At 67.7% G+C, this 110723-nt stretch carries 111 protein-coding genes, 1 tRNA gene, 5 pseudogenes and 1 riboswitch (2 of these 118 running past the window's edge); of the genes and pseudogenes, 72 read left to right on the top strand and 45 right to left on the bottom strand.

What is annotated here, in order from left to right; genetic code table 11:
- From CSW59_RS13465 to CSW59_RS13455, 3 genes are all read left to right on the top strand, one after another.
- On the top strand, positions 1-1282 hold the 3' portion of the coding sequence (locus CSW59_RS13465) for a heparinase II/III family protein (RefSeq protein ID WP_099444495.1). The gene continues 455 nt to the left of window position 1, outside the view; only the last 1282 of its 1737 coding nucleotides appear in the window; the start codon falls outside the window, past its left edge; its stop codon occupies positions 1280-1282.
- 2 nt (positions 1283-1284) lie between these two features.
- Positions 1285-1593 (top strand): hypothetical protein, encoded by a 309-nt coding sequence (locus CSW59_RS13460; protein ID WP_099444494.1) that lies wholly within the window; start codon positions 1285-1287, stop codon positions 1591-1593.
- A 333-nt stretch (positions 1594-1926) separates the two neighbouring features.
- The gene (locus CSW59_RS13455; protein WP_099444493.1) at positions 1927-2400 is read left to right on the top strand and encodes a hypothetical protein; all 474 of its coding nucleotides are present in this window, start codon (positions 1927-1929) and stop codon (positions 2398-2400) included.
- A 571-nt stretch (positions 2401-2971) separates the two neighbouring features.
- Here the strand turns inward: CSW59_RS13455 and CSW59_RS21420 are convergent.
- The 3 genes and pseudogenes from CSW59_RS21420 to CSW59_RS21900 form a co-directional block, all read right to left on the bottom strand.
- Positions 2972-3064: pseudogene (locus tag CSW59_RS21420) on the bottom strand (hypothetical protein); the annotation flags it as partial.
- 126 nt (positions 3065-3190) lie between these two features.
- The gene (locus CSW59_RS13450) at positions 3191-3490 is read right to left on the bottom strand and encodes a hypothetical protein (RefSeq protein WP_143754999.1); all 300 of its coding nucleotides are present in this window, start codon (positions 3488-3490) and stop codon (positions 3191-3193) included.
- Positions 3491-3769: 279 nt separating this feature from the next.
- Positions 3770-3958 (bottom strand): annotated as a pseudogene (locus CSW59_RS21900) (hypothetical protein); the annotation flags it as partial.
- Positions 3959-4264: 306 nt separating this feature from the next.
- On the opposite strand from CSW59_RS21900, the gene murJ reads away from it, so the two are divergent.
- From murJ to trpS, 3 genes are all read left to right on the top strand, one after another.
- A complete protein-coding gene (murJ, locus tag CSW59_RS13435; RefSeq protein ID WP_099444491.1) occupies positions 4265-5896 on the top strand; it encodes a murein biosynthesis integral membrane protein MurJ in 1632 nt (543 codons plus the stop codon).
- Positions 5897-6052: 156 nt separating this feature from the next.
- Positions 6053-6100, top strand: a complete 48-nt coding sequence (locus tag CSW59_RS21895; protein ID WP_369825779.1) for a hypothetical protein — start codon at positions 6053-6055, stop codon at positions 6098-6100.
- An 81-nt stretch (positions 6101-6181) separates the two neighbouring features.
- Positions 6182-7240, top strand: coding sequence for a tryptophan--tRNA ligase (gene trpS / locus CSW59_RS13430; protein ID WP_099444490.1), 1059 nt, complete (start codon positions 6182-6184; stop codon positions 7238-7240).
- Here the strand turns inward: trpS and CSW59_RS13425 are convergent.
- Positions 7237-8505, bottom strand: a complete 1269-nt coding sequence (locus CSW59_RS13425) for a cytochrome P450 (protein WP_099444489.1) — start codon at positions 8503-8505, stop codon at positions 7237-7239. The genes trpS and CSW59_RS13425 overlap by 4 nt on opposite strands.
- A gap of 118 nt (positions 8506-8623) precedes the next feature.
- Here CSW59_RS13425 and CSW59_RS13420 point away from each other — a divergent pair, with 118 nt between their 5' ends.
- The 14 genes from CSW59_RS13420 (at position 8624) to trmB (ending at position 20142) form a co-directional block, all read left to right on the top strand.
- Complete coding sequence (locus CSW59_RS13420; protein WP_099444488.1) at positions 8624-9199, top strand: NifU family protein; 576 nt, start codon at positions 8624-8626, stop codon at positions 9197-9199.
- Between the two features lie 76 nt (positions 9200-9275).
- A complete protein-coding gene (locus tag CSW59_RS13415; protein ID WP_099444487.1) occupies positions 9276-9863 on the top strand; it encodes a malonic semialdehyde reductase in 588 nt (195 codons plus the stop codon).
- Between the two features lie 63 nt (positions 9864-9926).
- The gene (locus CSW59_RS13410) at positions 9927-10556 is read left to right on the top strand and encodes a DUF1131 family protein (RefSeq protein WP_099444486.1); all 630 of its coding nucleotides are present in this window, start codon (positions 9927-9929) and stop codon (positions 10554-10556) included.
- A gap of 4 nt (positions 10557-10560) precedes the next feature.
- The gene (gene tsaB / locus CSW59_RS13405; RefSeq protein ID WP_099444485.1) at positions 10561-11202 is read left to right on the top strand and encodes a tRNA (adenosine(37)-N6)-threonylcarbamoyltransferase complex dimerization subunit type 1 TsaB; all 642 of its coding nucleotides are present in this window, start codon (positions 10561-10563) and stop codon (positions 11200-11202) included.
- The gene (rimI, locus tag CSW59_RS13400; protein WP_099444484.1) at positions 11199-11651 is read left to right on the top strand and encodes a ribosomal protein S18-alanine N-acetyltransferase; all 453 of its coding nucleotides are present in this window, start codon (positions 11199-11201) and stop codon (positions 11649-11651) included. The genes tsaB and rimI overlap by 4 nt, the downstream gene beginning before the upstream one ends.
- Before the next feature lie 44 nt (positions 11652-11695).
- Positions 11696-12103, top strand: a complete 408-nt coding sequence (locus CSW59_RS13395) for a Fur family transcriptional regulator (protein ID WP_013077224.1) — start codon at positions 11696-11698, stop codon at positions 12101-12103.
- 167 nt (positions 12104-12270) lie between these two features.
- A complete protein-coding gene (gene miaB / locus CSW59_RS13385; protein WP_099444483.1) occupies positions 12271-13617 on the top strand; it encodes a tRNA (N6-isopentenyl adenosine(37)-C2)-methylthiotransferase MiaB in 1347 nt (448 codons plus the stop codon).
- The gene (locus tag CSW59_RS13380; protein ID WP_099444482.1) at positions 13614-14558 is read left to right on the top strand and encodes a PhoH family protein; all 945 of its coding nucleotides are present in this window, start codon (positions 13614-13616) and stop codon (positions 14556-14558) included. The genes miaB and CSW59_RS13380 overlap by 4 nt, the downstream gene beginning before the upstream one ends.
- Positions 14559-14576: 18 nt before the next feature.
- Positions 14577-15032, top strand: a complete 456-nt coding sequence (gene ybeY / locus CSW59_RS13375; protein WP_201722807.1) for an rRNA maturation RNase YbeY — start codon at positions 14577-14579, stop codon at positions 15030-15032.
- An 8-nt stretch (positions 15033-15040) separates the two neighbouring features.
- Positions 15041-15961 (top strand): hemolysin family protein, encoded by a 921-nt coding sequence (locus CSW59_RS13370; RefSeq protein WP_099444480.1) that lies wholly within the window; start codon positions 15041-15043, stop codon positions 15959-15961.
- Positions 15958-17550: an apolipoprotein N-acyltransferase gene (gene lnt, locus CSW59_RS13365; RefSeq protein ID WP_099444479.1), complete on the top strand. Its 1593-nt coding sequence runs from the start codon at positions 15958-15960 to the stop codon at positions 17548-17550. Before CSW59_RS13370 ends, lnt begins: the two co-directional genes overlap by 4 nt.
- A gap of 28 nt (positions 17551-17578) precedes the next feature.
- On the top strand, positions 17579-18007 hold the full coding sequence (locus CSW59_RS13360; protein ID WP_201722799.1) for a helix-turn-helix domain-containing protein: 429 nt from the start codon (positions 17579-17581) through the stop codon (positions 18005-18007).
- Positions 18008-18117: 110 nt separating this feature from the next.
- Positions 18118-19341: a methionine adenosyltransferase gene (gene metK / locus CSW59_RS13355; protein ID WP_099444477.1), complete on the top strand. Its 1224-nt coding sequence runs from the start codon at positions 18118-18120 to the stop codon at positions 19339-19341.
- A 120-nt stretch (positions 19342-19461) separates the two neighbouring features.
- Entirely contained in the window at positions 19462-20142 is a 681-nt protein-coding gene (trmB, locus tag CSW59_RS13350) for a tRNA (guanosine(46)-N7)-methyltransferase TrmB (RefSeq protein WP_099444476.1), read from the top strand.
- Positions 20143-20180: 38 nt separating this feature from the next.
- Here the strand turns inward: trmB and ppa are convergent, their stop codons facing one another.
- On the bottom strand, positions 20181-20714 hold the full coding sequence (ppa, locus tag CSW59_RS13345) for an inorganic diphosphatase (RefSeq protein WP_099444475.1): 534 nt from the start codon (positions 20712-20714) through the stop codon (positions 20181-20183).
- Positions 20715-20961: 247 nt separating this feature from the next.
- Between ppa and rimP the strand changes: the two genes are divergently transcribed.
- The 13 genes from rimP to pnp all read left to right on the top strand — a co-directional run bounded on the left by rimP (position 20962) and on the right by pnp (position 34093).
- The gene (gene rimP / locus CSW59_RS13340; protein WP_099444474.1) at positions 20962-21537 is read left to right on the top strand and encodes a ribosome maturation factor RimP; all 576 of its coding nucleotides are present in this window, start codon (positions 20962-20964) and stop codon (positions 21535-21537) included.
- 2 nt (positions 21538-21539) lie between these two features.
- Positions 21540-23204, top strand: coding sequence for a transcription termination factor NusA (nusA, locus tag CSW59_RS13335; RefSeq protein ID WP_099444473.1), 1665 nt, complete (start codon positions 21540-21542; stop codon positions 23202-23204).
- 68 nt (positions 23205-23272) lie between these two features.
- On the top strand, positions 23273-23923 hold the full coding sequence (locus CSW59_RS13330) for an RNA-binding protein (RefSeq protein WP_099444472.1): 651 nt from the start codon (positions 23273-23275) through the stop codon (positions 23921-23923).
- 202 nt (positions 23924-24125) lie between these two features.
- The gene (gene infB, locus CSW59_RS13325) at positions 24126-27173 is read left to right on the top strand and encodes a translation initiation factor IF-2 (RefSeq protein WP_099444471.1); all 3048 of its coding nucleotides are present in this window, start codon (positions 24126-24128) and stop codon (positions 27171-27173) included.
- A 136-nt stretch (positions 27174-27309) separates the two neighbouring features.
- The gene (locus CSW59_RS13320) at positions 27310-27573 is read left to right on the top strand and encodes an AbrB/MazE/SpoVT family DNA-binding domain-containing protein (protein ID WP_143754998.1); all 264 of its coding nucleotides are present in this window, start codon (positions 27310-27312) and stop codon (positions 27571-27573) included.
- On the top strand, positions 27570-27983 hold the full coding sequence (locus CSW59_RS13315; protein ID WP_099444469.1) for a type II toxin-antitoxin system VapC family toxin: 414 nt from the start codon (positions 27570-27572) through the stop codon (positions 27981-27983). The genes CSW59_RS13320 and CSW59_RS13315 overlap by 4 nt, the downstream gene beginning before the upstream one ends.
- 42 nt (positions 27984-28025) lie before the next feature.
- Positions 28026-28538 carry a DUF2939 domain-containing protein gene (locus CSW59_RS13310; protein ID WP_099444468.1) on the top strand — a complete coding sequence of 171 codons (513 nt, stop codon included), beginning with the start codon at positions 28026-28028 and terminating at the stop codon, positions 28536-28538.
- Positions 28535-29101 carry a hypothetical protein gene (locus CSW59_RS13305; protein ID WP_099444467.1) on the top strand — a complete coding sequence of 189 codons (567 nt, stop codon included), beginning with the start codon at positions 28535-28537 and terminating at the stop codon, positions 29099-29101. The genes CSW59_RS13310 and CSW59_RS13305 overlap by 4 nt, the downstream gene beginning before the upstream one ends.
- A 57-nt stretch (positions 29102-29158) precedes the next feature.
- Positions 29159-29968 (top strand): dienelactone hydrolase family protein, encoded by an 810-nt coding sequence (locus CSW59_RS13300; RefSeq protein ID WP_099444466.1) that lies wholly within the window; start codon positions 29159-29161, stop codon positions 29966-29968.
- 71 nt (positions 29969-30039) lie between these two features.
- The gene (gene rbfA, locus CSW59_RS13295; protein WP_099444465.1) at positions 30040-30486 is read left to right on the top strand and encodes a 30S ribosome-binding factor RbfA; all 447 of its coding nucleotides are present in this window, start codon (positions 30040-30042) and stop codon (positions 30484-30486) included.
- Between the two features lie 2 nt (positions 30487-30488).
- Positions 30489-31421, top strand: a complete 933-nt coding sequence (truB, locus tag CSW59_RS13290; RefSeq protein ID WP_099444464.1) for a tRNA pseudouridine(55) synthase TruB — start codon at positions 30489-30491, stop codon at positions 31419-31421.
- 14 nt (positions 31422-31435) lie between these two features.
- Positions 31436-31705: a 30S ribosomal protein S15 gene (gene rpsO / locus CSW59_RS13285; RefSeq protein ID WP_096052942.1), complete on the top strand. Its 270-nt coding sequence runs from the start codon at positions 31436-31438 to the stop codon at positions 31703-31705.
- A gap of 249 nt (positions 31706-31954) precedes the next feature.
- Positions 31955-34093 carry a polyribonucleotide nucleotidyltransferase gene (gene pnp / locus CSW59_RS13280; RefSeq protein ID WP_099444463.1) on the top strand — a complete coding sequence of 713 codons (2139 nt, stop codon included), beginning with the start codon at positions 31955-31957 and terminating at the stop codon, positions 34091-34093.
- A 121-nt stretch (positions 34094-34214) separates the two neighbouring features.
- On the opposite strand, the gene CSW59_RS13275 is transcribed toward pnp, so the two are convergent.
- Positions 34215-34727 (bottom strand): hypothetical protein, encoded by a 513-nt coding sequence (locus CSW59_RS13275; RefSeq protein ID WP_143754997.1) that lies wholly within the window; start codon positions 34725-34727, stop codon positions 34215-34217.
- Positions 34728-35048: 321 nt separating this feature from the next.
- Positions 35049-35747 carry a ribonuclease T2 gene (locus CSW59_RS13270; protein WP_099444596.1) on the bottom strand — a complete coding sequence of 233 codons (699 nt, stop codon included), beginning with the start codon at positions 35745-35747 and terminating at the stop codon, positions 35049-35051.
- A gap of 271 nt (positions 35748-36018) precedes the next feature.
- On the opposite strand from CSW59_RS13270, the gene CSW59_RS13265 reads away from it, so the two are divergent.
- The 3 genes from CSW59_RS13265 (at position 36019) to CSW59_RS13255 (ending at position 40910) form a co-directional block, all read left to right on the top strand.
- The gene (locus CSW59_RS13265) at positions 36019-38331 is read left to right on the top strand and encodes a TonB-dependent siderophore receptor (RefSeq protein WP_099444461.1); all 2313 of its coding nucleotides are present in this window, start codon (positions 36019-36021) and stop codon (positions 38329-38331) included.
- Between the two features lie 148 nt (positions 38332-38479).
- Positions 38480-39163, top strand: coding sequence for a Fe2+-dependent dioxygenase (locus CSW59_RS13260; RefSeq protein ID WP_099444595.1), 684 nt, complete (start codon positions 38480-38482; stop codon positions 39161-39163).
- 94 nt (positions 39164-39257) lie between these two features.
- Positions 39258-40910, top strand: a complete 1653-nt coding sequence (locus CSW59_RS13255) for an MFS transporter (RefSeq protein WP_099444460.1) — start codon at positions 39258-39260, stop codon at positions 40908-40910.
- Between the two features lie 8 nt (positions 40911-40918).
- On the opposite strand, the gene CSW59_RS13250 is transcribed toward CSW59_RS13255, so the two are convergent.
- Together CSW59_RS13250 and CSW59_RS13245 are read right to left on the bottom strand one after the other, a co-directional pair.
- Positions 40919-41815, bottom strand: coding sequence for an NAD(P)-dependent oxidoreductase (locus tag CSW59_RS13250; RefSeq protein ID WP_099444459.1), 897 nt, complete (start codon positions 41813-41815; stop codon positions 40919-40921).
- A gap of 14 nt (positions 41816-41829) precedes the next feature.
- Positions 41830-42141, bottom strand: coding sequence for an MliC family protein (locus tag CSW59_RS13245; RefSeq protein ID WP_099444458.1), 312 nt, complete (start codon positions 42139-42141; stop codon positions 41830-41832).
- A 145-nt stretch (positions 42142-42286) separates the two neighbouring features.
- On the opposite strand from CSW59_RS13245, the gene CSW59_RS13240 reads away from it, so the two are divergent.
- From CSW59_RS13240 to CSW59_RS13230, 3 genes are all read left to right on the top strand, one after another.
- Positions 42287-42742 (top strand): (2Fe-2S)-binding protein, encoded by a 456-nt coding sequence (locus tag CSW59_RS13240; protein ID WP_099444457.1) that lies wholly within the window; start codon positions 42287-42289, stop codon positions 42740-42742.
- Positions 42739-44913: a xanthine dehydrogenase family protein molybdopterin-binding subunit gene (locus CSW59_RS13235; protein WP_099444456.1), complete on the top strand. Its 2175-nt coding sequence runs from the start codon at positions 42739-42741 to the stop codon at positions 44911-44913. The genes CSW59_RS13240 and CSW59_RS13235 overlap by 4 nt, the downstream gene beginning before the upstream one ends.
- A gap of 71 nt (positions 44914-44984) precedes the next feature.
- Positions 44985-45203 (top strand): hypothetical protein, encoded by a 219-nt coding sequence (locus CSW59_RS13230; protein WP_099444455.1) that lies wholly within the window; start codon positions 44985-44987, stop codon positions 45201-45203.
- Here the strand turns inward: CSW59_RS13230 and CSW59_RS13225 are convergent.
- On the bottom strand, positions 45175-45795 hold the full coding sequence (locus CSW59_RS13225; RefSeq protein ID WP_369825775.1) for an NTP transferase domain-containing protein: 621 nt from the start codon (positions 45793-45795) through the stop codon (positions 45175-45177). The genes CSW59_RS13230 and CSW59_RS13225 overlap by 29 nt on opposite strands.
- 68 nt (positions 45796-45863) lie before the next feature.
- Between CSW59_RS13225 and moaA the strand changes: the two genes are divergently transcribed.
- From moaA to moaC, 5 genes are read left to right on the top strand one after another with little or no spacing between them, the layout of a single operon-like run.
- Entirely contained in the window at positions 45864-46907 is a 1044-nt protein-coding gene (gene moaA / locus CSW59_RS13220; RefSeq protein WP_099444454.1) for a GTP 3',8-cyclase MoaA, read from the top strand.
- Between the two features lie 2 nt (positions 46908-46909).
- Positions 46910-47149, top strand: coding sequence for a MoaD/ThiS family protein (locus CSW59_RS13215; protein WP_099444453.1), 240 nt, complete (start codon positions 46910-46912; stop codon positions 47147-47149).
- Positions 47146-47589, top strand: coding sequence for a molybdenum cofactor biosynthesis protein MoaE (locus CSW59_RS13210; RefSeq protein ID WP_099444452.1), 444 nt, complete (start codon positions 47146-47148; stop codon positions 47587-47589). Before CSW59_RS13215 ends, CSW59_RS13210 begins: the two co-directional genes overlap by 4 nt.
- Before the next feature lie 14 nt (positions 47590-47603).
- Positions 47604-48158 carry a molybdenum cofactor biosynthesis protein B gene (gene moaB, locus CSW59_RS13205; RefSeq protein WP_099444451.1) on the top strand — a complete coding sequence of 185 codons (555 nt, stop codon included), beginning with the start codon at positions 47604-47606 and terminating at the stop codon, positions 48156-48158.
- Between the two features lie 13 nt (positions 48159-48171).
- A complete protein-coding gene (moaC, locus tag CSW59_RS13200; protein WP_099444450.1) occupies positions 48172-48645 on the top strand; it encodes a cyclic pyranopterin monophosphate synthase MoaC in 474 nt (157 codons plus the stop codon).
- 10 nt (positions 48646-48655) lie between these two features.
- On the opposite strand, the gene CSW59_RS13195 is transcribed toward moaC, so the two are convergent.
- From CSW59_RS13195 to tsaD, 5 genes are all read right to left on the bottom strand, one after another.
- Positions 48656-50455 carry a methyl-accepting chemotaxis protein gene (locus CSW59_RS13195; protein WP_099444449.1) on the bottom strand — a complete coding sequence of 600 codons (1800 nt, stop codon included), beginning with the start codon at positions 50453-50455 and terminating at the stop codon, positions 48656-48658.
- 120 nt (positions 50456-50575) lie between these two features.
- Complete coding sequence (locus CSW59_RS13190) at positions 50576-50941, bottom strand: Rieske (2Fe-2S) protein (protein ID WP_099444448.1); 366 nt, start codon at positions 50939-50941, stop codon at positions 50576-50578.
- A 14-nt stretch (positions 50942-50955) separates the two neighbouring features.
- A complete protein-coding gene (locus CSW59_RS13185; RefSeq protein WP_099444447.1) occupies positions 50956-51237 on the bottom strand; it encodes a YciI family protein in 282 nt (93 codons plus the stop codon).
- A 19-nt stretch (positions 51238-51256) separates the two neighbouring features.
- Positions 51257-52255 carry an NAD(P)H-dependent glycerol-3-phosphate dehydrogenase gene (locus CSW59_RS13180; RefSeq protein WP_099444446.1) on the bottom strand — a complete coding sequence of 333 codons (999 nt, stop codon included), beginning with the start codon at positions 52253-52255 and terminating at the stop codon, positions 51257-51259.
- Positions 52252-53370 carry a tRNA (adenosine(37)-N6)-threonylcarbamoyltransferase complex transferase subunit TsaD gene (tsaD, locus tag CSW59_RS13175; RefSeq protein WP_099444445.1) on the bottom strand — a complete coding sequence of 373 codons (1119 nt, stop codon included), beginning with the start codon at positions 53368-53370 and terminating at the stop codon, positions 52252-52254. The genes CSW59_RS13180 and tsaD overlap by 4 nt, the downstream gene beginning before the upstream one ends.
- Before the next feature lie 71 nt (positions 53371-53441).
- Between tsaD and hemC the strand changes: the two genes are divergently transcribed.
- From hemC to CSW59_RS13150, 5 genes are all read left to right on the top strand, one after another.
- Positions 53442-54410, top strand: coding sequence for a hydroxymethylbilane synthase (gene hemC, locus CSW59_RS13170; RefSeq protein WP_099444444.1), 969 nt, complete (start codon positions 53442-53444; stop codon positions 54408-54410).
- A gap of 3 nt (positions 54411-54413) precedes the next feature.
- Positions 54414-55100, top strand: a complete 687-nt coding sequence (locus CSW59_RS13165; RefSeq protein WP_099444443.1) for a uroporphyrinogen-III synthase — start codon at positions 54414-54416, stop codon at positions 55098-55100.
- A gap of 43 nt (positions 55101-55143) precedes the next feature.
- Positions 55144-56028: a COG4223 family protein gene (locus CSW59_RS13160; RefSeq protein WP_099444442.1), complete on the top strand. Its 885-nt coding sequence runs from the start codon at positions 55144-55146 to the stop codon at positions 56026-56028.
- Positions 56025-57560, top strand: a complete 1536-nt coding sequence (locus CSW59_RS13155) for a heme biosynthesis protein HemY (RefSeq protein ID WP_099444441.1) — start codon at positions 56025-56027, stop codon at positions 57558-57560. Before CSW59_RS13160 ends, CSW59_RS13155 begins: the two co-directional genes overlap by 4 nt.
- Before the next feature lie 40 nt (positions 57561-57600).
- Positions 57601-57676 (top strand) — tRNA-Thr (locus CSW59_RS13150).
- A 63-nt stretch (positions 57677-57739) separates the two neighbouring features.
- Here the strand turns inward: CSW59_RS13150 and CSW59_RS13145 are convergent.
- The gene (locus CSW59_RS13145; protein WP_099444440.1) at positions 57740-58189 is read right to left on the bottom strand and encodes a hypothetical protein; all 450 of its coding nucleotides are present in this window, start codon (positions 58187-58189) and stop codon (positions 57740-57742) included.
- Between the two features lie 112 nt (positions 58190-58301).
- Here CSW59_RS13145 and CSW59_RS13140 point away from each other — a divergent pair, with 112 nt between their 5' ends.
- Positions 58302-58616: a hypothetical protein gene (locus tag CSW59_RS13140; RefSeq protein WP_099444439.1), complete on the top strand. Its 315-nt coding sequence runs from the start codon at positions 58302-58304 to the stop codon at positions 58614-58616.
- A 123-nt stretch (positions 58617-58739) separates the two neighbouring features.
- Here the strand turns inward: CSW59_RS13140 and CSW59_RS13135 are convergent, their stop codons facing one another.
- The 3 genes and pseudogenes from CSW59_RS13135 to CSW59_RS13125 form a co-directional block, all read right to left on the bottom strand.
- Positions 58740-59390 (bottom strand): hypothetical protein, encoded by a 651-nt coding sequence (locus CSW59_RS13135; protein WP_099444438.1) that lies wholly within the window; start codon positions 59388-59390, stop codon positions 58740-58742.
- A 131-nt stretch (positions 59391-59521) separates the two neighbouring features.
- Positions 59522-61737, bottom strand: a pseudogene (locus CSW59_RS13130) (3-hydroxyacyl-CoA dehydrogenase NAD-binding domain-containing protein).
- 127 nt (positions 61738-61864) lie between these two features.
- Positions 61865-63070 (bottom strand): acetyl-CoA C-acetyltransferase, encoded by a 1206-nt coding sequence (locus CSW59_RS13125; protein ID WP_099444437.1) that lies wholly within the window; start codon positions 63068-63070, stop codon positions 61865-61867.
- Between the two features lie 94 nt (positions 63071-63164).
- Between CSW59_RS13125 and CSW59_RS13120 the strand changes: the two genes are divergently transcribed.
- The gene (locus CSW59_RS13120; protein ID WP_099444436.1) at positions 63165-64091 is read left to right on the top strand and encodes a phytanoyl-CoA dioxygenase family protein; all 927 of its coding nucleotides are present in this window, start codon (positions 63165-63167) and stop codon (positions 64089-64091) included.
- An 11-nt stretch (positions 64092-64102) separates the two neighbouring features.
- Here CSW59_RS13120 and CSW59_RS13115 read toward each other — a convergent pair whose 3' ends face one another.
- The 4 genes from CSW59_RS13115 to CSW59_RS13100 all read right to left on the bottom strand — a co-directional run bounded on the left by CSW59_RS13115 (position 64103) and on the right by CSW59_RS13100 (position 68008).
- Positions 64103-64498 (bottom strand): hypothetical protein, encoded by a 396-nt coding sequence (locus CSW59_RS13115; RefSeq protein ID WP_099444435.1) that lies wholly within the window; start codon positions 64496-64498, stop codon positions 64103-64105.
- The gene (locus CSW59_RS13110) at positions 64495-65658 is read right to left on the bottom strand and encodes an acyl-CoA dehydrogenase family protein (RefSeq protein ID WP_099444434.1); all 1164 of its coding nucleotides are present in this window, start codon (positions 65656-65658) and stop codon (positions 64495-64497) included. The genes CSW59_RS13115 and CSW59_RS13110 overlap by 4 nt, the downstream gene beginning before the upstream one ends.
- 2 nt (positions 65659-65660) lie before the next feature.
- Entirely contained in the window at positions 65661-67454 is a 1794-nt protein-coding gene (locus CSW59_RS13105) for an acyl-CoA dehydrogenase C-terminal domain-containing protein (RefSeq protein WP_099444433.1), read from the bottom strand.
- A gap of 74 nt (positions 67455-67528) precedes the next feature.
- Entirely contained in the window at positions 67529-68008 is a 480-nt protein-coding gene (locus CSW59_RS13100) for a MerR family DNA-binding transcriptional regulator (RefSeq protein WP_099444432.1), read from the bottom strand.
- Between the two features lie 199 nt (positions 68009-68207).
- Here CSW59_RS13100 and CSW59_RS13095 point away from each other — a divergent pair, with 199 nt between their 5' ends.
- Entirely contained in the window at positions 68208-68846 is a 639-nt protein-coding gene (locus tag CSW59_RS13095) for a helix-turn-helix transcriptional regulator (RefSeq protein WP_099444431.1), read from the top strand.
- Positions 68847-68861: 15 nt separating this feature from the next.
- Here CSW59_RS13095 and CSW59_RS13090 read toward each other — a convergent pair whose 3' ends face one another.
- The 3 genes from CSW59_RS13090 to pgm form a co-directional block, all read right to left on the bottom strand.
- Entirely contained in the window at positions 68862-69071 is a 210-nt protein-coding gene (locus tag CSW59_RS13090; protein ID WP_099444430.1) for a hypothetical protein, read from the bottom strand.
- 138 nt (positions 69072-69209) lie between these two features.
- The gene (locus tag CSW59_RS13085) at positions 69210-70868 is read right to left on the bottom strand and encodes a lysine--tRNA ligase (RefSeq protein ID WP_099444429.1); all 1659 of its coding nucleotides are present in this window, start codon (positions 70866-70868) and stop codon (positions 69210-69212) included.
- Positions 70869-71030: 162 nt separating this feature from the next.
- A complete protein-coding gene (pgm, locus tag CSW59_RS13080) occupies positions 71031-72671 on the bottom strand; it encodes a phosphoglucomutase (alpha-D-glucose-1,6-bisphosphate-dependent) (protein WP_201722798.1) in 1641 nt (546 codons plus the stop codon).
- 962 nt (positions 72672-73633) lie between these two features.
- Positions 73634-73714: riboswitch (ZMP/ZTP riboswitch) on the top strand.
- A gap of 25 nt (positions 73715-73739) precedes the next feature.
- Here pgm and purH point away from each other — a divergent pair.
- Entirely contained in the window at positions 73740-75329 is a 1590-nt protein-coding gene (gene purH, locus CSW59_RS13065; RefSeq protein WP_099444593.1) for a bifunctional phosphoribosylaminoimidazolecarboxamide formyltransferase/IMP cyclohydrolase, read from the top strand.
- 18 nt (positions 75330-75347) lie between these two features.
- Entirely contained in the window at positions 75348-76100 is a 753-nt protein-coding gene (locus CSW59_RS13060; protein WP_099444426.1) for a dienelactone hydrolase family protein, read from the top strand.
- On the opposite strand, the gene CSW59_RS13055 is transcribed toward CSW59_RS13060, so the two are convergent.
- The 6 genes from CSW59_RS13055 to CSW59_RS13030 all read right to left on the bottom strand — a co-directional run bounded on the left by CSW59_RS13055 (position 76097) and on the right by CSW59_RS13030 (position 87006).
- Positions 76097-77287, bottom strand: a complete 1191-nt coding sequence (locus CSW59_RS13055; RefSeq protein ID WP_099444425.1) for a DUF418 domain-containing protein — start codon at positions 77285-77287, stop codon at positions 76097-76099. The genes CSW59_RS13060 and CSW59_RS13055 overlap by 4 nt on opposite strands.
- 66 nt (positions 77288-77353) lie before the next feature.
- Positions 77354-82174 (bottom strand): NAD-glutamate dehydrogenase, encoded by a 4821-nt coding sequence (locus CSW59_RS13050; protein WP_099444424.1) that lies wholly within the window; start codon positions 82172-82174, stop codon positions 77354-77356.
- Between the two features lie 358 nt (positions 82175-82532).
- A complete protein-coding gene (locus CSW59_RS13045) occupies positions 82533-83630 on the bottom strand; it encodes an AI-2E family transporter (protein ID WP_099444592.1) in 1098 nt (365 codons plus the stop codon).
- 200 nt (positions 83631-83830) lie between these two features.
- On the bottom strand, positions 83831-84739 hold the full coding sequence (locus CSW59_RS13040) for a DMT family transporter (protein ID WP_099444423.1): 909 nt from the start codon (positions 84737-84739) through the stop codon (positions 83831-83833).
- Entirely contained in the window at positions 84736-85626 is an 891-nt protein-coding gene (locus CSW59_RS13035) for an SDR family NAD(P)-dependent oxidoreductase (RefSeq protein WP_099444422.1), read from the bottom strand. Before CSW59_RS13035 ends, CSW59_RS13040 begins: the two co-directional genes overlap by 4 nt.
- A gap of 381 nt (positions 85627-86007) precedes the next feature.
- Positions 86008-87006: an NADPH:quinone oxidoreductase family protein gene (locus tag CSW59_RS13030; RefSeq protein WP_099444421.1), complete on the bottom strand. Its 999-nt coding sequence runs from the start codon at positions 87004-87006 to the stop codon at positions 86008-86010.
- A 71-nt stretch (positions 87007-87077) separates the two neighbouring features.
- Here CSW59_RS13030 and CSW59_RS13025 point away from each other — a divergent pair, with 71 nt between their 5' ends.
- From CSW59_RS13025 to CSW59_RS20620, 4 genes and pseudogenes are all read left to right on the top strand, one after another.
- Positions 87078-87971 carry an isoaspartyl peptidase/L-asparaginase family protein gene (locus CSW59_RS13025; RefSeq protein WP_099444420.1) on the top strand — a complete coding sequence of 298 codons (894 nt, stop codon included), beginning with the start codon at positions 87078-87080 and terminating at the stop codon, positions 87969-87971.
- 115 nt (positions 87972-88086) lie between these two features.
- A pseudogene (locus CSW59_RS21890) lies at positions 88087-88302 on the top strand (hypothetical protein); the annotation flags it as partial.
- 69 nt (positions 88303-88371) lie between these two features.
- A pseudogene (locus CSW59_RS21885) lies at positions 88372-88524 on the top strand (hypothetical protein); the annotation flags it as partial.
- Between the two features lie 244 nt (positions 88525-88768).
- On the top strand, positions 88769-88897 hold the full coding sequence (locus tag CSW59_RS20620) for a hypothetical protein (RefSeq protein ID WP_143754996.1): 129 nt from the start codon (positions 88769-88771) through the stop codon (positions 88895-88897).
- A gap of 827 nt (positions 88898-89724) precedes the next feature.
- Here CSW59_RS20620 and CSW59_RS13015 read toward each other — a convergent pair.
- The 3 genes from CSW59_RS13015 to CSW59_RS13005 form a co-directional block, all read right to left on the bottom strand.
- Positions 89725-90126 (bottom strand): group II truncated hemoglobin, encoded by a 402-nt coding sequence (locus tag CSW59_RS13015; RefSeq protein WP_099444419.1) that lies wholly within the window; start codon positions 90124-90126, stop codon positions 89725-89727.
- Positions 90123-91634: an acetyl-CoA hydrolase/transferase family protein gene (locus CSW59_RS13010; protein ID WP_099444418.1), complete on the bottom strand. Its 1512-nt coding sequence runs from the start codon at positions 91632-91634 to the stop codon at positions 90123-90125. Before CSW59_RS13010 ends, CSW59_RS13015 begins: the two co-directional genes overlap by 4 nt.
- 88 nt (positions 91635-91722) lie before the next feature.
- Complete coding sequence (locus tag CSW59_RS13005; RefSeq protein WP_201722797.1) at positions 91723-92463, bottom strand: molybdopterin-synthase adenylyltransferase MoeB; 741 nt, start codon at positions 92461-92463, stop codon at positions 91723-91725.
- Positions 92464-92468: 5 nt separating this feature from the next.
- On the opposite strand from CSW59_RS13005, the gene hslV reads away from it, so the two are divergent.
- Both hslV and hslU read left to right on the top strand, forming a co-directional pair.
- Positions 92469-93071 carry an ATP-dependent protease subunit HslV gene (gene hslV / locus CSW59_RS13000; RefSeq protein ID WP_201722796.1) on the top strand — a complete coding sequence of 201 codons (603 nt, stop codon included), beginning with the start codon at positions 92469-92471 and terminating at the stop codon, positions 93069-93071.
- On the top strand, positions 93071-94363 hold the full coding sequence (hslU, locus tag CSW59_RS12995; RefSeq protein WP_099444415.1) for an ATP-dependent protease ATPase subunit HslU: 1293 nt from the start codon (positions 93071-93073) through the stop codon (positions 94361-94363). The genes hslV and hslU overlap by 1 nt, the downstream gene beginning before the upstream one ends.
- 122 nt (positions 94364-94485) lie before the next feature.
- Here the strand turns inward: hslU and CSW59_RS12990 are convergent, their stop codons facing one another.
- A complete protein-coding gene (locus tag CSW59_RS12990; RefSeq protein ID WP_099444591.1) occupies positions 94486-95382 on the bottom strand; it encodes a bifunctional helix-turn-helix domain-containing protein/methylated-DNA--[protein]-cysteine S-methyltransferase in 897 nt (298 codons plus the stop codon).
- Between the two features lie 62 nt (positions 95383-95444).
- Positions 95445-95921, bottom strand: a complete 477-nt coding sequence (locus CSW59_RS12985) for a DUF2244 domain-containing protein (RefSeq protein ID WP_099444414.1) — start codon at positions 95919-95921, stop codon at positions 95445-95447.
- 66 nt (positions 95922-95987) lie between these two features.
- Between CSW59_RS12985 and nth the strand changes: the two genes are divergently transcribed.
- On the top strand, positions 95988-96707 hold the full coding sequence (nth, locus tag CSW59_RS12980) for an endonuclease III (protein ID WP_099444590.1): 720 nt from the start codon (positions 95988-95990) through the stop codon (positions 96705-96707).
- Between the two features lie 121 nt (positions 96708-96828).
- Here nth and CSW59_RS12975 read toward each other — a convergent pair whose 3' ends face one another.
- Positions 96829-97686, bottom strand: a complete 858-nt coding sequence (locus CSW59_RS12975) for a RimK family alpha-L-glutamate ligase (RefSeq protein WP_099444413.1) — start codon at positions 97684-97686, stop codon at positions 96829-96831.
- Positions 97687-97831: 145 nt separating this feature from the next.
- On the opposite strand from CSW59_RS12975, the gene CSW59_RS12970 reads away from it, so the two are divergent.
- From CSW59_RS12970 to CSW59_RS12945, 6 genes are read left to right on the top strand one after another with little or no spacing between them, the layout of a single operon-like run.
- Positions 97832-98821, top strand: coding sequence for an adenosine kinase (locus tag CSW59_RS12970; protein ID WP_099444412.1), 990 nt, complete (start codon positions 97832-97834; stop codon positions 98819-98821).
- 7 nt (positions 98822-98828) lie between these two features.
- The gene (hisB, locus tag CSW59_RS12965) at positions 98829-99419 is read left to right on the top strand and encodes an imidazoleglycerol-phosphate dehydratase HisB (RefSeq protein WP_099444411.1); all 591 of its coding nucleotides are present in this window, start codon (positions 98829-98831) and stop codon (positions 99417-99419) included.
- Positions 99420-99428: 9 nt separating this feature from the next.
- On the top strand, positions 99429-100070 hold the full coding sequence (gene hisH, locus CSW59_RS12960) for an imidazole glycerol phosphate synthase subunit HisH (protein WP_099444410.1): 642 nt from the start codon (positions 99429-99431) through the stop codon (positions 100068-100070).
- Positions 100058-100792, top strand: a complete 735-nt coding sequence (gene hisA, locus CSW59_RS12955) for a 1-(5-phosphoribosyl)-5-[(5-phosphoribosylamino)methylideneamino]imidazole-4-carboxamide isomerase (RefSeq protein ID WP_201722795.1) — start codon at positions 100058-100060, stop codon at positions 100790-100792. The genes hisH and hisA overlap by 13 nt, the downstream gene beginning before the upstream one ends.
- Positions 100792-101574, top strand: coding sequence for an imidazole glycerol phosphate synthase subunit HisF (hisF, locus tag CSW59_RS12950; RefSeq protein ID WP_099444409.1), 783 nt, complete (start codon positions 100792-100794; stop codon positions 101572-101574). The genes hisA and hisF overlap by 1 nt, the downstream gene beginning before the upstream one ends.
- Positions 101571-101912, top strand: a complete 342-nt coding sequence (locus CSW59_RS12945; RefSeq protein WP_099444408.1) for a phosphoribosyl-ATP diphosphatase — start codon at positions 101571-101573, stop codon at positions 101910-101912. The genes hisF and CSW59_RS12945 overlap by 4 nt, the downstream gene beginning before the upstream one ends.
- A 151-nt stretch (positions 101913-102063) precedes the next feature.
- Here CSW59_RS12945 and CSW59_RS12940 read toward each other — a convergent pair whose 3' ends face one another.
- The 3 genes from CSW59_RS12940 to timA are packed head-to-tail and all read right to left on the bottom strand — an operon-like array spanning position 102064 to position 104469.
- Positions 102064-102633 carry a Smr/MutS family protein gene (locus tag CSW59_RS12940; protein WP_099444407.1) on the bottom strand — a complete coding sequence of 190 codons (570 nt, stop codon included), beginning with the start codon at positions 102631-102633 and terminating at the stop codon, positions 102064-102066.
- Between the two features lies 1 nt (position 102634).
- Positions 102635-103837, bottom strand: coding sequence for a murein transglycosylase A (locus tag CSW59_RS12935; RefSeq protein WP_099444406.1), 1203 nt, complete (start codon positions 103835-103837; stop codon positions 102635-102637).
- Positions 103837-104469 carry a TIM44-related membrane protein TimA gene (timA, locus tag CSW59_RS12930; protein WP_099444405.1) on the bottom strand — a complete coding sequence of 211 codons (633 nt, stop codon included), beginning with the start codon at positions 104467-104469 and terminating at the stop codon, positions 103837-103839. Before timA ends, CSW59_RS12935 begins: the two co-directional genes overlap by 1 nt.
- Positions 104470-104659: 190 nt before the next feature.
- Between timA and secB the strand changes: the two genes are divergently transcribed.
- Positions 104660-105163, top strand: a complete 504-nt coding sequence (gene secB, locus CSW59_RS12925; RefSeq protein WP_099444404.1) for a protein-export chaperone SecB — start codon at positions 104660-104662, stop codon at positions 105161-105163.
- 193 nt (positions 105164-105356) lie between these two features.
- Here secB and CSW59_RS12920 read toward each other — a convergent pair whose 3' ends face one another.
- On the bottom strand, positions 105357-106043 hold the full coding sequence (locus CSW59_RS12920) for a response regulator transcription factor (protein WP_041538401.1): 687 nt from the start codon (positions 106041-106043) through the stop codon (positions 105357-105359).
- A 74-nt stretch (positions 106044-106117) separates the two neighbouring features.
- On the opposite strand from CSW59_RS12920, the gene CSW59_RS12915 reads away from it, so the two are divergent.
- Positions 106118-106624 carry a L,D-transpeptidase gene (locus CSW59_RS12915; protein WP_099444402.1) on the top strand — a complete coding sequence of 169 codons (507 nt, stop codon included), beginning with the start codon at positions 106118-106120 and terminating at the stop codon, positions 106622-106624.
- Positions 106625-106839: 215 nt separating this feature from the next.
- Here the strand turns inward: CSW59_RS12915 and CSW59_RS12910 are convergent, their stop codons facing one another.
- Both CSW59_RS12910 and CSW59_RS12905 read right to left on the bottom strand, forming a co-directional pair.
- Positions 106840-107151 (bottom strand): YdeI/OmpD-associated family protein, encoded by a 312-nt coding sequence (locus CSW59_RS12910; RefSeq protein ID WP_201722794.1) that lies wholly within the window; start codon positions 107149-107151, stop codon positions 106840-106842.
- A 36-nt stretch (positions 107152-107187) separates the two neighbouring features.
- Complete coding sequence (locus CSW59_RS12905) at positions 107188-107874, bottom strand: YggS family pyridoxal phosphate-dependent enzyme (protein WP_099444400.1); 687 nt, start codon at positions 107872-107874, stop codon at positions 107188-107190.
- Between the two features lie 13 nt (positions 107875-107887).
- Here CSW59_RS12905 and CSW59_RS12900 point away from each other — a divergent pair, with 13 nt between their 5' ends.
- Positions 107888-108508, top strand: coding sequence for a thiamine phosphate synthase (locus CSW59_RS12900; RefSeq protein ID WP_099444588.1), 621 nt, complete (start codon positions 107888-107890; stop codon positions 108506-108508).
- A gap of 63 nt (positions 108509-108571) precedes the next feature.
- On the opposite strand, the gene CSW59_RS12895 is transcribed toward CSW59_RS12900, so the two are convergent.
- Entirely contained in the window at positions 108572-108982 is a 411-nt protein-coding gene (locus CSW59_RS12895) for an NtrZ family periplasmic regulatory protein (RefSeq protein ID WP_099444399.1), read from the bottom strand.
- A gap of 251 nt (positions 108983-109233) precedes the next feature.
- Here CSW59_RS12895 and CSW59_RS12890 point away from each other — a divergent pair, with 251 nt between their 5' ends.
- Entirely contained in the window at positions 109234-109764 is a 531-nt protein-coding gene (locus tag CSW59_RS12890; protein ID WP_201722793.1) for a DUF3576 domain-containing protein, read from the top strand.
- Between the two features lie 220 nt (positions 109765-109984).
- A protein-coding gene (gene leuS, locus CSW59_RS12885; RefSeq protein WP_099444397.1) for a leucine--tRNA ligase crosses the window boundary here: on the top strand, positions 109985-110723 show its beginning. 1847 nt of this gene lie beyond the right edge of the window; the window shows 739 of its 2586 coding nt (coding positions 1-739); it begins with the start codon at positions 109985-109987; its stop codon lies beyond the right edge, outside the window.

Here is a 110723-nt window from a genome sequence, read left to right as displayed (position 1 = left end):
CCTGGAGCGGCGGGTCTTCCACCTGGCCTGCGCCGCCCGCGCCCTGGCCGCCGAGGCCAGCGACGCCGAGGCCGCCGACCTGCGCCGCGACCTCGCCCGCCAGGCTCGCCATCTGGCCGAAATCAAGAAGGCACCCGCCCGCGTGCTGGAGCGCGCCGTGGCCGTCACGATCGCCGGCTGCGTCCTGGCCGGCAAGCCGGGCGAGATCCTGATCGACAAAGGCCTCAAGGCCCTCTCTCGCCATATCGACCGCATCGTCCTGCCCGACGGCGGCCACGCCACCCGCTCGCCCGAGGCCGGGGTCGAGCTGCTGTTCGACCTCTTGACCCTCGACGACGCCCTGCGCCAACGCGGCAAGCCGACGCCCGAGGCCGTCGCCCGCGCCATCGACCGCCTGTCGACCGCCACGCGCTTCTTCACCCTGGGCGACGGCGGCCTGGCGGCCTTCCACGGCGGCGAGACGGTGGGCCAGGCGCGCATCGCCGCGGCCCTGGCCCATGACGATACGGGCCCGCGCCCGCTGAACAGCGCCCCGCACAGCGGCTATCAAAAGATGGTCGGCGGCTCGCTGGAGCTGATCGCCGACTGCGGCCCGCCCGCCGCCGGCCCCCTCTCGGTCGCCGCCTGCGCCCAGCCGGCCGCCATCGAGATTCTGTGCGCCAAGGACCGGCTGATCACCAGCTGCGGCTGGAGCCCCGAGGCCGCCGGCGCCCACGCCTTCCGCCTGTCGGACGCGGCCTCGACCGTCTCGGTCGGCGACGGCTCGGCCGGCCGCCCCCTCTCGGGCTTCCGCGCTCGCGCGCTGGGTTCTTGGCTGGTCGACGGCGCGACCAAGGTCGAGGCCCAGCGCCACGACGACGTCGGCGGGGTGTGGCTGGACATCGTCCACGACGGCTGGCGCCATGCGGGCCTGACCCACACCCGGCGCCTGTTCCTCGACGCCGTCGCCGACGAGCTGCGCGGCGAGGACAGCTTGACGCCCATGGCCGCAGACCCCGGCGCAGCGACCGGCCCGCGCCGCTACCTGCCCTTCGCCGTGCGCTTCCACCTGCACCCCGAGGCGAGAGCCTCGATCGCCCGCGACGGCAAGAGCGTGCTGATCCGGGGGCCCAACACCATCGGCTGGTGGCTGCGCAACGACGCCGTCGACGTCGAGATCGCCCCCTCGGCCCACTTCGACCACGGCCTGGCCCGCAAGGCCGGCCAGGTAGTGCTCAAGAGCCAGGTCCGCCCGGAGGTGGGGGCGAAGATCCGCTGGAAGCTGACGCGGGCGGAGGGGTAGCCGTGGGGTTCACCCGCCGCCCACCGATCGACCCCGGCCGCGCGCGGCAGGCGCCGGAGTACACCGACGCCGAAATCGCCGAGGTCATCGCCGCCTTGAGGGCGGACGCTCCGGACCTGCTGGATGTGCTGGAGCGCGAGGCGCGGTCGCCGGGCAGCGTGGCGACGGCGGACTATGACGACGTCTACGACCGGATGCTGACGTACCTGTTCGAGCACGGGTATGTGCACACGCATATCGAGATGGCGATGGTGTTTCGGGGCGTGCGGGGGCGGGTTGGGGGTCGGCGATCTATGACTGGTGTTGGGTGACGCACCCTAAGCGCCCCACGGAAGCGAGAGAAACTTTCTCATCCCTTTTCGGCCTTCTCATGCTCAGGCGAACCGGGTTCGCCTGAGGCTACGGTTTGGATCTAACCGCCTTCCTGACCGCATCTTCAAATGTGCTTTATCCTCGTTGCAGCTTAGCTTGCGCGCAAGCCCAGCGAACTTTCCGCCGGGCCCATCTTTTTGTCGGTAGTGGTGGCACCCTATACCATATATCGCGCTCAGGTGACCCTTTGCCGCTACAGATTGGCGGAGTCCGTTAACAATGAGTTAACGAAAAACTCGGTACAAGACGCAAGATCACCCTTGCGTTGCCGCATGCGACTCGTGCACATTACCAACATGTCGATAACACTTCGCGCATTCATGGCGGCCCGCCGGGCAGAAATACAAAGCCAGATCAAGGCCTTGAAGGAAGAGCTGCGTGAAATCGACGTGGCCTTTGCGGCCTTGCCACAAGAGGGTCAGCCGAAGCAGGCCCGAGAGCGCGGGTCTAGCGGGACTGGCAAGAAGACGCTTAAGGAGATGGCGATAGAGGCGATCGTGGCGAGTCCTGACGGACTAGAAGCCGCTGACGTTATTCGCTGGATCAACGAGAAATACGGCCTGAATGTAGCCCGTGAGAGCATGTCGCCGCAGCTCAGCCGCCTAGGCCAAGACGGAACACTTATGCGCATTGGCTTAGTTTGGAAGACTGGACCCAGGCTCGCTTTTGGCGACGGTCCTCCCGCGCCTCCATTCTCGCCCGAAAGCATCACGGCCCCCCCTTCGGAAGAAGAGGAGGCCGTCTAGAGACGTGGGGCCGGACAAAGGCCGGGCCAGAGGCTCACTTGCAGGGGTCCTCTCTGGGGTTCGACTCCCCCCGGCTCCACCACTTTTCCGCTGGAAGGTCGAAAACCAATTGCCGGGCAACCGGCCCTCCAGCAACAACCAACAGGGGCCAAAGGCCCTGCTAGGAGCATCCCGTGTGGCAAGCCAAAGCAAGACACTAGGAACTAGCGAAAGCTAGCAGCAGGGCGCAGAAAGTCAAGAAATCCTTGGCTTTCCGCGCCTTTTTGCGTTTGCCTCTATCGAGCATAGCGCGCCGCTTGGAGCGAGTCTTGCGCCGTTACGCAACGCAGCAACGGCAATCGCCGAGGGATGCATTGCGGAGGCTCCCCACGTTGTTACCCCAAGCAACACAGACCTCGCAGAAAACGCATAATAATGTCCGGAGTTGAACGCCGGGCGATCAAAACCCGACCTTAAATCTCTCGAAGGCTGGTGCGTGCTGGGCTGCCCGGTCAGCCCAGCGATCGTCTCGCCGTGAGATGTAAGGAGGGCTCCCGCTCCGGAGGGCGGAGTTTAGGGGACCTATCCCTCAAACACCGCCGTCATCCCGCGCTTCATGCGCGGGACCCATTTCTCCGCCGCACGTGCGGAGACGAAGGGGACTCTCACGCGGAAGCTGAACCATGGGTCCCGCGCATGAAGCGCGGGATGACGGGGTTTGGGGTTCCGCGCCAGGCTCGGCCAGGATTTAACCCCTCTCCCGACCGCTTCGCGGCCACCCTCTCCCTGTGGGAGAGGGGCCGGGAACGCCTCACAGCAGCCGCCAGGCCGTGATCAGGCCGGCGATGAAGGCCGCTGCGCTGAGCAGCACGAAGCTCAGCAGCAGGCGGCGGCGGGCGGGGGTCAGGCCCATAGTCGCCTGGCGGTCGGCCAAGCGCATCAGGGCCACGAAGCCGGCCGAGGCGGCGCCGAAGGCCGCGACCACCGGGGCCAGCAGGGTCCACTGGCCCTCGCGGTACAGCAGCGCCGCCACCACCAGGATCGCGCCCATCCCGGCCGCGTACAGCACGACCAGGGCTCGGCGCATCCGCGAAAGGGCGTGGACGGTCATGGAGGTCACCGCGTGGGCTACACTGACGTTAAGGTAACGACGTTCTCTTGAGTCGCAAAGGCGGGGGGCGGAGGGCAGAGACGACCACCGCCGCAGGCCCCCACCTGACCACGCTCCGCGTGGTCGTCCGCCCCCGGAGGGGGCGGAAGGAGCGCGTCCCTTCTTCCCCCTTTGGAGGAGGAGCGCCACAGGCGCGGAGGGGGCAAGTACGGGGATCGGAGCGCCGATGTTATCCGCGTATCCGGACTCGAACCCAGCGATTTCAAGTACTTCCCACTTTTACACGCCGCTCTGTGATCCGCGTTGAAACCGCGCCCATACTGATCCCACCTCGTCGCGAGGAAAGGGCGCGTGGCCAGCGACCATCGTGGCGGCGGGGGGCGATCGAGCGGGGACAGGTTCGAGGGGGATACTCGGACGGTCCGGGGCTGGGCTTGCTGGGCTCACCCGCCCGCCGTCGGCGTGGTTGGAGGCAAAAGGGCGTGTTTGGCTGAAAGCCCGTCCTCTCCGACCGTTGGGACTCTCGGAAACGGGAGGCCCAGGTCCCGGTAAGGCCCAAACAGGGCCACCTGACGGGACGCTGATGGATAACGATCGCGCGGAGCGCCTGGCTTCGTCGAAACGGTACACACACTTCAATCCTCCGGACGGATGTCCGGCGCTCCGCGTCCCTTTCCATCCCTTCAGCGGTCCGCCGCGTGAAGCGGCGGGGGTGTGTCCCGACGTCCTTCCCGCGCCCTTGACGCCTTGGCCCCAAACGCCCAGAAGCCGCTCGTGACCGACACCGCCGCGCCCGCCTCGCCCGAACAGCCCCAAGCGCCCAAGAAGGGCGGGCTGCTGAAGTCGTCGGCGATCTATTCGGGCCTGACCCTGGTCAGCCGGTTCATGGGCTTTTTCCGGGACCTGGCGGTCTCTTATCGGATGGGCGCCAGCGCCACGCCGGCGGCCGACGCCTATAATGCGGCGCTGGCCTTTCCGAACCTGTTCCGCCGCTTCTTCGCCGAGGGCGCGTTCGCCGCCGCCTTCGTGCCGGCCTACGCCAAGTCGCTGCAGCGCGACGGCGAGGAGAAGGCCGACATTCTGGCCGGCGACGCCATGGCGACCCTGGCGGCCTCGACCATCATCATCACCGTGATCTGCCAGCTGGCCATGCCGTGGCTGATGATGCTGATCAGCCCGGGCTTTGGCTGGGGCACCGAGAAGTACAAGCTGGCGGTGCTGCTGACCCAGATCACCATGCCCTATCTGCCGTGCATGGCGATCGTGGCGCATCTGTCGGGCGTGCTGAACGCTCGCGATCGCTTCATCCTGTCGGCCGGCGCGCCGATCCTGCTGAACATCGCCACCCTGGCCTTCATCCTGCCCCAGACGACGGCGGTGGACGCGGCCAAGTGGGGCTCGGTCGGCGTGGTCGTGGCGGGCGTCGCCCAGGCCGCGCTGCTGGTCTGGGGCGTCAACAAGTCCGGGGCCAAGGTGCACTGGCGGCTGCCGCGCCTGACGCCGGAAGTGCGCGAGCTGATCGGCAAGGCCATTCCCGGCGCCCTGGCGGCCAGCGCCACCCAGGTCAACATCTTCATCTCCGGCAACCTGGCCAGCCACGTGCCGGGCGGCCGCACCTGGCTGGCCACGGCAGACCGCCTGTACCAGCTACCGCTGGGCCTGGTGGGCGTGGCGATCGGGGTCGCCTTGCTGCCGCGCCTGTCGCGGGCGGTGAACTCCGGAGATCGCGACGACGCCCAGAGCGCCATGGACCAGGGGATCGCCCTGGCTATGGCCCTGACCCTGCCGGCCGCCGCCGCCCTGGTCGCCATGCCGGGCTTCCTATCCGACGGCCTCTATACGCGCGGCGAGTTCACCGCCTTTGACGCGAGCCAGACGGCGGCGGCGCTGTTCTTCTATGGCCTGGGCACGCCGGCCTTCGTGCTGCAGCAGCTTTACTCGCGGGCCTTTTTCGCGCGCGGCGACACCAAGAGCCCGATGCGCTTTGCGCTGGTCTCGGTGGCGGTGAACATCATCGTCGGCATCGCTCTCTTCAAGCTGATCGGCGTGAAGGGCATTGCCGCCGCCACGGCCTTGGCCTCGTGGCTGAACGTGGCCCAGATGGCGGTGGTCCTGGGCCGCAAGGGTCACTACGGCCCCTCGGCCCAGACCTGGTCGCGCCTGTCGCGGATCCTGCTGGCCAGCCTGGGCATGGGCGCGCTGATGGCGGCGGCCTCGCACTATCGCGATCTGATCGAGGCGCCGCTGCGTAGCCTGGGCCTGACCGGCCACGCGATCGGCGCCAAGGAGTTCGCCCTGGCCCTGACGTGCCTTGCGGGCCTGGCGGTCTATCCGCCGCTGCTGTTCCTGTTTGGCGGGGTCAAGCCGGCAGAGCTGAAGGCGGCGCTGCGGCGGGGCAAGGCTTGATCCATGCTCCCCCGCCTTGTCATCCCGGACGAAGCGGAGCGAAGATCCGGGACCGCAACACGTTCGGCGCTTCTGGCGGTCCCGGATCGGCGCGCGACGCGCTTGTCCGGGATGACAGATGTTGAGTGTGGGGCGGGACCTTGCTAACCAGCGGCCATGGCTTCGATCGGTTCTCTCGCGCCGCGATGGCGCGGCTCCTTCTGACTTCGATCATCGCGTTTCGACGCGATGCGCCCTCGCGCGCCCACGCCATCTCAATCGCATTCGACAGCAAGGCTTAGAGCCATGACCGACCAAGCTCCCCCCGTGGCCCCTGGAGCCTATACGGGTCCGTCCCGCGTGCTTTCGGGCGTCCAGCCCTCCGGCGCCCTGCATCTGGGCAACTATCTCGGCGCGCTGGTGAAGTTCACCCGCCTGCAGCACGAGATCGACACCTTCATCTTCGTGGCTGACCTGCACGCCATCACCGTCTGGCAGGACCCGGCGGCCCTGGCCCAGCAGACCCGCGAGATCGCGGCGGCCTACATCGCCTCGGGCCTGGACCCCGACAAGGCGACGATCTTCCCGCAGTCGGCCGTGCGCGAGCACGCCGAGCTGGCCTGGATCTTCCAGTGCGTCGCCCGCCTGGGCTGGCTGGACCGCATGACCCAGTTCAAGGAGAAGAGCGGCAAGCACAAGGAGCGCAGCTCGGTGGGTCTCTATACCTACCCGGTGCTGCAGGCCGCCGACATCCTGGTCTACAAGGCCACCCACGTGCCGGTCGGCGAGGACCAGAAGCAGCACCTGGAGCTGACCCGCGACATCGCCGGCAAGTTCAACCACGACTTCGGCATCCCCGGCGGCGCGCCGGTCTTCTTCCCCCAGCCCGAGCCGCTGATCCAGGGGCCGGGCGCGCGGGTGATGAGCCTGCGCGACGGTTCGGCCAAGATGAGCAAGTCTGACCCGTCGGACTATTCGCGCATCAACCTGACCGACACGGCCGACGACATCGCCGCCAAGGTCCGCAAGGCTCGCACCGATCCGGAACCGCTGCCGGAAACGATCGAGGAGCTCGCCGCCCGCGCCGAGGCCGACAACCTGGTGGGCATCTTCGCGGCCCTATCGGGCCAGACCAAGGCGCAGGTGCTGGCCGAGTATGCCGGCAAGGGCTTTGGGACCTTCAAGCCGGCCCTGGCCGAGCTGGCCGTCGAGAAGCTGGCCCCGGTGGGCGAGAAGATGCGCGGCCTCCTGGGCGATCCGGCGGTGCTGGACGCTATCCTGGCCAAGGGCGCGGAAAAGGCTCGCGAGACCGCCGCCCCGACCCTGGCCGAGGTCAAGAAGCTGGTCGGCTTCTGGGGGGCCTAAAGGCGCTCCGGAATCCGCACCATCATCCGCTCGTAGCCCTTCACGAAGGTCGAGAAGACGCGCCTCGGCTCCTCCAGGACCTCGATCCGGGGGAAGCGCTGGAGGATCTCCTCCCAGACGATGCGCAGCTGCATCTCGGCCAGGCGGTTGCCGACGCAGCGGTGGATGCCAAAGCCGAACGACAGGTGGCGGCGGGCGTTGGGGCGGTCGACGATGAACTTGTCGGCGTCCTCGATGACCGTGTCGTCGCGGTTACCCGAGACGTACCACATGACGACCTTGTCGCCCTTCTTGATGGTCTGGCCGGCCAGCTCGTAGTCCTCCAGCGCCGTGCGGCGCATGTGGGCCAGCGGGGTCTGCCAGCGGATGATCTCCGAGACCATGTTCGGGATCAGGCTGGGATCGGCGCGCAGCTTGGCCTCTTCCTGGGGGTTCTTAGAGAGGGCGTAGAGGCCGCCGGTCAGCGAGTTGCGGGTCGTGTCATTGCCGCCGACGATCAGCAGGATGACATTGCCCAGGTACTCCATCGGCGGCATGTCGCGGGTGGCCTCGCCGTGGGCCAGCATCGAGATCAGGTCGCTGCCGGGCTCGGTCTGGTTGACCCGCTCGTTCCACAGATTGGTGAAATAGCCCAGGCACTCCAGCAGTTCGGCGCGGCGGGCGTCCTCGCTCTCGACGATGCCGCTCTCGGGCGAGGCGGTGGCGACGTCGGACCAGCGGGTCAGCTTGCGGCGCTCTTCCCAGGGGAAGTCGAACAGGGTGGCCAGCATCTGGGTGGTCAGCTCGATCGAGACCCTGTCGACCCAGTCGAAGGGCTCATTGATCGGCAGCTCGTCCAGGATGTGCTGCACGCGCTCGCGGATGATCCCTTCCAGCCGGGAGAGGTTCTGCGGCGAGACGATCGGGCTGACGGTCTTGCGCTGGATGTCGTGCTTGGGCGGGTCCATGGCGATGAACATCGGCAGGACGAAGTCCTCGTCGAAGTTCCGGATCGTGATCCCGCCCAGGTGCGCGTCGGACGAGAAGACCTGATGGGTCGTGTCCACCGTCATGATGTCGTTATAGCGGGTGATCGACCAGTACGGCCCGGTTTCCTCGTCGCCCTTGGAATAGTGGACGGGCGCTTCTTTTCGCAGCCGTTCGAAATAGGGCCACATGGCGTCGGCCTGGAACAGGGCCGGGCTGGCCACGTGGATGTCTTCCAGCGGCGTCGCATAGGCTTGCGCGCGCGCGGCTTCCTTCAGGTCCACCGAACCGTCGCTCATCTGATCCTCCCGCAGATCATTGTTCCGCGTATGACGCCAGAAAATGACGCTGGTGTCACTTTCTTTGTTGAGGCGCCCCAGACTTGCGTCGGAAGGCCGCGAGGTCCATTTCAAGCCCATGTTCATTCAGACCGAAACCACGCCCAATCCCGAGGTGCTGAAGTTCCTGCCCGGCCGCGAGGTCCTGGGAGAGGGCGCGCGCGAGTTCCGCACGGCCGAGGAGGGCGACGCCTCGCCCCTGGCCAAGGCGCTGTTCGACCTGGGCGATGTGACGCGGGTGTTCTTTGGCCCCGACTTCCTGACGGTGACCAAGGGCGAGGACGCCCAGTGGCCGCACCTGAAGGCGCCGATCCTGGCGGCGATCATGGACCACTTCACCAGCGGCCGGCCGCTGCTGCTGGACGCCGAGGCCGGTGGCGGCCACGACGAGGACGGCGTCTATGACGAGGAGGCCTCGCAGATCGTCGCCGAGATCAAGGAACTCTTGGACACCCGCATCCGGCCGGCCGTGGCCCAGGACGGCGGCGACATCGTCTTCTCGCGCTTCGAGCCGCAGACGGGCGTCGTCTGGCTGCACATGCGCGGCGCCTGCTCGGGCTGCCCGTCTTCGTCGGCCACGCTCAAGTCCGGCGTCGAGAACATGCTCAAGCACTATGTGCCGGAAGTGACCCGCGTCGAGCAGACGCTCGGCTGATCGGCCGCTTGCGCTTCGGTGGGGAAGTTCATATTGTAACTATAGAAGTTGCAAATAGCTTTCTTGAGGATCGCTGATGTCCAAGCTCGACACGCCCGCGCTCGCCCAACTGTTCACCGACGCTCGCACCCGCAATGGCTGGAAAGCCGATCCGCTTCCCGAGAGCCTGCTGCGCGAGCTGTATGACCTGGTGAAGTTTGGTCCGACGGCGGTGAACTCGACACCGGCGCGGTTCGTGTTCGTGACCAGCCCCGAGGCGAAGGCCAAGCTGGCGGCCCTCTCCTCGGGCTCTAACGGCAAGAAGATCCTCCAGGCGCCGGCGACCGTCATCGTCGGCTACGATCTTGATTTCCCGGAGACCCTCGACACCCTGTTCCCGCACGCCCCGGGGGCCAAGGATTGGTTCGGCGACGCGGCCGGCCGGGAAGCCACTGCTTTCCGAAACAGCTCGCTGCAAGGCGGCTACTTCATCCTGGCCGCGCGGGCGCTGGGCCTGGACACGGGTCCGATGTCAGGCTTCGACAACGCCGCCGTCGACGCCGAGTTCTTCGCGGGCACGAACATCAAGAGCAATTTCATCGTCTCGATCGGCTATGGCACGGACGAGGGCCTGCATCCGCGCGGTCCGCGTCTGGACTTCGACGCGGCGGCGAAGATCCTCTAGGGCCAAAGCGCCCTCGCCGTCAGTTCGCGTGACGGCGAGGGCGCTCGCGCGTTAGAAGGGCGCATGATCCCGCGTGACGCCCTTTTCATCCTGACCCTTGCCCTTCTGGCCGCCTGCGGGCCGGCCAAGCGGGGCCAAGATGCTCCGAAGTCCGATGCCAAGGCGCCCGTGGCCTTGGCCGTCGCGCCCTATGCCGGCGGTCCTCTGGCGGTCACCAAGGACGGCGTGGGCCCGATCAGCGGGGCGACGGCCTTCGACCTTCCGACGCTGAAGGCGCTGTTCCCCAAGGCCAAGGTCGAGCAGGCCTTCCTGCATTTCGGCGAGGGACCCGCCCAGCCCGTCATCACCGTCGAGCAGGACAACACCCCGCTGCTGGAGATCGGCAAGACGGACGAGGGCGCGATCGGATACGTCGCGGCCGCCGCTGGCGATGTCCGAGACCCCAAGGGCGAGACGCTGCTGACCAGGTGGGGCGATCTCGGGTTCACGGTCGAGCAATGCCGCGTCGGCCAGGGGCGCGAGGTCAATCAGGTGATCTGCGTCCGTCCGGAAGCCGCCACGGTGTCCTATGTCTTCGGCGTGCCGGGTTGGACCAAGGGCGGCGTCCCGCCCGAGGCGACGCTGAAGGCCAGGGGCCAGCTCAACGCTCTGATTTGGCGACCCGCCGAAGGCGCGGCGGTTGGCGCGGCCTGATCCCATGATCCTGTCCATCGACACCTGCCTTGGCGCCAGTTCGGTCGCCGTGTTCGACGGCGAGCGAGTCTTGGCCGCGCGTAGCGAATCCATGACCCGTGGCCACCAGGAGCGGATCGGGATCATTGCCCGCGAAGCCGCCGCCGAAGCGGGGATCACCTTCACGGACCTCGACCGGATCGGCGTTACCGTCGGTCCGGGCTCATTCACCGGCCTGCGGGTGGGTCTGGCCTTCGCCAAGGGGCTGGCGACGGCCTTGTCGATCCCTTGCGTCGGTGTCACCACGCTGGAGGCCCTGGCGTTCGGCGTCGACGGCTTCGTCGCCGCCGTGCTCGATGCGCGGATGGGCCAAGTCTATATCCAGGTCTTCGCCGACAGGGTCGCCCTGATGGCTCCTGACGCCTTGGGTGTTGGCGAGGCCGCCGCGCGGCTGGCCGAGCTTTATTCTGGCGGGCCGGCGACGCTGATCGGTTCGGGCGCGCCCCTGCTGGCCGATGTCTTGAGCGGGGCCAGGGTCCTGACGCCGGCGGCGCCCGATCCTGTTGCGATCGCCAAGCTGGCCGCCGCGCGACCCGCGCCCAGCCATTCGCCCCGGCCGCTCTATCTGCGCGCGCCCTACGCCACCTTGCCAGCCGCCTCGTTATGAACCTGCGTCCTGTTGGGCCCGAGGCCTCGTTCGATCTCGCCGACCTGCACGACAAAGCCTTCGACCGGCCCTGGACAGCGCTGGAGTTCGAGGACCTGCTGAAGTCGCCGGGCGCCTTCGCCGTCCTGGGCGAGGCGGGCGAACCTGCGGAGGCCAAGGGCTTTATCCTGTGCCGTTCGATTGCGGGCGAGGCCGAGATTCTGACCATCGCCGTCGATCCCGCCGCCCGCCGGCGCGGCTGGGGCGCGGCCCTGGTCGAGGTTGCCGCCGGGATCGCCGCCGAAACAGGCGCCGAAGCGCTTTTCCTGGAGGTCGCGGTCGACAACGCCGCCGCCATCGCTCTCTATCAGAGCGCCCGTTTCGCCAAGGTCGGACTGCGAAAAGGCTATTATCCCCATCCCGATGGCGCCAAGGACGCGGTGGTCATGCGGCGGGCGCTTAACACTTAAGGGCGGATTGCCTATCTTGCCGCGACTCAGACGGAGGCTCCGCCTTGGATCGACTCGAAAAGGCCTGTATCGAAAAGGGCATGCGCATGACGGATCAGCGCCGCGTCATCGCGCGCGTGCTGTCGTCCGCCGAGGACCATCCCGATGTCGAGGAGCTGCACCGCCGCGCTCACGCCATCGACCCGCACATCTCGATCGCCACGGTCTATCGCACCGTGCGCCTCTTTGAGGAGAGCGGCATCATCGAGCGCCACGACTTCCGCGACGGTCGCTCGCGCTACGAAGAGACCCCGACCCATCACCACGACCACCTGATCGACATGAAGACCGGCAAGGTCGTTGAGTTCGTGGACGAGGAGATCGAGGCCCTCCAAAACGCCATCGCCCGCAAGCTCGGCTACAAGCTGGTGGACCACCGGCTGGAGCTCTACGGGGTGCCGCTGGAGGAGTGATCAAGATGCTCCCCCGCGATGCGGGGGAGCTGTCACGAAGTGACTGAGGGGGCTATTGCCGCGCAAGCCCAGCTTGCCCCCTCCGGCCCTCTGGGCCACCTCCCCCGCATCGCGGGGGAGGAACCCGCCCTTGCGGAACGGGCCTCTCGACCCCATAACCTCGCCGGATGAGCGAGCCCCCGCAAAAGCGCCTCTTTATCAAGACCTACGGCTGTCAGATGAACGTCTATGACAGCGAGCGCATGGCCGACGTCCTGCGCCCGCTGGGCTATGGCGTCGTCGATGACCCGGAAGGCGCGGACCTGGTGGTGTTGAACACCTGCCACATCCGCGAGAAGGCCACCGAGAAGGTCTATTCCGAGCTCGGCTACATCAAGCAGATGAAGGACCGGAAGGCGCAGGCCGGCGGTCGCATGACCATCGCCGTGGCCGGGTGCGTCGCCCAGGCCGAGGGCAAAGAGATCATGCATCGCCAGAAGGCGGTCGATCTGGTCGTCGGTCCGCAGGCGTATCACCAGTTGCCGGAGCTGATCGCCCGCGCCCACCGCGCGACCGGCGAACGCCTGGCCGCCGACTTCGCCGCCGACGAGAAGTTCGACGCCCTGCCGGCCGAGCGCCACGTCACCGGAGTGACCGCGTTCCTGACGGTCCAGGAGGGTTGCGACAAGTTCTGCACCTTCTGCGTCGTGCCTTACACGCGCGGCGGCGAGTGGTCGCGCCCGGTGAACGATATCGTCGAGGAGGCCAAGCGCCTGGCCGACCAGGGCGTCCGCGAGGTCACCCTGCTGGGCCAGAACGTCAACGCCTATGACGGCGACGGCTCGACCCTGGCCACGCTGGTCCGCCGGCTGGCTCACATCGATGGCCTGGACCGCATCCGCTATACGACCAGCCATCCGCGCGACATGGGCGATGATCTGATCGAGGCGCATGGCGAGCTGCCGGAGCTGATGCCGTATCTGCACCTGCCGGTGCAGGCGGGCAGCGACAAGATTCTCAAGGCCATGAACCGCGACCACACGGCCGAAAGCTATGTCCGCCTGATCGAGCGCATCCGCGCCGCGCGGCCTGACATCGCCATGAGCGGCGATTTCATCGTCGGCTTCCCCGGCGAGCGCGACGGCGATTTCGAGAAGACCTTGGATCTCGTCCGCGAGGTCGGCTTCGCCAGCGCCTTTTCGTTCAAATATTCGCGTCGTCCGGGCACGCCGGCCTCGGCCATGCCGGGCCAGGTCGACGAAGAGGTCAAGGCCGAGCGCCTAGAGCGCCTGAACCAGCTGCTGGACGAGCAGCAGCGCGCGTTCAACGCCGCCCAGGTCGGCAAGGTGCTGCCCGTGCTGTTCGAAAAGCCCGGCCGCCACACCGGTCAGATCGTCGGCCGCAGCCCCTATCTGCAGGCCGTCCATTGCGAGGGCGGCGAACAATTGCTCGGGAAGATCGTTCCCGTCCGTATCGAGAGCGCCGCCAAGATGAGCTTGGGCGGGACGCTCGAACCTGTCCTGGAGACCGCTTGAGCCGCACGCCTGAGTTCCTGCCGCTGTCCGACGACGCCGTCCACGCCGTCTCCGGTCCGTCCGGTCGCCACGCCGCCCTGATTGAAGACGCCTTCAAGGTGCTGATCGAGACGCCAGGCGGCGGGGTCACCATCACCGGCGACGCGCGGGGACGCACCGGCGCCAAGAGGGTTCTGGAGGCTCTGGCCAATCGCGCCGACGCCGGCGAGGAAGTGGTCGAGGCCGATGTTCGTATCGCCCTGGGCGTCGCGCACCAGGCCGGCGGCCAGGCTTCGCCCCGCGCGGTGCGCAAGGGCAATGTCTCGCCCAAGACCAAGGGCCAGGCCCGCTATATGGAGGCCATGGCCAGCCATCCGCTGAGCTTTGGCCTGGGTCCGGCCGGCACCGGCAAGACTTTCCTGGCCGTGGCCCATGGCGCGGGAATGCTGTTGCGCGGCGAGGTCGATCGCTTGATCGTCACCCGCCCCGCCGTCGAGGCCGGCGAGAAGCTGGGCTTCCTGCCCGGGGACCTGAACGAGAAGGTCGACCCCTACATGGCGCCGGTCTGGGAGGCCCTGACCGACATCATGGGCGCCGACCAGCTGCGTCGGCGTCGGGAAAAGCTGGAGATTGAGGTCGCCCCGATCGCCTTCATGCGCGGTCGCACGCTCAGCCACGCCTTCGTCATCGTCGACGAGGCGCAGAACTGCTCGCGCCTTCAGATGAAGATGGTGCTGACGCGCTTGGGCGAAGGCGCGCGTATGGTCGTCACGGGCGATCCGACCCAGGTCGACCTTCTGAACCCGCGCGACTCGGGCCTGGCTCACGCCGTCTCGATCCTGGAGGGGGTCGAGGGGGTGGCGGTGTCGCGCTTCACCTCGGCGGACGTGGTGCGCCATCCGCTCGTCGAGCGGATCGTTAAGGCCTATGACGCCGACGCGGCGCAGAATACACCGCGCTGAATGACCATCACTGTAGACATTGAAATCGAGGACGAGGCCTGGACGAGCGGCGCCGAGGACGTCGAGGCCTTGGTCTGGCGTGCGGCCCAGGCCGTGCTGGACGCGCATGAGGATATTGAAGGCCAGGGGATTGTGATCCTCCTGACCGACGACGACAGCGTTCAGGCCCTGAACCGCGACTTCCGCCAGAAGGACTACGCGACCAACGTCCTGTCCTTCCCCTCCCCGCCCAACCCGGAAGGCCAGATCGGCGACATCGCCCTGGCCTACGGCGTCTGCGCGCGCGAAGCGGCCGAGCAAGGCAAGCCGCTGGCCCACCACCTGCAACATCTGGTGGCGCACGGGGTGCTACATCTCCTAGGATACGACCACGAGGGCGACGACGAGGCGGAAGCCATGGAGGCGCTCGAACGCGAAATCCTGGCGGGGCTGGACGTTCCTGACCCCTACGCCAGTGACGAAGAGGGACGCTGACCAGGGCCATGCCCAGCGACGAGCCTAGTCAACAGCCCGCCGCGCCGGCGCGAAGAAGCCGGGGCGTGCGGGCGTTTTTCAGACGCATGCGAAAGCGGCTGACCGCCGACGGTGGCGAGTCTTCGCGCCCGCCCGAGCCGCCCGCCCAGGCCGGCGAGGTCGACATTGTCGACCAGGCCGAGGCGTTCCAGACCCTGCGGGTCGCCGATGTGATGACGCCGCGCGCCGACATCGTCGCCGTCGAGCTGGCCACGCCGTTCGACGCCCTGGTCGCCCAATTCCTCGAAGCCGGGCATTCAAGGATGCCGATCTATCGCGAGACCTTGGACGATCCCGTGGGCGTCATCCACGTCAAGGACGTCTTCCGGCTGCTGGCCGAGGACGAAAAGCGCCCGACCGGCGGGGACCTCGTTTTGAACAAGCTGCGCCGTGAGGCGTTGTACGTTCCCGCCTCGATGAAGGCCGCCGACCTGCTGCTGCGCATGCGCACCAGCCGGATTCACATGGCGCTGGTCATCGACGAGTTCGGCGGCACGGACGGCGTGGTGACGATGGAAGACTTGATCGAGGCGGTGGTCGGCGAGATCGACGACGAGCATGACGACGCGGCCTCCGCCGCGATCGTGGCCCGGCCGGGCGGGGTCTATGACGCCGACGCCCGCGCGCCGCTGGAGGAGCTGGAAGCGGCCCTCGGCCGTGAGCTGGCGCCCCCCGATATGGAAGAGGACATCGACACCGTCGCCGGCCTCGTCGTCGCCCTGGCGGGTCGGGTCCCGCAACGGGGCGAGGTGATCGCCCATCCCGACGGCTACGAATTCGAGGTGGTCGAGGCCGACCCTCGCCGCGTGCGCCGGGTGCGGGTGCGAGGCGGCTCCGCGCCACGGACCGAGACTGCGGAGGCGGTTTCCGAGGATCTCGGCGCTTCGTGACCGCCTGGACCCGTTTCCGCGAACGTTCCTGGAGCGGGCCGCTGTTGGCTTTGGCCGCCGGTCTCGCCGCCGCCCTGGCCCATCCGCCGTTCGGCCTGCTGCCGGGGTTGCTGGGCTATGCCTTGCTGCTGCACCTGCTGGATACGGCGTCCGAGGCCAAGCCGCTGCGTTCGACCTTCTGGCGGGCGTGGATGGCGGGCGTGGGCTATTTCGGCCTTGGAACCTGGTGGATTGGCGAGGCCTTCCTGGTCGACGCGGCCAATCAGGGCTGGATGGCGCCGTTCGCGATCGCGGCCATGGCGGCGGGACTGGCGCTGTTCTGGGGCCTAGCGGGACTGCTATACCGGATCGCGAGTCCGAAGAGCGCGTTGCGGGTTTTGACCTTCGCCGGCGCCTTCGCCGCGCTGGAGTGGGCCCGGGGGCATGTGCTGACGGGCTTTCCCTGGAACCTGCCCGGCGAGACCTGGCGGGCAGGTTCGGCGCCGTCCCAGACCGCGGCGTTGGTCGGGGCGTATGGCCTGACCTGGATCACCCTGGCTATCGCCGCCGCTCCGGCCGTCTGGCGCGAGGGGCGCGGCGGGCGCGTCGCTCTGGCCTCGGCGGCCGCTGGCTTGGCCGGGCTTTACGGGTACGGTGGGCTGGCTCTGCACAAGCCCGTACGTCAAGAGCCATCCATCACCGTCCGCATCGTGCAGGCCGACATCCAGCAGGACGCCAAGTGGGACGCCGCCCGCTTCGCCCAGATCGTCCAGGCCTATGTTTCGTTGACCGCCAAGCCCTATGCGGGCCAACCGGCGGACCTGGTGATTTGGCCGGAAGGCGCCCTGCCGGCTGCAATCAACGACTATCTCGCGCCGGGGACCTGGGTGCGCCAGGCCATTTTCGACAGCGTCAGGCCTGGCCAGACCTTGCTGATCGGCGGCTATCGCTACGAGGGTCCGATCGACAGGCCCGTCTACTACAACAGCCTGATCGCCCTGCGGCGAACGCCCAGCGACCTTGAGATCGTCGGGGTCTATGACAAGCATCGGCTGGTGCCATTCGGCGAATATCTGCCGGCGGAGCGCTTTCTTACCCAAATTGGGTTCAAGAGCTTGGCGCATTTGGGCGACGGTTTCGCCACGGGGCCCCGCCCCGCCCCGCTACGTGTGTCGCCTGATCTGTTGATCCAGCCTTTGATCTGCTACGAGAGCCTGTTTCCAGGATTAGCCAAGAAAAACAATGATGTGCGTGTTCTGGTCAATGTCTCGAACGATGCTTGGTTCGGCGTCACGTCCGGACCGCTTCAGCACCTGAATCTCGCCAGTTATCGCGCGATCGAGCGCGCGACGCCCATTCTTCGCGCGACGCCCACTGGTGTCAGCGCTGTCATTGACGCAAATGGTCAAGTTTTTACAGGGGCGCGCCTCGATCTAGGACAGCGTGGCGTTATCGACAGGCAAATACCCGGCCGGGGAGAGTTAACGCCCTTCGATAACTTCGGCGACGCTCCCCTTTTGGCCCTTCTACTGATATCTGTGGTTGCGTCAGCTCGCCTGAGAGCAGGTAAATCCTTGTGGACTCTTGCGCTACGGAAAGACTCGCGCTGAATTAAAACCGCAATTTCAGATTCTAATCGTGGGTATGAGCGATTTGTCGGGCGCCGAACGCCATCCCAATCCGGTCGACTTGCATGTCGGGGCGCGCATCCGGATGCGCCGGAAGATTCTGGGCGTGAGCCAGGAGCGTCTGGCCGAGGACCTGGGTCTCACCTTCCAGCAGATCCAGAAGTACGAGCGCGGCGCCAACCGGGTCAGCGCCAGCAAGCTCTACGAGATCGCCAGAAGCCTGCAGGCTCCTGTGAGCTATTTCTTCGACGGCCTCGAAGCCACGGCTGATGGCGTGTCGGAAGCGGGCGAGCCGTTCGTCCATGACTTCCTGATGACCTCTGAGGGATTGGAGCTGGCCGCCCAGTTCCCGCGGATAACGCGGTCGAAAGTCCGTCGCCGGATTCTGGAGCTTGTCCGCTCCATGGCTGAGGAACAGGAGCTGGGCGAGGACGATTGATCGTCAGGTTCGCTTGCTCGCATAAACATATCTTTATATGGTTCCGGCCTAACTAAACGCTGAAATGGCGTGCGCGTGACCGCGCGCCTCCCTATGGCCGGAGCTGTCTCTTGACCCGTTCGTCCTACATCTTCACCAGCGAGAGCGTTTCCGAAGGCCATCCCGACAAGGTCGCCGATCGCATCAGCGACACCGTCGTCGACGCCTTCCTCAGCGTAGATCCTGAAGCGCGCGTCGCGTGCGAGACCCTGGTGACCACCAATCGCATCGTGCTGGCGGGCGAGGTTCGCGCCAGCAAGCCGGGCGGCGACAAGAAGACCAACAAGGAACTGACCAAGGACATTCTGGGCTCGCTGGAGCCGAAGGTCCGCGCCGCCGTCAAGGACATCGGCTACGAGCAGAAGGGCTTCCACTGGCAGAAGGCGAAGTACGCCAATTATCTGCACGGCCAGTCGGCGCACATCGCCCAGGGCGTGGACGCCACCGACAAGAAGGACGAAGGCGCCGGCGACCAGGGCATCATGTTCGGCTACGCCAGCACCGAGACCCCGGAGCTGATGCCGGCGACCCTGCAGTACAGCCACAATGTGCTCAAGCGCCTGGCCGAGCTGCGCCACACGGGCGAGCTCCATGAGCTTGAGCCCGACGCCAAGAGCCAGGTCACGCTCGAATACGACGGCAGCGGCCGCCCGCAGCGCGTGGTGTCGATCGTCGTGTCGCACCAGCACAAGAAGAAGATCGACGGCAAGGCCGCGACCTCCAAGCGCGTGCTGGACCTGATCAAGCCGCACATCCTGCCGATCTTCCCGGATGGGCTGATCACCAAGAAGACCCAGTGGCTGGTCAACCCGACCGGCCGCTTCGAGATCGGCGGTCCCGACGGCGACGCCGGCCTGACCGGCCGCAAGATCATCGTCGACACCTACGGCGGCGCGGCCCCGCACGGCGGCGGCGCGTTCTCGGGCAAGGACCCGACCAAGGTCGACCGCTCGGCTGCCTATGCCTGCCGCTACCTGGCCAAGAACGTGGTGGCCTCGGGCCTGGCGGACCGCTGCACGATCCAGATCGCCTATGCCATCGGCGTGGCCCAGCCGGTCTCGTTCCACGTCGATCTGCACGGCACCGGCAAGGTTGATCCGGCGATCCTGGAAAAGACCCTGCCGCAGCTGATCGGCGGCGCCACCCCGCGCGCCATTCGCGAGCATCTGCAGCTGAACCGTCCGATCTACGCCCGCACCGCCGCCTACGGCCACTTCGGCCGCACGCCCGACAACGAGGGCGGCTTCTCGTGGGAGAAGACCGATCTCGTCAGCGAGCTGAAGGGTCTGGCGTAAAAGTCTGTCATCCTGGCCAAGCGCGGAGCGCGCCGAGCCGGGACCGCCGGAAGCGCCGGCGCATGCCGTGGTCCCGGATCGGCCTTTCGGCCGTCCGGGATGACAGCTATTAGGCCCTCCATGACCAACCCCCAACAACCCCACGGGCCGCTGCGCTCGTTTGGCCGGCTGAAGTCGCGCCCGGTGAAGCCGCGCCAACAGGCGCTGCTCGACACCCTGCTGCCCCAGATCGCGGTCCCGCAGGGCCCGTTCCAGCCGCTGGAGCTGATGCCGGACGCCAAGGCTGTCTGGCTGGAGATCGGCTTTGGCGGCGGCGAGCACATGGCTGCTCAGGCGGGGCGCCATCCCGAAACGCTGGTGATCGGCGCCGAGCCGTTCGTGAACGGCGTGGCCAGCGCCGTGCGCCACGTGGAGGAGCAGGCCCTTCAGAATGTCCGCGTCCACGAGGGCGACGCCCGCGACGTGGTCGACTGGCTGCCTGACGCGTGCTTGGACCGGGTCTTCATCATGTTCCCGGACCCCTGGCACAAGGCGCGACACAATAAGCGCCGCCTGATCCAGCCTGAATTCGTCGCCAAGCTGGCGCGGGTGATGAAGCCGGGTGCGGCCTTGCGCTTCGCCACCGACTGGGCTGACTACGCCGACTGGACCACCGAGCGGGTGCTGGCCGATCCGAACTTCCGCTTCGCCGAGGATGGGGCCGACCGCCACGCGATCCCGGCCGACCACGTCACGACGCGCTACGAAGAGAAAAAGCTGGGCGACTGCGCGCCTGTGTTCCTGGATTTCGTCAGGGCCTGACGCAAAGGGGCCGGCGTCTCCGCCGGCCCTGATTCAACTCAGTACGTCTCGTTGTAGCGCTTGATCGCCGCGCGGATGATGTCGGCGGTTTCGTCGATGTCGGCCCAGCCGCTGATCTTGGTCGACTTGCCCTTTTCCAGATCCTTGTAGTGCTGGAAGAAGTGGGCGATCTGCTCGGTCAGGATGGTCGGCAGGTCGCGCCAGCTGGACACGCCCGTGTAGAACGGGTGCAGCTTGTCGACCGGCACGGCCAGAATCTTTTCGTCTGAACCCGCCTCGTCGACCATCATCAGGGTGCCGATCGGACGGCAGCGGATGATCGCGCCGGGCACCACCGGGGTCGGGCCCACCACCATGATGTCGGCGGGGTCACCATCGTCGGCCAGGGTGTGCGGGATGAAGCCGTAGTTGGCCGGATAGAACATGGCCGTGTGCAGGAAGCGGTCGACCATCAGCGCGCCGCTTTCCTTGTCGATCTCGTACTTCACCGGCTCGCCGCCCTGCGGGATCTCGATGATGGCGTTCAGATCGTAAGGCGGGTTCGCGCCCGTCGGAATCTTGGAAAGGTCCATTGTGACTCTTTGTCTTGTGTCGGCTCGCGAAGAGGCGGCCTGCGCGGACGGGCTTATAGGCCCAAATTGCTGCGGCGCGGAAGAGGCGAGCGTTCTCGGAGTCGACAAGGCTACCCAATTCGCCTATAAACCGTCCTACATCGTCCGTTAGCGCTAGATGGCGCTTTCGAGCGGCGGCCCAAAAGGCTGCCGCTTTTTGTTTGGCCGAAGGGGTGCGCCTCTTCCGGCCCATCGAGTTGAGAAGAACGTGCGCGGCAAGACGCAGGAAGACCGTGATCTGATCGACATGCTCGATCCCGTCGCCGAGAGCCTCGGCTACGAGATCGTCCGGCTGCGCCTGATGGGCGGGGCCGAGCAGCGCCGCCTGCAGATCATGGCCGAGCACCCGCTGCTGGAGGACGGCACGGGCGGCGACATGAACGTCGAGGACTGCGCCCGGCTGTCGCGCGGCATCTCCGAAATCCTGGACGCCGCCGACCCGATCGTCGGCGAATATACACTGGAAGTCTCCAGCCCCGGCGTCGATCGCCCGCTGACCCGCCTGAAGGATTTCGAGGACTATGCCGGGCTCGAGGCCCGCATCGAGCTCGATCGCGTGGCCGAGGGCCGCAAGCGCTTCAAGGGCGAGCTGGCCGGGATCGAGGACGACCAGGTCGGCCTGAACATCGAGGGCGAGGACGACGTCACCGTCTACTTCCCCTTCGCCTGGATCATCGACGCCAAGCTCGTCATGACCGACACCCTGATGGAGCGGGGCGCCAAGCAGCGCGCCGCCCGTCTCAAATCCGACAACGACGACCTGTCCGAAAGTGAAGAGGACTGACCATGGCCATCGGCATCGCCGCCAACCGGCTTGAACTCCTGCAGATCGCCGACGCGGTCGCCCGTGAAAAGGGCATCGAGAAGGAAGTCGTCATCGAGGCCATCGAGGACGCGCTGCAGAAGGCCGCCCGCGCCCGCTACGGCGCCGAGCACGACATCCGCGTCAAGATCGACCCGCGCACGGGCGAGACGGCGCAGAAGCGCGTGATCGAGGTCGTGTCCGACGACGCCGAGCTGGAGGGCGAGATCGGCAAGATGCCACTCTCGATCGCCAAGCGCACCTGGCGCGACGCCGAGATCGGCAAGGTCTACGAAGAAGTCCTGCCGCCGTTCGAGATCGGCCGCGTCCAGACTCAGATGGCCCGCCAGGTCGTCATGCATAAGGTCCGCGAAGCCGAGCGCGAGCGTCAGTACGACGAGTACAAGGATCGCGTCGGCGAGATCGTCAACGGCAGCGTCAAGCGCGTCGAGTACGGCAACGTGATCGTCGACCTGGGCCGTGGCGAAGGCATTATGCGCCGCGATCAGTCGATCCCGCGCGAGAACTTCAACGTCGGCGACCGCATCCGCGCCTACATCTACGACGTCCGTCGCGAGACCAAGGGCCCGCAGATCATGCTGAGCCGCGCCCACGGCGGCTTCATGGCCAAGCTGTTCGCCCAGGAAGTGCCGGAAGTCTACGACGGCGTCATCGAGATCCGCGCCGTGGCCCGCGACCCGGGCTCGCGCGCCAAGATGGCCGTCATCTCGAACGACAGCTCGATCGACCCCGTCGGCGCCTGCGTCGGCATGCGCGGCTCGCGCGTGCAGGCGGTCGTGGCCGAGCTGCAAGGCGAGAAGATCGACATCATCCAGTGGTCGGAAGACGAAGCCACCTTCATCGTCAACGCCCTGGCCCCGGCCGAAGTCTCCAAGGTCGTCATGGACGAGGAAGACGAGCGCGTCGAAGTCGTTGTGCCGGACGAGCAGCTGTCGCTGGCCATCGGCCGTCGTGGCCAGAACGTCCGCCTCGCCTCGCAGCTGACCGGCTGGCAGATCGACATCATGACCGAAAGCCAGGAGAGCGAGCGTCGTCAGCGCGAGTTCAGCGAGCGCACGGCTCTGTTCCAGGAAGCCCTGGACGTCGACGAGGTCATCGCCCAGCTGCTGGTCACCGAAGGCTTCGCCGCCGTGGAAGACGTGGCCTTTGTCGAACCGCACGAAATCGCCGCGATCGAGGGCTTCGACGAGGAGACCGCCGAGGAGCTGCAGGCGCGCGCCCGCGAGTTCCTCGACAAGGAAGCCGCCGCCCTGGACGCCAAGCGTCTGGAGCTGGGTGTTCAGGACGAGGTGCTGGGCATCGAGGGCGTGACCCTGGCCATGGCCGTGGCTCTGGGCGAAGGCGACGTGAAGACCGTCGAGGATCTGGCCGGTCTGGTGCCGGACGACATGCGCGGCTGGTTCGAGAGCAAGAACGGCGAGCGCGTGCGCGAGCCGGGCATCCTGGAAAGCTTCAACCTGTCGCCCGAGGACGCCGAGGCTCTGATCATGCGCGCCCGCATCGTCATGGGCTGGGTCGAGGCGCCGCCGGAGCCGGAATACGAAGAGGTCGAGGCTGAGGCCGAGGCTGAGTTCGAAAGCGAAGGTGAAGCCGTCGCCGAGGAACCGGTCGCGGAAGAAGAGGCCTAAGGCCCTTAGAAGCGTGTAATGACGGCCTCGTGGAGCGATCCGCGGGGCCGTTCGCTATTTTAGGAACCATGACCGACCAAGCCGCCCCCAAGACCCACGCCGAAGCCAATCGCCAGCGCAAGGACATCGTCCTGGGCGAGGCGACCGACGAGGCGCGCCTGATCCGCTTCGTGGCGGGGCCAGACGGGGCGGTGGTTCCGGACTTGGCGCGCAAGCTGCCAGGGCGCGGGATCTGGGTCGGCGCTGATCGGGACTCGGTCGCGACCGCCGCCAAGAAGGGCCTCTTTTCGCGCGCGGCCAAGACGAAGCTGACGGTCGGGCCAGACCTGGCCGATCAGGTCGAGGCGCTCCTGGCCCGACGTGTTCTGGAGGGGCTCGGCCTTGCGAGGAAGGCCGGCGTTATTATCTCGGGCTACGAGAAGGTGGTCGCCGCCCTCGCCACGGGCAAGGTGGCTTGGCTGATCGAGGCGTCGGACGGCGCAGAGGACGGTCGCCGAAAGATTCTCGCCGCCGCGCGCAAGGCCCCAACCCCGCCCCGTTTGCTGGGCGCGTTCAGTTCGGACGAATTGGGTTTGGCCTTGGGTGGGGAGAATGTGATACACACGGCGCTCCTCTCTGGGCGTGGACTGGATCGCTGGACTTTGGATGTCGAGCGTTTATCAGGCTTCCGCCCGCTTTCGCCGCCCGACTGGACGGCGAGGGAACGCGAGGAGGGCTAGAGCTTTTGCATCTCACCGGGACCGACGGTGCGATGCAAAAGCTCTAGAATCTTAAGACGTTGGATACGGTCATCCGGACCGTGTTCGTGAGCGAAGGGTCGGGAAACGCGCCTGCTTTTGCAGGTACGTCCAGGCCCCTTTCTCACATGGAACGAACGGTTTTTTTAGCCAGGTACCGCCTGGCGGAAGTACAAGCGAGCGCATGAGCGACGAGAACGAAAACGGCCGACCCGGCGGACGAGCCCCGATCACGCTGAAGCCCCGTCAGGGCTCGGTGAGCGCCGGGGTCGTGAAGCAGAGCTTCAGCCACGGCCGGACCAAGACGGTGGTGGTGGAAACCAAGCGGACGCGGCCTCACGCGGCCGCCTCCGGCAACCTTGCCGCGCCGTCCTCGGCCGAGCGTCGTCACGACGCCCCCGCGCCCCGCCCGCCGCAGTCGCAAGGCGGCGCGCCGGCTGGCGGCGGTTCGGCTGGTGGTCTTTCGCAGGAAGAGCTTCGCGCCCGTCAACGCGTTGTCGACGCCGCTCGCGAGGCGCAAGCTCGCCAAGCCGCCGAACGCGCCGCCGCAGAGGCCCGCGCCCGCGCGGCCCAGGAAGCCGCCCAGCGCGAAGCCGCCGCCAAGGCTGCGGCCGAACGCGCGGCTGCAGCTCCGCCTGCGCCCCCGGTTCCCACCGCGCCCGTAACGCCGCCGACGCCGCCGGCTCCGGCTCCGGTTCAGCAGCCCGTCGCGCAAGCGCCGGTCGCGCCCCGGGTCGAAGCCCCTCGTCAGGAAGGGCCGCGCCAGGACGCGCCGCGTCAGGATGGTCCGCGCGCCGCGCCGTCGAGCCAGACTCGCACCTACGAACCCAGCCGCGACCGCCGCGACGATCGTCCGACCACGACGACCTATCGTCCGGCTCCGCAAGGCGAGCGTCCGTTCAATCAGCGTTCGCCGCGTCCTGACGCCGGCGCCAACTTCGGTCAGCGCGCTCCGCGCCCCGAGGGCGACCGTCCGCGCGGTCCGCGTCCCGACGGTGATCGTCCGCAAGGCGATCGCGGTGGTTATCGCGGCGACCGTCCGCAAGGCGATCGTCCTCAGGGCGACCGCCCGCAGCAGACCGTGCGCTACTCGGCCCTCGCGCCGCGTCCGGCGCCGGGCGCTCGTGGTCCCGGCGGTCCGCCGCGTGGTCCGCGCCCGGGCATGCCTGCTGCAGCTCCGGCCACGCCGGAAATTCAGCGCGCCACGCGCTCGGCGCCCCGTCCCGGCGGCGGCGTCATGGACCGCCGCCCCGACGAGGACGATGATCGTCGCAAGAGCGCCGCGCCGAACAAGGCCGTCTCGCGCGTCAAGGGCGCTCCGCAGCGCCGCGAAGGCCGCCTGACCATCCAGGCCGTCGCTGGCGACGGGGATTCAGCCGATCGGATGCGTTCGCTGGCCTCGGTTCGCCGGGCCCGTGAACGTGAAAAGGAAAAGCGCCGCGGCGGCGTGGCCGAACAGGCCCGTGTCGCCCGCGAAGTCGTGATCCCGGACGTCATCACCGTGCAGGAGCTGTCCAACCGGATGGCCGTGCGTGGCGTGGACATCATCAAGTTCCTGATGCGTCAGGGCGTGATGCTGAAGATCAACGACGTCATCGACAACGACACCGCCGAGCTGGTGGCCACTGAATTTGGCCACACCGTCAAGCGCGTTTCGGAAGCCGACGTTGAAGAAGGCTTCATCGGCGCCGACGATCACGACGATCACATGGAAGCGCGCCCCCCGGTCGTCACGATCATGGGTCACGTCGACCACGGCAAGACCAGCCTGCTCGACGCCCTGCGCTCCACCGACGTGGCGGCGGGCGAAGCCGGCGGCATCACCCAGCACATCGGCGCCTATCAGGTTCGCCTGAAGGACGGCCAGCGCGTGACCTTCCTGGACACGCCCGGCCACGCCGCCTTCTCGCAAATGCGCGCTCGCGGCGCCAACATCACCGATATCGTGGTGCTGGTGGTGGCCGGCGACGACGGCGTCATGCCCCAGACGATCGAGGCGATCAAACACGCCAAGGCCGCCGAGGTGCCGATCATCGTCGCCGTCAACAAGATGGATAAGCCCGGCGCGGACTCCACGCGCGTGGTCAACGAGCTGCTCCAGCACGAGATCGTCGTCGAAAGCCTGGGTGGCGACACCCAGCTGATCGAGGTCTCGGCCAAGGCCCGCACCGGCCTGGAGGAACTGCTGGAAGGCATACTGCTGCAAGCCGAAGTGCTTGACCTGAAGGCCAACCCCGACCGCACCGCCGACGGCGTGGTGATCGAGGCCAAGCTGGACAAGGGCCGCGGCGCGGTTTCGACCGTCCTGGTCAACCGCGGCACGCTGAAGCGCGGTGACATCGTCGTCGCTGGCGCCCAGTTCGGCCGCGTCCGCGCGCTCCTCAACGAGCGTAACGAGCAGCTGACCGAAGCCGGTCCCGCCACCCCGGTCGAGATCCTCGGCCTGGACGGCGTGCCCTCGCCGGGCGAAGCCTTCGCCGTGGTCGAGAACGAGGCCCGCGCCCGCGAGCTGACCGAGTACCGCATCCGCCAGAAGCGCGAGAAGTCGATGGCCCCGGTGGGCGCCGGCGCTTCTATGGCCGACATGATGGCCAAGCTGCAGGACAAGAAGCTGAAAGAACTGCCGCTGGTCATCAAGGCCGACGTGCAGGGTTCGGCCGAAGCGATCATCGGTTCGCTGGACAAGATGTCGACCGACGAGGTCCGCGCGCGGATCATCCTGTCGGGCGCTGGCGCGATCAGCGAAAGCGACGTCATGCTGGCCAAGGGCGCCGGCGCGCCGGTCATCGGCTTCAACGTCCGGGCTTCCGCCCAGGCGCGAGCCCTCGCCGAACGCGAAGGCGTCGAGATCCGCTACTACGCGATCATCTACGACCTGCTGGACGACATCAAAGGCGTGCTCTCGGGCATGCTGGCCCCGATCCAGCGCGAAACCTTCCTCGGCAACGCCGAAGTCCTGCAAGCCTTCGACATCTCCAAGGTCGGCAAGGTCGCTGGCTGTAAGGTCACCGAAGGCGTGGTCCGCAAGGGCGCCAAGGTCCGGATCATCCGTCAGGACATCGTGGTTCTGGAACTGGGCACCCTGCAGACGCTCAAGCGCTTCAAGGACGAGGTCAACGAAGTCCCCGTCGGCCAGGAATGCGGCATGATGTTCGCCGGCTTCCAGGACATCAAGGTCGGCGACACCATCGAGTGCTTCACCGTCGAAGAGATCAAGCGCCAGCTCGACTAGGGCTGGTTGTAAGATCGGAAATGCCGGAGGGCGCGGATCGCAAGGTCCGCGCCCTTTGTCTTTGGCGCGAGGTCTTTGGGGCGAGGATCGACTCCAGGGCGGGATATGTTAGGATATCCCACGTTTGGAGCTCGTCATGACCAGCATCACCGTCGGAACCTGGGGCAAGAGCCTGGCGGTTCGCGTGCCGCAGGAGATCGCCCGGGCTACCGGCTTAATGGAGGGCGAGCAGGTCGATATCGAAATTCAGGACGGCGATATCGTGCTCCGCCGGTCGAGCGCCCAGGCCGATGCGCGTCAGCGAGCGCAGGCCGCCGTAGCGCGGATGCTGGAACTTTCGAAGATGGTGTCCCTTGAAGGCCTGTCCCTTCGCGAGCTCATTGACGAAGGCCGGCGGTGAAGATCGTTCTCGACGCCTCTCTGACTATCGCCGCTTTCGTCCAAGAGGAGCGGACCGAAGCAGCGCAGGCCGTCATGGGGAACCTCTCGCTGCATGGAGCGACCGCGCCGTCGCTTTGGCGGCTCGAGGTCGCCAATGTTCTGCGCACGCTCGTTGTCCGAGGGCGCGCGTCGAATGACTTTGCCGATGAAGTGCTTCGGACATTGAGCGCCTTCCCGATCGCCATCGACCCAGAGACGGATCAACGCGCCTGGACAGAGACCTTGCTTCTGTCGAGGGGCCTTGGCCTTACCCTCTATGACGCCGCCTATCTGGAATTGGCGATCCGGCAGGGCGCCGTTCTGGCGACTCTGGACAAGCCGCTGGCCTCGGCCGCCCTTCGGTGCGGCGTTGAGGTTCTGCCCAACTAGACCAGACTGGAAATCGCCCCAATCAGGCGCTAGGCCTTTCGCATGCGTATCAAGGCTCTCCTTGCTCTGACCGCCGTCGCCGCCTCGCTGAGCGCCTGCGCGACGGCCGACCGCTATGACGCGGCTGGCGACGTCCATGCCCTGCTCGTCGCCATCCGGAACAATGACCGAGCCGGTTTCGACGCCCATGTCGATCGCCAGGCCCTGAAGGGTCAGATCGAGGCGAGGGTGATGGACGAGGCGCGCCGGCGAGGTTCCAGCGATGGGGTCGCGGTGCTGGCGGCCTTGGCGGCGGGACCGATCGCCGATGTGGCGGGCGAGGCGCTGATCCGGCCGGAGACCTTCCGCGCCGCCGCCACCTACTACGGCTATACGGCCGACAAGCCTCTGCCCGGACGCGTCACGATCGCCGCCGCCCTGCGTCCCGCCGGCGATGGCCGGGTCTGCGCCGCCAAGAAGGACGGCCCATGCCTGCTGACCTTCACGCGGGAGGGCGACCGCTGGCGCCTGTCTGGCTTCGACTCGCAGGCAGCGAACCTGCGCCTGAAGCGATGAGGGCGAGGATCTGGGCTGGCATGGCCCTGGTGATGCTGGCGGCGACGCCCGTCCGCGCCGAGACGCGGATGTTCTCGTACGACCCGATCTCGCCGGACGCCAAGCGTTTGACCGGCGCCGGGGTGACGATCCTCTTCAACCAGGGCCTGCTGGGCCCCGGTCGCCCGATCAAGGTGCTGGCCACCGGCGTGCCGGCTGAGGCGCGGCTGAAGGATGCCCGCCAGAAGGACCTGGGACCGGACGGTCTTTCGGCGATGGAGGGCGTCGACACCGACGTCATGCTCTACGAAGTCGACGCCAGCGCGGCACAGGGCAAGATCTATGTCCGCGCCTTCTGCGCGGGCTCAACGCGGCTTTGGCTGTCGTTCAGCACCATCGTCATCCGCCGCGACCTGCGAATCCAGGCGTTCGGCGATGATCCCAAGGCGGCTGGCAAGGCGCGTCTGTGCGGCACCTTGGACTTCTCCTACCGGGGTGAATGGCGGCTGCCGAAGGGACGTTCCGCGCCGGATCCGATGCAGGACTGGACCGATAGCCCCCAGCATCCCGACACCTCCTACTGATCTGGCCGTATCGTGCCTTAAGGTCTAGCCTTGCTCCCAGACAGGGAGGGCGACGGGATGCCGGACGATCCGCTGACGGGCTTCGAGCGCTTCGCGTTCGACGACGGCCGCTGGGCGCGCGAAGTCTATCGCATCGGCGCGGGGCCAGCGGTGATCGTCATCCATGAGGTCCCAGGCCTGCATCCGGGCGTCCTGGCTTTCGCGCGAGATCTGGCGGACGCGGGCATGACCGCCTTCTGTCCCAGCCTGTTCGGCAAGCCCGGCAAGACCGTCACGCAGGGCTATGCGATCGGCGAGATCCTCAAGAATATGTGCGTCCGGCGCGAGTTCAGCGTCTGGAAGGACGGCCGCTCCAGCCCGATCGTCGATTGGCTGCGGGCCTTGGCGCGGGCGGCTCACGCCGAGTGCGGAGGCAAGGGCGTTGGCGCGGTGGGCATGTGCTTCACCGGCGGCTTCGCCTTGGCGATGATGACCGAGCCGGCCGTGGTGGCGCCGGTCATGTCGCAGCCTTCGCTGCCGTTCCTGGATCGCGGAGGGCTGGATTGTTCGACCGCCGAACTGGCCTGCGCCAAGCGGCGGTTCGCCGAGGAGGACCTGTCGCTGATCGCCATGCGGTTCCGGTCCGACAAGCTTGTGCCCGACGCCCGCATCGCCCGGCTGAAGGCCGAGTTCGGCGACAAGGTCGAGGTGATCGAGCTGGAGGACCACGACGCCGCGCCCGGGGTGCCCATGGCCCCTCACTCCGTCCTGACCCTGCATCTGCATCGCTCCGTCCCCGACTGTGGGACGATGAAAGCGCGGGACCGGGTGATCGCGTTCTTCCAGGAGAGGGTGGGCGCGCTGGACATTCCGACGGGAGAGGCCTAGACACCGCGCCTTCGATTTTCCCCGCGCACCGGCGTTCGATCCGCCGGCCGGGCCGCAAGGACGTCCGCGCCATGAAGCGCCATACCGACAACAAGAAGGGCGCCGCGACCGGCCCCTCGCAACGCCAGCTCCGCGCCGGCGAACTGATCCGCCACGCCCTGGTCGAGATCCTCCGGGAGGAGGAACTGGCCGACGAGGCGCTGCAAAACATCTCGGTCACCGTGTCCGAAGTGCGGATGAGCCCCGACCTCAAGCATGCCGTCTGCTTTGTTGAGCCCCTGGGCGCGGGCCTGACCGGCCAGGACACGACCGAGGTCATCAAGGGCCTGAACCGGGTGTCGAAGTTCCTGCGCGGGCGCCTGGGCCGCAGCATCGACATGAAGTTCACGCCGGACCTGAAGTTCATCCACGACGAGAGCTTCGGGACTGCGGCCTATATGGACAAGCTGTTCCTGGACCCGAAGGTCCAGCAGGACACGCGTCGCCTTTCGGACGTCCTCGGCGAAGACGAGGACTGAGTATGGCTCGCCGCAAGAAGGGCGAGGCCGTCTCGGGCTGGATCTGCCTGGACAAGCCCTACGACCTGACCTCGACCACGGCGGTCTCCCGCGTGCGCCGCGCGTTCAACGCCCAGAAGGGCGGCCACGCCGGCACGCTGGACCCGCTGGCCACTGGGATCTTGCCGATCGCCCTGGGCGAGGCGACCAAGACCGTCCCGTTCCTGATGGACGCCGACAAGGCCTATCGCTTCACCATCGCCTGGGGCCGCGACACCACCACCCTCGACCGCGAGGGCGAGACCACGGCCAGCTCCGACGTTCGCCCAACCCGCGAGCAGGTCGAGGCGGTCCTGCCCGCCTTCATCGGCGAGGTTGATCAGATCCCGCCGAACTTCTCGGCCATCAAGGTCGACGGCGAGCGCGCCTATGACCTGGCCCGCGAGGGGGTCGAGTTCGAGCTGCCGACCCGCAAGGTGACGATCTTCGGCCTCAAGGTTGTCGAGCAGCCAGACGCCGATCACATCACGCTGGAGATGGAATGCGGCAAGGGCACCTATGTCCGCGCCGTGGTCCGCGACCTGGCCAAGGCCCTCGGCGCGTGCGGTCACGTCGCCGATCTGCGTCGGACGCGGGTGGGCGGGTTTACCGAACAAGGCTCGATATCGCTGGAAACTCTCGAGAATTTGAGCTATGAGGCCCGGCTGTCGGAGGCATTGCTTCCGGTCGAGACCGCGCTGGACGACATCCCGGCGTTGGCCGTGACCGACGAAGACGCCTTCCGGCTTGCACAGGGACGCGCCATCGTCCTGCTTCCGCGTCAGGTGGAAACGTTGAAAGCCGAGCTTCCGCCCGGCGATCGCACCGTTTCCGCCATGTCCGGCGACAGGTTGGTGGCCCTGTGCGAGATGCGCGCTGGGAAGCTCAATCCGGTGCGGGTCTTCCAACTCACCTGAGCGGAGACAACCCGATGTCGATCACTATCGAGCGCAAGGCCGCTCTCATCGCCGAACACGCCCGCACCACTGGCGACACCGGCAGCGCTGAAGTCCAGGTCGCGATCCTCTCGGAACGCATCTCGAACCTGACCGAGCACTTCAAGACGCACAAGAAGGACAACCACAGCCGTCGTGGCCTGCTGAAGCTGGTTTCCCAGCGTCGCCGGCTTCTCGACCACCTGAAGAAGTCCGACGCCGGTCGCTATCAGTCCCTGATCGAAAAGCTGGGTCTGCGTCGCTAAGGCACTAAGGTCCGCCGCTCCGCGAAAGCAGGGCGGCGGATCGCGTATTGGGAGCCCGGCGGCCGAGACAGGCCGTACGCCAGGTTCCTCAAGGGCGCCCGCTCCAACCGGGCCGTCCTTTTGTCCGAGGGTTCACGTCCTCAAACCCGCCTGTCACACTGGATGAGGATCATCGGGCCGGCTGTCCTTAGCCGTCCGCCCCCTGTCCGCCCCGATGGGAATCCGCCCGCGGGAACCGAAAGAAGAAAAATGTTCGATATCAAGCGCAAGACGATCGAGTGGGGCGGCAAGACGCTGGTCCTCGAAACCGGTCGCATCGCCCGTCAAGCCGACGGCGCCGTCCTGGCCACCATGGGCGAAACCGTCGTCCTGGCCACCGCCGTGTTCGCCAAGAGCCAGAAGCCGGGCCAAGACTTCTTCCCCCTGACGGTCAACTATCAGGAAAAGACCTTCGCGGCCGGCAAGATCCCCGGCGGCTTCTTCAAGCGCGAAGGCCGTCCGTCGGAAAAGGAGACCCTGGTTTCCCGCCTGATCGACCGTCCGATCCGTCCGCTGTTCGTCAAGGGCTTCAAGAACGAAGTCCAGGTCGTCGTCACCGTGCTGCAGCACGACCTCGAGAACGATCCCGACATCCTGGGCATGGTCGCCGCTTCGGCCGCCCTGTGCCTGTCGGGCGCCCCGTTCATGGGCCCGATCGGCGCCGCGCGCGTCGGCTGGATCAATGACGGCTACGTGCTGAACCCGACTCTCGACGAGATCAAGGAAAGCAAGATGGACCTCGTCGTGGCCGGCACCGCCGACGCCGTGATGATGGTCGAATCCGAAATCCAGGAGCTCTCGGAAGAGATCGTGCTGGGCGGCGTCAACTTCGCCCACAAGGAAATGCAGGCCGTGATCGACGCGATCATCGACCTGGCCGAGCACGCCGCCAAGGAGCCCTTCGCGTTCGAGCCGGAAGACACCGACGCCATCAAGGCGAAGATGAAGGATCTGGTCGGCGCCGACATCGCCGCTGCCTACAAGATCCAAAAGAAGCAAGACCGCTACGAAGCTGTCGGCGCCGCCAAGAAGAAGGCCGTCGCGGCCCTGGGCCTGTCGGACGAGAACCCGACCGGCTACGACCCGCAAAAGCTGGGCGCGATCTTCAAGGAACTGGAAGCCGACGTCGTGCGTCGCGGCATCCTGGACACCGGCCTGCGCATCGACGGCCGTGACGTCCGCACCGTGCGTCCGATCCTGGGCGAAGTCGGCATCCTGCCGCGCACCCACGGCTCGGCCCTGTTCACCCGCGGCGAGACCCAAGCCATCGTCGTGGCCACCCTGGGCACCGGCGACGACGAGCAGTTCATCGACGCCCTGGAAGGCACCTACAAGGAATCCTTCCTGCTGCACTACAACTTCCCTCCCTACAGCGTCGGTGAAACCGGCCGTATGGGCAGCCCGGGCCGCCGCGAAATCGGCCACGGCAAGCTGGCCTGGCGGGCTCTCCGCCCGATGCTGCCGAGCAAGGAAGACTTCCCCTACACGATCCGCCTGGTCTCGGAGATCACCGAGAGCAACGGTTCGTCCTCGATGGCCACGGTCTGCGGTTCGTCGCTGGCCATGATGGACGCCGGCGTGCCGCTGGTTCGTCCGGTCTCGGGCATCGCCATGGGCCTGATCCTGGAAAAGGACGGCTTCGCGGTTCTGTCGGACATCCTGGGCGACGAGGATCACCTCGGCGACATGGACTTCAAGGTGGCCGGCACCAGCGAAGGCCTGACCTCGCTGCAGATGGACATCAAGATCGCCGGCATCACGCCCCAGATCATGGAGCAGGCCCTGGCTCAGGCCAAGGAAGGCCGCGCTCACATCCTGGGCGAGATGAACAAGGCCATGGACGCGCCGCGTGAAGACGTCGGCGACTTCGCCCCGAAGATCGAGACCATCAACATCCCGACCGACAAGATCCGTGAAGTGATCGGCTCGGGCGGCAAGGTGATCCGCGAGATCGTCGCGACCACCGGCGCCAAGGTCGACATCAACGACGACGGCGTGGTCAAGGTCTCGGCCTCGGACGGCGCCAAGATCAAGGCCGCGATCGACTGGATCAAGTCGATCACGGACGAAGCGGAAGTCGGCAAGATCTACGACGGCAAGGTCGTGAAGGTCGTCGATTTCGGCGCCTTCGTGAACTTCTTCGGCGCCAAGGACGGTCTCGTCCACGTCAGCCAGATCAGCAACGAACGCGTCGCCAAGCCGTCGGACGTGCTGAAGGAAGGCCAGATCGTCAAGGTCAAGCTCCTGGGCTTCGACGACCGCGGCAAGACCAAGCTGTCGATGAAGGTTGTCGACCAGGAAACTGGCGAAGACCTGAGCAAGAAGGAAGCGGCGGCCGAAGAAGCGTAAGGCTTTTTCCGCTTCCCATTCCGGACGCTATCAGGCGGGCGGCTCCGAAAGGAGCCGCCCGTTTTGCGTTTGGAGCTACTTAGCTGGCGTAGCAGCTGCGTCGCGAGCGTCGCACGCACATCTACCTATCTCGTCCGACCATGGCATCGTGAAGCGCGCGAGCTTCGGCGGGGCGCAGCACATGCAAGCCATTCCAATCGCGGATGGCTATCGAGCGGCTCAACAAGTCATGGTCGATCGAGATGAGGAAGCGGCCATACTTCCGAGCTTCCCATGCGTGCTTCAGGTCGGGCACGATGTTTTCGGGCTTCTTCTTGCCCATGAGCGCGTCGGTAAAAGCCGCCATGTTGGCCCGCTCTTCCGCGTTTAGTCCTACCTGAACCGACCTTTGTAATTTGGCGGCCGCCTTTTTCACATGAGCCGGTGTTGAGGGCATATCGACCTCCCGAGCCACGGAATAGGGCATCAGTAGCTGAATGTCCCCAGAGGCGGCGAGGACATTCATGTCCGCGTCAGAACTGTCGGCGATCAGATTCAGAATCTGGCTGTCGAGGAAGACCTTCTCATGCCGATTCATGCGCAGAGGAGTGGCCTGACGACGACGCGGTGATGGTGTTTGAGAAAGGTTCGACATGCAGGCAGCTTACATACGGTCGGATGCAGGAGAAATGGCCCGAAACCAGTCGCCACCCGACCTCCAGGGTCGGTGCGATCCTTACATCTCTTAGAGGCTGCAGCGTGCCGAGGCGTACAGGTCTGTCAAGGACGGCCCTCCGGGCCGCCGCGGCGCGGCCGGTCGAAGACCGGTCCTTGAGAGACCTGTACGCCTCGGCGATCGTCTCGCCGTAAGATGTAAGGACGGCTCCGCCCGCAAGGGGCGGACAAGTCAGGCGTTGTGTTGGCGGGGGTGAGTACGACTCCATCCCCCTTAGGCATGCGCCCCTTCCGCCCAACCCTACCGCTTCGGCGTCACCGTCACGACCACCGCGTCGGCCGGACCATTGCCGCCCCGGCACGCGGCCCACTTGAACTTCAGGTCCATGCAGACCCAGACCTCGGTCAGACGGCCTTGTTTGACCCGGACATTGAGGCCCTCGGCCGCCACGCCGCGATTGCGGGAAATGAAGGCCTGGCGGATCTCGCCGGCGGTCATGGTTCCGTCGGGACCGGGATCAAGGTCGGGAACCTTCAGGCGCTCGCGCACCTGTCGCGTCTTCTTGAAATAGGCCTCGGGCGTGTCCCAGGCACAGGTCCCATGCGCCTGCCATTCGTGCTGCAGCAGCCAGGGCGAGGGCGTCATGCACAGGTTGGCCTTGACGGTCGCGGGGCTCATCGGCGGGCTCATGCGGCAGTAGCGGGGATGGACCCTGTCTGGCCCGTTCGGCCAAAGGCCATGCACCGTGAAGCCGAAGCTGTTGGCCTGGCACTGGATGGCCTTGTCGGACTCCGGGATCGCCGAACGACACGACTCCGGCGACCAGTATAGCGCCAGCAGATAGGCCGCGATCGGCACGTCAGGATGGATCTCGTCGGGCGGCGGGATCTCGGCCGGCGCCGGGGTCACCGACGTCGGCAGGGCGCAGGATTTGAGGTCCGAAGCCTGGGCGACGCCGGCGATGGACAGCAGGGCGGCGACGACAATGGCGGTCTTCATGATCGGCTCCGGACGCTCCAAACGGCGCGGATAGGGACCCGCGCCGCTTCGTCCGTCAAGCGCCGCTCAGCGCCGGGCTTCGGTGGCCATGCGCACGGTTAGCGCCGTTACGATCCGTCAGCGCCGCGCCCTGGCGAAGACGCGCGTCTCATAATTGACACACAGGTCGCAATTGCGAGCGATTATCATTGCGACTGCGTCTCAAGGTCGCTAAGAACGCCTCGCAATTTCAGGACGGGCGCCGTTCGCGCTCACTGGGGACAAGATCAACATGCGTAATCCGACCTTCGCTGGCATTGTGAGCCGGCCTCGCCGCGCCTTGGGCGTCGCCGCCGTCGCCGGCCTCGCGGGCCTTGGCCTGGCTCAGGCCGCCTCGGCCGCCGAAGTGGACGCCGCGGCGCCGATCGCCACCGCGTCCGCCGCCGACAAGAACGAGGTTTCCGGCGTCAAGATCGACGGCAAGCGGGTCGCCGATCCGTCCTCAAGCAAGTTCACCGCGCCGCTGCTGGACACGCCGCGCTCGGTGACGGTCATCCCGTCCAAGATCATCGAGCAGACCGCCGCCACCTCGCTGGCCGACATCCTGCGCACCTCGCCGGGCATCACCTTCGGCGCGGGCGAAGGCGGCCAGCCCCTGGCCGACCGTCCGTTCATCCGTGGTCAGAGCTCTGGAAACAACGTCTTCGTCGACGGCGTGCGCGACAGCGGCGGCCAGACGCGCGAAGTGTTCAACCTTGAGCAGGTTGAAGTCATCAAGGGTCCGGACTCGGTCTATAGTGGCCGCGGTTCCGGCGGCGGCAGCATCAACCTGTCGTCAAAGTCTCCCAAGGCCGACAGCTTCGTGGCCGGCTCGGCCGCTGCGGGCACCGACCAGTATTATCGTGTCACCGCCGACGGCAACTACGCTTTCGCCAAGAACGCCGCGCTGCGCCTGAACCTGATGGCCACGGGCGGCGACACGCCCGGCCGTGACAGCGTGTCGTTCAAGCGCTGGGGCGTCGCGCCCTCGCTGGCCTTCGGCATCGACACCGACACCCAGGCCACGCTCAGCTACTATCACCTGGATACCGACCAGGACCCGGACTACGGCATCCCGCTGGCGTCCAAGCGCACCTGGGGCGCGACCGGCACTGACAGCCGCACGCGTCCGGCCAGCGGCATCCTGGACGTCTCGCGCGACGCCTATTATGGCCTGGATCGCGACTGGATGAAGACCAAGGCCGACATCGCCACGATCGCGGTGCGTCACGAGATCAACGAAGACCTCGCCGTGCGCCAGGTGGTTCGCTACTCCAAGACGCTGAACGACTACTTCGTCACCAATCCCGGCGACGGCGGCGCTGCTCAGTTCGTGGCCGGCGAGTGGTGGATGCTGCGCGGGACCAAGTCGCGCTGGAACGAGACCACCACGGCCGCCTTCGTCACCGACCTGACCGGCAAGTTTGAACTGGCCGGACTGAAGAACCGCTTCAACATCGGCGTGGAGCTGTCGCGCGAAGTCAACGACAACGCCACCTACACCTTCTTCACCACCAGCGGTTCGGCTTGCCCGACCGGCTTCACCGGCGGTGGAAACGGCGGTTGCACGCGTCTGTATGCGCCGAACCCGGACGACGCCTGGGCCGGTGTCATCAATCGGGGCCCGGCCTCTCAGTCGAAGACCCGCAGCGGCTCGATCTACGCCTTCGACACGATCGACCTGACGGAAAAGCTGCTGCTGAACGTGGGCGTCCGTTACGACGACTATTCCACACGCGGCTACAACGCGACCGCGACCACCGCCAATGGCGTCGTCACCGCCGTCACCTACGCCAATCTGCCGAAGGCCAGCTGGGACTTCGTCAACTATCAGATCGGCCTGAACTACAAGCCGACGCCGTCGAGCAGCCTGTACGTGTCCTACGCCACGTCCTCGACGCCGCCGACGATCGCCGCCGGCGACCAGAACACCGCGGCCACGGCGGCCCAGGCGGTTCTGGATCCGGAAGACACCACCAGCATCGAAGCCGGCGCCAAGTGGAACGTCTTCAATGACAAGCTGGCGCTGTCGGGCGCTGTGTTCCGCACCGAGCGCAAGAACGCCGTGATCGCCGTCAGCGCGACCCAGACCGAACAGGCGGGCGAGGTTCGTGTCCAGGGCGTTGAGCTGGGCGTATCGGGCAACATCACGAGCGCTTGGCAAGTGTTCGGCGGTTACACCTACATGGACAGCGAACTGGTGAAGGGCCCCTACACGAGCGTCAACGTTGGCGATCCGCTGGCCAACACGCCGAAGAACTCCGTCAGCCTGTTCACGACCTACCGGGTGCTGCCGCGCCTGTCGGTCGGCGGCGGCGCCTACTACGTGTCCAAGAGCTTCGGCGGCAACCAGGGCGGCGCCGGCGGCGGGACCAACAAGGTCTTCGCGCCTTCGTACACCCGCTATGACGCCTTCGCCTCCTGGAAGGTCAACGACAAGGCCGACCTACAGCTCAACGTCCAGAACCTGACGGACGAGCGCTACATCCTGCGCACCAACGGCGTGCACCACGCCGATCCGGCGCCGGGCCGCCAGGCGATCCTGACCCTGAATGTGAAGTACTGATCCTCCCCTTACGGTGCTTCATGCCAACGCCCCGCCCGGCTTTTGTCGGTCGGGGCGTTTTTCCTTTTGATCTGGGCGATGATCTGATCCGGATCAAAGGAGACGCCGGCCCATCCAGCTAGGAACGGTTCGCAAAAGGATGTCGCTCATGATGCTGCAGATTCCCGAGGTGCTGACCAAGACCCAGGTGGCCGAGTGCCGGGCGATCCTCGATGCGGGGCCCTGGGTCGACGGCAATGTGACCTCGGGCTTCCAGGCCGCGCGCGCCAAGAACAACCAGCAGCTGCCGCAGGAGAGCGCCGAGGCGCGGCAGGTCGGGGCGATCATCGTCCAGGCGCTGGAGGCCAATCCGCTGTTCGTCTCGGCGGCGCTCCCGCAGACCATCCTGTCGCCGATGTTCAACCGCTATGGCGAGGGCATGGGCTTCAAGGACCATGTCGACAATTCCATCCGGCGCGATCCGGTCACCGGCCAGCGGCTGCGCACGGATCTGTCCTGCACCCTCTTCCTGGCCGAGCCCGAGGACTATGACGGCGGCGAGTTGGTGGTGAACGACCTCTATGGCGACCATGTCGTCAAGCTGGGGGCGGGGGATGCGATCCTCTATCCCAGCACCAGCCTGCACCACGTCACGACGGTCACGCGCGGCGTTCGCACGGCCAGCTTTTTCTGGATCCAGAGTCTGGTGCGCGACGACGCTAAGCGCGGCCTGCTGCTGGACATGGACGTGGCGATCCAGCGCCTGTCGCGCCAGCTGCAACCGGACAACGAGGGCATACTGTCCCTGACCGGCGTCTATCATAACCTGCTGCGCCAATGGGCCGAGGTCTGAACCGTCGAGAACGGTTCGCCTAACTCTGTTCCGCCAGGTCTTCCCCCTCGACCCTGAAGCAGGCTAAGCAGGTCGAAAATCTCGGGGGAACGACATGGCTGGCCAAGGTCAGGAACGCGCCTCGATGCGCACCGTGGTGGCGGCGTCTTCGGCCGGCACGGCGTTCGAGTGGTACGACTTCTTCATCTTCGGCAGCCTGGCCCAGGTCATCTCCAAGACCTTCTTCACCGGGCTTCCCGAGACGGCCGGCTACATCGCCGCCCTGGCTCTGTTTGGCGTGGGTTTCGCGTTCCGGCCGCTGGGCGCCCTGGTGTTCGGCAAGATCGGCGACCAGGCTGGCCGCAAGGGCGCCTTCCTGGCCACGGTGCTGCTGATGGGCGGCGCGACCTTCGCCATCGCCTTCCTGCCGACCTACCAGCAGGCGGGGATCATTTCGCCGATCCTGCTGGTCCTGCTGCGCTGCGTGCAGGGCTTCGCCCTGGGCGGTGAATATGGCGGCGCGGCCATCTATGTCGCCGAGCACTCGCCGCCCGACCAGCGGGGTTGGGCCACCTCGTGGGTGCAGACCTCCGCCGCCTTTGGTCTGTTTGGCGCCCTGCTGGTCATCCTCGCCACCCGCTGGGCCCTGGGGGTCTATGTCGGTCCGGACGCCTTTGACGCCTGGGGCTGGCGCATTCCGTTCGCCGTCTCGATCGGCTTGCTGGGTATCTCGGTGTGGATGCGGATGAAGCTGACCGAAAGCCCCGCCTTCGAGGCCATGAAGGCCGAGGGAGAGGCCTCCAAGGCCCCCTATGCCGAGGCGTTCGGCCAGTGGAAGAACCTGAAACTCGTTTTGTTGGCCTTCTTCGCCATGATGTCGGCGCAGGGCGCGGTCTGGTACACCAGCTTCTTCTACGTCCAGACCTTCATGGAGAAGTTCCTGAAGGTCGATCCGGTCACCATCAACGGCCTGATGATGACCGCCACCGCGATCAGCGCCATCTTCTATGTCGTGTTCGGTTGGCTGTCGGACCGCATCGGCCGCAAGCCCGTGATGCTGGGCGGCATGACCCTGGCTCTGCTGTTCTATTTCCCCGGCTTTCATCTGCTGGAGAGGGCGGCCAACCCCGCCCTCGCTGAGGCCAGCGCCCGCGCCCCGGTGGTGGTGGTCGCCGATCCCAAGGACTGCTCCTTGCAGTTCGATCCGGTCGGCAAGGCCGCGTTCGTCACCGCCTGCGACATCGTCAAGACCGCCCTGGCCAATGCCGGCGTCTCCTACGCCAATCAGGCCGCGCCAGTTGGCGCCGTCGCCAGCATGAAGGTCGGCGGGGTCGAGGTGGTGTCGCAAAGCGCCAAGGGCCTGCCCCCGGCTCAGGCCAAGGCCGTGAAGGCCGCTGTCGAGGCCAAGATCAAGGCCGCGCTCGTCGAGGCCGGCTATCCGGCCAAGGCCGATCCGGCGCGGATAAACCGGCCGATGATCCTGGCCGTGCTGTTCGTGTTCGTGATCGCGGCGACGGCGCTGTTCGGACCTCTGGCGGCCGCCCTGGTGGAGCTGTTCCCCACGCGCGTGCGCTATACGGCGCTGTCGCTGCCCTACCACATCGGCACGGGTTGGATCGGCGGCTTCGTGCCCTTCTTCGCCTTCGCCATCGTGACGGCGGTCGGCGATATCTATGCCGGGCTCTGGTACCCGGTGGTTTTCACCCTGATCAGCGTGCTGGCGACCATATTCTTCCTGCCTGAGACCAAGGGGCGGCCGCTGGACTAAGAACGCCTTCAGCCGGACGCGGCGACGGGCAGGGTGTCGACGACGACGCCCGCGTCCGTCAGGGCTTTCAGCAAGGCGGGCGCGAGCGGGCGAGCATACAGCCAGACGATCTGCCGGCCTTCGCGCGCGAGCGACACCAGATGACTGGCGTCTGCCTCGTCCGGCGCCAGGCGCTCGACATCGCGGCGCGCCAGCCTGACGACTTCCGGATCGGCGTCCGGCTCGATCACCACGACATCGGCCGTTCCCAGCGCGCGGGTCGCACGCAGGCTCAAAAGGTCGACCGGCCCGGCGGCGGCCAGCAGCTTCACGCCGCCCGTGCGGGGCGCGCCGTTGGCGAGCGCATCGCGTAGCAGGGTTTCGGCTCGCGCCATGTCGCCGGCCAAGGCCGCCTCCGCCGCCGAGCTGCTCAACGCCGCGCGCAGGAAGGCTCGCCGTTCGTGCAGCACCGGCAGGGCGCGCCGCACCTCGTCCTGGAAGCGTGCGAGTAGGGCGGCGACCCGGCCGATACCCTCGGGAACCTGAGCCTCGATGACGTTGCGCAACAGGCTGGCCATAACGGGCGCCGACCCGCCGGTGCCGATCGCCACGACCACCTGTCCCCGATCAATGATGGCGGGCGTGTTGAAGTCGCAGAGCGTAGGACGGTCGACGACATTGAGCAGCGCCCCGGCCGCTCGCGCGGCGGCGATGGCGGCCTGGACGAAGGCCTCGTCGGGGTCGCCCACGAACACCAGGACGGCATCCTTATAGGCCTCGGGCGAGAAGGCGTCCGGGGCCGCGAGCCGAACGACCGTGGCGGGAGAGCCCTCAAACAGCCGGGCCTTGGCCTCGGCCGCCTCGCCCAAACCGGCGATCACGACCTTGCGCCCGGCCAGGGGGAAATAGGCGGGAAACGAGTCCACGTCAGGTCCTTTGACTACTGCGACCGGCAGGCCTTGTAGGGGCCGCCCGGGAAGCCTTTGAGCATGGCTTCGGAGCCCTTGCTCCAGATTTCCGACCCGCCCGCCGTGTAGCGCGCGCCAGAGCCCGAGCGGGCCAGCTTCAGCGTTCGCGACACGCCGCCAGCCGTCACCAGGACCCGCTTCCCATGCAGGGCGTAGGCGGCGGTGAAGCTCTTGCCCGCCTCGCAACGATAGCGGATCGGTGCGTCGGTGGCGTCCGGCGCCAGGGTCGCGCAGCCCGCCGCCGTCAAGGCGAGCAGGACGAGGGGGACGAGCGCGCGCCGCATGTCGAGATCTCCTGGGGGATGGTCGATCGGCTCAGCATAGCGGGTTTGGTCGATCACGATCCAGGTGATCGCGATTTACGCTGGTCAAGCCTGATGTGAACGGTGTTAGCTTTCAGCGCGGGAGACCGCTGGGAGGCAAAAAAGCATGGCGACCACGCTGGACATCAACGGCAAGCCGGTGACCGCTCAGGCCGCGCCCGACACGCCGCTGCTCTGGGTGCTGCGCGACGAACTGGGGCTCACGGGGACGAAGTTCGGCTGCGGCGTCGCCCAATGCGGCGCCTGCACGGTTCACCTCGACGGCCAGCCGATCCGCGCTTGTGTGACGCCGATCGCCGCCGTCGGCGGGGGCAAGATCACCACCATCGAAGGCCTGGGCGGCGCCCACCCGGTGCAAGAGGCCTGGGTGCGCCATGACGTGCCCCAGTGCGGCTACTGCCAGTCGGGCCAGATCATGTCGGCCGCCGCGCTTCTGGCCGAGAAGCCCAAGCCCTCGGACGAGGACATCGACAGCGCCATGGCCGGGAACATCTGCCGCTGCGGCGCCTATCAGCGCATCCGCGCGGCCATCAAGGACGTCGCCGAGGAGGGCGCCCGATGAACGCGCCCTTCAAGCCCGAGGCGCCCAGCCGCCGTGACGTGGTCGTCGCCGCCTCGCTGGTCGGCGGCTCGTTGCTAGTCGGCTGCTCGCCGGCCGACCTTATGAGTCTCGGCTCCAAGGTCGAGGTCGGCGCTTTTGGCCCCTTCATCAAGATCGCGCCCGACGGCGCGGTGACGGTGATCTCCAAGCACATCGAGTTTGGCCAGGGCAGCCACGCGGGTCTCGCGGCGATCGTCGCGGAAGAACTAGACGCTGACTGGAGTCGGGTGCGAGTCGAGTACGCGCCGGCTAACGCCAAGCTCTATTCCAACGGCTCGGTCGGAGCGCAGCTGACCGGCGGCTCGTCGGCGATTTCCAATTCCTGGGAGCAATTACGCAAGGCTGGCGCCGCCGCCCGCGCCATGTTCGTCCAGGCCGCCGCCAATCGCTGGAACGTCCCGGTGGGCGAGATTTCCGTCAAGGACAGCGTGCTCACCCACGGCTCGGGCAAGACCGCCGCCTTCGCCGAGCTGTTGGCGGACGCGGCCAAGGTCACCCCGCCCAAGGACGTGACGCTGAAGGACCCCAAGACCTTCACCCTGATCGGCACGGACCGGGTGCGCCGCAAGGACGCCCAGGCCAAGAGCGACGGGACGGCCCGCTTCACCCAGGACGTCCGGCTGCCCAACATGCTGACGGCTATGGTCGCCCATCCGCCGCGCTTCGGCGCCAAGGTCAAAAGCTTCGACGCCGCCGAAGCCAAGAAGATCTCGGGCGTTGTGGACGTCTTCCAGATTCCGTCCGGCGTCGCTGTGGTCGCCCAGAACACCTACGCCGCCAAGCTGGGGCGCGACGCCCTGACCGTCGCCTGGGACGAGGAAAAGGCCGAAAAACGCGGCTCGGCCGCGATCACCCAGCACTTCAAGGACGTCCTCGTCGGCAAGGATACGTCGGTCAAATGGGAGCCGTTCGATCAGCGCGGCGACGCCTCGGCCCTGGCCTCGGCCAAGGGCGAGGACGTGTTCGAGACGACCTACGAGTTCCCCTATCTGGCCCACGCCACCATGGAGCCGATGAACTGCGTCGCCTCGGTCGATGGATCGAAGGTGAAACTGGTCTTCGGGTCGCAAGGTCCTACGCTGGACCAGCTAAACGCCGCCAAGATCGTGGGCTGCCTGCCCGGTTCCGTCGAGGTGGAGACCCTGTTCGCCGGTGGTTCCTTTGGTCGCCGCTCCAGCTTTCAGTCCGACTATGTCGCCGAGTGCGTCCACATCGCCAAGACGGTCGGCGAGGGGCGACCGGTCAAACTGGTCTGGACGCGGGAGGACGACATGCGCGCCGGCTACTTCCGGCCGATCGTCGTCCATGCCGTCAAGGTGCGCCTCGACAAGGACGGCTATCCCGCCGCCTGGCGCCACCGCATCGTCACCCAGTCGATCATGAAGGGCTCGCCCATGCCGGCGGGCAAGGGGCCGGATCCGACGGCGATCGAGGGCGCGGCGGACTCGCCCTACCTCAAGGCCACGCCGGTGGTGGACGCTCAGGTCGCCTGTCCGGACGTGGGCGTGCCGGTGCTTTGGTGGCGCTCTGTCGGCGCGACCCATACCGCCTTCGTGATGGAGCATACGATCGACCAGCTGGCCCGAAAGGCCAGCCAGGATCCGGTCGACTACCGCCGTGCGCTCTATCGCAAGGCTGGCGCCGATCGCCATCTGGCCGTGCTGAACCACGCCGCCGAGAAGGCCGGCCCCCTCGCCACGGCGGGTTGGACGCGGGGCGTGGCGGTGCACGAGAGCTTCGGTTCGGTCGTCGCCCAGGTGGCGGAGGTCAAGCTTGAGAACGGCGTTCCACGCGTCGGCAGGGTGGTCACGGCCATCGACTGTGGCGTCGCGATCTCCCCCGACCAGATCGCCGCCCAGATGGAAGGCGGGACCTGCTATGGCCTGTCAGCGGCGCTGTTCGGCCAGGTGACCCTGACGGACGGCGTGGTCGACCAGGGTAATTTCGACACCTATCGCGTGCTGCGGATCAACGAGGCGCCGACGGTGGAGACCCATATCCTGCCCTCTGGAAACCCGCCCAGCGGGGTGGGCGAGCCTGGCACGCCCGTCATCGGGCCCGCCGTGGCCAACGCCCTTTTGGCGCTCGACCAGCGGGCCACGTCTCGGCTTCCCCTGATCCGGGACACCTGACGAAGCGGCAGGCTGGACGGAATCGACCTATCCGAGCATTGTGGCCCTGTTCGCCAAAGCGTGGGGTATTCATGGCCGAGCTGTCCGGTTCCTCGGAAGACCAGATCGAGGACGATGTGGCGGAGTTCCGCGCGGCGCTGTCGCGGATCCGCGAGGACCACCGGAGGGTCTTACTGGTTCTCGTGCCCCGTCTCGCCGCCATGCAGGAACGCGGTGACACCGAGGGCGCGCTGGCCCTGGTCGGGAAGATCAGGCAGATCCTCAGCGATCCCGACCGACCGCTCCAATAGGCGACAAAAACCGAGCCAGATCCTCGGGCCGGTCGATGTCGAGCAGCACGCCAGGATCATCGACCTTCACGGCGATGAGGCGCGGCCCGGCTTCGGCCAGCAACCTGCGTGCGCCTTCGTCGCCTTTGAGCCGCTTGAGCGCCCCTAGCCAGTCGGCGCCGAACAGGACCGGATGGCCGCGCCGGCCGGCATGGATGGGGACAACGATCCGGTCCGGCTGGTCTAAGGTCGCCGCCAGCTTCGCAGGGGTTTCGGGAGCGATCGCTGGCATGTCGCCCAGGAAGACAAAGCTCCCTGCCGCGTCGGCCGGCAGCGCGGCTGCGGCGGTCCTCAGCGACGCCCCCATGCCCTCCGCCGCGTTCGGAACGGAAACAATGACCATGCGGTCGGCCGCGTCCAGCCGCGCGGCGGTGGCGTTCAGCGCGGCGACCAGACGTGGATCGTCGTCGACCGCTACCCAAACCCGTCGCACGGGCGCGGCGAAGGCGGTCCGCAAGGCCCCCGTCAGCAGGGGCGCGCCGTTCAGCGCAGCCAGCAGCTTGTCGCCGCCAAAGCGAGCGCCGCGCCCGGCCGCCAGGACGATCGCCTCCAAGACCGGGGCCCCTGAAACGGGTGTATGGCTTTGCGTCATCGGTTCCAACGCCTATCTTGTCGACAGACATGACGCCCTATGACGACATCGCCGCGCAAGCGGTCTTGGCCGCGCCCAGCCCGCCCGTCTTGGTGGACGGTTTCGGCCGCGCCGTCACCTATCTGCGTGTCTCGGTGACCGACCGCTGCGATCTGCGCTGCGTCTACTGCATGGCCGAGCACATGACCTTCCTGCCGAAGGCCGAAGTGCTGACCCTGGAGGAGCTGGATCGCCTGGCCTCGACCTTCATCGGCCTGGGCGTGCGCAAGCTGCGCCTGACCGGTGGCGAGCCCCTGGTCCGCAAGGGCTTCATGACCCTGGTCGAGCGGCTGTCGCGGCACCTGGCGTCCGGCGCGTTGGACGAGCTGACCCTGACCACCAACGGCGCCCAGCTTGAGCGCTACGCGGCTGATCTCGCCGCCCACGGCGTGCGGCGGATCAACGTCTCGCTCGACACCCTGGACCCCGCCGCCTTCCGACGCTTGACGCGAGGTGGCGACGTGGCGCGGGTGATCGCCGGGATCGACGCGGCCCAGGCCGCTGGCATGGCGGTCAAGATCAACGCCGTGGCGCTGAAGGACGACAACGCCAAGGCCCTTCCGGACCTGATCGCTTGGGCCCACGCCCGCAGCTGCGACATCAGCCTGATCGAGACCATGCCGCTGGGCGAGGTCGAGCAGGACCGCACCGACCAGTTCCTGTCGCTGGCCGAGGTGCGCCGCGACCTCTCCTCGTACTGGACGCTGGAGGACATCCCGCTCGTCACCGGCGGGCCGGCCCGCTACGTCCGGATCGCCGAGACCGGCGGGCGCCTGGGCTTCATCACCCCGCTGAGCCACAATTTCTGCGACGCCTGTAATCGGGTGCGCCTGACCTGTACGGGCACGCTGCACACCTGCCTTGGCCGCGATGACGCCAGCGACCTGCGGGCCGTGCTGCGTTCGGAGGCCGATGACGGGGGTCTTCGCCAAGCCATCTTCGCGGCGATCGGCGCCAAGCCCCAGGGACACGACTTCCAGATCGCCGCCGCTCGGCCCGCCGTGGCGCGCCACATGTCGACCACGGGAGGCTGAAGATGGCGCGCGTGCTGCTGTTCGGACGGCTGGCGGACCAGGCTGGCTGGCGTGACCGCTCGGTCGAGGCCCGTGATCTCTCCGCCCTGCGCGCGGCCCTGGCGGACGAGGATGCGGGCCTGGGCGAGGCTCTCGCCGCGCCCGGCGTGCAGGTCGCCGTCGACAAGGTTCTGGTCCGAGGCGAGGCGGCTCTCGCGGCCAGCGCCGAAGTCGCCTTCCTGCCGCCGATGAGCGGCGGATGAAAATCGCGTTGACCGACCTGCCGTTCGAGCCGGGCGCGCTGGTCACGGCCTTCTGCGCCGATCGGTCCGAGACAGGAGCCGTGGCGACCTTCGTCGGGCTCGCGCGGGCAGAGCAGGGGGCCGCCGCGGCCCTGGAGCTCGAGGCCTATCCCGGCTTCACCGACGCCGCGATCGCCGAGATCGCGGCCAAGGCCGTCGCGCGATTTCACCTGCAGGATGTCCAGGTGGTCCACCGCATCGGCCGTATCGCGCCTGGCGAGGCCATCGTCTTTGTCGCCACGGCCGCTGGCCACCGCCGCGAGGCCTTTGAGGCCTGCGACTTCCTGATGGACTATCTGAAGAGCCGCGCGCCCTTCTGGAAGAAGGAGCACGGCTCCGACGGCGTGCGCTGGATCGAGCCGACGGACCGCGATAGGACCGACGCGCAGCGCTGGGACTGAGTTGGGAGAAATGCATGGCGGACGCGGGCCTTAAGCCAGGCGGCGGGATCAAGCCGGAACTGCCGTTCACGCCGGTGCGCGTGGCGGTGCTGACCGTCTCGGACACCCGCGACGAGTCGACCGACACCTCGGGCCAGATCCTGGTTGAACGCATCAAGACCGCCGGCCATGAACTGGCGGGGCGGGTCGTGGTCCGCGACGACGTCGAGAAGATCCGCGCCCAGGTCCGCGACTGGATCGCCAGCAAGGGCGTCGACGCCATCGTCACCACGGGCGGCACGGGCCTGACCGGCCGCGACGTCACGGTCGAGGCGCTGGAGCCCTTGTTCGACAAGAAGATCGACGGCTTCTCGGTGGTGTTCCACCTGGTGTCCTACGCCTCGGTGGGGCTCTCGACCCTGCAGTCGCGGGCCACGGCGGGCCTGATCGACGGCGTCTTCGTCTTCTGTCTGCCGGGCAGCAACGGCGCGGTGAAGGACGGCTGGGACAAGCTCATCTCCGCGCAGTTGGACAGCCGCCACAAGCCCTGCAACATGGTCGAGCTGATGCCCCGCTTGCTTGAAAAATGAGACTTATGGAACGATGAGCAAGCTCACCCACATCGACGACCAGGGCCGCGCCCGCATGGTCGACGTCTCGGACAAGCCGGCGACGGCGCGCGAGGCGGTGGCCAGCGGCTTCGTGCGGATGAGCGCCGAGACCCTGGCCCTGGCGGTGTCGGGCTCTGGCCGCAAGGGCGACGTGCGCGCCGTGGCCGAGCTGGCCGGGGTGATGGCGGCCAAGAAGACCTCGGACCTGATCCCGCTGTGCCATCCGCTGGCGCTGTCGAAGGTCGAGGTGTCGGTCGAGCCGGCTGAGGGCGGTCTGTCGGTGACCGCGCGGGTCAAGACCACCGGCCCCACCGGCGTCGAGATGGAAGCCCTGACGGCGGCCTCGATCGCCTGCCTGACAATCTACGACATGCTGAAAGCCGCCGAGAAGGGCATGGTCATCGAGGCCGTGCGACTGCTGGAAAAGACTGGCGGCAAGTCTGGGGATTGGTCGGCGGGGGGCTAGGGGCGGGGCCCTAAGCCGCCGCCGCGCTTCGCGCCTCGGCGCTGATGCGCAGTTCGCCCATGCGCTGGGCCAGGCGCGTGGCTTCCTGGGCCAGGGCGTGGCTGGCGGCGGTGGTCTCTTCGACCATGGCAGCGTTCTGCTGGGTGACCTGGTCCATCTGGGCGACGGCGCCGTTGACCTCCACCAGGCCACGGGCCTGTTCGGCGGCCGAGGTGGCCATCTCGCGCACGAGGCCGTCGATCTGCTGAACCTCGGTGGCGATGGCCCGCAGGACCTCGCCCGTGCGGCCCACCTGCTGAACGCCGTGGTCGACCTCGGCCGAGCTGGTGTCGATCAGATCCTTGATCTCCTTGGCCGCGTCCGCCGAACGTTGGGCGAGCGCGCGGACTTCCTGGGCGACCACGGCAAAGCCGCGACCGGCCTCGCCGGCCCGCGCGGCCTCCACGCCGGCGTTCAGCGCCAGAAGGTTGGTCTGGAAGGCGATCTCGTCGATCACGACGATGATCTGGCCAATGCGCGACGAGGATTTCTCGATCGCCTCCATGGCGCCGACGGCCTGGTCGACGATGTCGCCGCTGGCGCCGGCCGCCTCGCGCGCCCGCTCGACCACCGAGCGCGTGCGGCTGGTCGTGTCAGCCGTCTGGCGCACCTTGGCGGTGATCTGGTCGAGGGCGGCGGCGGTTTCTTCCAGGCTGGCCGCCTGTTGCTCGGTGCGGCGGGCCAGGTCATCGGCGGCGGCCGTGATCTCGCGAGAGCCGCCGTGGATCATGTTGGTGGCTTCGAGCGAGGCGGCGATCACGCCCGACAGCTTCTCGACGGCGGCGTTGAAATCAACCCGCAACCGCTCGTAGCCCTCGGGGAAACTTCGGTCGATTCGATGGGAGAGGTCGCCGTTCGATAGGTGGTCGAGCGCTTCGGCCAGGCTGCTGACGATAGCCTTCTGCACGGCGTCGGCCTCGTCGCGTTGGCGCTCGGCCTCGCGGCGCTCGATCTCCAGCGCTTCGCGCACGTCGGCGGCTTCGAGGTCCTTCTGGCGCGCCTCGATCGTGTCGTGGAAGGTGCGCAGGGCGTGGGTCATCTCGCCGATCTCGTCGCGGCTCTTGATCACGGGAAGCGCGACATTGACGTCGCCTGCCGCCAGGCCGCGCAGGGCGTGGGTCACCGCCTTCAAAGGCAGGATCAGACCATGGCGCACGCCAAAGATCAGCAGGCCGGCGACGAAGGCGGCTGCCAGTAGAAGGGCGCCCATCACCGCCTGGCCCACCAGGCCCAGGGACTTTGCTTCGTCGGCGTCGCGGGTGGCGGCGGCCTCGATCTTCTCGGAGGCCGCCTCCATCTTGCCCTCTAGCGCCGAGAATTGCGTGGCGAAGCCGGGTAGGCGCGCGCGCGCGCCAGCCGGGTCTGTGTCGGCGATCGCGGCAATGCCGTTGGCGGCGGCGATATAGGCGGCCAGTGGAGTCTTGACCTCGGAGAGAGCCGCGCTGATCGCGGGGTCATCGGCCAGTTGGCCGCCTTCGGCGATGTCCTGCTTGAAGGCGGCGGTGTGCTCGGCCAAGTCGGCGCGCACGGCCTTGAGGTCGACGCCCAGCGCCGGATCGTTGGACATGATCGCGCCCATGACATCGGCGCGCAGAGCGTCGTGCATCATGTCGCCGTGCATGTGCAGGCGAAGAATCTTCGCCGAGCCCTCGGCGCGAACCAGGGCGGCGTCCAGGCTGTGGGCCACCCAAAGCCCCGTTCCGGCCGTCGCGGCGCACAGCAGGGCCGCGCCCGCCGCCGCGCCCATGACCTTCCGTCCGAGGGACGCCATGTCGATCTCTCCGCCTTCGCTTGATGGCGAGGAGGATGCGCGATGATTTGGCTAACGCTATTTAACCGCGTCGCCCAACCGACAGTGGCATAGTGTCGCGCCGTCCCGTGACGTGGGCGTTCAGGCGACGACGACCTGTCCGTCGCGGACAGCAACGGGCCAGGGCGTCAGCGCTTCGCCTGGGCAGGGGCCGGCGACGCACGCTCCGCCGTCGATCTTGAACAACGCGCCATGCCCCGCGCACAGGATGTAGTCGTTCTCGCGCGTCAGATAGCGGCCGGCGAAGCCCGCCAGCGGCCAGCCGGCGTGCGGACAGCTGTCCACATAGCCGACCAAGCTCTCGCCCTGGCGCACGACGAACCCGGCGAACAGGGCCTCGCCCTCGCGGAACCTGAACCCCTTGGAGCCAGGCGAGGGAATCTCGTCCAGCGCGCAGAGCAGGGTTCCGGCCGCCGGTCGGGCGGGGTTATCGGGATCGCCGCGCAAGGCCGTGTCTTGGGCTAGAGCGAGCCGACCGCCACACGCCAGGGACGGACCTCGACGCTCTCGAACACGCCGGCGGCGGTGAACGGGTCGTTGTCGGCCTGGGCCTGGGCGGCGGCCAGATCGTCGGCCTCGACGATCAGCAGCGAGCCGATCGGATTGCCGTCGTCGCCCAGCAGGGCGCCGGCCAGCTTCAGGCCCTTGGACTGGTTCAAGTAGTCGAGGTGCGTGGGCCTGGTCGCCAGACGGGTGTCCAGCGCGCCGGGCTTGTCCTTGCAGATGATGGCGAAGAGGGCCATGCGGCGATCCTTATTGAGGTTAGAGGCTTTCGGACTTCAGCGGTCGGGCCAGCAGGGCGGCGATGGCGGCGTCGACCGCCAGCTCGCCGTCGAGGATGGCGGCGACCGCCTCGCAGATCGGGACCTCGACGCCCAGCTTGCGGGCCAAGGCGCGGACGGCCGGCGCCGAGGCCACGCCTTCGGCGACCGACAGCTTACCGGCCAGGGCCTGCTCAAGGGTCAAGCCCTGGCCCAGGGCCAGGCCGACGCTCATGTTGCGCGACTGCGGGCTGGAGCAGGTGAGCACCAAGTCGCCCAGACCGCACAGGCCATTCAGGGTCTCGGCGCGCGCGCCCAGGGCCACGGCCAGGCGGGTCAATTCAGCGAAGCCGCGCGTGATCACCGAGGCATGGGCGCTGCGGCCCAGGCCCTTGCCCTCGACCACGCCACAGGCGATGGCCAGGACGTTCTTCACCGCGCCGCCGGCCTCGGCGCCGATCATGTCGCCGGCGACATAGGGCCGGAAGGTCGGGGTGGCGATGGCGTGGGCGATGCTTCTGGCCAGGCCTTCTTCGTCGCAGGCCAGGGTGACGGCGGTCGGCAGGCCGCGAGCCACCTCGCCGGCGAAGCTGGGACCCGACAGCACCGCGATCGGCGCGCCGGGAACCGTTTCGATCGCGACCTCGGTCATCAGCTTCAGCGAGCCTTGCTCGACGCCCTTGGCGCACAGCACGACCGGGACGTCCGGCTTCAGGTGCGGGGCCAGGGCGACCAGCGCCGAGCGCAGATGCTGGGCGGGCGCGACGGCCAGGATCAGATCGCAGGCGGCTAGATCGGCCATGGCCGACGCGGCATGGATCGTCGGCTCCAGCGCGACACCAGGCAGGAACAGGGCGTTCTCGTGGCCTTCGTTGATCGAGGCCACGACCTCGGTCTCGCGGGCCTGCAGGGTGACCCGCAGCCCGGCTCGGGCGCAGACCTGGGCCAGGGCCGTGCCCCAGGCGCCGGCGCCGATCACGCCCGCGTGGTGAAAGGTCATGCCTTGGCTCCCTTGCGGCCGTAAGCGTTGGCGGGATTGGCAAGCGCGGCGGCCTCGTCCAGCGGCCAGCGCGGACGGGCGACGGCGTCGAGGTCGTCGAAGATTCCGAGGGCCAATCGCTCGGCGCCGGCCAGAGCGATCATGGCCGCGTTGTCGGTGCAGTAGGCCAGCGGCGGGGCGGCGAACGAAAAGCCGTTCTTCTCGCAGTTGGCCAGCAGGGCCGCGCGGACCGCGCCATTGGCCGCGACGCCGCCGGCGACGACGAAACGCAGGCCCTCCGGCCCGTGGCTTTCCTTGTAGAGCTTCATCGCCCGGTCGACCCGCTCGGAGAGCTGGCGGGCGATGGCGGCCTGAACGCCGGCGGCCAGATCGCGGCGTTCCTCGTCGGTGGTCAGGGTCTCGGCGATCCGTGCGGCCGCCGTCTTCAAGCCCGAGAACGAGAAGTCGCAGTCCTTGCGGCCCAGCAGAGCCCGGGGCAGCGGATAGCGGTCGGGATTTCCGCCTACCGCCAGCTTCTCCAGCGCCGGGCCGCCGGGATAGGGAAGGCCCAGGCTCTTGCCGATCTTGTCGAAGGCCTCACCGGCCGCGTCGTCGATCGTGGTGCCCAGCCGCTTGCACGCGCCGACGCCAGCGACTTCCAGCAACTGGCAGTGACCGCCGGACACCAGCAACAGCAGGAAGGGATAGGCGACCTCGGCGCCCAGACGGGCCGAGACGGCGTGGCCTTCCAGGTGATTGACCGCCACCAGCGGCACGCCGCGCGCCAGCGAGACGGCCTTGCCGAACGCCAGGCCGACCATGACACCTCCGACGAGACCGGGGCCCGCCGTGGCCGCCACGCCGTCAAGCTCATCGAAGCCAAGCCCCGCCGCGCGCATGGCCTCGGCGGCGATGGCGTCGATCGATTCCACGTGGGCGCGTGCGGCCAGCTCGGGCACCACGCCGCCGAACGGCGCGTGCTGCTCGAACTGGGTTCCGATGATCGACGACAGCACGCTGACGCGCCCGTCCTCGTCCCGGCGCACGACCGAGGCCGCGGTCTCGTCGCAGCTGGTCTCCAGGCCAAGGACCGTGAGCCCCTGGGGCTTAAGGCCAAAATACGTAGGGACTGTCATTCGGTTGCGGGCCTTTCGCCGCTCCTGTAGCAGCGAGGATGAATTTCGCTTCCGCAGGTAACGTTCCGACCGTGTCCCGGCAACCTCCCATCCGCATCGGCGCGCGCGGCTCCAAGCTCTCGCTGGCGCAATCTGGGCTGATGCAGGCCCGCATCGCTGCGGCGCTTGGCGCGCCGGCCGGCGCTTCCAAGGACGAGATCGAGGCCTACGCCCCGCTGATTCCGATCGTCACCAGCGGCGACCGCATCCAGGACCGCCGCCTGATGGAGATCGGCGGCAAGGGCCTCTTCACCAAGGAAATCGAAGAAGCCCTGCTGGATGGCCGCATCGACTGCGCCGTCCATTCGCTGAAGGATATGCCGGCCGAGTTGCCGCCGGGCCTCGTCCTGGCGGCGACGCCCGAGCGGGAAGATCCTCGCGACGCTTTCATCAGCCATATCTGCGAGCGGCTGGAGGACCTGCCCAAGGGCGCGCGCCTGGGCACCGCGTCCTTGCGCCGCCAAGCCCAAGCCCTGCATGTGCGGCCCGACCTCGAAATCGTCATGCTGCGCGGCAACGTCGACACGCGCCTGGCCAAGCTGGAGCGAGGCGAGGCCGACGCCATCCTGTTGGCCCAGTCGGGTCTGAACCGCCTGGGCCTTGGCCATCTGACCAAGAGCTGGATCGACCCCGACGCCTGTCCGCCCGCGCCTGGCCAAGGCGCCCTCGTCATCGAGACCCGCGCCGAGGACGTGGGCGCGCCCTGGCTGGACGCGGTCCGCTGCCGCCCGACGACGATCGCCGTCGCCGCCGAGCGGGGCGCATTGCTGGCCCTGGAGGGCTCTTGCCGCACCGCCATCGGCGCTCGCGCCACGCTTGACGGCGCTCGGCTGTCGATGATCGTCGAGGCGCTGACGCCGAATGGGTCGCAGCGCTTCCGCCGCCAAGGCGAGATCACCCTGTCGGGCGCCGATGACGCGGGTGAAGCCCTGGCGCTGGGCCTGGATCTTGGTCGTCAGGTCCGCGCCGAAGGCGGCGACGCCATCCTGCTGCCGGAATAGGGCATGGGCGAGGGCGCGCCGGTCTGGATTACCCGCGCCCGCCCCGGCGCCGAGGCGACCGCCGCCCGCGTGTCGGCTCTAGGCTTTAAGCCGATCGTCGATCCGCTGCTGGAGATCGTGCCGATCGCGGCGTCGATAGACCTGACCGGCGTTTCGGCCCTGGCTTTCACCAGCGCCAATGGCGTCCAGATGTTTTCACGGCTTTCCGACGCGCGGAGCCTGCCTGTCTTCACCGTGGGTCGCGCGACGGCCTTGGCGGCGAGCGAGGCGGGGTTCGCTAGCGTCGCCAGCGCCGACGGCGACGTCGAGGATCTCGCGCGCCTGATCACCATCGCCGAGACTGGCTTGGTCCTTTGGGCGGGCGCCCAGGAGCCGGCGGGCGATCTCGTCGCGGCGCTGAACGCGGCCGGTGTCGCCGCGCGCGGCATGGTGGTCTACGAGACGGTCGAGCGAACGCCCTTGGACGCCACTCTGGCCCTGCTGGACCAGCCGCTTACGGTCCTCCTCCACTCGCCGCGCGCCGCGCGCCGCCTGTCCCAGATCCTGAGCCTTAGGCCCGCCCGCGCCCTGCGCGTGCTCTGCCTGTCCGAGGCCGTCGCCGCCGGCCTCTCGCCCCTCGCGGGCTCGAGTTCTGTGGCCTGCGCGCCGCGCCCTGACGAAACCGCGCTGCTCTTCCTCCTGACGGCTTAAGCTCAAAGTTGCGCGGCGCGGCGGCGTGGGGCACGAATGGCGTATGAACGCCGCTCCCGATCCCGCTGAAATCGTCGCGCCCAGCGATCCGGCGCTTTACGCGCGCAAGAAGGTGATGGGGCCCAGCGTCTGGGTATGGCTGTTCCTCTGCCTGCTCTGCGCCCTCTCGGGCGCTGGGGTGGCCTGGTTCGGTCCGTCGCTGTTCCCGGCCAAGCCGGCGTCCGCGCCGGCCGCGCCGATCACCTTCGCCCTGAGTCCGAAGCCAGCTGTCGATCACGCGGCGCCGACGGCGGCCCTCCCTGCGGAGCCGGACGAAGCGATCCCCGTCGCCCCCGCAGCGGATGTCGAGCGCCTGGACGGCCGGATCGCGGCCCTTGAGACCACGCAGCAGAGCGTGGCGGACGCCGCCGCCGCCGCCCTGGCGGTCTCAACCCTGGCCGATGCGGCCGACGGTTCTCGCCCATTCGCCGAAGAGCTGGCGGGCCTGCAAAGGCTGCTGCCCGGGTCGTCCAGCCTGCGGGCTCTCGAACCCCTGGCCCGCCTGGGCGCGCCGACCCGCGCCGGGCTCGCCCTTCAGTTCGGCAACCTCGCCGGCCGCGCCGCCAGCGCCGCGCGCAATCCGGGCGCCGACGCCGATCTCTTCGCGCGCATCCGTTATGCGCTGTCGAGCATCGTCTCCATCCGCCATGTCGGTTCGATCAAGGGCTCGACGCCCGACGCCATCCTGGCCCGTACCCAGACGCTGCTGGACGAAGGGGATGTCGAGGGCGCGGTGGCCGCGCTGGGGGCGCTGCCCGACCCGTCGCGGGAAGTGCTGGCCCCGTGGTTCGCGGCCGCCAACCGCCGCATCGAGATCGACCGCCACGTCGGCTCGGTTCGCGCCGACGCCCTGGCGGCCCTGTCACGCATCGCGCGGACGGCCCCATGACCCGCGTCGCCTTCGCCCTCTTCCTGGTGGCCGCCGTCGCGGTCAGTGTCCTGGCCCTGACCGGCGAGCCCGGCCGGGCGTCGCTGGAGTGGATGGGCTGGCGGATCGAGATGACGGCCGCCGCCGCCGCCCTGCTGACCCTATTCTCCGCCCTGCTGTTCACCGTGCTGTGGCGAGGCGTGATCTGGATCGTCGAGGCCCCCCACCGCGCCGCCCGCGCCCGGGCCGAGGCCAAGCGCAAACAGGCGATCGAGGCCTTGACGCGTGGTTTCCTGGCCGTGGCCGCCGGTGACGGCTCCGAGGCCCGGCGCCTGGCCCAGAAGTCGGCCGAGCTGGCCGAGGACGCGCCTGGCCTGGTCCGGGTGCTCGCCGCCCAAGCCGCCGAGGCGGCTGGCGATCGCGGCGCGGCCGCCAGCGCCTACAACGCCATGCTGGGCTTTCCCGAGATGCGCTTGGCCGGCCTGCGCGGCCTGATGCTGGCGGCCCAGGCCGATGGCGACAAGATCACGGCTCTGCGCCATGCCGAGACCGCCTATGGCCTGGCCCGCACCGCCCGCTGGGCCTGGCGCGCCCTGCTGGAGGCGCGGCTAGAGGTCGGCGACTGGGCTGCGGCCCTTCAGCTGGTCCAAGGCGCCTTGGAGCGCAAGATTGTCTCGCCCGCCGTGGCCGAACGCAGCCGTGCGGCCCTGCTAGCCGCTTCGGCGGCCAGCCTCGATGAGGCTCCCGATCCGAAGGCCCGGGCCCAGGCGCTCGACTTCGCCACCCAGTCGGCGAAGCTCAGGCCCGACTTCGCGCCCGGCGTGATCATGGCCGCGCGCCTGCTGGCCGATGAGGGCAAGGCCGCGAAGGCGGGACAGCTGATCGAGACGGCCTGGAAGGCCCAGCCGCATCCGGCCTTGTGGCTCGCCTATCGAGACCTCAAGACCAATGAGACGCCAAAGGCTCGCGCCCAGCGCCTGGCCGCCCTAGCCGCCATGCGCCCCGAAGTGCGCGAGAGCCTGATTCTGCGTGTCGAGGCCGCCCTGATCGGCGGCGATCCGATCGCCGCCCGCGCCGCCGCCCGCCTGCTCGACCACGAGACGCCCACTGCTCGCTTCGCCGGCCTGATGGCCCGCGTCGCCGCCGCCAATGGTCAGCCCGACGAAGCCCGGGCCTGGATCGCGCGCGGCGTCGAGGCGCCCCGCGAACCCGACTGGTCCGATCTTGATCCCGAGGGACGGGCCTTCGCCTATCGGCGCGAGGACTGGGCCCGCCTGGCCGTCAGCTACGCCGAGACAGGCCAGCTGATCCATCCGCGCCACGAGCGTCGCGAGCGTACGATGAACGACTTGCCGGAAGTGCCGTCGGCCTATGTCGAATCGACGCCGTTCATCCGCGCGGCCGAGACGGGCGGCGCGCTGCTGCCCATTCCGGACGATCCGGGCGTGTTCGACGCGCCGCCGCTTCCGGACCCGCCCGAACCAGCTCCCGCGCCGCGTCGCAATTCTGGTGCAAGACGGCGCTTGGCAAGCGGCCCGCGCCCCGCTAAATAGGCGCTCCCTCCGCTCCGGGATCGCCCCGAAGCGTCCGTGGGCCGCCTTAGCTCAGCCGGTAGAGCGGCGCATTCGTAATGCGTAGGTCAGGTGTTCGAGTCACCTAGGCGGCACCACTTCCTTTCTTTCTTCGCCGAACAGCATTTGCGGGATTGCGATTGGCGACCCTCCGCTTCGTATCACTTGAATACGATGTTTGCCGCATTCAACGGAGTATCGCCCAGCGTGGTGTAGGTGCACGCTGGGTCCGGTGTCGTGTCGTAGTTAGCGATCTTCACGTCGTAGAGATTGCTACAGACGAGCTCACCTTCTCCCTTTTCGATCACGACCGTGGCGATGCCTTCGGAGACGTCCTTACCGCCCACCTTCAGGACAGCCTTCAAGAAGAGGAGCCGGGATTCCTTTTCTCCTCCCTTGGTCACGCGACGCACTTTGTAGGTCTGGCTGCGCTGGAAGGTCGTGTCGCCAAGCGACTCATAGGTTCGCTTTTCGGTCTCCTTGACGATCCCGTTCTTCGAGATCTCATAATCGGCCGATTTGCTGGATGTGGCGGCCGGCGCGGTCTGGTCGCAAGCCGTCAGCAGGCTGGCCGCGCCAAGAGTGGCAAGAGCCGAAAGAGTTATACGCATAGTCCCCCTCCACATGTTGCAACCTAGGCTTAGGTGAGCTTGGTCAAGGTTGCAATTCGACAGCGGAACTCAACCGGCAAGCTTTCGTTTGCTCCTTCAGGAAGGAGCTTCCATGTCCCCAAGCGTCGACAACGATACCGCCCTCGAGGAAGTCATGACTTTCCTCGACGCCCCGCCAGAGCCCGGCAGCGCCCACGATGCACGGTTCGGAGAGCGGCTGCGGCAGATGGTCACCGCCTCGATCCCGCTGGACGAGGGTGAGGATCCCGAGGACGGGCCGACCCTGGCGCTGGACGACTCGCTCCGCAGCCGCCTGGAGAAGGTCGCTAGGGACTGCGGCGGCAACTATTTCGGCGACCATCCCGACGGCATTGGACCGACGCTCGGCATGGATCTCAGCAAGCGCGCCCCGCGCCGCTATCCTTAGGCTAGAGCCCTTTCCGATCTGATTGGATCAATCAGATCGGATAAAAAGGGCTCTCATTCAAAAGTTTAGAGTATTTTTCGATCCGATAACCGTTTCACACTTATCGGAAAATGCTCTAGCGGGTCAGTCGTCCCAGCCTTTGCGCTTCTTCTTCTTGCCCAGGGCGAAGATGCCCGGATAGGGCCCCTTGCCGACGCGGTAGAGGCACCAGTCGTCGTCCTTGGCGCAATCGCCGTCGAAGGCGGCCTTCTTGTCGGGGTCGATGGCGGCGTACATCGGGGCGGTGAGGGCGCGCTTGCCGTCGGCCTCGGCGCAGGCGGCTTTCTCGTCGCGGGTCAGGGCCGTGACCTTCTCGTGCCGGCAGCCAAGGCTGTCGCGCAGGCTCTTGCGGGTCTCCTCGCTTTGCTCGACCAGCTTGCGCGCGGTGAAGCCCGGCGGCGCGACGATGGCGGGCGGGCCAGCTGGCGCTGCGACGGGCCTAGGCGTCGAGAGCGGGGGCAAGACTGGGGGCGAAGACGGCGCCTGGGCCGCTGGGCGCGTTTGAGCGGGGACGGGGCGGCGAGCCGGCGCTGGCGAGGCGGCGGTCGGCGCTTCGATCAACTGGGCCTCGATGGTCGGCGGCTCGATCAGGTTGGGCAGCCAGTGGGCGCCGGCGACCAGCGCCATCAGCGCCAGCGCGTGGGCGCCCACGACCACGCCCAGGGCCAACAGGTTGCGCCGCAGCGTCCTCCGTGACGACGCTCGCCAGGTTCCAAGGGCGATCGCCGTGTTCATGGTGTCTCCGAGCGCTGCGGCGCGGCGACGTCGATAGGCCCGCCATGCGGCGCAAGCGTGGCCCTAAGCGGCAACAAAAAGGCCCGACGTCGCCGCCGGCCTTTCCGTGTTTCAGCCTTGAAAGCGAGCGCTTACGCCGCAGCCTTCGCCTTGACGCCGAAGCGGCCATAGAAGGTCTCGCCCTTCTCGGCCATTTCACGCAGCAGGGCCGGCGGGGAGAACCGCTTGCCGTACTTCTGGGCCAGAGCGTCGCAGGTCTCGACGAAGGCCTTGGCGCCGACGGCGTCGATCAGGCTGATCGGACCGCCGGTCCAGGGCGCGAAGCCCCAGCCCAGGATCGCGCCGACATCGGCTTCGCGCGGATCGGTGATGACGCCTTCCTCGAAGCAACGAGCGGCCTCGACGGCCTGGCGATACAGCAGCCGGGTGCGGATTTCCTGGATCAGCGCCTGGTCAGCCTCGGCGATCTTCACCGGGGCGAGGTCCGAGAGGCCCTTCCACAGGGTTTTGGGGCCATTCTCCGGATAGTCGTAGAAGCCCTTGCCGTTCTTGCGGCCAAAGCGCTGCAGCTCGACCACCATCTTCTCGATGATCGGGGCGAACGGACGGTCCTCGAACTTGTCGCCGAGGTCCTTCTTGGTCTGCTGGGTGACCTTGTAGCCAAGGTCCAGAGCGACGTCGTCGTTCATCTCCAGCGGACCGCGCGGCATGCCCGTGGCGCGACCGACATTGTCGATGATGGCCGGGGCGATGCCGTCGGCCAGCATCTCGAGGCCTTCCTGCACGAAGGTGCCGAAGCAGCGCGAGGTGTAGAACCCGCGGCTGTCGTTCACGACGATCGGCGTCTTCTTGATCTTCAGGACATAGTCGATCGACTTGGCCAGGGCCTCGTCGGACGTCTCCTCGCCCATGATGATCTCGACCAGGCCCATCTTGTCGACCGGCGAGAAGAAGTGGATACCGATGAAGTTCTTCGGACGCACGCTGGCCTTGGACAGGCCGGTGATCGGCAGGGTCGAGGTGTTGGAGCCGAAGATGGCGGTCTCGGCCAGCTGGGCCTCGGCCTTCTTGGTCACGTCGGCCTTGATCTCGCGGTTCTCGAACACCGCCTCGATGACGAGGTCGCTGCCCTTGACGTGATCATAGTCGGTGGTCGGGGTGATCAGGGACAGGACCTTGTCGGCCTTTTCCTGGGTCATCTTCCCGCGCGAGACGGCCTTCTTCAGCAGGCTCTCGGCATAGGCCTTGCCCTTGTCGGCGGCTTCTTGCGACTGGTCGATCAGCACGGTCTCGATGCCGGCCATGGCTTGGACATAGGCGATGCCCGCGCCCATCATGCCTGCGCCCAGAACGGCGACCTTCTTGGCTTCCGACGGCGGCACGTTGGCCGGGCGGCCCGAACCCTTGCCCAGTTCCTGCAGAGACAGGAACAGGGTGCGGATCATGCCCTTGGCCTGGGGCGACATCATCGTCTTGAGGAAGTAGCGGGTCTCGATGCGGATGGCCGCGTCGAACGGCACCTGCGTGCCCTCATAGACCGCTTTGAGGATGTTCAGCTGGGCCGGATAGTTGCCATAGGTCTGTTTGCGCAGCATGGCGTTGCCCATGACGAAGACCTGGCTGCCGGTCGGAGTGTAGGGACCGCCGCCGGGCAGCTTGAAGTCCTTCTTGTCCCAAGGTGCAACAGGATCCCCTTTGGTCTTCACCCAGGTCTTGGCCGCCTCGACTTCCGCGCCCGGGGCGACCACTTCGTGGACGACCTTCAGGGCGAGAGCCTCCTGCGGCTTCATCGACTTGCCTTCCAAGAGGTACGGCGCGGCGGCCATCACGCCCATCAGGCGCGGCAGGCGCTGGGTGCCGCCGGCGCCCGGCAGCAGGCCAACCTTGGCTTCCGGCAAGGCCAGCTGGGTCTTGGGATTGTCGCCGACCACGCGGTAGTGGCAGGCCAGAGCGATCTCGAGACCGCCGCCCATGGCCAGGCCGTTGATCGCGGCGGCCACCGGCTTGCCGCAGGTCTCCAGGCCGCGGAAGGCCTTGTTCAGGGCAAAGCCCGCGTCGAACGCCGCCTTCAGGCCGGCTTCACCGCCCGCCGAGCCGCCAGCCCCCCAAGCGAATTTGGGCCGCCCGAGCCGCCCAGTTCGCCGAGGTCCGCGCCGGCGCAGAAGCCGCTGGCCTTGCCCGAGGTGATGACCGCGCCCTTGATGGCCTCGTCCGTCTTGATGCGTTCGACGATCTCGCCGATTTCCTTGATCACCGAAGCGGTCAGGGTGTTCATCGAGCGGCCGGGCACGTCGAAGGTGACCAGGGCCACGCCGTCGGAATCGACCTCGATCTTGAAGTTTTCCATAGGGATTCTTCCTCAGAATTCGATGTCATCCCGGCCGTAGCGCAGCGGAGAGCCGGGACCGTCGGAAGCTCTGAGCTTGCCGCGGTCCCGGATCGGCCCTTCGGGCCGTCCGGGATGACAGGTTAAATCAAACGCGTTCGATGACGGTGGCGGTGCCCATGCCGGCGCCGACGCACAGGGTGATCAGGGCGGTCTCCTTGTCCGAGCGCTCCAGCTCGTCGACCATGGTGCCCAGGATCATCGCGCCGGTGGCGCCCAGCGGGTGGCCCATGGCGATGGCCCCGCCGTTCACGTTCATCTTGTCGTGCGGGATATCCAGCGCCTGCATCATGCGCAGGACGACGGCCGCGAAGGCCTCGTTCAGCTCATAGAGGTCGATGTCCTTGACCTCCATGCCCAGGCGCTTGAGCAGCTTTTCGGTGACCAGCGAGGGCCCCGTCAGCATGATCGAGGGCTCCGAACCAATCGAAGCCGCGCCCTTGATCCGGGCGCGGGCCTTGAGGCCCAGGGCCTCGCCCATTTCCTTGGTGCCGATCAGCACGCCGGCGGCGCCGTCGACGATGCCCGAGCTGTTGCCGGCGTGGTGGACGTGGTTGACCTTCTCGACCTGCGGGTAGCGCTGGGTGACGACGGCGTCGAAGGCCATCTCGCCCATGCCCGTGAACGAGGGGTTCAACGACGCCAGAGTCTGCATGGTGGTCGAACCGCGGACGGTCTCGTCATGGTCCAGGATGGTCAGGCCCAGCTGATCCTTGACCCCGATCACCGACTTCTTGAAACGGCCATCGGCCCAGGCGGCCGCAGCGCGCTTCTGGCTCTCGACGGCGTAGGCGTCGACGTCGTCGCGGGAAAAGCCGTACAGCGACGCGATCAGGTCGGCCGAGACGCCTTGCGGGGCGAAGTAGGTCTTGAAGGCCGAGGACGGGTCGGTCGGCCAGGCGCCGCCGTCGCTACCCATCGGCACGCGGCTCATGCTCTCGACGCCACCGCCGATGGCCAGACCGGCTTCGCCCGAAGCGACCTTGGCCGCAGCCATGTTCACAGCTTCCAGGCCCGAGGCGCAGAAGCGGTTGATCTGCACGCCGGCGACGCTCTCGGCGTAGTCGGCGGTCAGCACGGCCGTGCGCGCGATGTCGCTACCTTGCTCGCCGACCGGGGCGACGCAGCCCAGGACGACGTCGTCGACCTTGCTGGTGTCGAGGCCGTTGCGGTCGCGCAGGGCTTCCAGGACCTGGGTGGCCAGGGACAGGGCGGTGATCTCGTGCAGAGACCCGTCCTTCTTGCCCTTGCCGCGCGGGGTGCGCACGGCGTCGAAGATGTAAGCGTCAGCCATGGAATGGCTCCTTCCTGAGAAGACCAGACGTTGAGGGTCTGTATGGTTCTTTAACTAAAGTTGAGTCTGATCGCCTCGGTTGGGAGATCAGAACATGGCTGAAGCGGCGCTTGCAACGAACCACCCGGCGGTCGAGGACTTCATCGCGCGCGGTTATCATGTGTTTCCGGATGGGGTGGACCCGGCGGCCGCCAGCCGCCTTCTCGCCAAGATCCGGGCTCTGCGGACCTTCGGCGCCGATCTCTTCCTGTCCGAGGCCGAGTTCGACGCCAACCCTCAGTACATCGGCGTCAATCCGGTGCCTGGTCGCAATCTGCTCGAGGGATTCGAGAAGGACCTGGCCTTCGTCGAGCAGGACCCGGGGATCGTCGCCGCCGTCAGCGCGCTGCTGGGCGATGACTACGAAATCCTGGTCAAGAAGCTGATCTGCGGCGTGCCCGCCAGCGTGGTTCCCGACTGGCTCAAGGCGCGCATCGCCGGCAATCCGGTCAACAATCTGGGGGCCTATGTTCGGCCGCCGTACCGCGACATCACCTATTTCTACGGCATCGACTTCCACCAGGACCTGATCGACTACCGGGACCGGGAGGCCGACTTCATCACGCTGTACGTCTATCTGCACGATGTCGGCGCGCACGACGCGCCGCTGTTCCTGCTGGAGGACAGCCACAAGTTGGCCGGGACCCTTTTCCCGCACGACCTGACCAAGAACGAGAGCGGCTGGCTTTATCGCGACGGACGCGGCGGCGAGGTTCAGACCCGCCAGCATCTGTTGACGGGAAAGACGGGTTACGCGGCCATGTGGCACGCGTGCACCCTGCACGGCACTCAGCCCGACGCGGCCGACAATGAGCGCCTCTCGCTGCGCTACCTGCTCGCGCGCAAGCCGGGGGGCGCGGCGCGGGGGATAGACGCGGTCAACGCGACCCTCCAAGGGCCGCTCAGCCTCGAGGCCACGCGCCAGGACCTCGACGCGCGCGGCAGGGCGCGGTTCAAGGGCAACAGCGTCAACAAGGCCTAGAGCAAGGCGCATTAGGGCTTCCAGTTGCCGATCGGGTACTTGCCGATCGGTTCGCACTTGAGGCCCCGCGCCGAGACCTTGGCGCGGTAGTAGAGGCGCGAGCCGAACTCCGGCGGCGGCAGCTCGCACGCGGTGAAGCCCGGGGTCCTGACCTCCAGCTTCCACTCGGCGACCTTGGAGCGCAGCAGGGTCTGACAGATGTCCTGGCCCGCCGGCTGCAGCGGCAGCTTGAACGCGCCAGGCTGGGGCCGCTTGCCGACCAGCTCGCCCGAGAAGTTCAGCGGGCGGGGGCCTTGGACGGCGCGCACGCAGACCACGGCCGAGCGGGCGTCTTGAGCGCCTTTCGGCGCCGGAGGCGCGGCGGCGGCCGGTCCGGCCAGCAGCGCGATCAAAGGCAGGGCGATCATAGCGTCCTCGCGATCAACAGCTTCATGATCTCGTTGGTGCCGCCGTAGATGCGCTGGATGCGGCTGTCCTTGTACATGCGCGCGATCGGGTACTCGTTCATGAAGCCGTAGCCGCCGAACAGCTGCAGGCAGCGGTCGACGATCTTGTTCTCCAGGTCGCTGACCCAGTACTTGGCCATCGAGGCGGTGGCCGCGTCGAGCTTGGCCTCCAGGTGCTGGGCGATGCAGTGGTTGACGAAGACCTTGGCCACGGTCGCCTCGGTCTTGCACTCGGCCAGGACGAACTGGGTGTTCTGGAAGTCGATGATCGCCTTGCCGAACGCCTTGCGGTCCTTGACGTAGGCGATGGTCAGCTCCAGCGCCCGCTCGATGGTCGCCATGCCCTGGACGGCGATGTTCAGGCGCTCCTGCGGCAGCTGGCTCATCAGCTGGAAGAAGCCCTGGCCCTCGTCGGTCCCCAAGAGGTTCTCGGTCGGGACTTTCACGTCGTTGAAGAACAGTTCGGAGGTATCCTGGGCTTCCTGGCCCAGCTTGTCGAGGTTGCGGCCGCGCTTGAAGCCCTCGACCTCGTCCGTCTCGACGAAGATCAAGGAGGTGCCGCGCGCGCCGCCGGCCGGGTCGGTCTTGGCGACCACGCAGATCAGATTCGCGGTCTGGCCGTTGGTGATGAAGGTCTTGGAGCCGTTGATGACGTACTGGTTGCCGGCCTTCTTGGCGGTGGTCTTGATGCCTTGCAGGTCCGAGCCCGCGCCCGGCTCGGTCATGGCGATGGCCGAGACCAGCTCGCCAGTGACCATGCGCGGCAGCCAGCGCTGCTTCTGCTCCTCTGTGCCGTAGTGAACGATGTACGGCATGACGATGGCGTTGTGCAGGCTGGCGCCGAAACCATCGACGCCCTTCTTGCCCAACTGTTCCATCAGCACGACCTCGTGCCGGTAGTCGCCGCCGGCGCCGCCGTATTGCTCGGGCGTGGAGAGGCCGAGCAAGCCGGCCTCTCCCGCCTTGGTCCACATGTCGCGGTCGACGCAGTGGTTCTTGCGCCATTTCGCGACGGTCTCTTCAGGCGCGTGCTCGTCGAAGAATTTGCCCACCGCGTCTTCGAAGATCGCGATGTCTTCCTCGGCCATGAAGGCCGGTTTTTCCACGTTGAGCACGCTCATGATCAGAAAGCCTCCGCAGGCAGCGCCATCAGGGTCGCCGAACCGGTCTTCAGCTTGGCCAGATGCGACGCAGCGTCAGGCAAGATGCGTTCGATGAAATATCGGCCGGTCGTCAGCTTGGTCGCGTAGAACGGGTCCGACGAGCCGGCGGCGATCTTGGTTTGGGCGGCCTTGGCCATCAGCGCCCACATGTACGCCAGGCCCGCCAGGCCGAAGAGGTGCATGTAGTCGGTCGAGGCCGCGCCGGCGTTGTCGGGGTTCTGCAGGCCGTTCTGCATCAGCCACATCGTGCCGTCCTGCAGTTGGCCCTTCACCCCGGCCAAGGCCTCGATGAACGGCTTGATAGACTCGTCGGCGTCGTTCTCGCCGATGAACTGGTCGATCTCCTGGAAGAAGGTCATGACCGCGCGGCCGCCCTTGGCCGCCAGCTTGCGGCCGACCAGGTCCAGGGCCTGAACGCCGTTGGTGCCCTCGTAGATCAGGGCGATGCGGCAGTCGCGCATGAACTGGCTGACCGGGAAGTGCTCGGTGAAGCCGCTGCCGCCGTGGACCTGCACCGCGTTGGAGCAGATCTGGAAGCCCTTGTCGGTCAGGTAGCCCTTCAGGACGGGCGTCATCAGGCTCATGTAGTCGCCCGACTTCTCGCGGACCTTCTCGTCCGGGTGGATGTGCGAAAGATCGCCGTGCAGGGCGGTCCAGAACAGGAAGGCGCGTCCAGCTTCCAGGACCGCCTTGCTGTCCATCAGCATGCGGCGCACGTCCGGGTGGACGATGATCGGGTCGGCCGGGCCGTCGGCGTTCTTGGGCCCCGTCAGCGAGCGGCCTTGCAGGCGGTCCTTGGCGAAGGCGACGGCGGCCTGATAGGCGGCCTCGCCCTGGGCCACGCCCTGCAGGCCAACGCCCAGCCGGGCCTCGTTCATCATCACGAACATGATCTTGAGGCCGGAGTTTTCCTCGCCGATCAGGTAGCCGACGGCGTCGTCGTACTGCATGACGCAGGTGGCGTTGCCGTGGATGCCCATCTTCTCTTCCAGGCCGACGCACTTGACGCCCTGGTTACGCTCGCCGACCGAGCCGTCTTCCTTGGGGAAGAACTTCGGCACGATGAACAGGCTGATGCCCTTCACGCCGGCCGGGGCGCCCTCGATGCGGGCCAAAACCAGGTGGACGATGTTATCGGCCATGTCGTGCTCGCCGGCCGAGATCCAGATCTTCTGGCCGGTGATCTTGTAGCTGCCGTCGCCTTGCGGGACCGCCTTGGTGCGCAGCAGGCCCAGGTCCGTGCCGCAGTGCGGCTCGGTCAGGTTCATGGTGCCGGTCCACTCGCCGGTGACCATCTTGGGCAGATAGGTCTCTTTCTGCGCGTCCGTGCCGCCGAAGTGGATGGCCGAATAGGCGCCGTGGGCCAGGCCCGGATACATCGAGAACGCCATATTGGCCGAGCTCGACATCTCGCTGAACGCCAGGTTCACGACATAGGGCAATCCCTGGCCGCCATAGGCCGGGTCCGAGCCGATCGCGGTCCAGCCGCCTTCGCACAGCTGCTTGTAGGCGTCCTTGAAGCCGGGCGGGGTGGTGACCGTGTTGGTCGCCGGGTCCAGCTGGCAGCCGTTCTTGTCGCCGACCGTGTTCAGCGGGGCCAGGACCTCGCCGGTGAACTGGGCGGCGGCGTCCAGAATCTGCTCGACGACGTCGAACGGCGCGTCCGAGAAGCCGGGCAGGTCGCCGTGCTGGTCGATGTTGAGCACGTCACGCAGGATGAAGGCGTGTTCGCGAACGGGCGGCTGGTAGGTCATGAAGCGGTCCTGGGAGGAACGGAGGAGAAAAGCGTGCGGCGTCGCCGGCTCAGGGCTTTGGCGACGCCAGGGTCTTACTTGCCCAGCATGGCCTCGGCGTGACCGTCCAGGCGGGCGCGCAGCACCTGCTCGTAGTCGGCCGCGCGGGGCAGCAGGTCGGGGCGGATTTCGCCGAGGCGCTTTTCCAGGCGATCGCAGGCCTCGCGCAGCTCGACGATGGCGCTGTCGATGTCGTCGCGCTGCTGCTCCAGCGCCGTGGCGCGTTCGCGGAACTTCTTCAGCGAGCGGGCCATCTGGGCCGCGCCCTGGTCGTTCTCATCATAGAGGTCCAGCAGCTCGCGGATTTCCGATAGCGACAGGCCCACGCGCTTGCCGCGCAGGATCAGCTGCAGGCGCACGCGGTCCTTGTGGGAATAGACGCGGTTCAGGCCCTCGCGCGCGGGGTTCAGAAGGCCCTTGTCCTCATAGAAACGCAGGGCGCGCGGCGTGGCTTTGAATTCATTGCAGAGCTGGCGGATCGTGAATGTCCGCTCGGGACGACGCAGGTCGGCCATGGTTTAAACCTCCCGATGAAGAGGGCCTGGCTACCGCGGCCGGGCCGCTTTTTGTTATCGGCGATCACCCTAAACCCGATCTCGGGGAACCGTCAACGCTTACGTAAACGTCAACCTGTGCCGTAGGGATAGGTTTACTTTCCTAGGGCTGGCGGCGTACCTTCCAAGCGAAGGCCACGACCGTCAAAGGAGACGCCTGATGGCGACGCTCTCTCACGGCGAAATCTGGCGGGCCATCGACGCTCTGGCCGCGCGTTTCGACATGACGCCCTCGGCCATGGCCCGGATGGCGGGCCTGGACCCGACCAGCTTCAACCGCTCCAAGCGCGGCTCGACGGACGCCGACGGCCGCGCGCGCTGGCCCTCGACCGAGAGCCTCGCCAAGCTTCTGGAGGCCACGGGGGTCAATTTCTCGGAGTTCGCCGCCCTGACCGAGCAGTCGGCGGGGGCGGGCGCCAAGCGGAGCGCCCCGCTGATCGGCCTCGCCCAGGCCGGGCAGGAGGGCTTCTTCGATGCGGCGGGCATGCCGACGGGCGCGGGCTGGGACGAGGTCGCCGCGCCGGATCTCGGCGAAGGTCTCTTTGCTCTGGAAATCTCGGGCGACGCCCTGGCGCCGGTCTATCGCGACGGCGACCGGCTCCTGGTCTCGCCCACGGTCGAGCCGCGCAAGGGCGACCGCGTGGTGGCGCGGACCCAAGGCGGCGAGGTGCTAGTGCGGGAGCTGGGCCGGGTCACGGCCAGGACGATCGAGCTCCTGGCCCTGGGGCGCGAGGGCGAGCGCCTGCTGTCGCGGGACGAGGTCGCCTGGATCGCGCGGATCGTCTGGGCCAGCCAGTAGCCGGCCCCAGAAGATTTAGGTGCGCGGGCAGTCGCCGTGGGTGTCGATCAGCCAGGCGATCAGCGGGCCGGCGGCCGGATCGGCGCACGACACGTCGACGCGATACGACTGCCAGGTGTCGTTGTGCGCCGCCTCGACGCGGGCGTCGGGGAACTGCTGGACAATGCCGCCGAGCAGAGAATCGAATTCCCGACGGTCGGTGGGGCGAAGCGTGAACGAAGCCATGGTCTGACCTTGAAGACTGTTCTGGTCCTGAAGATCGGACCTTAGACTCACAAAAGTGGTCAGACCCTTAATACGCAATTCAGCCTTGGTTCATCTGCCCGGCAAGGTGTCGCTGGGCGGTTTCGCCGCACCGAAACTCTAGCCCAGCTTCTCCTCGATCAGCGCCACCGTGCGGTCGATCCCGAAGATGGCCGCGAAGGAGCCGAAGCGGGGGCCCTGGCTCTGGCCCAGCAGCACTTCGTAGAGGGCCTGGAACCAGGCGCGCAGCGGGTCGAAGCCGTGGGTCTTGCCCACCTCGAACACTTCGTTCTGGATCAGCTCGGCGTCCTGGGTGTCGGACGGCATGGCCTTCAGCTTGGCCAGCAGGTCCAGCATGGCGGCGCGTTCCTGGTCGTTGGGCGCGCGGAACACCTTCGAGGGCTTCACGAAGTCCTCGTAGTAGTTGATCGCGTAGCCGGCCAGGCGGTCCAGCAGCGGCTGGCTTTCCGGCGAGGCGCCCGGGATGTAGCGCGACAGGAAGCCCCAGAGGATTTCCTTGGTCGAGGCGTCGGCTGCCGAAACGAGATTCAGCATCAGGCTGAACGACACCGGCGAGCCCTGCTGCGGCGGACGGCCCGTGTGGATGTGCCAGACGGGGTTGTCGAGCTGCTTGGCCGGCTCCTGGCGCGGATAGGCGTCCAGCTGCTGCAGGTACTCGTCGCTCGCCTTGGGGATGACGTCGAAATAGAGCTTCTTGGCCGACTTGGGGCTCTGGAACATGTAGTACGACAGGCTCTCGGGCGCGCCGTACCGCAGCCAGTCCTCCATCGACAGGCCGTTGCCCTTGGACTTGGAGATCTTCTGGTTGTTCTCGTCCAGGAAGAGCTCGTAGTTGAAGCCCTCCGGCGGGGTCCCGCCCAGCGCCTTGCAGATCGCGCCCGAGGCCTTGACCGAGTCGATCAGGTCCTTGCCCGACATCTCGTAGTCGACGCCCAGCGCCGTCCAGCGCATGGCCCAGTCGGGCTTCCACTGCATCTTCACGTGGCCGCCGGTGACCGGGACCTCGACATTGCGGCCATCCTCGTCCTGGAAGACGATCGTGCCCTTCTCGACATTGCGCTCCAGGGTCGGGACCTGCAGCACGCGGCCGGTGGTCGGGCTGATGGGGAGGAACGGCGAATAGGTCGCGCGGCGCTCCTCGCCCAGCGTCGGCAGCATGACCTTCTGGATCGCGTCGAAGCGCTCCAGGGCGGTCAGCAGGGTCGCGTCGAACATTCCGCCCTTGTAGCACTCGGTCGAGCTGACGAACTCGTACTCGAAGCCAAAACCGTCCAGGAACGCGCGCAGGCGGGCGTTGTTGTGGGCGCCGAAGCTGTCATGGGTGCCGAACGGGTCGCGGACGACCGTCAGCGGCTTGCCCAGGTCCTCGATCAGCGGCTGCTTGTTCTCGATGTTCTCGGGAACCTTGCGCAGGCCGTCCATGTCGTCGCTGAAGGCGATCAGGCGGGTCGGGATGGCCTCGTCGGTCAGGGCGCGGAAGGCGCTGCGCACCATCGTGGTGCGCGCCACCTCGCCGAAGGTGCCCAGGTGCGGCAGGCCCGACGGCCCATAGCCGGTCTCGAAGATCACGGCCTGCGAAAGGGCCGGATAGGCTTTCACCGCCTCGTCTGTCTTGCCGGCGTCGATCAGGGCCTTGGCGGCTTCCTGGTCGGCGCGGTCGGGGAGGCGCACGCGCAGGACGCGGGCGATCGTGGCGCGCGCCTGCTCGAAGGGCCAGGAGCGGGCGTCACGGGCGAGGGGGGAGAGGCCTTCAAACATGCCGGGCGGTATAAGCGCTGACGCGGCCAAGGGCTAGGGTGGAGCCTAAACTGTCATCCCGGAAGTCTCGCAAGAGGCTATCCGGGACCTCGGAAAGCGCCGCGCTTGCGGCGGTCCCGGCTCGGCGCGCGACGCGCTTGGCCGGGATGACGGTTTGCAAGGTCAGCCCTTCAACGCCCCCGCCACTACCTCGCGGGCCTCGGCCTGGACCTGTTTCAGGTGATCGGCGCCCAGGAACGACTCCGCATAGACCTTGTAGACGTCCTCGGTGCCGGACGGCCGGGCGGCGAACCAGGCGTTCTTCGTGCAGACCTTCAGGCCGCCGATCGCCTCGCCATTGCCGGGAGCGGCGGTGAGGATGTCGGTGATCGCCTCGCCGGCCAGGGTCTTGGCCGAGACGTCAGAGGGGCTGAGCTTGGCGAGGCGCGCCTTCTCCTCGCGGCTGGCCGGGGCGTCGACGCGGGCATAGGCCGGGGCGCCATATTGCTCGGTCAGGCCGGCGTAGAGCTGGCTGGCGCTCTTGCCGGTCACCGCCTGGATCTCTGCCGCTAGCAAGGCCAGCTGGATGCCGTCCTTGTCGGTGGTCCACACCCCGCCGTCATGGCGCAGGAAGGCCGCGCCGGCCGACTCCTCGCCGCCGAAGCCGACCGAGCCGTCCAAGAGGCCCGGCACGAAATATTTGAAGCCGACCGGCACCTCGAGCAGGCGGCGGCCCAGGCCCGCCACGACCCGGTCGATCATAGAGGACGAGACCAGGGTCTTGCCGACGGCGGTGTCTGCGCCCCAGCCGGGACGATGGCTGAACAGGTACGAGATGGCCGCGGCCAGGTAGTGGTTGGGGTTCATCAGCCCGCCGTCGGGCGTGACGATGCCGTGGCGGTCGGCGTCGGCGTCATTACCGGTCGCGACGTCATAAGCCGCGCCGCCCTTCATGATCCCGATCAGGTTAGCCATGGCGCTGGAGGACGAGCAGTCCATCCGGATCTTGCCGTCGGTGTCGAGCGGCATGAACGCCCAGCGCGGATCGACGGCGTCATTGACCACCGTTAGGTCCAGGCCGTGGCGCTCGGCGATCGCGACCCAATAGGCGACGGCCGCGCCGCCCAGCGGATCGGCGCCGATCCGCACCTTGGCCGCGCGGATCGCGGCGATGTCGATCACCGCCGGCAGGTCGTCGACATAGCGGCCCAGGAAATCATAGCTCCCTACGGCCTTGCGGGCGGTCTCGAACGGGACGCGCTTCACGCCGGCCAGGCCCTGAGCCAGCAGCGCGTTGGCGCGGGCGGCGATGGCCGAGGTGGCGTCCGAGCCGGCCGGACCGCCGGAGGGCGGGTTGTACTTGATGCCGCCGTCGCGGGGCGGGTTGTGCGAGGGGGTCAGCAGCAGGCCGTCCGCTTGCGCGCCGCCTTGGCGATTGTAGGTCAGGATGGCGTGCGACACGGCCGGGGTCGGGGTGAAGCCGTCGCGCGAGTCGACCAGGGTTTCGACCCCGTTGCCGGCCAGGACCTCCAGCACCGACCGCCAAGCCGGCTCGGACAGGCCGTGGGTGTCGCGACCGACGAACAGCGGCCCGGTCACCCCTTGGGCGGCGCGGTATTCGACGATCGCCTGGGTGACGGCCAGGATGTGGGCCTCGTTGAAGGCGCCGTCGAGGCTGGAGCCCCGATGGCCCGAGGTGCCGAACACGACCTTCTGGGCGGGATTGGAGACGTCCGGCTTGATCTCGAAATAGGCGCTGATCAGGGCGTCGAGATCGACAAGATCTTCGGGAAGAGCGCGAAGGCCGGCGCGGTCGTGCATCAAGACACCTGGCAGAGTTTGGACGAGGCTCGGAAACCGAACCCCTATAAGGGGTGGAAAACAATTTCACGAACTATTCCGTGTCTGTTTTCCGCCGTTTTGGGTCACTTGTCAGCGCCCCAAGCCCCCACCTGGCCCCGCTTTGCGGGGTCAGGTGGGGGCAGAAGGAAACGCGAGCCTTCTTCCCCCTCCGGGGGAGGAGCGCGCCAGCGCGGAGGGGGCAAGTACGGGGATAGAGGCGCCTGTATGCTCGGCGTATCCGGAATCGAAGTCAGCGATTTCAACGACTTCTCACTTTTACACGCCGCTGTGTGATCCGCGTTGAAACCGCGCGCACAATCATAGCCATCCCCGTCGCGGGGGAGGGCGTATGGATCCGGCCCAATACGGCGGCGGGGCTAGGTTGAGCGGGGCCGCGTTCGGCGCCTGGGAGGCTTTGTCTGGTCGTGCGGCTTACTCTTTAGGAGCGCGCACGAGGGGCCGGGCCGCTCGGGATCACGTCGAACGCGGAGCGACAGGGCGGTGATCGTATAAGCCGCCTATCGTGGATCGTCGGGCTGGAGACGGAGGAGCCGATCCAGTTGGTCCGCGCCCGTCCGGGGGTAGCGAAGTCCCGAGCAGATAATGCTCACGCCCGTCGCCCTCACGGACAAGAACAGCCTGGCGGAGCGGACGATCGAGCCGAAACGCACAACACACTCACGGTCTCCGGGTTCGCCCGGCCGCTCCGTCGCCTCCCCTTGCGCCTTCAGCGAGCGATCGCGTGAAGCCGAGACGCCGTGTCTGCTTCGGTCAGTTCCCCCCCCCCTCCGCGATGCGGGGGAGGCGGCCCAGAGGGCCGGAGGGGGCCAACTCGGCCGACCTCCAGCTCGCCCCCTCCGTCGGCTCCGCCGACACCTCCCCCGTGTCACGGGGGAGGAACTGGACGCCCGCATTGACTCCCCCGCCAGCCCCCGTATTTTCCGCCCCGTTCGAGTGACTGGCGTTGAAGGTGGGAGACCACCGGGGAGCTCGATACGCATAAGCCGCGCGCCTGGGCTCCCTTTCCGATCACGAAACCTGGAGCCCGCCGTGCCCGCCGCCCCCGACTATCCGTCCGCCCCTGATCTCGTTTCGCCCAAGCGCGCCCTGCTGTCGGTCTCCGACAAGACCGGCCTCATCGACGCCGCCAAGACCCTGCATGAAGCCGGAGTCGAGCTGGTCTCGACCGGCGGCACCAAGGCCGCGATCGCCGCGGCCGGGATCCCCGTGAAGGATGTCTCGGACCTGACGGGCTTCCCCGAGATGATGGACGGTCGGGTCAAGACCCTGCACCCGGTGGTGCATGGCGGGCTTCTGGGCGTTCGGGATGCGCCCGAGCATGCGCAAGCCATGGCCGACCACGGCATCGGCGGCATCGATATCCTGTACGTGAACCTCTACCCCTTCGAGGCGACCGTCGCGAAGGGCGGCAGCTACGCCGAATGCGTCGAGAACATCGACATCGGCGGCCCGGCCATGATCCGTTCGGCGGCCAAGAACCACGGCTATGTCGCCGTCTGCACCGATCCTTCGGACCTCGCCGAGGTGCTGGAAGCCCTGAAGGCCGGCGGAACGACGCTGGCTTTGCGCCAGACCCTGGCGGCCCGCGCCTACGCCCGCACGGCGGCCTATGACGCGGCGATCTCGGCCTGGTTCGCGGGAGCTCTGGGCCAGGACTTCCCGGCCCGCAAGTCGATCGCCGGGACCTTGCGCCAAACCATGCGCTATGGCGAGAACCCGCACCAGAAGGCGGCTTTCTACACTTTCCCAAACCCGCGTCCGGGCGTGGCCACGGCCACCCAGCTGCAGGGCAAGGAGCTCAGCTACAACAACATCAACGACACCGACGCGGCCTTCGAGCTGATCGCCGAGTTCGACCCGGCGGAGGCGCCGGCGGTGGCGATCATCAAGCACGCCAATCCCTGCGGCGTGGCCGTGGGTTCGACTCAGCGCGAGGCTTATGAGCGGGCCCTGGCCTGCGACCCGAACTCGGCCTTTGGCGGTATCGTGGCGGTGAACTCGCGCCTGACCCGCGAGGCAGCCGAGGCCATGGTCGAGATCTTCACCGAGGTGGTGATCGCCCCCGAGGCCGACGAGGACGCCGTCGCCGTCTTCGCCGCCAAGAAGAACCTGCGCCTGCTGGTGACCGGCTCCTTACCGGATCCGCTCTCGACGGGGGATGCGTTTAAGAGCGTGGCCGGCGGCTTCCTGGTGCAGTCGCGCGACGATGCCCGCATCAAGGCCTCGGACCTGAAGGTCGTCACCAAGCGCCAGCCGACCGACGAGGAAGTGCGCGACATGCTGTTCGCCTTCACGGTGGGCAAGCACGTCAAGTCAAACGCCATCGTCTACGCCCGCGCCGGCCAGACCCTGGGCGTCGGCGCCGGCCAGATGAACCGCAAGGACTCGGCCCGGATCGCGGCCCTTCGGGCGGCCGACTTCGGCCTGGACCTGAAGGGCTGCGCCTGCGCCTCGGAGGCCTTTTTCCCGTTCGCCGACGGCCTGATCCAGGCGGCGGAAGCGGGCGCGACGGCGATCATCCAGCCGGGCGGCTCGATGCGCGACGCCGAGGTGATCGAGGCGGCCGACAGGCTGGGCCTGGCCATGGCCTTCACCGGCGTGCGGGTGTTCAGGCACTAGGGCTCATGAGGTAACGCCATGAACAGCGCCGCCTGGGGCGAGCAGGTCGCCCGCCACTCGCGGGTGTTCAAGCCGGAGGGGCCAGGCCCCTTCCCGGTGGCGCTGATCCTGCACGGCTGCGGCGGCAAGACGCCGTTCCTCGAAGCCTACGCCCAGGTCGCGGTGGCGGCGGGCTGGGCGGCCGTAGTGGTCGACTCGTTCCTGCCGCGCGGGGTCTCCAGCCTGGACGCTAAGCTGACGGTCTGCACAGGCCTTCGGGTGCGCGGTTCGCAGCGGGCGGGCGATGTCTTCGCCATGCTGGCCTGGCTTGAGGCGCAGGCCTGGGCTGACGCCGAGAGGCTCTTCCTGGCGGGGTGGAGCCATGGCGGCTGGACCATCATGGACGCCTATGCGCTGGGCGAGCGGGCGGCGGCGATCACCCGCGTGGGCGACGCCGATCCGGCGCGGCTGCGCGCGGCGGTGAAGGGCGCGCTGCTGGTTTATCCGTATGCCGGCTATCCGGCCCTGACGACGCGGCATGGCTGGGGCCAGGCGCCGCCGCCGGTCTGGTCGGTGCTGGCGGGCAAGGATCAGGTGGTCGGCTGGAGGGCGCCGAAACTGGCCTTGGACCGCCTGGCGCGCGACGGTCTCGCCGTCGACCAGATGTTCCTGCCTGACGCCACCCACGCCTTCGACGACGACAAGGCCAATGATCCTCGGGCGCGATACCGCCCGGACCTGTTCGCGCAGGTTCAGACCTATTTTACGGAGGCCTTGAAGCGCTGCGCCTAGGCGGCGACGGGGCGTCGCAGCGGGGAGGGACCGCGATAGAGGCGCCGCCATACCCACTCCAGCGGGCCCATCTCGAAGCGATCCAGCCACCAGCGCGACCACAGGATCTGGGCGATCCAGATCCCGACCGTGATCGCCGCCAGGCCCGGCCGATCGACCTGGCCATGCAAGCCCAGCCCTCGGCCGCCATAGAAGATCGCGGTCATGATCACCGACTGGGCCAGATAGTTCGTGAAGGCCATCTGGCCTACGGGCGCCAGAACCTTCGGGATCGCCGACCAGGCCTTCGAGCGGGCGGCGAACACCATCAAGGCGACATAGGCGAGCGTCGTCGGCGGAGCCAGCATCCACTGAACGCCGACGGAGATCAGACCCAGGCTCTTCGGCAAGCCCGTCACCGCCTCGGCGATGAAAAGGCCGCCGACCACGGCCGAGGCAAGCAGGCCCCAGACCAGCAGACGCCGATAAACCTTGTCTGAGGCCTCGCCGGTCAGCACCCCGGCTTTGAAGGCGCCCAGGCCCATCATCATCAGCGCCGAGGTCATCGCGAAGATGATCGGCTCGCCAGGCAGGAGGGCCAAGCGGTCCTTCGCATTCTGGACCAGCGACTGAACAAAGCTGCCGCCATACTGCGCCTCTGCCGCCTTGGCCTTGGCCAGCATCGTGGCGGTCTCCAGCGTCTCTTGCGCGGCGGCTTGCGGCAGGAAGGCGGCGAAGCTCAAGCCAACCAAGGCCAGCAGGCTGAAGACGATCCAGATCGTCAAGCCGGTCCGGATCAGCTTCCGCGCCGACCAGGATCGCACCAACAGGATCGCGAAACCCGCCAGGGCGTAGCTCAGCAGCACGTCTCCGTACCAGATGGCGAAGCCGTGCAGCAGGCCGAAGGCGACCATCCAGAAAAGGCGTCGACGAAGGGTCGCGCCCCGATCCTTGTCCGAACGTTCGCCGCCGACCAGGAAGATCGAGACGCCGAACAGCATGGCGAACAGGGTCACGAACTTCCGCTGGAACAGCCACTGGGTCACCACCCAGACCGACAGCGTGGCCGCTCCGGTTCCGTGGGGCCAATGGCTGGCGGACTCGGCGATCTCAGGCGCGACAGCGAAGTCCGGCGCGTTGCACAGCAGGATACCCAGCACCCCAAGGCCGCGCAGGGCGTCCAGCAGAACGATCCGGTCCTTGTCCATGCTCGTCCCCGCGAAGCCCCCGCGCCGCGAACCTGCCTCGCGGCGGCGGGGAGCGCAACCGCTGGGCTAGGCGGCCGACAGTTCGCGCAAGGCGGCGTTGGCGATGGTCAGCTTGGCGAAGGTCCAACCGCCCCCGGCCTGCTCGATCTCCTCGATCGTGCGCTTGACCGTCCGGGGCAGGTCGCCCCGCAGGGCGGCCCACGAGCTGATCGCCGCCTTGGCGCCGGCCTCGTCCTCGCCGGCTTGCGCGTTGGCGGCGAACTTCAGGACTGACTGGGTGATCCCGGCCTGCTCTCCGAGCATGTCCTCGATCAGGCGACGGACCGCCAGACGCTCGAAGCTGTCGCCGCCGACGAAGGCGCCAGCCGCCGACCGCAGGCGGTCGAAGCCGAACGCCGCGCCGACCTGGTGGTACAGCCGAGCGACCTTCTCGACGCTCCAGCTGGAGGCGTTGGCCAGGTCGACGAGGTCGGCGGCGGTGGTCAGCGGCTGCAGGGCGGCGACGGCCTGGGCCAAGGCCTCCGGCGCGCCGTCGGCGATATAGGCCTTGGCGCGCTTGCCTACCGCTTTCTGTTCGAAAGGCGACAGGATGATAGGTGTCTGGCCGCGCAGCTTCGCCACCGACGGCCCGTAGGCCTCGACCAGCGCCTTGACGGTGGACTTGTCGCGGAAGGCGCGCCGGGCCAGCCAGAAGCTCAGGCTGCGCAGGGCGTAGGCCAGGGCCTTGTAGAGCGCCGTCTGACCGTCGGCCGAGGCCTTGTTGTCGAGCGCACCGACCTGGGCCCACAGAGCGTCGATCCCCAGGATCTCCCGGGCGGCCGTGAAGCCTACGACCACGGCCGAGATGTCCGAGCCCGCCGCAGCCTTCAGGCGGCTGGCGAAGGTCGGGCCGCACATGTTGACCATCTGGTTGCCGACCACCGTGGCGATGATTTCGCGCTTCAGGCGGTGCTTCTGCATCGCGTCGGCATATCGGCCGAGCGCCTTGGGGAAGTAGCCCTTCAGCGTGGTTTCGAACCAGGGATCGTCCGGCGCCTGGGAAGCGACGATTTCGTCAAAGAGGTCCAGCTTGCCATAGGCCAGCAGCACCGCGAGTTCCGGACGGGTCATGCCCTTGCTGGCGGCCTTACGCTCCAACAGAGCCGTATTGGTCGGCAGGCCCTCGACGCGGCGGTCCAGGCGTCCGCGCTGCTCAAGATCGACCATGTACCGTATCTGGGAGTCGACCTCGGTGACCGCGTCGCTTTCCAACAGGGTCAGGGCCAGGGTCTGGTCGTAGTTGTGCTCCAGGACGTGGTGGGCCACGTCGTTGGTCATCGAGGCCAGCAGCGTATTGCGGTCAGGGCGCGTCAGCTCGCCGCCGCGCTCCAGGATGCCGGTCAGGATCTTGATGTTGACCTCGTGGTCGGAACTGTCGACCCCGGCGGAGTTGTCGATGGCGTCGGTGTTCACGTGGCCGCCCGCTTGGGCGAACTCGATCCGGCCGGCCTGGGTCAGGCCCAGGTTCGCGCCTTCGCCGACCACCTTGACCCGCAGGTCCGCGCCGTTGATGCGGATCGCGTCATTGGCCTTGTCGCCGGCGTCAGCGTTGCTCTCGCCCTTGGCCTTCACATAGGTGCCGATGCCGCCGAGATAGAGCAGCTCGGCCCGCGCCTTCAGGATCGCGGTCATCAACTCGGCCGGCGAGACGGCTTCGGCCTTGATGTCCAGCATGGCGCGGATCTCTGGCGACAGCAGGATGCTCTTCAGGCTGCGGGCGAACACGCCGCCGCCCTGCGAGATTTTCGACGTGTCGTAGTCTTCCCAGGACGAGCGCGGCAACTTGAACATTCGGTCGCGTTCGGCCCACGAGGCCGCCGGATCCGGATTGGGGTCCAGGAAGATGTGGCGGTGGTCGAAGGCGGCCAGCAGCTTGGTCTGCTTGGACAGCAGCATGCCGTTGCCGAACACGTCGCCAGACATGTCGCCGACGCCCACGACGGTGAAGGTTTCGGTCTGGATGTCCTTGCCCAGCTCGCGGAAGTGGCGCTTGACCGCTTCCCAGGCGCCGCGGGCGGTGATGCCCATGACCTTGTGATCATAGCCGACCGAGCCGCCCGAGGCGAAGGCGTCGCCCAGCCAGAAGCCGTAGTCCTCGGCCACGCCGTTGGCGATGTCGGAGAAGGTCGCCGTGCCCTTGTCGGCGGCCACGACCAGATAGGGGTCCTGGCCGTCATGAACGATCACCGAGCGGGGCGGAACGACCTCGTTGTCGGCGCTGATGTTGTCGGTGAGATCCAGGAGGCCCGAGAGGAAGGTCTTGTAGGCGCGGATGGCCTCGGTCTGGATCGCGTCGCGATCGCCGCCGCGCGGCAGCTGCTTGGGATAGAAGCCGCCTTTCGAGCCGACCGGCACGATCACGGCGTTCTTGACCTGCTGGGCCTTCACCAGGCCAAGCACCTCGGTGCGGAAGTCGTCGCGACGGTCCGACCAGCGCAGGCCGCCGCGCGCCACGGGGCCGAACCGCAGGTGGACGCCCTCGACGTGCGGCGCCGAGACGTAGATCTCGCGATAGGGCTTTGGCGCGGGCAGGTCTTCCAGTTCGCGCGAGGCGATCTTGAAGCTGATGTAGGGCTTGGGCGCGCCGTCGGCCGCCGGCTGGTAGAAGTTCGTCCGCTGGATCGCACCGACCAGGGCCGCCAGGCGGCGCAGCACCCGGTCAGCGTCGAGGCTTTCGACCGCCTGCAACGCCTCGACAATCTTGGCCTCGACGGCCTTGGCCTGGGTTGTACGCGCCTTCAGGTCGCTGGCGATCGCCGGGTCGAATTTGACGCGGAAGAGGTCGAGGATCAGGCGGGTGACGGCGGGATGGTCGCGCAGCGCGGCTTCCTGCACCTGTTGGCTGGGGTCAAGGCCCGACTGCTGACGATAGCGCGCCAGGGCCCGGATCAGCGCCGCTTCGCGCCAGCCGATCGCCAGCTCCAGCACGATCCGGTTGAAGCCGTCGTTCTCGGCCAGGCCTGTCCAGATCGCGATGAAGGCCTCTTCGAAGACCCGCCGGATTTCGTCGAACACGATGTGCTCGCCGGCCGGATCATCCAGCACGAATTCGTGGACCCAAACCGAGCGCGGACCATCGGCTTCATAGACGCTGAGGCGGAAGCCGTCCTCGATCAGGGCTTTCAGGCCCATGCGCTCCAGGATCGGAAGCACCTCGGCGAGCGGCGCGGCGGCGCCGCGCAAATAGAGCTTAAAGCGGAAGGTGCGGGCATCGTCCTCGGCCCGCCGGAAGGCGCGCACGCGCGGTGGCGTGTCGGGCGACAGGGTCTCGATGGCGTCGATGTCGGCCAGGGCCTCCTGGGCGTCGTACTGATCGCGATAGCCTGGCGGGAAGGCGCGGCCGTACTTGGCCAGCAAGGCGCGAACGCCGCCGGTCGGGGCGCCGCCGGCGCGGACCACCGCCTCGAAACGGTCTTCCCAGGTCAGCGCCGTGTCGGCGATGCGCGCTTCCACCCATGCCAGCTCAGGCTCGGGATGGTCGCCCGGCGTGACTTCGATGATGAACTGAGCGCGGGCCAGAGGGGCGTCCGAGATTTCCGGATAGTATTCGAGGACCTTGCCGTCATAGGCGTCGGCCAGGATCGCGCCGGCCCGCTCGCAGACCTCGGTGTCGAAGCGCTCGCGCGGGATGTAGACCAGCACCGAGGCGAAGCGGTCGAACGGGTCCATGCGGGTGAACAGCCGCACGCGCGGCCGGTCGATCAGGTGCAGGACGCCCAGCGCCATCGACAACAGGTTATCTTCGCTGGTCTGGAACAGCTCGTCGCGCGGCCAGGTCTCGAGGATATTGCGCAGGCGCTTTTCGTTGTGGCTGCCGGGCGCCTTGGCCGCCCGGCGCATGATCCTCGCCACGCGGTGGCGGATCAGCGGAACTTCGCTGGCCGGCGTCTCATAGGCTTCGGCGGTGAACAGGCCAACGAAGCGGACCTCGCCCGAGGGCTTGCCGTCGGCGCCATAGCGGCGCACGCCGACATAATCCATGAAGCCGCGCCGATGGACGCGCGAGCGCAGGTTGGACTTCGCGACCACGACGGGCGTGCCCGTCTCGAGTTGCCGGCGCAATTGCGCGGACAGGATCGCGGGTTCGTGGGTCCGGCGCAGCACCGCCCTCGTGGAATCCTTCAAGACTCCAAGGCCCGCCTCTGCCTCGTAGAGGGGCTCTTCGGCGGCATAGCCGCCGTCTGGCGAGCGAGGGTACTCGTAGACCCGCGCGCCCAGGAAAACGAAGTTGTCGTCCTCTAGCCAACGCAGGAAGGCGAGTTCCTCCTGGCGGCCCTCTTCGCTGGTGACGCCGTGGGTGGCGGACAGCTCGCCGATCGCCCGGTGCATCAGCTCGCGCATCGCCTTGAAGTCACCGACGGCGCGGCGGACGTCGAACAGGGTATCGCGGACCTGCTCAAGCAGGAGTTCCGCGCGGTCCTCGCCCACGGGGTCCAGATGGACCTGGATCAGCGAGCGGGCGACGCCGTCAATTTCGACCACGGGGTGGAACATGGCCCGGACGCGGAAACCGCTTTCGGTAATCTCGCCCATGACGCTGTCGACCAGGAAGGGCCGGTCGAGCTGGACGATCTCAAGCAGATCGCGACCGGCCGCGCCCTCGATGGCCGACCGGAGGCGCACGGCGGGTTGCTCGCCGATCACGCCGACCGCGAAGTCCCAGAATTCGACAAGCGAGGCGGCGGCGGCGGCGGCCGAGAGGACTGGCGCGTCTTCCACGGCCCAGTCAGCATCGACCTGCGCCAGATAGTCGCGCTCTTCCAGGGAGAGCTCCTGGACGCTCTTTCCGCGTGTCTTGGCGTAGGCAGCGGCAAGGCTATGGTTTGGGTCAATCTTTACGCCGCTCATGCCGCTTCCTCAAAAATTTTTCCGACTTACCTAGCGAAGAAAGGTAAAAACTCAACGCACATGCGGAGAATAAGCCACCTTTCGGTCTCGTCCGCCTGTCCTGCTTTCGGGCCGGCGACAGGGCTTTAAAGCCTAGCGCGAGGGCGAAAGCTTGTCGTTAACGGCAAGGCTGCGAGGGCGGCGGGAATACGGAAGCGCCGCCGGCTGGGGGAAGCCGACGGCGCAGGCCCGCGTGGGGGAGGCGGGCATTTTCCGCTTCGATGGCGGCGGCCTTGCCGGCCGCGATCGGCGGGGTCCGGGTGGGGGAGACCGGACTAGTCTTAGATAGGCGCCTAGCGCGTGACTTGAAGGGGTTTGCTCATTTCTTTCGAGAACGCGTCTTCGAAGGCTCCGCCGCCACCAGGCGTTCCCCTTGGGGGTCGCCATCCTCGGACAGCAGAATGGCGATCCAGCGTGATCCTTCGAACTGAGCCAGGATCAGCATCACCGCGACGGTCAGGGGCGTTGAGAGGAACATGCCGGGCACGCCCCAGAGCGCGCCCCAGACCGCGAGTGACAGCAGCACGACCGTCGGATCCATGTTCAGGCTGTCGCCTTGCATCCTGGGCAGGATCACATTGCCGACCACGAAGAAGATGCCCTGCAGGGCGCAGAACAGGATGATCGCCGGCCATAGGCTTTCCGGAAACTGCACCAGGGCGAACAGCGGCGGTAGGAAACAGCCGATCGCGCCGCCTAGGATCGGGATGTAGGCGGCCAGGAAGATCAGGAAGGCCCAGAAGAAGGCGTTGTCCAGCCTCACCAGCACCATCACGACCCAGGCGGCGACGGCGATGATCAGGCCTGTGACGGTCTGAATCCACAGGTACTGCTCGACCCCGTCGCGGATGCGCTGGAAGAGCTTCATGTTCTCTTCGCGCTCGGCGTGCTGGGGGAAGAGCGACACGATCTTGCGCGCGAAGCCGCGACGCGAGGCGATGATGAAGCCCAGATAGATGAGCACAAGCAGGGCGCTGGAGGCGAAGTTGCCGAACGACTGCGCCGCCTGGCCGATGTAGCGCTGCGGGTTTAGCTCGTTGATCAGCCCGCCGATGGTGGGGGCGACATGGATGCCCACGGCGTGGGCGAGCTTGGCGATGATCTCGTTCAGGCGCGGGGCGTAATCCTTGAGCTGATCGAAGAAACCTCGACCGTTGTCGATCACAACCCAGAACGAGACTCCGAACAGCAGGATCGAGATGATGAGAGCGGCCGGCAGAGCGGCGCGCGACGGGAATCCAGGAACGCGGCCTCTCAGCACGCGGGCGAAGCTGTCGACCATCACGGCCAGGAACACCGCCAGCGCCAGCGGTGTCAGGATGTCCTGCATCCAGTAGAGCGCCGCTCCGCCGGCGATCACGGCCAGGAACACCACGGCGTTTCGGGTCGTGACGGAAGGCAAGGCGGGGGCGGGCATGATCTTCAACTCCTGGGCGCGGCGACATTGCCCGGCGCGGTCGATCGCGCGCAAGGCTTGTCGGCGCTTCACGGCGGGACGTCGCGCGGCTTGACCGCGAAGCGGCGTCAGGTGGGCATACCCTGGCGCGCGGGCCGCCGGACAGTCCTCATACGCGCCGTCGCGATCGAAGTTTCAATCCGCCAGCCTTTTCGTCTTCGCTAACTTAGCTGAGCCTTGGCGCGTTGGGCCAGCAGGTGCTCGCGCCAGGAGATGAACAGGGTCGACGCTACCACGATCGCGGCTCCAGCCAGCGTCTCGGGCTTCGGAATCTCGTGAAACAGCAGCAGACCCGCCCCCGCCGCGAACACCAGCCGCGTGTAGTCGATCGGCGCCATGACGGCGGCCTCGCCCGCCTCCATGCCCTTGATGTAGGCGCCTTGAGTCAGGGTGCCGAGCACGCCCATCGCGGCCAGCAGGCCAAGGTCTGGCCAGGTCGGCCAGCGCCAGACGAAAAGCGCCGGAGGGATGGCGAAGATCAGCCCCAGCACGGCGGCGTAGACCAGCAGAACGAAGGGGCGGTGGTCGCGGGTCATGACCTTCATGCCGGTGATGGTCAGGGCGAACAGCAAGGCCGAGACCAGAGCGCAGGTCTGCGGCCAGCCGATCCAAGCCCCCCAATCCATTCCATTGGGGCCGCCCGCGCCGGGTCGCAGCATGATCAGCACGCCGACGAAGCCGACCAGGGCCGCGCCGATCCGCCACGGTCCGATCGGCTCGCGCAGCACGAAGGCCGCCAGCGGGACCAGCCAAAGCGTCCGGGTGAAGGACAGGGCGTTGGCGTCGGCCAGGGGCAGCTTCTGGTAGGCGTAAAAGCCCATGATCATCGCCAGAACCCCAGCGCTGGATCGGAAGATCAGGATCCCCGGCCGCGTCGTGCGGAAGGCGCCGCTCCAATCACGGGCGATCAGCGGCAATAGCAGGATCACGCCCGCCAGCTGGCGGTAGAAGGTCTGCAAGGCCGCCGGGTAGTCGTCGCCCAGGAACTTGACCAGCGTCGTCATCGCCGTGAAGCCGATGGCCGAGGCCAGCATCCACAGCGCGCCGCGCAGGTTGGGGGTGAGGCTCACCCGACCCCGCCAGACGCGACGAGGCTCGCTCGCATCTGCTCGGCCTGCTCGGGCGTGATGCCCATAGCCGCCAGGATCGGCGAGGGTGTGTTGACGTCCCAGGCGCTGCGGGGCCCCACGGTGATGCCGCCGTCGACCACGATGTGTGTGCCGGTGACGAATTCGGAGTCGTCGCTGGCGAGGTAGAGAGCGGCCTTAGCGATATCCTCGGGCAGGCCCGACTTCGGGATCGGCTGGATCTTCGGACCGACCTGGGCGATCTGGGCGGCCATCTGGTCGGCGACTTCGCGCGGCAGGCCCATCGAGGCGCCGAAGATCGAGGTGGCGATCAGGCCGGGGCAGATGGCGTTGACGCGGATCTTCTTGGAGGCCAGCTCGGCCGCGGCGCAGCGGCTCAGATGGATCACCGCCGCCTTGCCCGTCGAATAGGCCAGCGGGCCAAAGCCCGCCTGCAGGCCGGCGATCGAGGCGGTGTTGATAATCGAGCCACCCCCGCGCTTGGCCATCAGCGGCACGGCGTGCTTCATACCGATCGCCGGACCGCGCACCAGCAGGGCGAAGGTCTTGTCCCAGCCTTCGACGCTCATGTCCTCGACGCCGGCGGGCGTGCCGCCGTGGCCGGCGTTGTTGAAGAGGATGTCGAGGCCGCCGAAGGCGCTTTCGGCCAGGGCGAGGGCCGCAGCGACGTCGGCCTCGGCGGTCACGTCGCAGCGGATGTAGCGGACGCGGCCCTGGAAGCGCTTTTCCAGCATCGCCCCCTTCTCGTCCTGCAGGTCGGCGGCGACGACCAGCGCCCCCTCCGCCGCGAACAGTTCGACGGTCCCGAGCCCAATACCCGAGCAGCCCCCGGTGACGACGGCGATCTTGCCGTCCAGACGTCCGACCATGGTTCTTCCCTCCGCGCCGCCCGACCTCTCGCGGATCGGTGATCAGTGATCATCTTCGCGAAGGCGGCGCGTCTTGGCTAGAGCGCGATACCCGAAAGGCGGGCTTCTCTTGGGTTGGGCCGCAACTCGGCAAGCGCGGCGCCGGCGCCAAAAGGCCCCTGTCCGTCGCCGCGCTTGCCCAGCGTCACCTTGCGCCCCCTGAGGCGGCCACGACACGGAGAGTCCGCGTCGGGGCGTGAGCGGCCCGGCCATCCGCCGCTTTCGCTCGGTGGGGTGAGCGTCTTCGGTGGCGACCGAACCGGGGGCACAATCGCCGAGCAACCTGTCTGCTTCGCTAAGAAGGACGATTAGCGAACCTTAACCAAGCCCGACGAAACAGGGTTAATCTACCGTTATCACCACCTTGCCCATCGCCTTGCGGCTGGCCAGGTGCGCGATGGCCTCGCCGGCCCGCGCCAGGGGGAAGCGCTCGGACACGTAAGGCCGAATCTTGCCCGCCGCGTAGAGGTCCATCAGGGCCTTCAGGTTCGCCGCGTGACCCTTGGGATCGCGGGCCACGGCCGCGCCCCAGAACACCCCGACGATGTCGCAGGATTTCAGCAGGGTGAGGTTCAGCGGCACCTTGGGGATGCCCGACGGGAAGCCGATCACCAGGAAGCGCCCCTCCCAGCCCGCCGCCCGGATCGCGGCCTCCGAATAGTCTCCGCCGACCGCGTCATAGGCCACGTCCCAGCCGTTCGCGCCGCAGGCGCCCTTGAAGAGCTCGGCCAGGGCCTTCTGGCCGTCCTTGTCGAAGGGGCCCTTGGGGTAGACGACGCCGCTGTCGGCGCCGTGCTTGATGGCCAGATCGACCTTCTCCTGGCTGGAGGCCGCGGCCACGACCTTGGCGCCCATCGCCTTGGCCAGCTCCACCGCCGCCAAGCCGACGCCGCCCGCCGCGCCCAGCACCAGCAGGGTCTCGCCGGGCTTGATGTGGCCGCGATCCTTCAGGGCGTAGTAGGAGGTGCCGTAGGTCAGGACGAAGGCGGCGGCCTCGTCGAACGGCATGTTGTCGGGGATGTGGGTGCAGCGGGCCTCTTCCAGCGCCAGCTTCTCGGCGTAGCCGCCCCAGCCGGTCGAGGCCAGCACCCGGTCGCCGACCTTAAAGCGGCTGACGCCCTCGCCCACGGCGGCGATCACGCCCGAGACCTCGCCGCCGGGCGAGAACGGGCGGGGCGGCTTGAACTGGTACTTGTCCTCGATGATCAGCACGTCGGGGTAGTTGACGCCGCAGGCCTTGACGTCGATCAGCACCTGACCGGGACCGGCGACGGGGTCGGGCAGGTCCTCCAGCACCAGGGTCTCGGGGCCGCCGACCGCCTTGCTGAGCACCGCCTTCATCTCGCCTCTCCCTGCGATTGTCTTTAAATCTAGCCGGACGCTAGCGCGGGACGCGCCGCCAAGGAAGCAGAATGTCAAACAAGTGTTTTAGTCTCGCCCTGCACGGCGGCGCCGGCGCCAAACGGGGCCACGACTACGCCGTCGAGATCGCCCATATGCGCGGTCTGGTCGAGGCCGCCCGCGACCGCCTGGCCGCCGGCGCTAGCGCCCTGGACGTCGCCGTCGAGACCGTCGTCGCCCTGGAGGCCAGCGGCCTCTACATCGCAGGGCGCGGCGCCTCGCCCAACGCCGACGGCGAATACGAGCTGGACGCCAGCCTGATGGATGGGGCCACGCGCCTGGCCGGGTCGGTCGCCGCACTGCAAGGCTTCAAGAGCCCGATCCTGGCCGCTCGCGCGGTGATGCAGGCCACGCCTCACGTGATGCTGGCCGGCCAGGGCGCGATCGACTTCGCGCGCGACCAGGGCCTCGAACCCGTCGAGGACCCCGAGGCCTGGTTCACCCGCGCCGGGGCGTTCGAGGACAACCATCCGCCAGATTCGCTCGCCCAAGCGACCCTGCCCACCGGCACGGTCGGCTGCGTGGTCCGCGACGCCGAGGGGCGCCTAGCCGCCGCCACCTCGACGGCGGGCGTGTTCGGCAAGCGGCCCGGCCGGGTCGGCGACTCGCCGGTGATCGGGGCGGGCACCTATGCCGACGGCCACGCCGCCGTCTCCTGCACCGGCCAGGGCGAATACTTCATCCGCGCCGCCGTCGCCGCCCAGATCGCCCACCGCGTCCGCTTTGGCGGCCAGGCGCTGGAGACCGCCGCGAAAGCCGCCATCCAGGAGGTCGCCGATCTGGGTGGCCACGGGGGCCTGATCGCGGTGGATGCTTTCGGAAACATCGCCATGCCGTTCGCCTCCAGCGGCCTCAAGCGCGCCGCCCTGCTGCCCGATGGGACCCTCCTCAGCGCGGCGTTCTGAGGGTGGAGGGATCCTTCCGCCCCCTCCGGGGCGGACGACCACGCGGAGCGTGGTCAGGTGGGGGCCTGCGGCGTCGGCGGGCCCTTTTCCCTACTCGCCCCCTCCGCGCTGGCGCGCTCCTCCCCCAGAGGGGGAAGAAGGCAAATCCCACGCACACCTCCGCCGCTTCACGCGATCGCTCGCTGAAGGGATGGAAAGGGATGCGGAGCGCCGGACATCCGTCCGGAAGAATTTGATAAATACCGTTTCGACGAAGCCCGAACGCTCCGCGCGATCGTTATCCGCCAGCGTCCCGTCGGGTGGCCCTGTTCAGGCCTTACCGGGACCTGGGCCTCCCGTTTCCGAGAGTCCCAACGGTCGGAGAGGACGGGCTTTCAGCCAAACACGCCCTTTTGCCTCCAACCACGCCGACGGCGGGCGGGTGAGCCCAGCAAGCTCAGCCCCGGACCGTCCGAGTATCCCCCTCGAACCTGTCCCCGCTCGATCGCCCCCCGCCGCCACGATGGTCGCTGGCCATGCGCCCTTTCCTCGCGACGAGGTGGTTAGAGCATAAGGGCGGTTTCAACGCGGATGATCCAGCGGCGCGTAAAAGTGGGAAGCGGTTGAAATCGTTCGGTTCGATTCCGGATACGCGGATCATAGAGCGCCGCGAACGCTCGTACTTGCCCCCTCCGCGCCTGCGGCGCTCCTCCCCGGAGGGGGAAGAAGGGGCGCGTTTCCTTCTGCCCCCCTTTGGGGGCGGACGACCACGCGGAGCGTGGTCAGGTGGGGGCCTGCGGCGTCGGCCGATTAGCGCTGTGAAACCCGTCCCCCAAGACGGGAGCCATCCTTACATCTCACGGCGAGACGATCGCAGGGCTGACCGGGTTGCTCAAGGACGGCGCGCAGCGCCGCCGCGTGGCGGCCGGCCAGAGGGCGGTCCTTGACCAACCCGGACAGCCCTGCACGCTGCAGCCTCCAAGAGATGTAAGGTTCGCACCGACCTCGGGAGGTCGCGTGGCTACGCTTAGCGGGATTTCACGAGGCGCGCTTCCCAGCGACCGCCCCTCCCAGATCAGCCCAATCGGCTAGGCAACGAGGACGTCTAGGCGGTTGTAGCGTTACAATGCCGCCGACATTCGGTGGGGCACATGAAAACACCTGAGCAAGCTGCGTATCACATTCCGCTGATGGCCGAAGAAATGGCGCTACTGGGTGAGGTGGTGGTCATAATCGGACAGATTGATGACGAGCTGGCGAGATCGCTGACCGGCGTGCTGAATGTCGATCGGCCGACCGCGAACTCAATAATGAGAGGACAGGACGCCATCGACACCTGGGCCGGGTGTATGAAGGGTCGGTGCCCACACCCAGAATATCCCCGCGCGTTATCGCTCGCGGTGCAAGAGCTTAAGGCGGTTCAACGACAAAGAAACGATTTCATTCACGCAGACTACCGAGAGTCGATGCTCTGGCTTGGGAAGTGGGTGACGTTTCGAGGGCAAACAGCAGGCCCAGACCTTGGAACGCCGTCGAAAGTGGTCGCTAGCAGGACGCGAGATCAGAAAAAGCGAGATAGCACTGAGCTGCGAAACCTGCGGGAAAAGGCTGCTAGAACGTCCAGATTGATTGCCCACGTCGCCTACGCCGTGGCGCCTCATGGCAACTGGGACAGTCCTTGGTACCCATCCATCCGACACCTATTGCAATGCGAACCCTAGGTGCCGCTTATCTCTTCTAGCTTCGGGTGGGGCACTGACTTCCACCGCCCCCCTCACCGCGTCGTCATATTCCCCGACATCCGCCCGAACACCTCGCGCAGCGCCTGCGCCATCTCCGCCTCCACGCCCGCCTGATCCAGCGCCCGACCCATGGCGTCGGTCCACTGCCGCGCCAGCTCGGCGTCGATCGGCATCGACCGGTGCAGCGACATCATGCAAACGCCCGGCCGCGCGGCGAACCAGTCTCTTGGCCCGCCCAGCCAGCCGGTGAGAAAGCCCGCCAGCGAGGCGCGCATGGGGGTGAGGTCCGGCGCATGGATGGCCCGCAAGCGGGCATAGGCCGGGTCGGTGTCCATCAGGTCGTAGAAGGCCTCGACCACCGCCTGGACGCGGGTCGCGCCGCCGATCTGGTCGAACGCGGTCTCGGCGGCTTGAGCTTCGGCCTCAGCGCTCATTTCGGCCTCATGTCGCCGGTCTCGATGAACCGCTGGTGCCAGGCGAAGGCCTCCATCAGCAGGGTCGGCGACTGCTGGCCGTAGGAGTCGCGGCGGGCGCGGGCCAGATAGTCCTTCAGGGCCGGGCGATAGTCCGGGTGCGAGCAGTTTTCGATGATGAGCTCGGCCCGCTGGCGGGGCGACAGGCCGCGAAGGTCGGCCAGGCCCTGCTCGGTGACCAGGATCTGGACGTCCTGATTGATGTGGTCGACGTGCGGGGTCTTGGGCACGATCGTCGAGATCTTGCCGCCCTTGGCCGTCGAGGGGGCCATGAAGATCGAGACATAGGCGTTGCGGGCGAAGTCGCCGCTGCCGCCGATGCCGTTCTGGATGCGCGAGCCCATCAGGTGGGTCGAGTTCACCGCCCCGTGGATGTCGGCCTCGATCATGCCGTTCATGGCGATGCAGCCCAGGCGACGGATCACTTCGGGGTGGTTGCTGATCTCCTGCGGGCGCAGCACCAGGCGCTCGCGGAACCGATGCATGTCGGCGTTCAGGGTGTGGGCGGCCTCGGGGCTCAACGAGAAGGCGGTGGCCGAGGCGGTCAAGAGCTTGCCGGCCTCCATCAGCGCCAGCATCCCGTCCTGCAGCACCTCGGTATAGGCGGTCATCCGGTCGAAAGGCCCGTCGACCAGGCCCGACATTACCGCGTTGGCGATGTTGCCCACCCCTGATTGCAGCGGCAGCAAGGACGAGGGCAGGCGTCCCTTGGCGACCTCGTGACGGAAGAATTCCAAGAGATGGCCGGCGATGGCCTTGTGGTCCTCGCCCGGCGCGTCGAACGGCAGGTTGCGGTCGGGGGAGTCGGTCTCGACCACCGCCACCACCTTGGACGGGTCGCAGCGGAAATAGGGCTCGCCGATGCGCTGGTCGGGGCGGGTCAGGGGGATCGGCACGCGGTTCGGCGGCAGGGCCGTGCCGTAATAGATGTCGTGCATCCCCTCCAGCGCCGGGTTCTGCCAGCGATTGACCTCGAGGATCACCTTCGAGGCCCGGTCGATCCAGGTCTTGTTGTTGCCGACCGAGGACGAGGGGATCAGCGAGCCGTCGGCGCGGATGCCGCTGACCTCGATGATGGCGGTATCCAGCGGGCCCAGGAACCCCTGCCAGGCCATTGGCGCGACTTGGGACAGGTGCATGTCGAAATAGTCCATCTCGCCGCGATTGATCTTGTCGCGGGCGATGGGGTCGGAGTTGTAGGGCAGGCGAAACTCGATGCCGTCGGCCTTGGCCAGGGCGCCGTCCAGCTCGGGGCCCGTCGAGGCGCCGGTCCAGACGCGCAGGCGGAACGGGTCGCCCGCCGCGTGCGCGGCCTCGATCCGCTTGGCCAGGGCCAGCGGCACGGCCTTGGGATAGCCCGAGCCAGTGAAGCCGCTCATGCCCACCGTGCTGGCGGGGTCGATCAGGGCGGCGGCGGCCTCGGCCGACATCACCTTGGCTTGCAGGCTCGGAAGGGCGATCCGGCTCATGGGTCTACTCCAGCAGTACGCGGGCAGGCCTTAGCCGATGGCCGGCGGGCCGTCGCTTCCGTAGCAGCCCGGACGCGGCGCCGCGCGGTCAGACTTGGCCGCAGGCCGGGCAGGTTGGATCGGCGCCGATCCTGACTGTCCGCGTCTCGGCCGCCAGGGCGTCGTAGATCAGCAGCTTGCCCGACAGCGGCTCGCCGGCGCCGGTGATCAGCTTGACCGCCTCCAGCGCCATCATCGACCCGATCACCCCGGCCAGGGCCCCGACCACTCCGACCAGGGCGCAGGTCTCGGCGTCCGGCGGGACCTCGGGCACCAGGCAGCGGTAGCAGGGCTTTCCGTGGAACACCCCCACCTGGCCGGTCCAGCGGCCAAGCGCCCCGCTGACCAGCGGCTTGCCGTGCGCCAGGCAGGCGTCGCTGACGGCGAAGCGGGTGGCGAAATCGTCGGTGCCGTCCAGGACGAGGTCGTAGCGAGAAACGATGTCGCCGGCGTTCTCGGCGTTCAGCCAGACCGGGTGGGGCTCGATCGAGACATGCGGATTGAGGGCGGCCAGATGCTCCCGCGCTGCCTCGACCTTGGGCCGGCCGACGTCGGACCCGGCGTAAAGCACTTGGCGCTGCAGGTTCGACAGCGACACCACGTCGGGGTCGACCAGGCCGATCGTCCCCACGCCAGCGGCGGCCAGATAGAGCGCCGCGGGCGCGCCCAGGCCGCCGGCGCCGACCATCAGCACCCTTGCGGCCTTCAGCTTCTGCTGGCCCGGACCGCCCACCTCGCGCAGCACCAGATGGCGGGCGTAGCGTTCGACCTCGGCTTCCGAAAAACTCACCGCGCTTGACCCTCCGCCTTCGGCTCGCCACATGCGAAGCCATGCAAGGCAACAACTCGACTTTCCCAGACTGGCACGGCACGACGATCCTGGCGGTGCGCAAGAACGGCCAGACCGTGATCGCCGGCGACGGACAGGTGTCAATGGGCCCAACCGTCGTCAAGGGCAACGCCCGCAAGGTGCGGCGCCTGGCCGGCGGCAAGGTCGTCGCGGGCTTCGCCGGCGCCACGGCCGACGCCTTCACGCTCATTGAGCGGCTCGAAGCTAAGCTGGAACAGTATCCCGACCAGCTGGCCCGCGCCTGCGTGGACCTGGCCAAGGACTGGCGGACCGACCGTTACCTGCGTCGCCTCGAAGCCATGCTGCTGGTGGCCGACAACACCGCCATCTACACCGTCACCGGCGTCGGCGACGTGCTGGAGCCCGGCGAGAGCGCCGGCGGCGGGGCCGTGGCGGCCATCGGCTCGGGCGGCAACTACGCCCTGGCGGCCGGCAAGGCCCTGATCGACCTTGATCTCACCGCCGAGGACATCGCCCGCAAGGCGATGGGGATCGCGGCCGAGATCTGCGTCTACACGAACGGCAACCTGACCGTCGAAAGCCTGTAATGACTGAGTTTTCCCCCCGCGAGATCGTCTCCGAGCTGGACCGCTTCATCGTCGGTCACCAGGACGCCAAGAAGGCCGTGGCCGTCGCCCTGCGCAACCGCTGGCGGCGTCGCCGCGCGCCGGCCGACATCCGCGACGAGCTGACGCCAAAGAACATCCTGCTGATCGGCCCCACGGGCGTGGGCAAGACCGAGATCGCTCGGCGCCTGGCCAAGCTGGCCCAGGCTCCGTTCCTGAAGGTCGAGGCCACCAAGTTCACCGAGGTCGGCTATGTCGGCCGCGACGTCGACCAGATCGTCCGCGACCTGGTGGAAAGCGCCCTGGCCATGGTCCGCGACAAGCGCCGCGCCGCCGTGAAGGCCAAGGCCGAGGGCGCGGCCGAGGAGCGGATCCTCGATGCCCTGACCGGTCCCGGCTCGACCGCCGCCCGCGAGGCCTTCCGCAAGAAGATCCGGGCCGGCGAGCTGGACGACAAGGAGGTCGAGCTGCAACTGGCCGACACCGGCGGCCAGACCTTCGAGATCCCCGGCCAGCCGGGCGCAGCGGTCTTCAACCTGTCGGACATGATGAAGTCGTTCGGCGGCGGTCGTCAAAAGACCCACAAGACGACCGTGGCCGGCGCCTGGGCCCCGCTGATCGCCGAGGAAAGCGACAAGCTGCTGGACCAGGAGGCCCTCACCCAGGAAGCCCTGGAGCTGGCCGAGAACCACGGCATCGTCTTCCTGGACGAAATCGACAAGGTCGCCAGCTCGTCCCAGCGCTCGGGCGCGGACGTCTCTCGTGAAGGCGTGCAGCGCGATCTCTTGCCGCTGATCGAGGGCACGACGGTCTCGACCAAGTACGGGCCGGTGAAGACCGACCACATCCTGTTCATCGCCTCGGGCGCCTTCCATGTTGCAAAGCCCTCGGACCTGCTGCCCGAACTGCAGGGCCGCCTGCCGATCCGGGTGGAGCTGAAGGGCCTGACGCGCGACGACCTGCGCCGGATTCTCACCGAGCCGGAAGCCAACCTGATCCGCCAGCACCAGGCGCTGATGGCGACCGAAGAGGTCACCCTCGTTTTCACCGACGAAGCGATCGACGCCCTGGCCGACGCGGCCGTGGCCGTGAACGCCTCGGTCGAGAACATCGGGGCGCGAAGGCTGCAGACCATCCTGGAAAAGGTGGTCGAGGAGATCAGCTTCACGGCGGCCGATCGCGGCGGCGAGACCGTAACGGTGGACGCAGCCTATGTGCAGGAGCGGGTCGGCGCGCTGGCCGCGAACGCGGATCTCAGTCGCTTTATCTTGTAACGCAGCAGGCCCCCACCTGACTTCGCTCCGCGAAGTCGTCCGCCCCCGAAAGGGGGCAGAAGGATCGCGCGTCTTCTTCCCCCTCCGGGGGAGGAGCGCCGCAGGCGCGGAGGGGGCAAGTATCACCCCGCCGCCGCGACCGCCTCCATCCCCAAGATCGCCGCCTTGCGGGCCAGGCCCCAGTGATACCCCGTGAGCTTGCCGCTCTTGGCGATGGCGCGGTGGCAGGGGATCAGCAGCGAGATCGGGTTGGCGCCGATGGCGCCGCCGGTGGCCTGAAAGGCGCGGGGCTTGCCGGCCCAGGCGGCGACCTGGCCGTAGGTGGCGGTCGCGCCGGCCGGGATGGTCAGCAGGGCCTTCCAGACCTGGATGTGGAACGGCGAGCCGATCAGCACCACCGGCAACGGCCCCTCCCCGCCCGTGAAAGCGCGCAGGGCCATGGCTTGCGCGGCCGCATCATCCCGCGTCCAGTCGGCGGCCGGGAACCGGCGGTGCATGTCGGCGAAGCTCATCTCATCGTCGCCGTCCGAGAAGGCCAGACCCGCCAAGCCCCGCTCGGCCATCACAAACAGGCCTTTGCCGAACGGCGTCGGGGCCCAGCCCCAGGCCAGGCGCATCCCCTGCCCGCGCCGCCGCACCTCGCCCGGCGTCGCCGCCTCCTGGGCGATGAACAGGTCGTGCAGGCGCGAAGGTCCTGAGAGCCCCGCGTCGAAGGCCGCGTCCAGCACGGTGCCGCCGGCCTCCAGCGACCGCCGCGCCTCGGCGTGGGCGATGGCCGAGACGAAGGTCTTGGGACTGACCCCGGCCCAGCGGGTGAAGATGCGCTGGAAGTGGAACGGCGACAGGCCCACGGCCCCCGCCGCCTCGTCCAACGAGGGATGATCGGACCACCGCTCGGCCAGCCAGTCCAGCGCCTTGGCCATGCGGTGGTAGTCGACCGAGCGTTCGGCCAGGCGGGCCAGCTCTTGGCTGGCCGCTTCGGAAAGACCGGTCGAGAGGGGTGATGCGTCGTATGCCATGTCCGACACGCTAGCCCCGTCGGATAACGCCGTCCGCCCGGTTCTTGCGGCCGTTTCGCCGCTCACGACCAGCGCTCGGCGCGGGCGGCGCGAATGGCGTCCTGCAGCGCATTGGCGAACTGGATTCGCGCCTCGGGGCTGAGCGACCGCGCCAAGGTCAGGCGCTTGCGATGGATCATCAGCCGCACGCGGGCGTCGTGCTCGCCGGGCAAATCGACGTTCACGCGGGTGAAGGCGGTCGGCGAGGTCCAGACGGTGCGGGCGCCCTTCTCGTCCTCGCGGCTGACGGTCACGGCCTCGGCGGTGACCTGGACGCGCTCGACGCGCTTGGCCGCCCGGTCGCTAGCGCGCAAGGCCAGCCACAGGGCCAGGACGTCCAGGCCCAGGAACGGCAGCACCGGCGGCGCGCGGACGATCAGCAGGAAGATGGCGACCAGCACGTTGAAGGCCATAACGACGGCCATCAGCACCGCCGCGCCGTGGGGCGTCAGCGAACGGTGCGGCGCGATCACCCGGTCCATGTAGAGCGGCGAGGCCATGGGCGGAGAATTTAGGCGCGGCCGGCCCGCTTGGCGAGAGGGGCGCATCACGGCATGGTCCGCGCCATGGCCAAACCCGCTCCAGCCCAGTCTTCCGGCGTCAAGTCCAAGCCCGCGAAGAAGAAAGCGGCCAAGCGCATCTCTCCCGCCGAGCGCGAACGGGTCGCGGTGCTATTCGACCGCTTCGAGAGCCTGGAGCTGCGGCCCAAGACCGAGCTCAACTATTCCAACCCCTATGAGCTGGTCACCGCCGTGGCCCTGTCGGCCCAGGCCACCGACGTTCAGGTCAACAAGGCCACCGGCCCCCTGTTCCAGGTCGCCGACAACGCCGCGAAGATGCTGGAGCTGGGGGAAGAGGGGCTGATCAAATACATCGCCTCGATCGGACTCTTCCGCACCAAGGCCAAGAACGTCATCGCAACGGCCAATATCCTGGTCAGCCAGTATGGCGGCCAGGTTCCCCTGAACCGCGAGGCGCTCGAAAGCCTGCCGGGCGTTGGCCGCAAAACCGCCAGCGTGGTGCTGAACGAGCTGGACATCGAACCCGCCATCGCCGTCGACACCCACGTCTTCCGCGTCTCGCACCGCCTGAAGCTGTCGGCCGGCAAAACCCCCGACGCGGTCGAGCAGGACCTGATGCGGATCGTACCGGTTCCCTACCAGACGCGGGCGCACCACTGGCTGATCCTGCACGGGCGGTATGTGTGCGTGGCGCGGAAACCGAAATGCGAGGTGTGCAAGATCAGCGATCTGTGCCCGTCGCGGGAGCTGTTTTTGGGGGCGTGACTTGCCCCCTCCGCGCCTGCGGCGCTCCTCCCCCATAGGGGGAAGAAGGAGAGTGCGGACCTTCTGCCCCCTATGGGGGCGGACGACTTCGCGAAGCGAAGTCAGGTGGGGGCGTGCTGAGCTAGCCGATCGCCCGCATCACCGCTGCGGCAAACGCCGCGCCCTTGTCGTGGGCGTGTTCGAGGAAGAGATCCGGCTCGATGACCTCCAGCTCCATCAGCTGCGGCGTGTGGTCCAGGCCCCGGATCAAATCCACGCGGGCGTAGGTCAGGTTTCCCGGCGCGGCGTTCAGCACCATTTCGGCCGCGTGCAGGGCCTCCGGCTCGGGCGCGATCTCGCTGACCTTGCCGCCGAACTGCGGCTGGACGCGGAAGTCGCCCTCGACCGCGACCTTGGCCACGGCGTGGCTGAAATGGCCGTCGAAATAGAACAGCGACAGTTCGCCCTCCTCGCCCACCGCCGGCAGGAAGGGCTGGATCAGGGCCGGGCCCTTGGGGCCGCCGTCCAGCGAGCCATGGCGCTTGACCCGGATGGTGTCCTGCGAGCCGGCCGAGACCTGCGGCTTGACCACCACCTCCTCGACCCCGAACGCGTCGAGGGCGGCCTCGACTGCCTCCATCGTCAGGCGGTCGTGGGCGTGGGTCGGCACGACGGGCGCGCCCTTGCCGGCCAGCTCGACCAGATAGGTCTTGGTCGCGTTCCAGCGCATCACAGAGGCCGGATTGGCCACGCGCGTCCCGTCCGCCTCCAGCCGGTCCAGCAGGGCGAACCACTCGGCCTGGCGATGGTGATAGCCCCAGGCCAGGGACGGCATGACCAGGCGCGCGCGGCCGCGTTCGATCGGATCGGTCCAGGGCTGGGCGCCAACGAGAAGTCCATGAGCCCGCAGCGGCGCGGCCAGGCGCTCGAACAGCGGCGTCCAGGTCGCAGCGAACCGCGGCTCGTCTCGGGCGGGAACCAGGATCAGGACATCGACCATCGGTTTGCTCACCTAAACTCGGGGATCGCGTTAGAGTGTCGCAGGGTCTCGGGCAAGAGCTTGCGTTGCCTTGACGCGCCACTTCCTTTAATCGCCGTGCTGCTTGGGCCCTCGGCCCTGTTCTTTCAAAGGTTTGCTTCGCCCCATGACAGCGCTCTACGACGTCGCCGCCATTGGCAACGCCATCGTCGACGTCATCGCTCAGTGCGACGACGCCTTTCTCGCGCGCGAAGGGCTGGTGAAGGGCTCGATGGCCCTGATCGACCCGGCGCGGGCGGCCAGCCTGTACGACGTGATGGCCTCGGCGATCGAGGCCTCGGGCGGCAGCGCGGCCAATACCGTGGCCGGCGTCGCCAGCTTCGGCGGCAAGGCCGCCTTCATCGGCAAGGTCGCAGACGACCAGCTGGGCCGCGTCTTCCGCCATGACATGAACGCCATCGGCTGCGTGTTCACGACCCCGCCGCTGGCTGACGGTCCGGCGACCGCTCAAAGCCTGATCAACGTCACCGCCGACGCCCAGCGCACCATGTCGACCTATCTGGGCGCCTGCGTCGAGCTGAACCCGGCCGATGTTGATCCCGAGATCATCGAGGCCGCCCAGTACTCTTACCTGGAAGGCTATCTGTTCGATCCGCCCGAAGCCCGCCGCGCCTTCGCCAAGGCCGCCGCCCTTTGCCACGGCGCGGGTCGCAAGATCTCGATGACGCTGAGCGACAGCTTCATGGTCGATCGCCACCGCTCGGCGCTGCTGGGTTTCATCGAAACCCAGTGCGACATCGTCTTCGCTAACGAGAGCGAGGTCTGCTCGCTGTTCGAGACCACCGACTTCGATGAGGCCGTCAAGGCTTTGGCCGCCCGTTGCGAGATCGCCGCGGTCACCCGCAGCGAAAAGGGTTCGGTCGTCGCCTCAGGCGCGCTCATTCACGAAGTCTCGGCCTATCCGGTCGAAAAAGTCGTGGACACGACCGGCGCGGGCGACCAATACGCGGCGGGTTTCCTCTTTGGCCTTTCCCAGGGCCGCCCGCTGCCTATCTGTGGCCAGCTGGGCAGCCTGGCGGCCGCCGAGGTGATCGACCACTACGGTCCGCGTCCGCAGGTATCCCTGCGCGAGCTGGCCGCAAAGAACGGACTTTAGAGCTAAGATGGCCCGCACCGCTGAAGTGGTCCGCGAGACGAAAGAGACCCAGATCCGGGTCTGGATCGATCTCGACGGGACCGGCGTCTCGACGATCTCCACCGGCATTGGTTTCTACGACCATATGCTGGAGAGCTTCGCGCGCCACGGCGGCTTCGACCTGAAGGTCGAGACCAAGGGCGACCTGCACATCGACATGCACCACACCGTCGAGGACACCGGCATCGTGCTGGGCCTGGCGGTGAACAAGGCGCTGGACGGCTTCAAGGGCATCCGCCGCTTCGGCTCGTCCTATATCCCGATGGACGAGACCCTGACGCGCTGCGCCATCGACCTGTCCAACCGGCCGTATCTGATCTGGAAGGTCGACTTCAAGCGGCCCAAGGTCGGCGAGATGGACACCGAGCTCTTCAAAGAGTTCCACCACGCGTTCGCCATGAACTGCGGGGCGTGCGTGCATCTTGAGACCCTGTACGGCGACAACACCCACCACGTCGCCGAAAGCGGCTTCAAGGCCCTGGCCCGGGCGCTGCGTCAGGCGGTCGAGATCGACCCGAAGACCGGCGGCCAGGCTCCGTCCACCAAGGGCGTGCTGTAAGGACATTCCATGCAGACCGTCGCCCTGATCGATTACGGGTCGGGCAACCTGCGTTCGGCCGAAAAGGCCCTGCGCGAGGCGGCCCGCCGCCGCGCGCTCGACGCCGACATCGTCGTCACCGCCGATCCCGACCTTGTCGCCAAGGCCGATCGCGTCTTCCTGCCCGGCGTCGGGGCCTTCGCCTCGTGCCGCGCGGGCCTGGACGCGACCGGCGTCTACGAGGCGATGAACCAAGCTGTCCACGGCCGGGGCGTCCCGTTCATGGGCATCTGCGTCGGCCACCAGCTCCTGGCCACCGAGGGCCTGGAGTTCGGCGTCACGCCGGGCCTGGACTGGATCCAGGGCCAGGTTACGAGGCTCAAGCCGAGCGATCCCTCGCTGACCATCCCGCACATGGGCTGGAACGCGATCGCCTTCACGCGCGCTCATGCCCTGTTCAAGGGCATCGAGGACGGCGCCCACATGTACTACGCCAATTCGTTCGCCCTGACCCCTTCCAACCCGGAAGATGTCGTTGCGACAACCGACCACGGCGGACCGTTCACGGCCGCGGTGGCCAAGGACAACGTCGCGGGCGTACAATTTCACCCCGAAAAGTCACAAGCCTCAGGGCTCGCCCTGCTCGCCAACTTCCTGGAATGGCGCCCATGATCCTCTATCCCGCCATCGACCTGAAGGACGGCCAGTGCGTGCGCCTGCTGCACGGCGACATGGAGAAGGCCACGGTCTTCAACACCTCGCCCGCCGACCAGGCCCAGCGCTTCGTCAAGGACGGCTTCTCGTGGCTGCACGTCGTTGACCTGAACGGCGCCATCGAGGGCAAGTCGGTCAACACCGCCGCCGTCGAGACGATCCTGGAGTCGATCTCGATCCCGGTGCAACTGGGCGGCGGCATCCGCACGCTGGAAGGCGTCGAGGCCTGGATCGAGGCGGGCGTGTCCCGCGTGATCCTGGGCACCGTGGCCGTTCACGACCCGGACCTGGTGCGCAAGGCCGCCCGCCTGTGGCCCGAGCAGATCGCCGTGGCCGTCGACGTCCGTGACGGCAAGGTCGCCGTCGACGGCTGGACCGGCCTGTCGGACCTGTCGGCGATCGACCTGTCGCGTCGCTTCGAGGACGCCGGCGTGGCGGCCCTGATCATCACCGACATCAGCCGTGACGGCGCCCTGACGGGCGTCAATGTCGAGGGCGTGGGCGAGCTGGCCGACGCCGTCTCGATCCCTGTCATCGCCTCGGGCGGCGTGGCGGCCGTGGCCGACATCGAGCGCTTGAAGGCCCGCAAGGGCGTCGAGATCGCCGGCGCCATCCTGGGCCGCTCGCTCTATGCCGGCACGATCCGGCCCTCCGAAGCCCTGATCGCGGCGGCCGCCTGATGCTGAAGACCCGGATCATTCCCTGCCTCGACGTGAAGGACGGGCGGGTGGTCAAGGGGGTCAATTTCGTCTCCCTGCGCGACGCCGGCGATCCGGTGGAGCAAGCGCGCGCCTATGACGCCGCCGGCGCCGACGAGCTGATGTTCCTGGACATCACCGCCTCCAGCGAAGGCCGGGGCCTGATCCTGGACGTCATTTCGCGCACCGCCGAGGTCTGCTTCATGCCGGTCTCGGTGGGCGGGGGCGTGAGGCAAGTCTCGGACATGCGCCGCCTGCTGCTGGCCGGCGCCGACAAGGTCTCGACCAACACCGCCGCCGTGGAGAACCCCGACCTGATCGCCGCTGGAGCTGATGCTTTCGGCAGCCAGTGCGTGGTCGTGGCCATCGACGCCAAGGCGCGCGAGGACGGCTCGGGCTGGAACGTCTGGACCTATGGCGGCCGCAAGGACACCGGGATCGACGTGGTCGAATGGGCCGCCAAGGTGGTCGAGCGCGGCGCGGGCGAGATCCTGCTGACCTCAATGGACCGCGACGGCGCCAAGATCGGCTACGACATCCCGCTGCTCAAAGCCGTGACGGGCGCGGTCAACGTGCCGGTGATCGCCTCGGGCGGCGCGGGTAGCCCTGCGCACCTGGTCGAAGCCGCCCGCGACGGCCACGCCGCCGCCGTGCTGGCCGCCTCGATCTTCCACTTCGGCGAGATCTCGATCGGAGAGGCCAAGCAGGCCATGGCCGACGCCGGCATCCCGGTGCGCCTCGACGCTCTGAAGGGGGCCGCATGAGCCAGCGCCTGACCGACGTCCTGCAACGCCTGGCCGCCACGATCGAGGCCCGCAAGGGCGGCGATCCGTCGGTGTCCTACACCGCCAAGCTGCTGAACGACCCGGCCCTCGCCGCCAAGAAGCTTGGCGAGGAAGCCATCGAGACGGTGATCGCCGCCGTGGCCCTCAAGTCTCAAGAGGGGGGGCCTGAAGCCTTGGCCGCCGAAAGCGCCGACCTGCTCTACCACTGGCTGGCCCTGATGGCCGCCTCGGGCGTCTCGCTGGACGCCGTGGCCGAGAAGCTGGAAGCCCGCGAGGGAACTTCGGGCATCGCCGAGAAGGCGTCGCGGGAGGGCTAGTTTAGGGGACACTTGCCCCCTCCGCGCCTTCGGCGCTCCTCCCCCGGAGGGGGAAGAAGGCGCTCCCCTTCTGCCCCCTCCGGGGGCGGACGACCGCGAAGCGGTCAGGTGGGGGCCTGCGCCGGCGGCCATTTCGCCGCTTTAGGACGCCTCACACCCGCCGCTTCAGCGCCACGTACAGCGCCCCCTCGCCGCCGTGGCGGCGGTCGGCGGTGGAGACGCCGGCGACCATCTCGCGCAGGGACGGGTCGGTCAGCCATTCGGGCGTGCGAGACCTCAAGACCCCCTGCCCGATCTTGCCCTTGCCGGTGATCACCAGCACCGCCCGGTGACCCTGGCTGAACGAGCGGCGGATGAAGGCTTCCAGCGTCGCGCGAGCCTGGTCCTGGTCCAGGCCGTGCATGTCCAGCCGCGCGCCGATCGGGTCGCGCTCCTTGACGATCCGCAGCTTGCGGTTCGGCTCGATATGGCCGGCCGGGTTCTTCAGCGGCTTCTGCGCGACCGGTTTCAGGTCTTCGGGATGCAGCCGCAGCGGCGCGATCGAGGCCAGGCGCGTCGGCGGCTCGGCCGGCAGGGCGGTGTCGGCCTTCAGAGAAGGCCGGATCCGCGCCTTGCTGCGCATCTTCTCCGGCTTGGCCGCCCCGCGCGGGGTCACCGTCGAGACGACCAGACGCCATAGGCGCTTATCATCCTCAGCACCGGGCGGCGGCTTCTTGCTCACCTTACGGCTTCGGAACGAGGCGGTAGAGGCGCAAGACGTGGCGCACGCGGCCGGCCTCGGCGCCCGCGTCGGCGCCCGTGCCCATGTAGAGGTCGGCGCGCACCTCGCCCTTGATCGCGCCGCCGGTGTCCAGCGCCACCGCCAGGCGGCGATAGACCGGGAAGGCGCCGGCCAGGGCCGGAGCGCTGGCGTCCAGCCAATAGAGCGCGCCATAGGCGTGGCGGCCGGGGTCGACGGCGATGGCGCGGCCGGGCGGCAGGGACACCCCCGCCGAGCCCATGGGCTCCTTGCCATCGTCCGGGGTTGTCTTGAAGAACACATAGCGCGGGTTCAGCCGCATGATCGCGTCGGCCTCGGGCCCGCGATGCTCGGCCAGCCAGGTCCGGATGGCGTCGCCAGAGGTGTTGTTGTCGGGCAGCAAGCCCTTGTCGCGCATGGGCGCGGCGATACCGACGAAGGGCTTTCCGTTCGTCCCGGCGAACACCGCCTTCACCCGGCGGCCCTCCGGGAGGACCAGCACGCCAGAGCCCTGGATCTGTAGGAAGAACAGCTCCTCGGGCCGCATCCAGGCGAGGGGCTTGTCGGTCGGAACCGCCTCGATCTCGGCGCGATCCGGATAGGGGACGAAGGTCTTGCCCTCGACATGGCCGGTGATCTTCTTGCCGACCATGGCCGGCTCGAAGGGGCCAAGATCCAGCACGACCAGATCGTCCGGCAGACGGCGCACGGGGGCCGAGAACTCGGCGTTGCGCGACGTCCGCGCCTGATACTCGGGCGCGAAATAGGCGGTCAGAAGACCATCATCCCCCCCTTCCTTGGCGCCGACGGGCTGGGCTTGGAAATTGGCCTCGAAGAAGGCGCGGGCCGAGGCGGCGTCCGTGGCGCTCATCGCGCGGGCCTGGTCGCAGACCCGCGCCAAGGCAGCGTCCTTCGAAACGCCGCAACCGGCTTGAAAGGCCTTCAGCGCCGCCAAATGGTCTTCCTGCGCCCAGCCGGGCAGGTCCGCGAACGCGATCGCCGAGGCCGGCGACGGCTGCGTCACCGGCGGCTGAGATTGAGGCGCCGCCTGAGCCGGCGGGGGCGGTGGCGCGGCGGGCAAAGCGATGGGAGGCGGCGGCGAGACCACGCTGGCGCACGCGCTCAGCAGCAGCGTCGCCAGGGCCAAGGGGCCGATGGCGGTCGAGGCGTTCCGGACGGCTCGCATCAGGCCTCGGCGGCGGCGACGAACGAGAGATGCCAGTTCGGATCGGTGCTCTTGACCTCCCGCTCGAAGGTCCAGAGCTCGGCGGTGCGGCGGTCGTCGACCCCCTCGCCGCGCTCGTCCTTGGTGCGGGTGCGCACCTCGGCCAGAATCCGCACCACCGCCTTGGCGGTGTCGCCGACCAGGTCGATGCTTTCCAGGTCAAGGCGCGGCGGCGCCATGAACTCGAGCTTCTCGGAGCGCCCAGCGGCCTCACGAGCGGCCATGGCTTGCTCGAAATTGGCCATCACCTCGGGCGCCAAAAGGGGCTTGAGCGTCTCGCGGTCGCCCTCGGCATAGGCCGTGACGATCTGCTCATAGGCGGCGCGGGCGCCCATCATGAACTTGGCGGGATCGAAGTCCGGCTGGCGGGCCTTCAGTGCGGCGAGCCCATCGGAACGCAGCGCCGGGTGGGCGTCGGTCACGACGGGCGCGGGGCCGGCGGGGCTGGCCTTGATGGGCGTATCCTCCGGCTGACGCCCGACCCGGCGCCCCAGGGTGGCGTAGAGCTGGTAGAGGACGATGGCGGCGACCGCGGCGAGGAACAGGATCTGGAGCACTTCAGGGTCCGGCGACGGGCTTTGGGCCCAGGGGATTTAAAGGATCGGCGGCCGCCTCTTGGCGTCGGAACAACCGCTCCGACCCCAGGCGAACGCCTGTGTCCTTCCTATATAGGCGAGACAAGCTCTCTCGTCAGGCGCCTGGCGTTGCGCCAGACGGGCCCTCATGGTAGCAGCGCCCACCTTACTCTAGGCGTTTTAGACGCCGATCACGGATTTTGTCCTAATGACCGACACCTCCGCCCCCAATGGCGCCCCCGAGGGGACTTCGGAAGACGCCGCCGGCCAAACGGGCGTGCGCATCCTGGCCCAGTTCGTCCGCGACTTCTCGTTCGAGAACCCGCTGGCCCCCGACAGCCTGCGCGCCGGCGCGGCCCAGCCCGCCATCGACATGGGCGTCGAGATGAACGCCCGCGGTCGTCCCGACGGCCTGTTCGAAGTGGACCTGAAGCTCTCGGCCCGCGCCCTGCGCGATGAGCAAGCCGTGTTCCACGTCGAAGTGGTCTATGGGGGCCTGTTCCACATCGCTGGCGTGTCCGAGGAAGACCTTGAGCCGGTGCTGCTGATCGAGTGCCCGCGCTTCCTGTTCCCCTACGCCCGTCGCCTGATCTCGGACGTGACGGCCGAGGGCGGCTTCCCGCCGTTCCTGATCGACCCGATCGACTTCGCCGGCGTCTACGCCGCGCGCAAGGCCCAGGCCGAAGCCGGCGGCGTGGTCGGCAACGCCTAAGCGTTTGGCCCGCATGTCATTGAGAGGGGCTCGGCCGAAAGGTCGGGCCCTTTTTCTTTGGCCGTTTCGATTGTCATCACGGCCAAGCGCGAAGCGCGCCGAGCCGGGACCGCCAGAAACACCGAGCTTGCCGTGGTCCCGGGTCTTCCCCCGACGTTCGCCCGGGTTCGCCGGGGATGACAGCGTTCGCCGCCTAAGGCTGCAGCCGATACCCGCCCATCTCGGTGATCAGGATGCGCGCCACGGCCGGATCGGGCTCGATCTTCTGGCGCAGGCGGTAGACGTGGGTCTCCAGCGTGTGGGTCGTGACCCCGGCGTTGTAGCCCCAGACCTCGGTCAGCAGCTCCTCGCGCGACACCGGCTTGGAGCCGGCGCGATAGAGGTACTTCAGGATGTTGGTTTCCTTCTCGGTCAGCCGCACCTTCTTCTGCTTCTCGTCGACCAGCAGCTTGGCCGAGGGGCGGAATTCGTACGGACCGATGCGGAACAGCGCGTCTTCCGAGGCCTCGTAGCTGCGCAGCTGGGCGCGGATGCGGGCCAGCAGCACGCCGAAGCGGAAGGGCTTGGTCACATAGTCGTTGGCGCCGGACTCCAGGCCCAGGATCGTGTCGCTGTCGCTGGCCGCGGCCGTCAGCATGATTACCGGCGCGGTGACGCCGTTCTTGCGCATCAGGCGGCAGGCCTCGCGGCCGTCCATGTCGGGCAGATCAACATCCAGCAGGATCAGGTCGGGCTTGATCTCGCGCGCCATCCGCACGCCCTCGCCGGCGCTGGCGGCCTCGTTGACCGCGAACTCCTCGTGCAGGGCCAGCTGCTCGGCAAGGGCGCCACGCAGGTCGTCGTCGTCGTCGATCAGCAAAAGGGTCTTGCGTTGCGCCATAAGGGGAAACATGCACCGCTGCGGGCCTCCGGGACAACCCCGGCCCACCGCTTAAGTCTCGGAGTCACCGCTTCATGCTATTCCGCGCCCACGCCGATGGTCGTTTCGAGCTGGACGGGCAGACCCTACGTTGCGCGATCGGCAAGGCCGGCGCGATCGGGGCCGCCGATAAGCGCGAGGGTGACGGCAAGAGCCCGCTGGGCGTCTGGCGCATGCGCGAGGTCTGGTATCGGCCAGACATCTATACGCAAGGCCCGACAACCGCCCTGCCCGTTCGCGCCACGCGGCGCGAGGACGGCTGGTGCGATGCGCCAGGCGATCCGAACTACAACCGCCCCGTCACCCTGCCCTATCCGGCCAGCGCCGAGCGCATGTGGCGCGACGACGCCGTCTACGACCTGGTGGTGATCCTGGGCCACAACGACGACCCGCCGGTTCCGGGGATGGGCTCGGCGATCTTCATGCACCTGGCGCGCGAAGGCTATCCGGGCACCGAGGGCTGCGTGGCTCTGGCGCGGGCGGACCTGGAGGCGGTGCTGGCGGTGGCCAAGTCGGGCGATGCGGTGGAGATCGTGGGCTAGGGTCTGGACTCAATTGCAGAGGCGAAAAGCCCCCAATATTCAAAGACTAAAGCTCTCGTCATCCCGGAAGCCTCGCAGAGGCTGTCTTAGGACCCAGGGGCCGCCGCACTGCACTGGCCCCTGGGTCCCGGCGCTACAGCCCGCTACGCGGTCTTCCGGCCGGGATGACGAGAGAAAATGATTTCAGCTGATTGAGTACGGACCCTAGACCCGACCTATCGACCGCTCTTGCCCTTCCCGTCGATCAGGACCGCCTGCTGCCAAGGCCCCGGCGCCTTGTCGGTGCGATGGATGCAGCCCGCCCAGCAGCAGGGCCGCTTCTTACCCTCCAGCAGTTCCTCCAGGGTTCGCTGGATGCGGCGTTGGCGCGTTGCGGCTTGCTTGGCGTCATCGACCCAGCAAATGAACTCGTTTCGCCCAAGCGGCGTCAGGTTTTCCCAAAGACCAAGGACGTCGGGATCCGACTGCACCGCCGCCTGGAGATCCGCGGCGGCTTCGTGGACAGTCCCCTGGGGAAAGGCGTTCATCACGAAATCTTCCTGCGGCGACGCGGAAGACTAGCGTCATTTGGTCTTTTCGGGAGGAGAAATTTCCCGGTCCGGCGCGCCCCGCGTCCCAAACAGCGCTGACCCCACCCGCACCGAGGTCGCGCCCTCGGCGATGGCGATCTCGAAGTCGTCGCTCATGCCCATCGAGAGCTTTTCGACGCCATTCCGCTCGGCGATCGCGCGCAACCTCGCGAAGTGAGGGGCCGGATCGACGTCGAACGGCGGGATGCACATCAGCCCCTCCACCGTCAGCCCGTAGGTCCGGCGACAGGCTGCGAGGAAGGCGTCGGCCTCGCCGGGCGCGATCCCGGCCTTCTGCGGCTCCTCCCCGGTATTGACCTGGACATAGAGGCGCGGGGCTTTGCCGGCCCGCTGGATTTCCTCGGCCAGCACGCGGGCCAACTTTTCGCGATCGACCGTCTCGATAACGTCGAAGAAGGCCACCGCCTCGCGGGCCTTGTTGGTCTGCAGCGGGCCGATCAGGCGCAACTCCAGCCCTTCGCGACGGCTGCCCCAGCGCTCCATCGCCTCCTGGACGCGGTTTTCGCCGAACACTTTCTGTCCCGCGTCCAGCACGGGCGCGATATGCTCCCAGGGTTGGGTCTTGGAGACCGCCACCAGCGTGACCGAGCCGGGCGCGCGCCCGGCGCGGGCCTGCGCGGCGGCGATGCGGCTTTGGATGTCGGCGAGGGCTTGGGACATGGAGGGAGCGGCCTTGGGGGGCGACAGCGAGTTGGAGATCCTGTCTAGGACGGCGGCGGCCTTTCCGCCAAGGACCGTGCGCGGCCGCGTGCTGCCAAACCTGTTGTTCTTCACCGATCCCAGCCGGGTGGCCTCGCCCGAGGCGGTGGCCGAGCGCCTGCAGCGCGGAGCGGGGATCGTGTTCCGGGCCTTCAGCGCAGAGAATGCGGTCGAACAGGGCCGGCGCCTGAGGGCCATCGCCGATGCACGGGGCCTTGTCCTGCTGGCCGGCGCCCATCCGGGTCTCGCCGAAGGGATTGGCGCGGACGGCCTGCACATGCCCGAGCGGCTGGCCGGCGAGATTCCGAAACTGCGGGCCGAACACGGCCGCTATCTGATCACCGTCGCCGCGCATGACTTGGCTGCGGTCCAGGCGGCGGGAAAGGCGGGCGCCGACGCCGTGATCGTCTCGCCGGTCTTTCCCAGCAACAGCCCTTCGGCCGGCCAGCCGCTGGGCGTCGAGGGCTTGAAGACGCTCGTCTCGGCGACGGCCCTGCCCGTCTATGCGCTGGGCGGCGTGCGCGCGGACACGGTCGTTCAACTCGCGGGAAGCGGTATTGTCGGGATCGCGGCGGTCGAGGCCCTGGCGGGCTAACGCGCTCTAGAACTTGGAGCGCATTCGAGCGGTTTAGCCGCTCACACTTAAACCTAACGCGCTCTAGAACTTGAAAGCGGTTTCCAGCCGGACGCGCGGGGCGGCTTCGGGCTGCTGGGCCTTGCGGGCGGCCAAGGCCGGGTTGGACTGGCCCAGGCTGACCGCGCCGCCGACGCGGATCGAGGGGGTCACCTTGAAATAGGCGCCGGCCTGGACGTCCTGCATTTCCATTTCGCGGCTGGAGGGCTGGTCGAGGTCCAGCTTCAGGCCCCAGCGGCCCTTCTTGGCGTCCCAACGCAGGGTGCGCTTGTCATCCTGCGGATATTGGACGCCGGCGGCGGCGCTGGTGAAGTCGTTCTTGACGCTGAAATCCGGAGCGACCGCGTGCGGCTTGGCCTGGGCGAACGCCATCGACGCCGATCCCGTCAGGATCAGCGCGGCAGTCCCCGCCAGGAAGAAACGCTTCGCGACCATCGCTACTCGCAGCCTGTACTCAGTTGTCCCTGCCTATCTATATAGGGCAGGCAGTTTGCATTTCGATTAAAGGCTTGGCCGAAACGCGGTCAACCGGCCTTTGGTCGCACTTCAGACCGTATTGTACGATTCAATCGACTCGTGTGGCGGTGAGGTCACGCGATTCCTGTTTTGAGGCAGCGCGGCCATGCTATAGACCGGCTCCCGGCCGCGGGGGCGCGCCAGGCAGCGCAAGTCGCGTCGGCGAGACATTGGAGCGAGGTACTATGGCGTTTGAGCGTGGGTCTTTGATGCGCGGCGTCGCCGCGGGCGTCCTGGCTCTATCCATGCTGGGCGTATCGGCCTGCAGCAGCAACAAGCCCCCGAAGACGTTCTCGACGCAAAGCGATGAGCCGGGTCTGAACCCGTTCAAGCGCTTTGGCGGCGGTGGCGGCAAGGCCCCGGCGACCGAAGGCTCGATCGGCGTGAACGGCTATCTGTGGCGCGCCAGCCTCGACACCCTGGCCTTCATGCCTCTGGCCTCGGCCGATCCTTACGGCGGCGTGATCATCACCGACTGGTATGTGAACCCGGAGGCCCCGGCCGAGCGCTTCAAGGCCACGGTCTACATCTTGGACACCCGCCTGCGGGCCGATGGCCTGAACGTCACGGTGTTCAAGCAGACCAAGGACGTGAACAACGCCTGGGTCGACGCGCCCGTCTCCGACCAGACCGCGACCGACATGGAAAACGCGATCCTGACCCGCGCGCGTCAGCTTCGCCTGTCGAACATCAAGGGCTAAGGCCCGGCGGGGCCTTCTTCCGAGCGGAGAAGGCCCCGACTTCCTATATTCCTGCGCGCTCCGGCCGCGAAACCGCTTACTCTTCACGCGGCCGCGCGCGGAGCCTGCCTTAGCAGGCTCCGATTCCAATAGTTGGGCGCACGATAACCGCCGAAACCGCTTACACTTTCGGCTATCTCGCGCCCAGCGCGCTTTTCCGCATCTAAAGACCTGGTTTCCGATGGCCCGCTACAATCCCAAAGACACCGAGCCCAAATGGCGTGAAGCCTGGGCCAAGGCCGACGTCTTCAAGACTGGCGAGATCAACGACGGCCGTCCGAAATACTACGTGCTCGAGATGTTCCCGTATCCGTCGGGGCGCATCCACATGGGCCACGTGCGCAACTACGCCATGGGCGACGTGGTGGCCCGCTACAAGCGCGCCCAGGGCTTCAACGTCCTGCACCCGATGGGGTGGGACGCGTTTGGCATGCCCGCCGAGAACGCGGCCATGGAGCGCGGCGTCCACCCCAAGGGCTGGACCTACGACAATATCGCCGCCATGCGCGAGCAGTTGAAGGCGCTGGGCATCTCGATCGACTGGTCGCGCGAGTTCGCCACCTGCGACCCGGAATATTACGGCAAGCAACAGGCCTGGTTCCTGCGTCTGCTGAAGCGCGGCCTGGTCTATCGCAAGGAAGCCTCGGTCAACTGGGATCCGGTCGACATGACCGTGCTGGCCAACGAGCAGGTCATCGACGGCAAGGGCTGGCGCTCGGGCGCGATCGTCGAGAAGCGCAAGCTGACCCAGTGGTTCCTGCGGATTACGGACTACGCCGACGCCCTGATCGACGGCCTGAAGACGCTGGACCGCTGGCCCGACAAGGTTCGCCTGATGCAGGAGAACTGGATCGGCCGCTCCAAGGGCCTGCGCTTCAAGTTCAAGTTCGACGGCGAAGCGCCCGATGGCCTGGCCGAGG

Source organism: Caulobacter sp. BP25 (genome assembly GCF_002737755.1).
GTDB lineage: Bacteria > Pseudomonadota > Alphaproteobacteria > Caulobacterales > Caulobacteraceae > Caulobacter.
The sequence above is the reverse complement of the archived record's forward strand: the minus strand, read 5'-3'. Positions and strand labels throughout refer to the sequence as shown.

Bases quoted from the DNA above. Each gene is read 5' to 3' on its own strand.
- CSW59_RS13455 (WP_099444493.1), top strand. From the start codon at position 1,927: ATGCGACTCGTGCACATTACCAACATGTCGATAACACTTCGCGCATTC.
- CSW59_RS13450 (WP_143754999.1), bottom strand. From the start codon at position 3,490: ATGACCGTCCACGCCCTTTCGCGGATGCGCCGAGCCCTGGTCGTGCTG.
- trpS (WP_099444490.1), top strand. From the start codon at position 6,182: ATGACCGACCAAGCTCCCCCCGTGGCCCCTGGAGCCTATACGGGTCCG.
- CSW59_RS13425 (WP_099444489.1), bottom strand. From the start codon at position 8,505: ATGAGCGACGGTTCGGTGGACCTGAAGGAAGCCGCGCGCGCGCAAGCC.
- CSW59_RS13420 (WP_099444488.1), top strand. From the start codon at position 8,624: ATGTTCATTCAGACCGAAACCACGCCCAATCCCGAGGTGCTGAAGTTC.
- CSW59_RS13415 (WP_099444487.1), top strand. From the start codon at position 9,276: ATGTCCAAGCTCGACACGCCCGCGCTCGCCCAACTGTTCACCGACGCT.
- CSW59_RS13410 (WP_099444486.1), top strand. From the start codon at position 9,927: ATGATCCCGCGTGACGCCCTTTTCATCCTGACCCTTGCCCTTCTGGCC.
- tsaB (WP_099444485.1), top strand. From the start codon at position 10,561: ATGATCCTGTCCATCGACACCTGCCTTGGCGCCAGTTCGGTCGCCGTG.
- rimI (WP_099444484.1), top strand. From the start codon at position 11,199: ATGAACCTGCGTCCTGTTGGGCCCGAGGCCTCGTTCGATCTCGCCGAC.
- miaB (WP_099444483.1), top strand. From the start codon at position 12,271: ATGAGCGAGCCCCCGCAAAAGCGCCTCTTTATCAAGACCTACGGCTGT.
- CSW59_RS13370 (WP_099444480.1), top strand. From the start codon at position 15,041: ATGCCCAGCGACGAGCCTAGTCAACAGCCCGCCGCGCCGGCGCGAAGA.
- trmB (WP_099444476.1), top strand. From the start codon at position 19,462: ATGACCAACCCCCAACAACCCCACGGGCCGCTGCGCTCGTTTGGCCGG.
- ppa (WP_099444475.1), bottom strand. From the start codon at position 20,714: ATGGACCTTTCCAAGATTCCGACGGGCGCGAACCCGCCTTACGATCTG.
- nusA (WP_099444473.1), top strand. From the start codon at position 21,540: ATGGCCATCGGCATCGCCGCCAACCGGCTTGAACTCCTGCAGATCGCC.
- CSW59_RS13330 (WP_099444472.1), top strand. From the start codon at position 23,273: ATGACCGACCAAGCCGCCCCCAAGACCCACGCCGAAGCCAATCGCCAG.
- infB (WP_099444471.1), top strand. From the start codon at position 24,126: ATGAGCGACGAGAACGAAAACGGCCGACCCGGCGGACGAGCCCCGATC.
- CSW59_RS13320 (WP_143754998.1), top strand. From the start codon at position 27,310: ATGACCAGCATCACCGTCGGAACCTGGGGCAAGAGCCTGGCGGTTCGC.
- CSW59_RS13310 (WP_099444468.1), top strand. From the start codon at position 28,026: ATGCGTATCAAGGCTCTCCTTGCTCTGACCGCCGTCGCCGCCTCGCTG.
- CSW59_RS13305 (WP_099444467.1), top strand. From the start codon at position 28,535: ATGAGGGCGAGGATCTGGGCTGGCATGGCCCTGGTGATGCTGGCGGCG.
- CSW59_RS13300 (WP_099444466.1), top strand. From the start codon at position 29,159: ATGCCGGACGATCCGCTGACGGGCTTCGAGCGCTTCGCGTTCGACGAC.
- rbfA (WP_099444465.1), top strand. From the start codon at position 30,040: ATGAAGCGCCATACCGACAACAAGAAGGGCGCCGCGACCGGCCCCTCG.
- truB (WP_099444464.1), top strand. From the start codon at position 30,489: ATGGCTCGCCGCAAGAAGGGCGAGGCCGTCTCGGGCTGGATCTGCCTG.
- rpsO (WP_096052942.1), top strand. From the start codon at position 31,436: ATGTCGATCACTATCGAGCGCAAGGCCGCTCTCATCGCCGAACACGCC.
- pnp (WP_099444463.1), top strand. From the start codon at position 31,955: ATGTTCGATATCAAGCGCAAGACGATCGAGTGGGGCGGCAAGACGCTG.
- CSW59_RS13275 (WP_143754997.1), bottom strand. From the start codon at position 34,727: ATGTCGAACCTTTCTCAAACACCATCACCGCGTCGTCGTCAGGCCACT.
- CSW59_RS13270 (WP_099444596.1), bottom strand. From the start codon at position 35,747: ATGAAGACCGCCATTGTCGTCGCCGCCCTGCTGTCCATCGCCGGCGTC.
- CSW59_RS13265 (WP_099444461.1), top strand. From the start codon at position 36,019: ATGCGTAATCCGACCTTCGCTGGCATTGTGAGCCGGCCTCGCCGCGCC.
- CSW59_RS13260 (WP_099444595.1), top strand. From the start codon at position 38,480: ATGATGCTGCAGATTCCCGAGGTGCTGACCAAGACCCAGGTGGCCGAG.
- CSW59_RS13255 (WP_099444460.1), top strand. From the start codon at position 39,258: ATGGCTGGCCAAGGTCAGGAACGCGCCTCGATGCGCACCGTGGTGGCG.
- CSW59_RS13245 (WP_099444458.1), bottom strand. From the start codon at position 42,141: ATGCGGCGCGCGCTCGTCCCCCTCGTCCTGCTCGCCTTGACGGCGGCG.
- CSW59_RS13240 (WP_099444457.1), top strand. From the start codon at position 42,287: ATGGCGACCACGCTGGACATCAACGGCAAGCCGGTGACCGCTCAGGCC.
- CSW59_RS13235 (WP_099444456.1), top strand. From the start codon at position 42,739: ATGAACGCGCCCTTCAAGCCCGAGGCGCCCAGCCGCCGTGACGTGGTC.
- CSW59_RS13230 (WP_099444455.1), top strand. From the start codon at position 44,985: ATGGCCGAGCTGTCCGGTTCCTCGGAAGACCAGATCGAGGACGATGTG.
- moaA (WP_099444454.1), top strand. From the start codon at position 45,864: ATGACGCCCTATGACGACATCGCCGCGCAAGCGGTCTTGGCCGCGCCC.
- CSW59_RS13215 (WP_099444453.1), top strand. From the start codon at position 46,910: ATGGCGCGCGTGCTGCTGTTCGGACGGCTGGCGGACCAGGCTGGCTGG.
- CSW59_RS13210 (WP_099444452.1), top strand. From the start codon at position 47,146: ATGAAAATCGCGTTGACCGACCTGCCGTTCGAGCCGGGCGCGCTGGTC.
- moaB (WP_099444451.1), top strand. From the start codon at position 47,604: ATGGCGGACGCGGGCCTTAAGCCAGGCGGCGGGATCAAGCCGGAACTG.
- moaC (WP_099444450.1), top strand. From the start codon at position 48,172: ATGAGCAAGCTCACCCACATCGACGACCAGGGCCGCGCCCGCATGGTC.
- CSW59_RS13195 (WP_099444449.1), bottom strand. From the start codon at position 50,455: ATGGCGTCCCTCGGACGGAAGGTCATGGGCGCGGCGGCGGGCGCGGCC.
- CSW59_RS13185 (WP_099444447.1), bottom strand. From the start codon at position 51,237: ATGGCCCTCTTCGCCATCATCTGCAAGGACAAGCCCGGCGCGCTGGAC.
- CSW59_RS13180 (WP_099444446.1), bottom strand. From the start codon at position 52,255: ATGACCTTTCACCACGCGGGCGTGATCGGCGCCGGCGCCTGGGGCACG.
- tsaD (WP_099444445.1), bottom strand. From the start codon at position 53,370: ATGACAGTCCCTACGTATTTTGGCCTTAAGCCCCAGGGGCTCACGGTC.
- CSW59_RS13165 (WP_099444443.1), top strand. From the start codon at position 54,414: ATGGGCGAGGGCGCGCCGGTCTGGATTACCCGCGCCCGCCCCGGCGCC.
- CSW59_RS13160 (WP_099444442.1), top strand. From the start codon at position 55,144: ATGAACGCCGCTCCCGATCCCGCTGAAATCGTCGCGCCCAGCGATCCG.
- CSW59_RS13155 (WP_099444441.1), top strand. From the start codon at position 56,025: ATGACCCGCGTCGCCTTCGCCCTCTTCCTGGTGGCCGCCGTCGCGGTC.
- CSW59_RS13145 (WP_099444440.1), bottom strand. From the start codon at position 58,189: ATGCGTATAACTCTTTCGGCTCTTGCCACTCTTGGCGCGGCCAGCCTG.
- CSW59_RS13140 (WP_099444439.1), top strand. From the start codon at position 58,302: ATGTCCCCAAGCGTCGACAACGATACCGCCCTCGAGGAAGTCATGACT.
- CSW59_RS13135 (WP_099444438.1), bottom strand. From the start codon at position 59,390: ATGAACACGGCGATCGCCCTTGGAACCTGGCGAGCGTCGTCACGGAGG.
- CSW59_RS13125 (WP_099444437.1), bottom strand. From the start codon at position 63,070: ATGGCTGACGCTTACATCTTCGACGCCGTGCGCACCCCGCGCGGCAAG.
- CSW59_RS13120 (WP_099444436.1), top strand. From the start codon at position 63,165: ATGGCTGAAGCGGCGCTTGCAACGAACCACCCGGCGGTCGAGGACTTC.
- CSW59_RS13115 (WP_099444435.1), bottom strand. From the start codon at position 64,498: ATGATCGCCCTGCCTTTGATCGCGCTGCTGGCCGGACCGGCCGCCGCC.
- CSW59_RS13110 (WP_099444434.1), bottom strand. From the start codon at position 65,658: ATGAGCGTGCTCAACGTGGAAAAACCGGCCTTCATGGCCGAGGAAGAC.
- CSW59_RS13105 (WP_099444433.1), bottom strand. From the start codon at position 67,454: ATGACCTACCAGCCGCCCGTTCGCGAACACGCCTTCATCCTGCGTGAC.
- CSW59_RS13100 (WP_099444432.1), bottom strand. From the start codon at position 68,008: ATGGCCGACCTGCGTCGTCCCGAGCGGACATTCACGATCCGCCAGCTC.
- CSW59_RS13095 (WP_099444431.1), top strand. From the start codon at position 68,208: ATGGCGACGCTCTCTCACGGCGAAATCTGGCGGGCCATCGACGCTCTG.
- CSW59_RS13090 (WP_099444430.1), bottom strand. From the start codon at position 69,071: ATGGCTTCGTTCACGCTTCGCCCCACCGACCGTCGGGAATTCGATTCT.
- CSW59_RS13085 (WP_099444429.1), bottom strand. From the start codon at position 70,868: ATGTTTGAAGGCCTCTCCCCCCTCGCCCGTGACGCCCGCTCCTGGCCC.
- CSW59_RS13060 (WP_099444426.1), top strand. From the start codon at position 75,348: ATGAACAGCGCCGCCTGGGGCGAGCAGGTCGCCCGCCACTCGCGGGTG.
- CSW59_RS13055 (WP_099444425.1), bottom strand. From the start codon at position 77,287: ATGGACAAGGACCGGATCGTTCTGCTGGACGCCCTGCGCGGCCTTGGG.
- CSW59_RS13050 (WP_099444424.1), bottom strand. From the start codon at position 82,174: ATGAGCGGCGTAAAGATTGACCCAAACCATAGCCTTGCCGCTGCCTAC.
- CSW59_RS13045 (WP_099444592.1), bottom strand. From the start codon at position 83,630: ATGCCCGCCCCCGCCTTGCCTTCCGTCACGACCCGAAACGCCGTGGTG.
- CSW59_RS13035 (WP_099444422.1), bottom strand. From the start codon at position 85,626: ATGGTCGGACGTCTGGACGGCAAGATCGCCGTCGTCACCGGGGGCTGC.
- CSW59_RS13030 (WP_099444421.1), bottom strand. From the start codon at position 87,006: ATGAAGGCGGTGCTCAGCAAGGCGGTCGGCGGCCCCGAGACCCTGGTG.
- CSW59_RS13025 (WP_099444420.1), top strand. From the start codon at position 87,078: ATGTCAAACAAGTGTTTTAGTCTCGCCCTGCACGGCGGCGCCGGCGCC.
- CSW59_RS13015 (WP_099444419.1), bottom strand. From the start codon at position 90,126: ATGAGCGCTGAGGCCGAAGCTCAAGCCGCCGAGACCGCGTTCGACCAG.
- CSW59_RS13010 (WP_099444418.1), bottom strand. From the start codon at position 91,634: ATGAGCCGGATCGCCCTTCCGAGCCTGCAAGCCAAGGTGATGTCGGCC.
- hslU (WP_099444415.1), top strand. From the start codon at position 93,071: ATGACTGAGTTTTCCCCCCGCGAGATCGTCTCCGAGCTGGACCGCTTC.
- CSW59_RS12990 (WP_099444591.1), bottom strand. From the start codon at position 95,382: ATGGCATACGACGCATCACCCCTCTCGACCGGTCTTTCCGAAGCGGCC.
- CSW59_RS12985 (WP_099444414.1), bottom strand. From the start codon at position 95,921: ATGGCCTCGCCGCTCTACATGGACCGGGTGATCGCGCCGCACCGTTCG.
- nth (WP_099444590.1), top strand. From the start codon at position 95,988: ATGGCCAAACCCGCTCCAGCCCAGTCTTCCGGCGTCAAGTCCAAGCCC.
- CSW59_RS12975 (WP_099444413.1), bottom strand. From the start codon at position 97,686: ATGGTCGATGTCCTGATCCTGGTTCCCGCCCGAGACGAGCCGCGGTTC.
- CSW59_RS12970 (WP_099444412.1), top strand. From the start codon at position 97,832: ATGACAGCGCTCTACGACGTCGCCGCCATTGGCAACGCCATCGTCGAC.
- hisB (WP_099444411.1), top strand. From the start codon at position 98,829: ATGGCCCGCACCGCTGAAGTGGTCCGCGAGACGAAAGAGACCCAGATC.
- hisH (WP_099444410.1), top strand. From the start codon at position 99,429: ATGCAGACCGTCGCCCTGATCGATTACGGGTCGGGCAACCTGCGTTCG.
- hisA (WP_201722795.1), top strand. From the start codon at position 100,058: ATGGCGCCCATGATCCTCTATCCCGCCATCGACCTGAAGGACGGCCAG.
- hisF (WP_099444409.1), top strand. From the start codon at position 100,792: ATGCTGAAGACCCGGATCATTCCCTGCCTCGACGTGAAGGACGGGCGG.
- CSW59_RS12945 (WP_099444408.1), top strand. From the start codon at position 101,571: ATGAGCCAGCGCCTGACCGACGTCCTGCAACGCCTGGCCGCCACGATC.
- CSW59_RS12935 (WP_099444406.1), bottom strand. From the start codon at position 103,837: ATGCGAGCCGTCCGGAACGCCTCGACCGCCATCGGCCCCTTGGCCCTG.
- secB (WP_099444404.1), top strand. From the start codon at position 104,660: ATGACCGACACCTCCGCCCCCAATGGCGCCCCCGAGGGGACTTCGGAA.
- CSW59_RS12920 (WP_041538401.1), bottom strand. From the start codon at position 106,043: ATGGCGCAACGCAAGACCCTTTTGCTGATCGACGACGACGACGACCTG.
- CSW59_RS12915 (WP_099444402.1), top strand. From the start codon at position 106,118: ATGCTATTCCGCGCCCACGCCGATGGTCGTTTCGAGCTGGACGGGCAG.
- CSW59_RS12910 (WP_201722794.1), bottom strand. From the start codon at position 107,151: ATGAACGCCTTTCCCCAGGGGACTGTCCACGAAGCCGCCGCGGATCTC.
- CSW59_RS12905 (WP_099444400.1), bottom strand. From the start codon at position 107,874: ATGTCCCAAGCCCTCGCCGACATCCAAAGCCGCATCGCCGCCGCGCAG.
- CSW59_RS12895 (WP_099444399.1), bottom strand. From the start codon at position 108,982: ATGGTCGCGAAGCGTTTCTTCCTGGCGGGGACTGCCGCGCTGATCCTG.